99 protein-coding genes and 3 tRNA genes (1 of these 102 only partly in view) are annotated in these 115,343 nt (G+C 68.2%); 52 read left to right on the forward strand and 50 right to left on the reverse strand.

The annotated features are described in order from the left end of the window. Window positions 1–147: 147 nt before the first annotated feature. The 3 genes from NDR87_RS23545 to aroQ form a co-directional block, all read right to left on the reverse strand. Complete coding sequence (locus tag NDR87_RS23545) at window positions 148–1,617, reverse strand: glutamate synthase subunit beta (protein ID WP_251915424.1); 1,470 nt, start codon at window positions 1,615–1,617, stop codon at window positions 148–150. Further along, window positions 1,610–6,262 (reverse strand): glutamate synthase large subunit, encoded by a 4,653-nt coding sequence (gene gltB / locus NDR87_RS23550; RefSeq protein WP_251915425.1) that lies wholly within the window; start codon window positions 6,260–6,262, stop codon window positions 1,610–1,612. The genes NDR87_RS23545 and gltB overlap by 8 nt, the downstream gene beginning before the upstream one ends. 688 nt (window positions 6,263–6,950) lie before the next feature. Beyond that, entirely contained in the window at window positions 6,951–7,562 is a 612-nt protein-coding gene (aroQ, locus tag NDR87_RS23555) for a gamma subclass chorismate mutase AroQ (RefSeq protein WP_251915426.1), read from the reverse strand. Window positions 7,563–7,753: 191 nt separating this feature from the next. On the opposite strand from aroQ, the gene NDR87_RS23560 reads away from it, so the two are divergent. Further along, window positions 7,754–9,559 carry a DUF4407 domain-containing protein gene (locus NDR87_RS23560; protein WP_251915429.1) on the forward strand — a complete coding sequence of 602 codons (1,806 nt, stop codon included), beginning with the start codon at window positions 7,754–7,756 and terminating at the stop codon, window positions 9,557–9,559. Window positions 9,560–9,730: 171 nt separating this feature from the next. Then, window positions 9,731–10,381 (forward strand): PhzF family phenazine biosynthesis protein, encoded by a 651-nt coding sequence (locus NDR87_RS23565; protein ID WP_251915430.1) that lies wholly within the window; start codon window positions 9,731–9,733, stop codon window positions 10,379–10,381. Here NDR87_RS23565 and NDR87_RS23570 read toward each other — a convergent pair. Next, on the reverse strand, window positions 10,362–11,594 hold the full coding sequence (locus NDR87_RS23570) for a cytochrome P450 (RefSeq protein ID WP_251915432.1): 1,233 nt from the start codon (window positions 11,592–11,594) through the stop codon (window positions 10,362–10,364). The two genes, NDR87_RS23565 and NDR87_RS23570, sit on opposite strands and share 20 nt — an antisense overlap. 118 nt (window positions 11,595–11,712) lie before the next feature. Then, complete coding sequence (locus tag NDR87_RS23575) at window positions 11,713–13,287, reverse strand: MFS transporter (RefSeq protein ID WP_251915434.1); 1,575 nt, start codon at window positions 13,285–13,287, stop codon at window positions 11,713–11,715. Between the two features lie 79 nt (window positions 13,288–13,366). Here NDR87_RS23575 and NDR87_RS23580 point away from each other — a divergent pair, with 79 nt between their 5' ends. From NDR87_RS23580 to NDR87_RS23600, 5 genes are read left to right on the forward strand one after another with little or no spacing between them, the layout of a single operon-like run. Then, window positions 13,367–13,915, forward strand: a complete 549-nt coding sequence (locus NDR87_RS23580; protein ID WP_372494277.1) for a TetR/AcrR family transcriptional regulator — start codon at window positions 13,367–13,369, stop codon at window positions 13,913–13,915. Between the two features lie 29 nt (window positions 13,916–13,944). Beyond that, window positions 13,945–14,829, forward strand: a complete 885-nt coding sequence (locus NDR87_RS23585) for a hypothetical protein (protein ID WP_251915436.1) — start codon at window positions 13,945–13,947, stop codon at window positions 14,827–14,829. Then, a complete protein-coding gene (locus NDR87_RS23590; RefSeq protein ID WP_251915438.1) occupies window positions 14,826–15,854 on the forward strand; it encodes a DUF4129 domain-containing protein in 1,029 nt (342 codons plus the stop codon). The genes NDR87_RS23585 and NDR87_RS23590 overlap by 4 nt, the downstream gene beginning before the upstream one ends. Next, window positions 15,851–16,834 carry a MoxR family ATPase gene (locus NDR87_RS23595; RefSeq protein ID WP_251915441.1) on the forward strand — a complete coding sequence of 328 codons (984 nt, stop codon included), beginning with the start codon at window positions 15,851–15,853 and terminating at the stop codon, window positions 16,832–16,834. Before NDR87_RS23590 ends, NDR87_RS23595 begins: the two co-directional genes overlap by 4 nt. A 3-nt stretch (window positions 16,835–16,837) precedes the next feature. Then, the gene (locus tag NDR87_RS23600) at window positions 16,838–18,124 is read left to right on the forward strand and encodes a DUF58 domain-containing protein (protein WP_251915443.1); all 1,287 of its coding nucleotides are present in this window, start codon (window positions 16,838–16,840) and stop codon (window positions 18,122–18,124) included. 31 nt (window positions 18,125–18,155) lie between these two features. Here the strand turns inward: NDR87_RS23600 and NDR87_RS23605 are convergent, their stop codons facing one another. After that, the gene (locus tag NDR87_RS23605; RefSeq protein WP_251915445.1) at window positions 18,156–18,959 is read right to left on the reverse strand and encodes an RDD family protein; all 804 of its coding nucleotides are present in this window, start codon (window positions 18,957–18,959) and stop codon (window positions 18,156–18,158) included. A gap of 74 nt (window positions 18,960–19,033) precedes the next feature. On the opposite strand from NDR87_RS23605, the gene NDR87_RS23610 reads away from it, so the two are divergent. Next, the gene (locus NDR87_RS23610) at window positions 19,034–20,008 is read left to right on the forward strand and encodes a stage II sporulation protein M (RefSeq protein WP_251915447.1); all 975 of its coding nucleotides are present in this window, start codon (window positions 19,034–19,036) and stop codon (window positions 20,006–20,008) included. Window positions 20,009–20,629: 621 nt separating this feature from the next. Here NDR87_RS23610 and NDR87_RS23615 read toward each other — a convergent pair. Continuing rightward, the gene (locus NDR87_RS23615) at window positions 20,630–22,030 is read right to left on the reverse strand and encodes a hypothetical protein (RefSeq protein ID WP_251915449.1); all 1,401 of its coding nucleotides are present in this window, start codon (window positions 22,028–22,030) and stop codon (window positions 20,630–20,632) included. A gap of 170 nt (window positions 22,031–22,200) precedes the next feature. On the opposite strand from NDR87_RS23615, the gene NDR87_RS23620 reads away from it, so the two are divergent. Together NDR87_RS23620 and NDR87_RS23625 are read left to right on the forward strand one after the other, a co-directional pair. Continuing rightward, window positions 22,201–22,875: a PhoU domain-containing protein gene (locus tag NDR87_RS23620; protein ID WP_251915451.1), complete on the forward strand. Its 675-nt coding sequence runs from the start codon at window positions 22,201–22,203 to the stop codon at window positions 22,873–22,875. A 128-nt stretch (window positions 22,876–23,003) separates the two neighbouring features. Continuing rightward, window positions 23,004–23,723, forward strand: coding sequence for a hypothetical protein (locus NDR87_RS23625; protein WP_251915453.1), 720 nt, complete (start codon window positions 23,004–23,006; stop codon window positions 23,721–23,723). A 61-nt stretch (window positions 23,724–23,784) separates the two neighbouring features. Here the strand turns inward: NDR87_RS23625 and NDR87_RS23630 are convergent. Beyond that, window positions 23,785–23,867: transfer RNA gene (locus NDR87_RS23630), tRNA-Leu, on the reverse strand. A 213-nt stretch (window positions 23,868–24,080) separates the two neighbouring features. On the opposite strand from NDR87_RS23630, the gene NDR87_RS23635 reads away from it, so the two are divergent. From NDR87_RS23635 to pknB, 7 genes are all read left to right on the forward strand, one after another. Further along, on the forward strand, window positions 24,081–25,421 hold the full coding sequence (locus NDR87_RS23635) for a DUF3662 and FHA domain-containing protein (protein WP_251915455.1): 1,341 nt from the start codon (window positions 24,081–24,083) through the stop codon (window positions 25,419–25,421). Between the two features lie 186 nt (window positions 25,422–25,607). Beyond that, a complete protein-coding gene (locus NDR87_RS23640; RefSeq protein ID WP_251915457.1) occupies window positions 25,608–26,075 on the forward strand; it encodes an FHA domain-containing protein in 468 nt (155 codons plus the stop codon). After that, window positions 26,072–27,520, forward strand: a complete 1,449-nt coding sequence (locus tag NDR87_RS23645) for a PP2C family serine/threonine-protein phosphatase (protein ID WP_251915459.1) — start codon at window positions 26,072–26,074, stop codon at window positions 27,518–27,520. Before NDR87_RS23640 ends, NDR87_RS23645 begins: the two co-directional genes overlap by 4 nt. Further along, the gene (locus tag NDR87_RS23650) at window positions 27,520–28,989 is read left to right on the forward strand and encodes an FtsW/RodA/SpoVE family cell cycle protein (protein WP_251915461.1); all 1,470 of its coding nucleotides are present in this window, start codon (window positions 27,520–27,522) and stop codon (window positions 28,987–28,989) included. The genes NDR87_RS23645 and NDR87_RS23650 overlap by 1 nt, the downstream gene beginning before the upstream one ends. Continuing rightward, a complete protein-coding gene (locus NDR87_RS23655) occupies window positions 28,986–30,452 on the forward strand; it encodes a penicillin-binding protein 2 (RefSeq protein WP_251915463.1) in 1,467 nt (488 codons plus the stop codon). Before NDR87_RS23650 ends, NDR87_RS23655 begins: the two co-directional genes overlap by 4 nt. A gap of 37 nt (window positions 30,453–30,489) precedes the next feature. Continuing rightward, entirely contained in the window at window positions 30,490–31,986 is a 1,497-nt protein-coding gene (locus tag NDR87_RS23660) for a protein kinase (RefSeq protein ID WP_251915466.1), read from the forward strand. After that, the gene (pknB, locus tag NDR87_RS23665; RefSeq protein WP_251915468.1) at window positions 31,983–33,893 is read left to right on the forward strand and encodes a Stk1 family PASTA domain-containing Ser/Thr kinase; all 1,911 of its coding nucleotides are present in this window, start codon (window positions 31,983–31,985) and stop codon (window positions 33,891–33,893) included. The genes NDR87_RS23660 and pknB overlap by 4 nt, the downstream gene beginning before the upstream one ends. A 15-nt stretch (window positions 33,894–33,908) precedes the next feature. Here pknB and NDR87_RS23670 read toward each other — a convergent pair whose 3' ends face one another. From NDR87_RS23670 to NDR87_RS23680, 3 genes are read right to left on the reverse strand one after another with little or no spacing between them, the layout of a single operon-like run. Continuing rightward, on the reverse strand, window positions 33,909–34,379 hold the full coding sequence (locus tag NDR87_RS23670; protein ID WP_251915471.1) for a dCMP deaminase: 471 nt from the start codon (window positions 34,377–34,379) through the stop codon (window positions 33,909–33,911). Next, window positions 34,376–35,095 (reverse strand): dihydrofolate reductase family protein, encoded by a 720-nt coding sequence (locus tag NDR87_RS23675; RefSeq protein WP_251915472.1) that lies wholly within the window; start codon window positions 35,093–35,095, stop codon window positions 34,376–34,378. The genes NDR87_RS23670 and NDR87_RS23675 overlap by 4 nt, the downstream gene beginning before the upstream one ends. A 23-nt stretch (window positions 35,096–35,118) precedes the next feature. Next, window positions 35,119–35,757, reverse strand: a complete 639-nt coding sequence (locus NDR87_RS23680) for an aminodeoxychorismate/anthranilate synthase component II (protein ID WP_251915474.1) — start codon at window positions 35,755–35,757, stop codon at window positions 35,119–35,121. Window positions 35,758–35,917: 160 nt separating this feature from the next. On the opposite strand from NDR87_RS23680, the gene crgA reads away from it, so the two are divergent. After that, window positions 35,918–36,181, forward strand: a complete 264-nt coding sequence (gene crgA, locus NDR87_RS23685) for a cell division protein CrgA (protein WP_251915476.1) — start codon at window positions 35,918–35,920, stop codon at window positions 36,179–36,181. 87 nt (window positions 36,182–36,268) lie between these two features. After that, complete coding sequence (locus NDR87_RS23690; protein WP_251915478.1) at window positions 36,269–36,724, forward strand: PH domain-containing protein; 456 nt, start codon at window positions 36,269–36,271, stop codon at window positions 36,722–36,724. Between the two features lie 3 nt (window positions 36,725–36,727). Here NDR87_RS23690 and NDR87_RS23695 read toward each other — a convergent pair whose 3' ends face one another. From NDR87_RS23695 to NDR87_RS23720, 6 genes are all read right to left on the reverse strand, one after another. Beyond that, the gene (locus tag NDR87_RS23695) at window positions 36,728–37,600 is read right to left on the reverse strand and encodes a rhomboid family intramembrane serine protease (protein WP_251915480.1); all 873 of its coding nucleotides are present in this window, start codon (window positions 37,598–37,600) and stop codon (window positions 36,728–36,730) included. Between the two features lie 13 nt (window positions 37,601–37,613). Then, window positions 37,614–38,141, reverse strand: a complete 528-nt coding sequence (locus NDR87_RS23700; protein ID WP_308212140.1) for a peptidylprolyl isomerase — start codon at window positions 38,139–38,141, stop codon at window positions 37,614–37,616. Between the two features lie 36 nt (window positions 38,142–38,177). Beyond that, the gene (locus NDR87_RS23705) at window positions 38,178–38,375 is read right to left on the reverse strand and encodes a hypothetical protein (RefSeq protein ID WP_251915484.1); all 198 of its coding nucleotides are present in this window, start codon (window positions 38,373–38,375) and stop codon (window positions 38,178–38,180) included. 59 nt (window positions 38,376–38,434) lie between these two features. Then, on the reverse strand, window positions 38,435–39,238 hold the full coding sequence (locus NDR87_RS23710) for an ABC transporter permease (RefSeq protein WP_251915486.1): 804 nt from the start codon (window positions 39,236–39,238) through the stop codon (window positions 38,435–38,437). Continuing rightward, window positions 39,235–40,233, reverse strand: coding sequence for an ATP-binding cassette domain-containing protein (locus NDR87_RS23715; protein WP_251915488.1), 999 nt, complete (start codon window positions 40,231–40,233; stop codon window positions 39,235–39,237). Before NDR87_RS23715 ends, NDR87_RS23710 begins: the two co-directional genes overlap by 4 nt. Window positions 40,234–41,174: 941 nt before the next feature. Then, complete coding sequence (locus NDR87_RS23720) at window positions 41,175–42,194, reverse strand: adenylate/guanylate cyclase domain-containing protein (RefSeq protein WP_251915490.1); 1,020 nt, start codon at window positions 42,192–42,194, stop codon at window positions 41,175–41,177. A 71-nt stretch (window positions 42,195–42,265) separates the two neighbouring features. Here NDR87_RS23720 and NDR87_RS23725 point away from each other — a divergent pair, with 71 nt between their 5' ends. The 3 genes from NDR87_RS23725 to NDR87_RS23735 all read left to right on the forward strand — a co-directional run bounded on the left by NDR87_RS23725 (window position 42,266) and on the right by NDR87_RS23735 (window position 44,314). Continuing rightward, on the forward strand, window positions 42,266–42,733 hold the full coding sequence (locus NDR87_RS23725; protein ID WP_251915492.1) for an alpha/beta fold hydrolase: 468 nt from the start codon (window positions 42,266–42,268) through the stop codon (window positions 42,731–42,733). A gap of 74 nt (window positions 42,734–42,807) precedes the next feature. Further along, window positions 42,808–43,641 carry an NAD(P)H-binding protein gene (locus NDR87_RS23730; protein ID WP_251915494.1) on the forward strand — a complete coding sequence of 278 codons (834 nt, stop codon included), beginning with the start codon at window positions 42,808–42,810 and terminating at the stop codon, window positions 43,639–43,641. 256 nt (window positions 43,642–43,897) lie between these two features. Then, window positions 43,898–44,314, forward strand: a complete 417-nt coding sequence (locus NDR87_RS23735; RefSeq protein WP_251915496.1) for a hemophore-related protein — start codon at window positions 43,898–43,900, stop codon at window positions 44,312–44,314. Between the two features lie 1,349 nt (window positions 44,315–45,663). Here NDR87_RS23735 and NDR87_RS23740 read toward each other — a convergent pair. The 12 genes from NDR87_RS23740 to dnaA form a co-directional block, all read right to left on the reverse strand. Then, a complete protein-coding gene (locus tag NDR87_RS23740; RefSeq protein ID WP_372494293.1) occupies window positions 45,664–46,719 on the reverse strand; it encodes an alpha/beta hydrolase in 1,056 nt (351 codons plus the stop codon). Between the two features lie 90 nt (window positions 46,720–46,809). Next, window positions 46,810–47,889: an alpha/beta hydrolase family protein gene (locus tag NDR87_RS23745; protein WP_251915500.1), complete on the reverse strand. Its 1,080-nt coding sequence runs from the start codon at window positions 47,887–47,889 to the stop codon at window positions 46,810–46,812. Between the two features lie 365 nt (window positions 47,890–48,254). Continuing rightward, window positions 48,255–48,330, reverse strand: a tRNA-Ala gene (locus tag NDR87_RS23750). Between the two features lie 22 nt (window positions 48,331–48,352). Next, entirely contained in the window at window positions 48,353–48,460 is a 108-nt protein-coding gene (locus NDR87_RS23755) for a DLW-39 family protein (protein WP_251915502.1), read from the reverse strand. A gap of 30 nt (window positions 48,461–48,490) precedes the next feature. Continuing rightward, window positions 48,491–48,564: transfer RNA gene (locus NDR87_RS23760), tRNA-Ile, on the reverse strand. Window positions 48,565–48,678: 114 nt separating this feature from the next. Next, entirely contained in the window at window positions 48,679–49,662 is a 984-nt protein-coding gene (locus tag NDR87_RS23765; protein WP_251915504.1) for a DUF3566 domain-containing protein, read from the reverse strand. 45 nt (window positions 49,663–49,707) lie between these two features. Then, complete coding sequence (gyrA, locus tag NDR87_RS23770) at window positions 49,708–52,218, reverse strand: DNA gyrase subunit A (protein WP_251915505.1); 2,511 nt, start codon at window positions 52,216–52,218, stop codon at window positions 49,708–49,710. A gap of 79 nt (window positions 52,219–52,297) precedes the next feature. Further along, the gene (gyrB, locus tag NDR87_RS23775; protein ID WP_251915507.1) at window positions 52,298–54,340 is read right to left on the reverse strand and encodes a DNA topoisomerase (ATP-hydrolyzing) subunit B; all 2,043 of its coding nucleotides are present in this window, start codon (window positions 54,338–54,340) and stop codon (window positions 52,298–52,300) included. Window positions 54,341–54,689: 349 nt separating this feature from the next. Further along, window positions 54,690–55,259, reverse strand: a complete 570-nt coding sequence (locus tag NDR87_RS23780) for a DUF721 family protein (RefSeq protein ID WP_308212141.1) — start codon at window positions 55,257–55,259, stop codon at window positions 54,690–54,692. A 132-nt stretch (window positions 55,260–55,391) separates the two neighbouring features. Further along, the gene (recF, locus tag NDR87_RS23785; RefSeq protein ID WP_251915509.1) at window positions 55,392–56,594 is read right to left on the reverse strand and encodes a DNA replication/repair protein RecF; all 1,203 of its coding nucleotides are present in this window, start codon (window positions 56,592–56,594) and stop codon (window positions 55,392–55,394) included. A gap of 120 nt (window positions 56,595–56,714) precedes the next feature. Further along, window positions 56,715–57,869, reverse strand: a complete 1,155-nt coding sequence (gene dnaN / locus NDR87_RS23790; protein ID WP_251915512.1) for a DNA polymerase III subunit beta — start codon at window positions 57,867–57,869, stop codon at window positions 56,715–56,717. Between the two features lie 801 nt (window positions 57,870–58,670). Beyond that, window positions 58,671–60,458, reverse strand: a complete 1,788-nt coding sequence (gene dnaA / locus NDR87_RS23795) for a chromosomal replication initiator protein DnaA (RefSeq protein WP_251915514.1) — start codon at window positions 60,456–60,458, stop codon at window positions 58,671–58,673. A gap of 462 nt (window positions 60,459–60,920) precedes the next feature. Between dnaA and rpmH the strand changes: the two genes are divergently transcribed. The 9 genes from rpmH (at window position 60,921) to NDR87_RS23840 (ending at window position 67,999) form a co-directional block, all read left to right on the forward strand. Next, window positions 60,921–61,064, forward strand: a complete 144-nt coding sequence (gene rpmH, locus NDR87_RS23800) for a 50S ribosomal protein L34 (RefSeq protein WP_006550910.1) — start codon at window positions 60,921–60,923, stop codon at window positions 61,062–61,064. Between the two features lie 82 nt (window positions 61,065–61,146). Continuing rightward, window positions 61,147–61,572: a ribonuclease P protein component gene (rnpA, locus tag NDR87_RS23805; protein ID WP_251915516.1), complete on the forward strand. Its 426-nt coding sequence runs from the start codon at window positions 61,147–61,149 to the stop codon at window positions 61,570–61,572. Beyond that, window positions 61,569–61,901: a membrane protein insertion efficiency factor YidD gene (gene yidD, locus NDR87_RS23810; protein ID WP_251915518.1), complete on the forward strand. Its 333-nt coding sequence runs from the start codon at window positions 61,569–61,571 to the stop codon at window positions 61,899–61,901. Before rnpA ends, yidD begins: the two co-directional genes overlap by 4 nt. A gap of 4 nt (window positions 61,902–61,905) precedes the next feature. Next, a complete protein-coding gene (yidC, locus tag NDR87_RS23815) occupies window positions 61,906–62,997 on the forward strand; it encodes a membrane protein insertase YidC (RefSeq protein ID WP_251915520.1) in 1,092 nt (363 codons plus the stop codon). A 33-nt stretch (window positions 62,998–63,030) separates the two neighbouring features. Beyond that, entirely contained in the window at window positions 63,031–63,585 is a 555-nt protein-coding gene (locus tag NDR87_RS23820) for a protein jag (RefSeq protein ID WP_251915522.1), read from the forward strand. Window positions 63,586–63,705: 120 nt separating this feature from the next. Then, complete coding sequence (rsmG, locus tag NDR87_RS23825) at window positions 63,706–64,455, forward strand: 16S rRNA (guanine(527)-N(7))-methyltransferase RsmG (protein ID WP_372494278.1); 750 nt, start codon at window positions 63,706–63,708, stop codon at window positions 64,453–64,455. 605 nt (window positions 64,456–65,060) lie between these two features. Beyond that, window positions 65,061–66,026 (forward strand): ParA family protein, encoded by a 966-nt coding sequence (locus NDR87_RS23830; protein WP_251915524.1) that lies wholly within the window; start codon window positions 65,061–65,063, stop codon window positions 66,024–66,026. Between the two features lie 4 nt (window positions 66,027–66,030). Beyond that, entirely contained in the window at window positions 66,031–67,035 is a 1,005-nt protein-coding gene (locus NDR87_RS23835) for a ParB/RepB/Spo0J family partition protein (RefSeq protein ID WP_251915527.1), read from the forward strand. A gap of 214 nt (window positions 67,036–67,249) precedes the next feature. After that, window positions 67,250–67,999, forward strand: coding sequence for a GNAT family N-acetyltransferase (locus NDR87_RS23840; RefSeq protein ID WP_251915529.1), 750 nt, complete (start codon window positions 67,250–67,252; stop codon window positions 67,997–67,999). Window positions 68,000–68,052: 53 nt separating this feature from the next. Here the strand turns inward: NDR87_RS23840 and NDR87_RS23845 are convergent, their stop codons facing one another. The 8 genes from NDR87_RS23845 to NDR87_RS23880 form a co-directional block, all read right to left on the reverse strand. Further along, window positions 68,053–69,255, reverse strand: a complete 1,203-nt coding sequence (locus NDR87_RS23845) for an N-acetylmuramoyl-L-alanine amidase (protein ID WP_251915531.1) — start codon at window positions 69,253–69,255, stop codon at window positions 68,053–68,055. 242 nt (window positions 69,256–69,497) lie between these two features. Then, on the reverse strand, window positions 69,498–69,827 hold the full coding sequence (gene trxA, locus NDR87_RS23850; protein ID WP_251915533.1) for a thioredoxin: 330 nt from the start codon (window positions 69,825–69,827) through the stop codon (window positions 69,498–69,500). Between the two features lie 15 nt (window positions 69,828–69,842). Further along, window positions 69,843–70,829: a thioredoxin-disulfide reductase gene (gene trxB, locus NDR87_RS23855; protein ID WP_251915535.1), complete on the reverse strand. Its 987-nt coding sequence runs from the start codon at window positions 70,827–70,829 to the stop codon at window positions 69,843–69,845. Between the two features lie 98 nt (window positions 70,830–70,927). Continuing rightward, window positions 70,928–71,761, reverse strand: a complete 834-nt coding sequence (locus NDR87_RS23860; RefSeq protein ID WP_251915537.1) for a hypothetical protein — start codon at window positions 71,759–71,761, stop codon at window positions 70,928–70,930. Between the two features lie 158 nt (window positions 71,762–71,919). Beyond that, the gene (sigM, locus tag NDR87_RS23865) at window positions 71,920–72,453 is read right to left on the reverse strand and encodes an RNA polymerase sigma factor SigM (RefSeq protein ID WP_251915683.1); all 534 of its coding nucleotides are present in this window, start codon (window positions 72,451–72,453) and stop codon (window positions 71,920–71,922) included. A gap of 272 nt (window positions 72,454–72,725) precedes the next feature. Continuing rightward, window positions 72,726–76,622 carry a lipid II flippase MurJ gene (locus tag NDR87_RS23870; protein ID WP_372494294.1) on the reverse strand — a complete coding sequence of 1,299 codons (3,897 nt, stop codon included), beginning with the start codon at window positions 76,620–76,622 and terminating at the stop codon, window positions 72,726–72,728. Window positions 76,623–77,676: 1,054 nt separating this feature from the next. Then, complete coding sequence (locus NDR87_RS23875; RefSeq protein WP_251915541.1) at window positions 77,677–80,250, reverse strand: DUF6049 family protein; 2,574 nt, start codon at window positions 80,248–80,250, stop codon at window positions 77,677–77,679. Beyond that, complete coding sequence (locus NDR87_RS23880; RefSeq protein ID WP_251915543.1) at window positions 80,247–80,804, reverse strand: NUDIX hydrolase; 558 nt, start codon at window positions 80,802–80,804, stop codon at window positions 80,247–80,249. The genes NDR87_RS23875 and NDR87_RS23880 overlap by 4 nt, the downstream gene beginning before the upstream one ends. 233 nt (window positions 80,805–81,037) lie before the next feature. Here NDR87_RS23880 and NDR87_RS23885 point away from each other — a divergent pair, with 233 nt between their 5' ends. After that, window positions 81,038–82,504 carry a CCA tRNA nucleotidyltransferase gene (locus NDR87_RS23885; protein ID WP_251915545.1) on the forward strand — a complete coding sequence of 489 codons (1,467 nt, stop codon included), beginning with the start codon at window positions 81,038–81,040 and terminating at the stop codon, window positions 82,502–82,504. Here NDR87_RS23885 and NDR87_RS23890 read toward each other — a convergent pair whose 3' ends face one another. Further along, the gene (locus NDR87_RS23890; RefSeq protein ID WP_251915547.1) at window positions 82,505–83,245 is read right to left on the reverse strand and encodes a hypothetical protein; all 741 of its coding nucleotides are present in this window, start codon (window positions 83,243–83,245) and stop codon (window positions 82,505–82,507) included. Window positions 83,246–83,383: 138 nt separating this feature from the next. Here NDR87_RS23890 and NDR87_RS23895 point away from each other — a divergent pair, with 138 nt between their 5' ends. Genes NDR87_RS23895 through NDR87_RS23915 form a run of 5 tightly spaced genes read left to right on the forward strand, consistent with a single transcriptional unit; the run spans window position 83,384 to window position 86,855 of the window. Further along, a complete protein-coding gene (locus tag NDR87_RS23895; RefSeq protein ID WP_251915548.1) occupies window positions 83,384–83,779 on the forward strand; it encodes a molybdopterin-binding protein in 396 nt (131 codons plus the stop codon). Further along, window positions 83,776–84,534, forward strand: coding sequence for a molybdate ABC transporter substrate-binding protein (gene modA, locus NDR87_RS23900; protein WP_251915550.1), 759 nt, complete (start codon window positions 83,776–83,778; stop codon window positions 84,532–84,534). Before NDR87_RS23895 ends, modA begins: the two co-directional genes overlap by 4 nt. A 34-nt stretch (window positions 84,535–84,568) precedes the next feature. Further along, the gene (locus tag NDR87_RS23905) at window positions 84,569–85,402 is read left to right on the forward strand and encodes an ABC transporter permease (RefSeq protein WP_372494279.1); all 834 of its coding nucleotides are present in this window, start codon (window positions 84,569–84,571) and stop codon (window positions 85,400–85,402) included. Beyond that, a complete protein-coding gene (locus NDR87_RS23910; protein WP_251915551.1) occupies window positions 85,378–86,538 on the forward strand; it encodes a sulfate/molybdate ABC transporter ATP-binding protein in 1,161 nt (386 codons plus the stop codon). Before NDR87_RS23905 ends, NDR87_RS23910 begins: the two co-directional genes overlap by 25 nt. A 35-nt stretch (window positions 86,539–86,573) precedes the next feature. Next, the gene (locus NDR87_RS23915) at window positions 86,574–86,855 is read left to right on the forward strand and encodes a hypothetical protein (RefSeq protein ID WP_251915553.1); all 282 of its coding nucleotides are present in this window, start codon (window positions 86,574–86,576) and stop codon (window positions 86,853–86,855) included. Here the strand turns inward: NDR87_RS23915 and NDR87_RS23920 are convergent. Next, window positions 86,845–88,173, reverse strand: coding sequence for an MFS transporter (locus NDR87_RS23920; RefSeq protein ID WP_251915555.1), 1,329 nt, complete (start codon window positions 88,171–88,173; stop codon window positions 86,845–86,847). The two genes, NDR87_RS23915 and NDR87_RS23920, sit on opposite strands and share 11 nt — an antisense overlap. A gap of 1 nt (window position 88,174) precedes the next feature. Then, the gene (locus NDR87_RS23925) at window positions 88,175–88,645 is read right to left on the reverse strand and encodes an NUDIX hydrolase (protein ID WP_251915557.1); all 471 of its coding nucleotides are present in this window, start codon (window positions 88,643–88,645) and stop codon (window positions 88,175–88,177) included. Window positions 88,646–88,907: 262 nt separating this feature from the next. Between NDR87_RS23925 and NDR87_RS23930 the strand changes: the two genes are divergently transcribed. Both NDR87_RS23930 and NDR87_RS23935 read left to right on the forward strand, forming a co-directional pair. Continuing rightward, window positions 88,908–89,684 carry a pirin-like bicupin family protein gene (locus NDR87_RS23930; protein ID WP_251915559.1) on the forward strand — a complete coding sequence of 259 codons (777 nt, stop codon included), beginning with the start codon at window positions 88,908–88,910 and terminating at the stop codon, window positions 89,682–89,684. 54 nt (window positions 89,685–89,738) lie between these two features. Then, the gene (locus tag NDR87_RS23935; RefSeq protein ID WP_251915561.1) at window positions 89,739–90,263 is read left to right on the forward strand and encodes a DUF4190 domain-containing protein; all 525 of its coding nucleotides are present in this window, start codon (window positions 89,739–89,741) and stop codon (window positions 90,261–90,263) included. Here NDR87_RS23935 and NDR87_RS23940 read toward each other — a convergent pair. After that, complete coding sequence (locus NDR87_RS23940) at window positions 90,260–90,709, reverse strand: hypothetical protein (protein ID WP_251915563.1); 450 nt, start codon at window positions 90,707–90,709, stop codon at window positions 90,260–90,262. The genes NDR87_RS23935 and NDR87_RS23940 overlap by 4 nt on opposite strands. Window positions 90,710–90,844: 135 nt before the next feature. On the opposite strand from NDR87_RS23940, the gene NDR87_RS23945 reads away from it, so the two are divergent. The 3 genes from NDR87_RS23945 to NDR87_RS23955 are packed head-to-tail and all read left to right on the forward strand — an operon-like array spanning window position 90,845 to window position 94,088. Then, complete coding sequence (locus NDR87_RS23945) at window positions 90,845–91,696, forward strand: helix-turn-helix transcriptional regulator (RefSeq protein WP_251915565.1); 852 nt, start codon at window positions 90,845–90,847, stop codon at window positions 91,694–91,696. Window positions 91,697–91,705: 9 nt separating this feature from the next. Next, complete coding sequence (locus NDR87_RS23950; RefSeq protein WP_251915567.1) at window positions 91,706–92,086, forward strand: DUF397 domain-containing protein; 381 nt, start codon at window positions 91,706–91,708, stop codon at window positions 92,084–92,086. A 19-nt stretch (window positions 92,087–92,105) separates the two neighbouring features. Beyond that, complete coding sequence (locus NDR87_RS23955; RefSeq protein WP_372494280.1) at window positions 92,106–94,088, forward strand: M13 family metallopeptidase; 1,983 nt, start codon at window positions 92,106–92,108, stop codon at window positions 94,086–94,088. On the opposite strand, the gene NDR87_RS23960 is transcribed toward NDR87_RS23955, so the two are convergent. From NDR87_RS23960 to NDR87_RS23995, 8 genes are all read right to left on the reverse strand, one after another. After that, window positions 94,089–95,171, reverse strand: a complete 1,083-nt coding sequence (locus NDR87_RS23960; RefSeq protein ID WP_251915570.1) for an ABC transporter ATP-binding protein — start codon at window positions 95,169–95,171, stop codon at window positions 94,089–94,091. A gap of 22 nt (window positions 95,172–95,193) precedes the next feature. Further along, complete coding sequence (locus NDR87_RS23965; RefSeq protein ID WP_251915572.1) at window positions 95,194–96,522, reverse strand: ABC transporter substrate-binding protein; 1,329 nt, start codon at window positions 96,520–96,522, stop codon at window positions 95,194–95,196. A 19-nt stretch (window positions 96,523–96,541) separates the two neighbouring features. Next, a complete protein-coding gene (locus NDR87_RS23970) occupies window positions 96,542–97,333 on the reverse strand; it encodes a carbohydrate ABC transporter permease (RefSeq protein ID WP_251915689.1) in 792 nt (263 codons plus the stop codon). A gap of 125 nt (window positions 97,334–97,458) precedes the next feature. Next, the gene (locus NDR87_RS23975) at window positions 97,459–98,460 is read right to left on the reverse strand and encodes a carbohydrate ABC transporter permease (protein ID WP_372494281.1); all 1,002 of its coding nucleotides are present in this window, start codon (window positions 98,458–98,460) and stop codon (window positions 97,459–97,461) included. 89 nt (window positions 98,461–98,549) lie between these two features. After that, a complete protein-coding gene (locus NDR87_RS23980) occupies window positions 98,550–99,491 on the reverse strand; it encodes a L,D-transpeptidase (RefSeq protein ID WP_372494282.1) in 942 nt (313 codons plus the stop codon). A 306-nt stretch (window positions 99,492–99,797) separates the two neighbouring features. Next, window positions 99,798–101,174: a cytochrome P450 gene (locus tag NDR87_RS23985; protein WP_251915576.1), complete on the reverse strand. Its 1,377-nt coding sequence runs from the start codon at window positions 101,172–101,174 to the stop codon at window positions 99,798–99,800. Window positions 101,175–101,189: 15 nt separating this feature from the next. Next, window positions 101,190–102,425, reverse strand: coding sequence for a serine hydrolase domain-containing protein (locus NDR87_RS23990; RefSeq protein ID WP_372494284.1), 1,236 nt, complete (start codon window positions 102,423–102,425; stop codon window positions 101,190–101,192). A gap of 26 nt (window positions 102,426–102,451) precedes the next feature. Further along, window positions 102,452–102,967 (reverse strand): DUF6764 family protein, encoded by a 516-nt coding sequence (locus NDR87_RS23995; RefSeq protein WP_251915578.1) that lies wholly within the window; start codon window positions 102,965–102,967, stop codon window positions 102,452–102,454. Between the two features lie 39 nt (window positions 102,968–103,006). On the opposite strand from NDR87_RS23995, the gene NDR87_RS24000 reads away from it, so the two are divergent. Beyond that, the gene (locus tag NDR87_RS24000) at window positions 103,007–104,611 is read left to right on the forward strand and encodes an MFS transporter (protein ID WP_286013962.1); all 1,605 of its coding nucleotides are present in this window, start codon (window positions 103,007–103,009) and stop codon (window positions 104,609–104,611) included. Between the two features lie 59 nt (window positions 104,612–104,670). Here the strand turns inward: NDR87_RS24000 and NDR87_RS24005 are convergent, their stop codons facing one another. After that, entirely contained in the window at window positions 104,671–105,342 is a 672-nt protein-coding gene (locus NDR87_RS24005) for a S1 family peptidase (protein ID WP_251915580.1), read from the reverse strand. A gap of 559 nt (window positions 105,343–105,901) precedes the next feature. Here NDR87_RS24005 and NDR87_RS24010 point away from each other — a divergent pair. From NDR87_RS24010 to NDR87_RS24050, 9 genes are all read left to right on the forward strand, one after another. Then, complete coding sequence (locus tag NDR87_RS24010; protein ID WP_251915583.1) at window positions 105,902–106,720, forward strand: ABC transporter permease; 819 nt, start codon at window positions 105,902–105,904, stop codon at window positions 106,718–106,720. 4 nt (window positions 106,721–106,724) lie between these two features. Further along, window positions 106,725–107,588, forward strand: a complete 864-nt coding sequence (locus tag NDR87_RS24015; RefSeq protein WP_251915585.1) for an ABC transporter permease — start codon at window positions 106,725–106,727, stop codon at window positions 107,586–107,588. 10 nt (window positions 107,589–107,598) lie between these two features. Beyond that, window positions 107,599–109,113 (forward strand): MlaD family protein, encoded by a 1,515-nt coding sequence (locus NDR87_RS24020; RefSeq protein WP_251915587.1) that lies wholly within the window; start codon window positions 107,599–107,601, stop codon window positions 109,111–109,113. After that, window positions 109,110–110,147, forward strand: a complete 1,038-nt coding sequence (locus NDR87_RS24025) for an MCE family protein (protein WP_251915590.1) — start codon at window positions 109,110–109,112, stop codon at window positions 110,145–110,147. The genes NDR87_RS24020 and NDR87_RS24025 overlap by 4 nt, the downstream gene beginning before the upstream one ends. After that, on the forward strand, window positions 110,147–111,142 hold the full coding sequence (locus NDR87_RS24030; RefSeq protein ID WP_251915733.1) for an MCE family protein: 996 nt from the start codon (window positions 110,147–110,149) through the stop codon (window positions 111,140–111,142). The genes NDR87_RS24025 and NDR87_RS24030 overlap by 1 nt, the downstream gene beginning before the upstream one ends. Beyond that, entirely contained in the window at window positions 111,139–112,242 is a 1,104-nt protein-coding gene (locus tag NDR87_RS24035; protein ID WP_251915591.1) for an MCE family protein, read from the forward strand. The genes NDR87_RS24030 and NDR87_RS24035 overlap by 4 nt, the downstream gene beginning before the upstream one ends. Next, entirely contained in the window at window positions 112,239–113,357 is a 1,119-nt protein-coding gene (locus tag NDR87_RS24040; RefSeq protein WP_251915593.1) for an MCE family protein, read from the forward strand. The genes NDR87_RS24035 and NDR87_RS24040 overlap by 4 nt, the downstream gene beginning before the upstream one ends. Continuing rightward, the gene (locus tag NDR87_RS24045; protein WP_372494285.1) at window positions 113,354–114,523 is read left to right on the forward strand and encodes an MlaD family protein; all 1,170 of its coding nucleotides are present in this window, start codon (window positions 113,354–113,356) and stop codon (window positions 114,521–114,523) included. The genes NDR87_RS24040 and NDR87_RS24045 overlap by 4 nt, the downstream gene beginning before the upstream one ends. 135 nt (window positions 114,524–114,658) lie before the next feature. Further along, window positions 114,659–115,343 carry the 5' portion of a hypothetical protein gene (locus tag NDR87_RS24050; RefSeq protein ID WP_251915595.1) on the forward strand. 131 nt of this gene lie beyond the right edge of the window, so the window shows 685 of its 816 coding nt (coding positions 1–685); it begins with the start codon at window positions 114,659–114,661; the stop codon falls past the right edge of the window.

The raw sequence follows: 115,343 nt of genomic DNA on the forward strand, positions 1-115,343 counted from the left end.
GGATAAAGGCCCCTTGCGCCAGAGGCTATTCGACGCTTCGAGAACGTCCGATTTCCGTCGATAATCCCGATTCGGCGATGGGTCCACGGCAATGCGAACGGGGCGCCCACGACGAGATGTCGTGAGCGCCCCGCGGGTCGAGCGGAATCAGCGTTGGGCGACCGCAGTCGGAACGATCGGCGCGGGCAGGGCGCTGTCGCCCTCCAGGTACCGGTCGACCGCCGCGGCGGCGGCCCGGCCCTCGGCGATGGCCCACACGATCAGCGACTGGCCACGGCCCATATCGCCCGCGACGAAGACGCCGGGGACAGTGGTCTGCCAGTCGTTGTCGCGCTTGACGTTTCCGCGCTGGTCGTAGCCGACCCCGAGATCCTCCAACAGACCCTGCTTCTGCGGACCGGTGAAGCCCATGGCCAGCAGAACCAGATCGGCCTCGAGCGTGAATTCGGTGCCCTCGACCTTTTCGAAGCGGCCGTTGACCATCCGCACCTCGTGCGCCTGCAGCGCGGTGACCTTGCCGTCCTCGCCGACGAAGCGCTCGGTGTTGACCGAGTACACCCGCTCGCCACCCTCCTCGTGCGCCGAGGACACCCGGTACATCAGCGGGTAGGTCGGCCACGGGGTGGAGTCGGCCCGGGTCTCCGGCGGGCGCGGCATGATTTCGAACTGATGCACGCTCGCCGCACCCTGGCGGTGTGCGGTGCCCAGGCAGTCCGCGCCGGTGTCGCCGCCGCCGATGATGACGACCTTCTTGCCCCGGGCGTTGATCGGCGGCAGGCCGTCGGAGTCGGTGATCGGATCACCGAGCTGCACGCGATTGGCCAGCGGCAGATACTCCATCGCCTGGTGCACGCCGTCCAGCTCGCGGCCCGGCACCGGCAGATCGCGCGCGATCGTCGCGCCACCGGCGAGCACCACCGCGTCGAAGCGCTCGCGCAGTTGCGCGGCGGTGATGTCCACGCCCACGTTCACGCCGGCCTTGAAGATGGTGCCCTCGGCCTCCATCTGCGCCAGGCGGCGATCGATGAAGCGCTTCTCCATCTTGAATTCCGGAATGCCGTAGCGCAGCAGGCCGCCGATGCGGTCGTCGCGCTCGAACACCGTGACCGTGTGACCCGCGCGGGTGAGCTGCTGGGCCGCGGCCAGGCCGGCCGGACCCGAACCCACCACGGCCACCTTCTTGCCGGTCAGCCGGGTCGGATAGACCGGGGTTACCCAGCCGGAGTCGAAGGCGTTCTCGATGAGCTCGACCTCGACCTGCTTGATGGTCACCGGGTCCTGGTTGATGCCGAGCACGCAGGACGCCTCGCACGGCGCGGGGCACAGCCGCCCGGTGAATTCCGGGAAGTTGTTGGTGGCGTGCAGGCGCTCGATACCCTCGCGCCACGCCCCCCGGTACACCAGGTCGTTCCATTCGGGAATCAGATTCCCCAGCGGACAGCCGTTGTGGCAGAACGGAATACCGCAGTCCATACAGCGGCTGGCCTGCTTCTGGAGGGTGTCGTGCGAGAAACCCTCCTCGTAGACCTCTTTCCAGTCCATCAGCCGCAGCGGCACCGGTCGGCGCTTCGGCAGTTCGCGGCTGGTGTGCTTCAGAAATCCCTGTGGGTCAGCCACGTGCGGCCTCCATAATTGCCTCATCCACATCCCGCCCGGCCTTCTCCGCCTCGGAGATGGCGAGCAGAACCTTCTTGTAATCGCGCGGCATGACCTTCACGAAGTGGTTCACCTGCTGCGACCAGTCGCTCAGAATGCGCTCGGCCACGGCCGAACCCGTCTCGTCGCGGTGCTGGGCCACGATGTCGCGCAGCCAGGTGAAGTCGTCACCGGACAGCGGTTCGACCGCGTCGGCCTGCTCGCTCGACAGGTTCGCGCCGAAGGTCCCGTTCGGGTTGTACACGTAGGCGACACCGCCGGACATGCCCGCGCCGAAGTTGCGCCCGGTCTCGCCGAGGATCACCACGCGGCCGCCGGTCATGTACTCGCAGCCGTGATCGCCTACGCCCTCGACCACCGCGGTGGCGCCCGAGTTGCGCACGGCGAACCGCTCGCCGACCACGCCGCGGATGAAGGCCTGACCGTTGGTGGCGCCGAACAGGATCACGTTGCCCGCGATGATGTTCTCCTCCGCCGCGAACTCGCGCGGGGCGTTCAGCGACGGGCGCACGATCAGGCGACCGCCCGAAAGACCCTTGCCCACATAGTCGTTGGCGTCACCGAACACCCGCAGCGTGATACCCGCCGGGACGAACGCGCCGAAGCTGTTACCCGCCGAACCGGTGAAGGTGATGTCGATGGTGTCGTCGGGCAGGCCCGCGCCGCCGTAGAGCTTGGTGACCTCGTGGCCGAGCATGGTGCCGACGGTGCGGTTCACGTTCGTGATCTTGGTCTCGAACTTGACCGGCTTACCGCGCTCGAGCGCGTCGGCGGCCTGGGCGATGAGCTGGTTGTCCAGCGCCTTGTCCAGACCGTGGTCCTGGGTCTTGGTGCAGCGGCGGTCCTGGTACATGAACGCCGTCTCGACATCGTCGAGGATCGGCGACAGGTCCAGCTTGCTGGCCTTCCAGTGCTCCTTGGCCTTGGTGGTGTCGAGCAGATCCACCCGGCCGATCGCCTCGTCCAGCGAGCGCAGGCCCAGCGAGGCCAGCAGCTCGCGCACCTCCTCGGCGATGAACAGCATGAAGTTCTCGACGAACTCCGGCTTACCCGTGAAGCGCTGACGCAGCACCGGATTCTGGGTCGCCACGCCGACGGGGCAGGTGTCGAGGTGGCAGACGCGCATCATGATGCAGCCCGAGACCACCAGTGGCGCGGTCGCGAAGCCGTACTCCTCCGCGCCGAGCAGCGCGGCGATCATGACGTCGCGGCCGGTCTTCATCTGACCGTCGACCTGCACCACGATCCGATCGCGCAGGCCGTTGAGCAGCAGCGTCTGCTGGGTCTCGGCCAGGCCGAGCTCCCAGGGGCCGCCCGCGTGCTTGAGCGAGGTGAGCGGGGAGGCGCCGGTGCCGCCGTCGTGACCGGAGATCAGCACGACATCGGCATGCGCCTTGGACACACCCGCGGCGACGGTGCCGACGCCCGGCTCCGCGACCAGTTTCACGTGAATCCGCGCCTGCGGGTTCGCGTTCTTCAGGTCGTGGATCAGCTGCGCCAGATCCTCGATCGAGTAGATATCGTGATGCGGCGGCGGCGAGATCAGGCCGACGCCCGGCGTGGAATGCCGCACCTCGGCCACCCACGGGTACACCTTGTGCGCCGGAAGCTGGCCGCCCTCACCGGGTTTCGCGCCCTGCGCCATCTTGATCTGGATATCGGTGCAGTTGGTGAGGTAGTGCGCGGTCACGCCGAAGCGGCCGGAGGCCACCTGCTTGATCGCGCTGCGCCGCCAGTCGCCGTTCTCCTCGACCTCGAAGCGGGCCGGATGTTCGCCGCCCTCACCGGAATTCGACCGGCCACCGAGGCGGTTCATCGCGATCGCGAGGGTCTCGTGCGCCTCGGCCGAGATCGAGCCGTAGCTCATCGCGCCGGTGGAGAACCGCTTGACGATCTCGCTCGCGGGCTCGACCTCCTCGAGCGGAATCGGATTGCGCCCCTCGGCCTTGAACTGGAACAGACCGCGCAGCGAGGCCAGCCGCTCGGACTGGTCGTCGACGAGCTTGGTGTACTCCTTGAAGATCTGGTACTGGCCGGTGCGGGTGGCGTGCTGCAGCTTGAACACCGTGTCCGGGTTGAACAGGTGGTACTCGCCCTCGCGCCGCCACTGGTACTCACCGCCCACCTCGAGCTCGCGGTGCGCGCGCTCGTTGTGGTTCTCCAGGAAGGCGATCCGGTGCCGCGCCGCAACCTCGGCCGCGATGTCGTCGAGACCGATGCCGTCCAGCGGGGAGGTCAGACCGGTGAAGTACTTGTCGCACAGCGACTGCGACAGGCCCACGACCTGGAACAGCTGCGCGCCGCGGTAGGAGGCGATGGTGGAGATGCCCATCTTGGACATCACCTTCAGCACGCCCTTCCCGGCCGCCTTGTTGTAGTTGGCGACCGCCTTGCGGTAGTCGGCCGCGAGATCGCCGGTGCTGCCGGGCATCTGCAGCGCGCCGCGCTCGAGCATGTCCTCGATCGACTCGAAGGCCATGTACGGGTTGATCGCTGCCGCGCCGAAGCCGATCAGCATGGCCATGTGGTGCACCTCGCGGGCGTCACCGGCCTCCACGACCAGGCCGACCTTGGTGCGGGTGCGCTCGCGCACCAGGTGGTGATGCACCGAGGAGGTGAGCAGCAGCGACGGAATCGGCGCCAGCTTCTCATTGGATTCGCGGTCGGACAGGATGATGATCCGCGCGCCGCCGTCGATGGCCGCCGAGACCTGCGCGTTGATGGCGTCCAGTGCCTTGCGAAGTCCCTTGCCGCCCTTCTTCACCGGGTACAGGCCGTGTACGACCACCGAGCGCAGCTCCGGATGCGAGCCGTCGTCGTTGATGTGCACGAGCTTGGCGAGCTCGTCGTTGTCCAGAATCGGCTGGGTCAGCGTGATCTGACGACAGGACTCCGGGGTCGGGTGCAGCAGGTCGGCCTCCGGGCCGATCATGCTGCGCAGGCTGGTGACGACCTCCTCCCGGATGGCGTCCAGCGGCGGGTTGGTGACCTGCGCGAACAGCTGCGAGAAGTAGTCGAACAGCAGCCGCGGGCGCGACGAGAGCACCGCGATCGGGGTGTCGGTGCCCATCGAACCCAGCGCCTCGCCCCCGGTGGTGGCCATCGGTGAGATCAGCAGGCTCAGTTCCTCGGTGGTGTAACCGAAGATCTGCTGCCGGATCTTCACCCGATCGTGGACCATGTGCACATGCGGGCGGTCGGGCAGATCGCTCAGCTTGGTCGGACCGTTGTCCAGCCACTCCTGGTACGGATACTCCGCGGCCAGCTGCGATTTGATCTCGTCGTCGCGGATGATCCGGCCCTGCGAGGTGTCGACCAGGAACATGCGGCCGGGCTGCAGGCGGGCCTTCTTCACGACCTTGGCCGGGTCGATGTCGAGCACGCCGACCTCCGAGGCCATCACGACCAGGCCGTCGTCGGTGACCCAGATGCGCGAGGGGCGCAGGCCGTTGCGGTCGAGCACCGCGCCGATGACCGTGCCGTCGGTGAAGCACACCGAGGCCGGGCCGTCCCACGGCTCCATGAGGAAGGAGTGGTAGCGGTAGAAGGCGCGCTGCGCCGGATCCATCGACTCGTGCCGCTCCCATGCCTCCGGGATCATCATCAGCACGGCGTGCGGCAGGCTGCGCCCGCCCAGGTGCAGCAGTTCCAGCACCTCGTCGAAGCGGGCGGTGTCCGAGGCGCCCGGGGTGCAGACCGGGAAGATCTTCTCCAGCCGGTTGTTGCCCTCGTGGTCGACACCGAAGACGTCGGAGTTCAGCAGCGCCTCGCGGGCCCGCATCCAGTTCTCGTTGCCGGTGACGGTGTTGATCTCGCCGTTGTGCGCGACGCGGCGGAACGGGTGGGCCAGCGGCCAGGACGGGAAGGTGTTGGTGGAGAAGCGCGAATGCACGATGCCCAGCGCCGACTCCACCCGATCGTCCTGCAGGTCCAGGTAGAACGCCCGCAGCTGCGGGGTCGTGAACATGCCCTTGTAGACGAAGGTCTGCCCCGACAGGCTCGGGAAGTAGACGGTCTCCTTGCCGACCGGACCCTCACCCGCGCCCAGCTTGCCCAGCTCGTGCTCGACCCGCTTGCGCACCACATAGGCGCGGCGCTCCAGGTCCATGCCGGACAGCTGCTCGTCCGAATCCTGCGGCGAGGCGATGAACAGCTGACGGAAGGTCGGCATGGCATCGCGCGACAGCGCGCCCAGCGAGGATTCGTCGATCGGCACCTCCCGCCAGCCGAGCACCTCGAGGTTCTCCTCGCGGACGATCTTCTCGACGTGATAGGCGGCGCGCGCGGCCTCGCGGCGGGCCTGCGGCAGGAAGGCGATACCGGTGGCGTAGGAGCCCTCCGGCGGCAGCTCGAAATCGACGATCGCCCGGAAGAACCGGTCCGGAATCTGGATCAGGATGCCCGCGCCGTCACCCGAATTGGGTTCGGCACCGGCCGCACCACGGTGCTCCAGGTTCAGCAACGCGGTAATGGCCTTGTCGACGATGTCGCGGCTGCGGCGGCCGTGCATGTCGACGACGAATGCGACGCCGCAGGCGTCGTGCTCGTTCGCCGGGTCATACAGACCGATGGGTCCAGGGGACCTGTGGCCAGGAAGTTGCGTCATGCCCTCTGCCTTCAAATACAGGCCTTCGAAGAATGCGGCCTTCGTCGAACGCCTTACGTCTAGACTGCGCCCGGACGTTTTGGAGACCAGCGGCGCTGATGGTCATCCCGTGCAGTCAACTCTCCAGTTGTCCACCCGCTTCGGATGTCTTAGTCGGGTGCTCGGCGGTTGCGGAACTTACGAGTTCCTTACGCGCCGCGCCGGTATCGCCCGCTAGGCTGTACGCCACTGGCTCGTGGCCGGATCGGGCGGTGTAGCCGGGCATTTCGTACCCGGCATCAAGAGCAAACGATAAGTCAGGACCTGAGCCCAACCAACTTAGGTTGTGCTAATTATGGCGTCTACCTGGGCGTCTTCATCGGTCCTCCACTACCTGCGCGTTCTCCAGTGTAAAGCAGGCAACGCGGATACCTGAGTCGGATTCACCACTGCGTCACGCGCCCGCGCGACAGCGCCGCCGGAACCGGGCCGAGAGTTCCGGGACGCCCTCTCACCTGCATCGCAGCAGAATTCCCAGCCGACGCGGCGGACAAACCGGAATGTAAGGCGGCTAACTTCCCGGACACCTGAACGAGACATTCTGGATACCAGAACAACGAGCTACGCCAATGTTCAGACCGTACGGAATGGTTTGGCTGGCGCCAGCCCAGCACAACTACAGCAAACGGTGGCTGTGCAATATGTCACATTAGCTGGGGCTGCACAGCGCGGCGCCCGCCCGGACCAGAGCGGCCTGATGCAACGCATCCGTCCGACCGGAGGTCAGCGCGGGAAAGACGCTGGTCGCCAGGCGTTCGGCGCAGTGCGGGCCGGACAGTTCGGCTCGATGCGCCGCCAGCTGCGCGAGGATCTCCCCGTTGACCCGATCGATGATCGGCCGGACGGCGAGCAGATTCGGTGCGCTCGTCGGTGCGGCGGCCGGATCGAAGCGCCAGCGCGCGAGCAGGCCGCGCTGGACCATCTTGTTGGCCTCGATCTGCCCGGAGAACACCTGCCGCACCCAATCGCCCGGCAGCCCGAGCTTCGCACCCGCCTCGACCATGGCGTCGTAGACCTGCGCCTCGCGGACCGGATCGTCGATGACCGGTTCGACGCCGCTCGCGGCCGCACTCACCCATTTGGCCGCGGCGACCGTATCGCCGGTCTCCAGCCGTTCCAGGGCCAGCTCGACGACCCGATCCAGCGGCCGGTCGGCCGCTGCCACGGCGGGCGGCACTGGCTGGGCCGTCACGGTCGGCGCCTCACCGACCAGCACCCCGAAGGCCACCGCGGCCGCCAACACCAGTGCGGAACCACGCATCCGCGAACCTCCCGTCGTCACGAGCACCCACCCTCCGAGAATAGGGAGCCGCTATCACCGGCGCTCGCCGACACCGGGCAGCGTGTGAGCCTGACCACAACACCCCCGCCCCACTCGGTGGAATTCGAACCCGCCTGTCAGGCTGGGACCGGCTTGCGAATACGACTGGGACGTAGAGGATGTGAATCCCCATGACCTTCGGCGGCCCCTCTACTTCTTCCCTCACCTGGCTCGGCGGCGCGGGACCCGAGATCGACGATCCCCACGAACGTTCCGGCTATGCCGTCGGCGGTGCGGCGGTGTTGCTGTTCGCCGCGGTCGCGGGCCTCGCCGTCGCGCTCGCGGGCCACGCGGCACACTGGCCGCTCGCGGTCGTCGCGGTGCTGGCCGTGCTCGCCGCGCTGCTCGTCGGATCGATCGCGCGCGCCCTGGCCACCGCGTCACTGTCGGGGCGAATGCAGTCGTCGGCGCGCCGACGCGGTGATCTGTTCGGCCGCATGGCGATCGCGGCGCTCGCCGGTGTGCTGATCGCCGAACTCGCGAGCACGGTACTGCTCGGCGGCACGGTCGATCGGTCGCTGGACGAACGGGCAAGGCGCGAGGCCGAATCCGCGCCGACGGTGGTCACCGCCCGCGGCCGGCTCGATCAGGCCCGCGCCGATCGCGCCGCGCTGGACCGGACGATCAGCAAGGCGCAGGGCGATATCGACCAGGCCCTGGTGGTCGCGCGCTGCGAATACAATCCGACGGACCAGTGCCCGCGGACCAGGATCACCGGCGTGCCCGGCCGCGGTCCGGAATCGCGGACCGCCAACGCCATGCTCGAGGACGCCCGAGGTCGACTCGCGGCCGCGCAGAACCAGATTCCGCCCCTGGACGCTCGGATCACCGATCGGGAACAGGACCTCGACCAGGCCCGTACCGCGGCCTTCCACACCGGCGACCGCGGCCTGGGCGCACGCTGGCTGGCCATGCACGACTACACCCTCGGCCACGGCGGCGCACTGCTGCTGCGATCGTCGATCATCGTGCTCGGCGTGCTGCTGGCCCTGCTGCCGCTGCTGCTGCGGTGGTGGCGCGGGGAGACCTCGTTCGACCGCCGCAGGGCCGCCCGTACGGTGACCGAGCGGGCCGAGCAGGCGGCCGCGGAGGCGATCGCCGTCCAGCGCGCCCAGGTGCGGGTGGAAACCGAAAAGCTGCGCGCCGACCAGGAATTGGCGTCGGCCCGGCTGGCCGCGCACGCCGAGACCGCCATCGATCGCGAGCGCCAGCGCAAACGCATCATCGCCGCGATCGGCAACCTCGAGATCGGCGTCACCGAACCGCAGCGCCGCGCGGTGGCCGAATTCGAGGCGCTCGCACAACTTCCGGCCGGTGCTCCGGCCGCGGATCGAAAGGACAGCCCCGTGTCTCAGGAGGGGAATACGCCCAACCTGCCCGCCCAACTCGCCCCGAGCGCACTCGCCCCGACCGGTCCCGCGGGCGCGGTGGTCCCGGCGCAGCCCGCCGCCCCGCCCGCCAAAAAGAGTGGCGGCCTGGAGCTTCCAGTAATCGGCACGGTCCCGTTCACCGATACCGCCGCCCGCTGGATCCGGCCGCTGGTACCGTCGTTCGTCGCCAATGCCATCGACACCGCGACCAGTCCGCTGCGGACCGTGCGCCAGGCCTTCGAGGAGGCCGAGGAGATCACCTTCACCCTGCGCCGCACCCGCAAGGTCACGGTGAATTCGGAGGATTCGGCCCAGCCCTACGCCCCGGCCGGATATCAGCTGCGGCCCGACCAGCCCGGCTATCCGCAACAGGTCGCGGCGCAGGTGGTGGACGCACAGTATCCGCAGGCGTACCACGATCCGCGCTATTCGGCGCTGCCGTCGAGCCAGGGCGGTCATGGGCTGCCGGGGACGGATCGGCGCGATGCCCTGCCGGGGCGGGCGGGCGGCGGCGAGCTGGAGCATCGCGGTCCGCGTGAGCTGCCGCCCGGTTCGCGGCCGGAGTAATACGCGTCACAGCCGAAACGAGTTGGCCGCCAGTTTGTTTCACGTAAAACATCGAAAATGTCCTGGCACCGAGCCTTTCGTCGGTGTCGAGGCGACGACCGGAGGGACTCCCGCGGGCGAACTCATAGCCGCACGCCATCGCCGCCAGCGGCGATGCGGTTGACTGGGCGAGTGATCGAACACGAGGTGGTCGGCGTCTTCTGCGGTCCCCACGGGGAATTCGGCAACGAGCTGGGCGTCGTCCGCGCCGCGCCCGAATCCGACGAGCAGCGCCGCACCATCGCCCGCACGCTGGGCTACAGCGAAACCGTCTTCATCGACGACGCCGCCCACGGCGTGATCGATATCTGGACCCCGTCCACCCGCCTGCCGTTCGCGGGCCATCCCTGTGTCGGCACCGCCTGGCTGCTCGGCGCCTCGACGCTGACCACCCGCGCGGGCCGGGTCGACGCCCACCGCGACGGCGAGCTCAGCTGGGTTACCGCCCAACCGAATTGGGCCACCGACCGCACGCTGCGGCAGTACCCGACACCCGCGGCGGTGGACGAGCTGGACGTCCCGCCACCCGGCGCGTGGATCTATGCCTGGTCCTGGCGGGACGAGCGCACCGGCCGCATCCGCGCCCGCGCCTTTCCCGGCCGCGGCGACGGCATCGATGAGGACGAGGCGACCGGAGCCGCCGCCCTGCTGCTCACCGCGAAACTCGACCGGCCGCTGGTGATCACCCAGGGCCGCGGCTCGGTGATCCGCACCCGGCCGCTGCCCGACGGCCGCATCGAGATCGGCGGCCGGGTGCGTACGGTTACGACGCCTCGGCGGTGACGGAGAGCTCCCGCACCCCGCGGATCGCGAATTCCGGGCGCTGCACCGGTTCCGCGGCCAGGCGCAGCGACGGCAGCTGCCCGACCAGTTCGGTCAGTGCCGCCGTCACCTCCACCCGCGCCAGTGCCGAGCCGAGGCAGTAGTGAATGCCCGCGCCGAAGCCGAGATGCGGGTTGGGTGCGCGGCCGATGTCGAGCCGGTCCGGATCCGCGAAGACGCGCGGGTCGCGGGCGGCCGCGCCGAGCAGGGCGGCGATCTTGTCGCCGGGTGCGAGGCGGTGTCCGGCGATCACGACCGCGGTGGTCGCCGTGCGCTCGAATATCTGTAGCGGCGAGTCGTATCGGATCAGCTCCTCGGTCGCGGTGGCCGCCAGGCCCGGATCGTCGACCAGCCGCTGCCACTGGTCGCGATGACGCAGCAACGCCAGCACGCCGTTGCCGATGGTCTGCACGGTCGCCTCGTGTCCGGCCATCAGCAGCAGGACCGCGGTCGCGACCAGTTCGTCATCGGTGAGGCGCCCACCCGCGTCGGTGACCGCGACCAGATCGCTCAGCAGATCCCGTTCGGGGCGAGCGCGGCGTCGGACCACCAGGCCGCGCAGATAGGCGACGAATTCCGCCGCGGCGCCCTCGGCCTCGTCGCGTCGCCGCTCCGGCGGGCTGGGCTCGTACATCTTCACGATCGCGTTGGACCACGGCCGCAGCAGCGTTCGATCGGATTCGGGCACGCCGAGCAGATCGGCGATCACCTGGACGGGCAGCGGCGCGGCCAGCAATTCCAGCAGATCCGCACTGCCGGATTCGGTGATCGCCGTGCGCAATTGGGCGACCGCGGTCACGGCGCGCCGCCGCACCGCGGTCCGCAGCCGTTCGACATGACCGCGGTCGAATGCGGCCGAGACCAGGCCCCGTAACCTGGTATGGGTCGGCGGTTCGCTCTCCAGGATCGAATGCCGGTGCAGCAGATTGAAATTCGGAAACCGAGCCGCCGGTTGCGCATCGGCCCAGATCCGCCCGAGCCCGCGCTCGCGCAGTACCCGGGCGGCCGCGGCATGCGATACCGCGATCGCCGCGCCGAGCCCCGGATGCGGATGCACCTCGCCGCGTTCGCGCAGCCGGGCGAAGACCGGATAGGGATCGGCCAGAAACTCCGGATCCGCCGGGTCGAAGGGCCACTCGCTCGCCCGGGGCGGCGGCGGCGGGACAGCGCTCATGACAGCTCACACTAGGACGACGCCGGGGTTTCCGCCGTCCCTCCACCACGCCGCCCCAACGGCCGACGCGACCGAAACCCGACGCTCACCGAGCGAAGCGCGACGATGCCAGGCCCGGTCAGTGCTCCGCGCCGACCCGGGGGCGTCCCGTGTCCCGTTCCGCCGCTTCGTATTCCACGCGGGTCGGAGCGGTTGCCGCACGGGCGGCGAAGAACCCGACGAACAGCAGGATCAGCGCCGTGGCGATCGCGGCGACGTGCACACCGGTGACGAATGCCTCGTGCGCCGAGTTCAGCAGCGTCGTGGCCACCGGCTCGGGTAGGTCGCGCGCGGTTTCGACCGCGCCGCCAAGGGATTCGCGGGCCGTCGCGAACTGCGACTCCGGCACCCCGCCGACGTCCAGACCGTGCCGGAACACCGCCATGACCACGCTGCCGAGGATCGCGACGCCCAGGGCCACACCGGTCTCGTAGGCGGTTTCCGACACCGCGGCCGCGGCGCCGGCGCGCTCGACCGGGGCGGAGCCGACGACCATATCCGACGAAATCGTCAGCGCCACACCGACGCCCGCGCCGACCAGCAGGAAGCCCGCGACGAACGGCAGGACCCCGGCGGCCGGATCGGCGCTCAGCAGGACGAACAGCGACGCACCGGCGGCGGCCACCACGAGCGCGACACCGAGCACCAGCCCCGGCCGCCACAGCCGCACCAGCCACGCCGAGGCCAGGGCCGCCACCATGCTCGCCAGCATGCCCGGAAGCAGAAGCAGCCCGGCGTCCAGCGGCGAACGGCCCAGCACCAGCTGCAGATACTGCGAACCGAAGAACAGCACACCGGCCAGCGCGAACACCGACAGCAGATTGGTCAGCACCGCGGTGCGGAATTTCGGCAGCGCGAACAACCGCAGATCCAGCATCGGATCGGCGAGCGCCCGCTGCCGACGCACGAACAGCACGCCCGCGAGCACGCCGACCGCGGCGACACCGATCGGCACGAGATCGAAACCGTGCGCGGCGATCTCCTTGACCGCGTACACCACCGGCACCAGCGCCAGCATCGACAGACCGGCGCTGATCAGATCGAACCGGCCCGGATTCGGATCACGCGACTCCGGCACCAGCACCGGACCCAGCACCACGAGCGCCAGCATGACCGGCAGGTTGATCAAAAAGACCGAGCCCCACCAGAAGTGCTCGAGCAGCCAGCCGCCCAGCACCGGGCCCAGGGCCGCGCCGCCGCCCGCCATCGCGCTCCACACCGCGATCGCGATCGTGCGCTGGCGCGGATCGGTGAACATGGCCCGGATCAGGCCCAGCGTGGCGGGCATGAGGGTGGCGCCCGCGACGCCCTGCAGCACGCGCGCGGCGATCAGCATGTCCGGGCTGACCGACCAGGCCGCGACCGCCGAGGCCAGGCCGAAGCCGACCGCGCCGAGCAGCAGCAGGCGGCGGCGGCCGATGCGATCACCGAGCGCACCCATGGTCACCAGCAGACCCGCCAGCACGAACGAGTACACGTCGATGATCCACAGCAGCTGCGGCGTAGTGGGGGCCAGATGGGCACTGATGGCGGGCACCGCGATGTCCAGCACGGTCGCGTCGACGGAGATGAGCAGCAGCGCGAGCACCAGGACGCCGAGCCCGCCCCAGTCCCGAGCGGTGGCCCGGCGCGGGGTGGCGATGGCGGTGTTCATGGTTTCTCTCGACTTTCGTCCCGATTGTTTAACCGTCCAGACGGTACAGTAACAGAATTACCGTCCGGACGGTACAGTGATGCCCGTGACAACGACCCGCGACCGGATCCTCGACGCGCTCGAGACGCTGCTGGTGGACAAGGGCATGTCCCAGGTGACCCCGGAGAATGTCGCGGCCGCCGCGGGCGTCTCCAAGGGCGGCCTGCTGTACCACTTCAAGAGCAAGGACGCCCTGCTGGCCGGGCTGGTCCGCCGCCTCGGCGAGCGGGCCGACGAACAGCTGCGACAGGCCACCGCCCAGGGCAGATCGGTCGCCGAGTGGTATCTGCAGACCCCGAATCCGGACAACGACGCCGACGCCCTCGAACTGGCCCTCTATCGCTCGATGGTCGCGGCCATGCGCACGGTCGAGGCTCCGCACGACCCCGCCGACGACGAGGTGCAGCGCGCCCTCGCCGATGTCATGACCTCCTGGAAGGACGGCCTCGACGCCGAGCTCGACGACCCCGTCCGGGCCGAACTGATCCGCCTGGTCGGCGACGGTGTCTACCTGCGCGCCCTGCTCGGACTCCCGCAGACTCCGCCGGAGCTGTATCGCGCGGTGATCGACCGCTTGCTCGACCGCTGAACAAGATTCGAGACGGTTAGACTCGGCGCGTGTGTCCAGCCGCTCCGGGTCGGGCCGGGCTGTCGTCGGCTCCGGCCGGGTTCGGTGTGGGGTCGGAGGCGGACGGTGAGGCGGTCCCCATTCGGCCGCTGGGATTCCGGGAGCTGCTGGATCTGCCGTTCGCGGTGCTGCAGAGCGAGATTCGGTTACTCGCCGGGCTGGTCGCTCCGGCATTCGTCGTCGCGGCGGCCGCGGTGGTCGCGATCACCGCGGCCGGATCCGCGGCCACGGACGGTTCGGACGCGGGAACGGCCGGGGCGGCAATCGGTTCCACGGCGGTGTTCGCCTGGCTGCTGCGCCTGTTCGTGCGCGGGGTCGCCACGCCGATCGGACTGGCCGCCGTGCATCGCCGCGCGATCGGGTGGCGCGCCGCCCTGGCGGGGCTGCGGGCCGAGCTCGGGCCGCTGCTGGCATTCCAGGCGATGTACACCCTGATCGGGATCGCCGTGCTGGTGCCGGGCATACCCCTGCTGATCACCCTGCTGCCCGCGCTGGTCTGGCTGGGTCGGCTGCGGGCGAAGCGGTTCGCGGTGCTGCCGGTGCTGTTCGAGGAGTCGGCGTCGTACCGGGTCGCGGTCGCGCGCGCGAAAGTCCTTGCCGCCGGCGCGGAATGGCAGCTGGCCTGGTTGTGGGTGTATCTGCGCGCGCTGCTGCTGGTGCTGATGGTTCCGCTGCTCGCCATCCCGCTGTTCCTGTCCGACTTCTCCGGTACGCACCGCTGGGCGGTCATCTCCCTGATCACCGCGGCCGTGCTGTTGATCACCGCATTCACCGAGGTCGTGGACTCCATCACCCGCGTAGTGAGCTATGTGGACCGCCGCTGCCGCCGCGAGGGCTGGGATATTCGCATCCCGGCGGGAGGGCCGACCCGATGACACCGGACGAACAGCCGCGGCCGGAGGCCCCCGCCCCGGACGTGCCCGCGCTGGGACCGGCGGCCGACCATCTCGCGGCCGCCGAACAGGCCGCCGGGCGCGGCGATTTCGACGCCGCGGTGCGGGAGCGCTTTCGCGCGGTCGTGCGCGGTCTGGAACAGCGCGGGGTGCTCGAGGTGCGCCGAGCCCGCACCGCGCGCGAGACGGCCGACGCCGCCCTGGCCACGGTCCCCGAACAGGCCGCCGAACTGCCCACGGTGGCACGCGGATTCGACGAGGTCGTCTATGGCGGACGTCGTGCGACCCCGGACGAGTACGAGCGGCTCGCGCACGCCGACCGCTTCTCCCAGGCGCCGCCCCCGCCCCCGGAGGCCGTCGAGGTGGTCGTCCGCGAGCGCTCCCCGCGCGGCTGGCGGCGTCCGCCGCCGCTGCCGGAACTGCTGCGCAATCCCAGGTTCTGGGCGATCGTGCTCGGCGTGCTCGTGGCGGCCCTGATCGTCTACCTGCTGGTACGCCTGGCCGCGGCCCCGACCGCGCCGCCGCCCCGAGAACTTCCCCAGCCGCCCGACCGCCCGGGCCTGCCGCGCCCGAACCCCGGCGAGGGCACCGACTCGATCTTCCAGCGCCTGCCGGACTGGCTGGCCTACGGCGGATTACAGCTGCTGATCTGCGCGGCGATCGTCGTGTGGTGGCGGGCGCGGCGGCGCGGGGCCCTGGTTGGCGAGCCGCGGCCGGTGGAGGTGGCGGCCGGTGAGCTGCTGGCCGGACAGGCCCGGCTGTATCGCCGCTCGGGCGACCGCGAACACGTCGCGGCGACGCTGCGCGCGGCGACGCTGCGGCGGATCCGTCCCACCCTGGGCCTGGCCGCGGACGCGCCGCCCGATCGCGTCGTCACCACGATCGCCGCGCGTCTGGGCACCGACCCGCGGGGGATCGGCGCCGCGCTGTTCGGCCCGGTGCCCGACGACCAGGCCCTGCAATTCGTTGTCGCACAACTGGACCGGATCGAATCGGAGCTCGGATGACCACGGTGGACACCAACCACACCCCGACCGCCGAGGACGCCCATCGGGCGTTCGGCGCGCTGCGCGCCGAGATCGGCAAGGCCGTCGTCGGCAACGACCAGGCGGTGATGTTCCTGGTGCTGGCGCTGCTGTGCCGCGGGCACGTGCTGCTGGAAGGCGTTCCGGGCGTAGCGAAGACGCTGCTGGTGCGGGCGCTGGCGACGGGCCTGGACCTCGAGCACACCCGGGTGCAGTTCACTCCGGATCTGATGCCCGGCGATGTGACCGGCTCGCAGATCTACGATCCGCATTCGGCGGAATTCACCTTCCGGCGCGGGCCGGTGTTCACGAATCTGCTGCTGGCCGACGAGATCAACCGCACGCCCCCGAAAACCCAGTCGGCGCTGCTGGAATCGATGGAGGAGCGCCAGGTCTCGGTGGACGGCAAACCGCGGCCGCTACCCGAGCCGTTCGTGGTGGTGGCCACCCAGAATCCGATCGAGCAGGAGGGCACCTATCCGCTGCCGGAGGCGCAGCTCGACCGGTTCCTGTTCAAGGTCGATATCCGGCTGCCCGGCCGCGACGACGAATTCCGCATTCTGCAGCGGCATGCCGCGGGTTTCGATCCGCGCGATCTGGCCGCGGCGGGACTGCGTCCGGTGGCCGGCCCCGCACATATCGCCGCCGCCCGCGCCGCGGTCGCGCAGGTGACGATCGGGCCGGAGGTGCTGGCCTACATCGTCGATCTGTGCCGGGCCACCCGGAGTTCACCCGCCGTGCGGCACGGGGCGTCCACCCGCGGGGCCACGGCGCTGATGGCCGCCGCACGGGCGCTGGCCTGGCTGGGCGGCCGCGGGTTCGTCACGCCCGACGATGTGAAGAACGTCGCGGTGGCGGTCCTGCGGCACCGCCTGCAGTTGCGGCCCGAGGCCGAATTGGACGGTGCGACCGCCGAAGGCGTGATGTCGTCGCTGCTGCTGTCGGTCCCGGTTCCGGTGTAGCCCATGGTCGTCACCGGTCGGCTGGCGGCGCTCGCGGCGGGGGCGGGGCTGGTCGTGATATTCGCGGTGCCGTCGTGGGTGGGGGTCGTCGCGGCGACCGGCCTGCTGGCGGTGCTGGCGGGCGTCGATGCGGCCCTGGCGGGCCGGGGAATCGGATTGGAGTTGTCGCGGCCGCCGCTCACGACGGTGCGCACGGGACGGACCGCCGAGGTGGAGCTGACGGTGCTGAACTCCGGCGACCGCGTGCTCCGCGGGCTGCTGTGGGACGACTGGCCGGACAGCGCGGGAGCCACCCACCACACCCATCGACTCACCCTGCCGCCCAATACGAAAACCCGCTGCACCACGCGGTTGCGGCCGGAGTATCGCGGCGATCGCGTGGCCGGACCGGTCACCGTGCGGCTGTTCGGTCCGCTGGGGTTGGCGGGCTGGCAGAGTCGCCGCGAGGTGCCCGCGCGGGTGCGCGCGCTGCCGCCGTTCCGCAGTGAGCGGGTGCTGGCCGCCAAGGTGAAACAGTTGCAGCAGTTGGAGGGCCGCACGGTGACGAACACCCGCGGCCAGGGTTCGGAGTTCGACTCGTTCCGGGAATATGTCGCGGGCGACGACGTGCGCGCGATCGACTGGCGTGCCACCGCCCGCGCGACCGATGTGCTGGTGCGCACCTGGCGTCCGGAACGCAATCGGCATGTGCTGATGCTGCTGGACACCGGCCGCACCGCCGCGGCCCGCATTGGCGACGGCACACGCCTGGACATCACCATCGAGGCCGCCCTGCTGCTGGGCGGCCTGGCCGCCGCGGCCGGTGACACCGCCGACTTGCTGGCCTACGACCGCGCCGTGCGCGCCGACGTCCGCGGCGTCACCGGGAAATCGTTGCAGCCCAAGCTCATGCACGCCCTGTCCGGCGTGGTCCCCACCCTGGTCGACACCGACACCCCCGGCCTGGTCCGCGCCGCCCTGCGGCGCGCCCGCCGCCGCAGCCTGGTCGTCTGGTTCACCAGCCTCGACGCCGCCCTGGTCGAGGAGAACCTCACCCCCGTCCTGCCCGTGCTGACCCAGCGCCACCGCCTCCTGCTGGTCTCCCCCACCGATCCGGACCTGGCCGCGGCCGTCACCTCCCGCACCGACCTCTACACCGCGGCCGCCGCCGAAACCCTCCGCACCGAACGCGCCCTGATCCAGGAGTCCCTGCGTCGCAAGGGTATCGGCGTGATCACCGCCGCCCCCACCCAACTCCCGGAGGCCCTCGCCGACGAATACCTCGAACTGAAGCGCTCCGGAGCCATCTGATTGCGGCTTCCAGGAACCCTTCTCAGCTCCGTCAGGCGGGACGAGCCCACATGAGGTCGGATGGGGGCGGGGACGGGCGCGGCGGCAGGAGAGGGGCGAGGGTGCGGCGCTGGCGTTCGGAGATGACCGCGCCGAGGATGTGGACGGGCGGGTAATTCGGTGGGGGGACCCGCAGGCGCTCGCAGACGGCGGCCACCAGGGCTTGTCCCAGGGCGGCTTGCGTTTCGGGGGTGAGGGTGCGGTGGCGGGTGAGGTATTGCCGGATGGGGAGGGCCAGGTCCTCGGTCAGGGCGGTCAGATCGAGTCGCTGGGACCAATCGTGCAGCCACGGCGGGGTGGCGGCCAAGGCCGGCAAGGGGATTCGGGCCCGGTCGTGCACCACCACGGTGCCCGCGAGGATGTCGCCGACCCGGCGGGCCCGCGGGGAGCACAGCGAGGTGAGGACCGCGACCACGCCGAGCAGGCCCAGTCCCCAGAAGTCGACGATCGCGCCCGCGAGGCCGCGGGTGAGGGCGTGCCGGAAATCGATCGGGCCGCCGTCCGCGCGGACCACGCGCAGGCCCAGGAGCAGCTTGCCGACCGTGCGGCCGCGCAGCAGGGTTTCGCAGGTGATCGGATAACCCGCCACGACCGCCACGAACACCAGCAGCATCGCGGCATCCAGCCAGGCGCTATCGGGCTCCAGCCGCACCAGCAGTATCACCACGCCCACGAACAGCAGCCAGGCCAGGACGAGCTGCACCGCCAGATCGATGAGGAAGGCCGCGGCGCGCGTGGGAATCCGCGCGATCGGCAGCTCGAGGGCGACGGCCTCGCCGGTGGTGAAGACGGCCATGATTCCCCCAGCCTAGGGCCTGCGGCACCGACTAGCCTCGGGCACGGAACAATTCGAACACGGGGAGGCCACCGATGGACGTGGACGCCTATGCCTACGCGCACCGGCCGTCCTGGGACCGGCTCGACCGGCTCACCCGGCAGCGCCGCCTGACCGGCGCGGAGGCCGACGAACTGGTGGCGCTGTACCGCCGCACCTCCCAGCAGCTGGCCCGGCTGCAGTCGCACTCCCCCGATCCGGAGCTGATCGCCGGGCTCAGCGCGCTGCTCACCCGCGCCCGCGCCCGGGTGCTGGGCACCCGCGGCGAGATTTCGCGCGAAATAGGACGGTTCTTCACCCATCGCTTTCCCGCGGCGGTGTATCGGGCCTGGCCGTGGTGGGCCGGGGTGGCGGCGGCATTCCTCGCGGTCTCGGCGGTGCTGGCGATCTGGGTGTCCGGATCGGGTGCGGCGCGAAAGGTGTTGGGGCTGCCCGCCGATACCGACGATCTGACCGCACCCGGCGGAGCCTTCGAGACCTACTACTCCGAACATCCGCACGACGCGTTCGCCGCCCAGGTGTGGACGAACAACGCGTGGGTCGCGGCGGTCGCGCTGTTCACCGGGTTGTTGCTTCTGCCCGGCGCCCTTGTGCTGTTCATGAACGCGCTCAATCTCGGCGTCTCGGCGGGCCTGATGGCCGACGCCGGTCGGCTCGAGGCCTTCTTCGGCTTCATCCTGCCGCACGGAATGCTGGAGCTCACCGCGGTTTTCGTGGCCGGTGGCGCGGGCCTGAAGCTGGGCTGGACACTGGTCGACCCGGGACGGCTCAGCCGCGCCCGGGCGCTGGCCCGGCAGGGCCGCGCGACCGCGACGATCGCACTGGGCCTGGTGGCGGTCCTGCTGGTGTCGGGTCTGATCGAGGGTTTCGTGACTCCGAGCGGCTGGCCCGCTCCCGCGCGGATCGGTGTCGGCCTGGTCGCCGAGCTGGCCTTCCTGACCTATGTCTTCGTGATCGGCCGCCGCGCCGCGCTGGAGCCGGCAGCTACCGATCCGCTCATCTCCGGCTAACCGAGCGCGTCGAATCGCTGCGAGGCGTACGGAGAGGAAATCCAGAACCGGGTCGGACATACCGGATTTGAGGACCACTGGCCGCAGCGAGTCCAGCTCAGCTGCGGCCAGCGTTGCCTACAACTCTACACAATCGTTATCCCGATGCAACCACCCACACCGCGGTCGGGCGTATACGTGACCAGGCCGAAACCGGCACTCCGAGAGCGCTCTTGACACCCTCGTGCAAATTCTCAGCGTCCGCCGGGGGCGGCACCGGGACACTTCCACACAACCACCGCCCGACCCCTCCCGTTCATCCCGATTTCAGCAATCGCGAACCATACCGAGAGCTCCGTTTCACATTTGCGGCTTCCGGACCGAAGAGCCAGCGATAGGCCGACCGACCCGGCCCGAACTGGCCGTTTACCTGCCGAATAGGAAATGACCGTGAGGTTGCCAGCCAGAAAACAAACTCAAAGTTCGTTATACGCCGCCAATCCGAGACGCTCACCTGGCAACGCAGATCCGATCGCGGATGTCCACTCTTTTTATCTGCGCTTAATAACGATCGCCATGCGTATAACTCGCTCCCGCAACCTTTCCCGCGTGAACAGGAACGATGGCCGGGTGCGACGAAGATCACACCCCTACCCGCAGGATCCCGCTGAGGGTCCCCTGCAGGATGTCCCCCTCGCGGGTGATCAGCGGCGCCATCTGCAACGGATCCTCCGCCAGCGTGCCGGGCAGCGGACTGCGCGACACCACCCGTCCGGTCCCCGGATCGACGACGGTGAACTCGAAACCGTCCAGCGGCGTGGTGTGCGCCGGGCCGACCCGGGCGGCGGTGTAGATCAGATCGTCGGCGGCCGACAGGATCGGCACCGCGGAACTGCGCACGTCGTTGTCCCATACGGTGTGGCAGCCGTCGGCATCCAGATCCACCCGGGTCATCCCACCGGTGAACGCGGCCGTCGGCGGTGCAGCCGGTCCCGCGTCCTCCGGCACGGCCGGATAGGGGTAGCCGTACGTGCTCGCGACCACCACCGTGCGCCCCAGGCCGATCGGCGCGTTCTCGCTGCCCGGCCCACCCCGGCCGAGCACCGGCCGCGAGCACACCGGATCGCCCGTGCCCGAGCGGAACACCAACAGCCGCACCGCCTCGTCGGCATTGTCGACGATCGCGACGTAGTCGGCCCCGGTCTCGGGCCCGAAGTAGACCGGCGTGGACCCGGTCCCCCAGCTCAGCTGGCCCGGTTTGCGCGCCGGGCCGCGGTCGTAGGGCGCCCGCCAGCGAATGTGCGGACGGCCCGCCACGGTCTCCAGCTCGTAGAGCGCGAAAGTCGTTGCGACCGCGACCCTTCCGTTCGGCGTGGCCGAGATGCTGTTGGCCACCTGCTCGCCCGCGGGCAGCGGCACACTCGACACCGCACCGCCCGGATCGACCCGCCCCACCACCGCGCGCGCGGTCGCGAACCACACCGCCCCGGTCGAATCCGGCACCAGCCCCACCACACTGTCCCCCTCCGGCACCGCGCCGGACAGATCCACCGATTCGTCGATCCGCAGCCGCCAGCCCCCGGCGGCATCGCGCTCGTGCGCGATGCGCAACAGCTGCCGTCGGCCGTCCACCACCACGAGCCGATCGCGGTGATCCAGATAGGCATATACGCCACCGAGCAGTCCGCCCTTGGCCAGCGGCAATGCCGCCTGTACGAATCCGGGCGCGGCGGGATCGATGAGGTGAACGGTCGGAAGCCGCCCGGGAATCGCGGTGCACAGGGCCACCACCAGACCGTCGGCCCCCTGCAGCAACGTCGGGCAGGCCGCGGCGAGCGGATATACCGACGCCGTGACCGGGCGCGCCCCGGGACCGGCCAGCGGAGTGGCATCGGAGTTGCCCGCATCGCCGTGCATGGTGGCCGAACCCAGCGGTCCCAGAAAGGGATTGGGCGCGGCGAACGGACCCCAGGGCGGAGCCGCGGCGGCCGAGGGAGCCAGTGCCAGCACACCTACCGCGGCGATCGAAAGGGCGGCGCGCATCCGGCGGAGGCGAAGTTGGACAGCCGATCTGGAGAACACCCCGCGATCCTGCCGCGCCGCACGCGATCGCACATCCATCGGAATGACGTATCGCTCAGCACAGTTCACACCATTGACACGGTTTTCCCGAACCTCTGGCACCCGGCCGGACGAACGGCGAAGATAGCCGCGTGCGCACGAAATTCTCCTCGGAACTCGTCGCGCTGACCCGAGAGCTGGGCCGGTTGGCGGGTTTGGCGCACGAGGCGACCGAGCGGGTGGCGGTCGCGGTGACCGACGCCGATCTCACCGCCGCCTACGAGGTCTTCGCCCTCGACGAGCGGCTACAGGAAACCTACGGCGCCTGCGAGAACCGCGCGGTGATCCTGCTCGCCCTGGAGGCGCCGGTCGCCCGTGATCTGCGCCATGTGGTGAGTGCCATTCAGATCACCGAGGAGCTCTCCCGCCTGGGCTGGCTCACCAGCCGCATCGCCGACAGCGTGGTCCGCCGCTATCCCCAGCCCGTCGCACCGCCCGAGCTCATCGCCGAACTCGGCGAGATCGGCCGCCGCACAACGGAACTGGCGGCGCGGACGGTCGCGGCGATCGGTGTCGATCAGCCCACTGGCGAGGCGGAGCCGGTCGCCTCCGATCCGGCCCTGCACGCCGCCTGTCAGCAGGTACTGCAATCGCTCGCGGCCCCGGACTGGCCACACGGCAGCGCCATGGCCGTCGACCTCGCCCTGCTCGTTCATCACTACGAGCGTTGCGCCGATCGCTGCGTGCGGATCGGCCGCCTGATCCGTTTCCTCCACACCGGAATTCCGCTTTCGGCACAGATCAGCCCGGATTCGACACCGGCGTGAGTCCGCCGACCCGGAGCGGGGGCGCATACACACCAGAGGTAAATGCCCGAAGTTTGCTGAATATTTGCTAACCTCCACAGGCTCGGCCGATAGACCACGTGGTTCCCCTCAACCCACCGGGAGGACGCATGCGAGTCGAGATCTTGCCGATTGCGCTGCTGGCCGCCGTCGCGCTCACCGCGTCGGCCTGCGGCAGTTCCTCCCCCAATCCCCTGGGCCTCACCCCGACCCCGGAGACGGCCGCGTCCGATGCGGCACAGCACGATCGCGCGGCACAGCCGGGCCGTACGGACTGCGGCCAGGACGACGCCGGATATCAGTTCTACGCGCTCACCGCCCGCGGCCCCGCGGCCTGCGCCCACGCCCGCGCCGCCCTCGACGCCCTGGACGCCCTGGACGCCGCCCTGAGCCGGGGCGGTGACCAACCGGCCGACCTGCTGATAACCATCGAATCCGTGCCGTGGACCTGTCGCTCCTACGAGAACGAGATCCCCCCGTACCGCGAATGCGTCAACCAGCAGGATCCCTTCGAGAAGGCCCAGCGCCGCCTGCCCCGCACTCCGATCAGCGCCCCCGGTGAACCCCAGGTCGTGTCCATCGCCTGCGGTCCCGCCGACAACGGCCTGACCGTGCACGCCATCACCGGCTACGACGACGCGGCCTGCGCCACCGCCGTCCCCGTCGCCAACGCCTATCTGCGCAAGGCCGAACAGGAGCGGGACCCGATCATCACCGTCCGGGTCAACGGCGTGAACTGGGATTGCCAAGAGCGCCAAGGCAATCCGAATCCGATGCGGGAATGCGTGAACGGAACGACGCCCACCGAGAAGCTGCGCCTGGGTTCCTGATTCGGCACCGAAACGACGAGGCGCCGCAGATCCGAAAAGATCCGCGGCGCCTCGGCTACTGTGGGCGAAGGGGGACTTGAACCCCCACGTCCCGAAGGACACTGGCACCTGAAGCCAGCGCGTCTGCCATTCCGCCACTCGCCCGAGCGACTGGAAGACCGTATCACGCGCCTTACGCCGAAATGAAATCGGCTGGTCAGGGGCTCGATCGGGGTAAAGGAACTCGACGGGCTCGCCGAGAGTTACAGGTGTGGAGGATCGTGGATATCATGCAATCACCGTGTCCGTTCGACGACACGCCCATTTGGCGTGTCGCGGAATGGTGACAGGCGAGACGCGCACCGAAGGGAGGCCGAAATGGGCATCGTGTCGCGCTTCGAACGCCGCCTGCAGGGTGCCGTCGGTGACGCCTTCGCCCGCGTCTTCGGTGGCAGCGTCGTACCGCAGGAGGTAGAGGCGGCGCTGCAGCGTGAGGCGACCGATCAGGTCACCGAGCTCGACGGCGGACATCTGCTGGCTCCCAACAGCTATGTGATCACCATCAACCCCTCGGACCTGCAGCGACTCGATGCAGACCACGAGCTCACCACCCGTGCCTTCGCCAAACATTTGCAGGACTACATCCGCGACCAGGGATGGCAGACCTACGGCGAAGTACACGTCGAGTTCGAGGCATCCCCTACGCTGCACACCGGAATGTTCAGGACGCGTGGCCGGGTGGACCCGGACGTGGGCCGCGCAGATACTGGACGACCCCGACAACGAACCGCACACCCGCAACCAGGAGCTGGCCCCATGACGCAGAACTCAGGCTACGACCCCAGCCGTGAGCCCGCGGAGTCCGATCCACGCAACCGCGGGTACGCACCGCCGCCCGCGGGCCGTGGCCCGCAGGGTGGCTATCGCGACGATTACGGCCGCGGTGGGCAGTACCCGGGTGCAGCGGACTATGCCGCGCCGGAGTCGCAGCACGGCTACGACTACCAGAACGGCTACGACTACCAGCAGGGTGGCGCGGGGTACGGCCAGCAGGGCTACGACCAGGGCGGCTACGGTCAACAGGGTTATGCCGATCAGGCCTACGGCCAGCAGGGCTACGCCGAACAGGGCTACCCCCAGGCCTACGAGCAGGGCGGCTACGCCGACCAGGGCTACGGTCAGCAGGGTTACGCCGAACAGGGTTACGCCGACCAGGGCTACGGCCAGCAGGGCTACGCGCAGACTCCCGGCGGGTACGACCAGGGCTATCAGCAGGGCCAGGGGTATCAGGCGCCCGGCGGCTACGAGCAGGGCTACGCCGACCCGGCCTACGGACAGCAGGGTTACACCGAACCGGGCTATGCCGAACCGGGCTACGGCCAGCAGGCCGGGTACGCCCAGGCACAGCAGCAGCCGCCGCGCAGCGGTTCGGGCTATTCGGCCACCCTGCAGCTCGACGACGGCAGCGGCCGCACCTATCAGCTGCGCGAGGGCAGCAACATCATCGGCCGCGGCCAGGACGCGCATTTCCGGCTGCCCGACACAGGCGTGTCCCGTCGCCATATCGAGGTGCGCTGGGACGGTCAGGTGGCGATGCTGTCGGATCTCGGATCGACCAACGGAACGCTGGTCAACGGCTCTCCGGTACAGGATTGGCAGCTCGCCGACGGCGACGTCATCCGCGCCGGACATTCGGAGATCCTGATCCGGATCGTCTGATCCCGTAAGCTCGCGCGTGCAGGTCACGGGACGGCCTTCCGGTTTCGTCGGCCGTATCGTGCTCGCAACCGGTCGTCGGTCCTATGATGCTGCCAATATCGCTCGGCAGCCGGGCCGTGCTGACCAGCACGCCGGTTGGGGGCCGAACCGTACCTACGGCACCGGTCGAACAGGAGGTGGAACGCCGTGCAGGGACTGATCCTGCAATTGACCCGTGCGGGGTTCCTGCTGCTCTTGTGGCTGTTCGTATGGGCGGTGCTCCGCACCCTGCGAAGCGACATCTACGCGGCATCCGGCATCCGGATCCAGCCCCGGGCCGCGCGCGGTTCCGCGGTGCTGCCATCCTTCAGCCGTGGCCAGAAGGGCGCCAAATATCTAGTGGTGACTCAGGGTTCACTCGCCGGCACTCGCATCACGCTCGGCACCCAGCCGGTGCTCATCGGGCGTGCTGACGACTCCACGCTGGTGCTCACCGATGACTACGCCTCGACCCGGCACGCGCGGTTGTCCCCACGGGGCGACGACTGGTACGTCGAGGATCTGGGCTCCACCAACGGGACCTATCTCGATCGAGTGAAGGTCACCACCCCGGTCCGAGTTCCGCTCGGTACCCCAGTCCGTGTCGGCAAGACAGTGATCGAGCTGCGATCGTGACACTTGTTCTCCGCTACGCAGCGCGCAGCGACCGCGGTCTCGTCCGAGCCAACAACGAGGACTCCGTCTACGCCGGCGCCCGCCTGCTCGCACTCGCCGACGGCATGGGCGGCCATGCCGCCGGCGAAGTCGCGTCGCAGTTGATGATCGCCGCGCTCGCCCATCTCGACGACGACGAACCCGGCGACGATCTGCTCGGCAAGCTCGATCGCGCGGTGCGCGAGGGCAATGCGGCCATCGCCGATCAGGTCGAGGAGGAGCCCGAGCTCGACGGGATGGGCACCACGCTCACCGCGATCCTGTTCGCGGGCAAGAAACTCGGCCTCGCCCATATCGGCGACTCTCGCGCCTATCTGCTGCGGGGGGGCGAGCTGACCCAGATCACCCGCGACGACACCTTCGTGCAGTCGCTGGTCGACGAGGGCCGCATCACGCCCGAGCAGGCGCACACCCATCCGCAGCGCTCGCTGATCATGCGGGCGTTGACCGGCAACGAGATCGAGCCGACGCTCATCGTGCGCGAGGCCCGCGCGGCCGACCGCTACCTGCTCTGCTCGGACGGGCTGTCCGATGTGGTGAGCGACGAGACCATCGCCAACACCCTGCGCGAGGGCAGCACCGACGAGGCGGCCGATCGGCTCATCGAGCTCGCGCTACGCAGCGGCGGCCCGGACAATGTCACCGTCGTGGTCGCCGATGTCATCGATCTCGATTACGGCCAGAGCCATCCGATCGTGGCCGGTGCCGCGTCCGGCGAGGACGAGGACACCCCGCCGCCCAATACCGCCGCCGGGCGGGCCGCGGCCATGCGCCCGCCGCGCGCGACCCCGCGCCGCGCCGCGGTCGCCCCGGAGCCGCCCGAACCCCGCAAGGGCCACAAGCTGCGCTGGATCACGCTGTCGCTGGCGCTCGTCGGCGCCGTCGCGGTCGGACTCGTGGTCGGCTACAAGATGATCCGCAGCAACTACTACGTGGGCGCCGACAACGGCAATGTCGTGGTCATGCGCGGGCTGCCCGGATCGGTGCTGGGCTATTCGATCCGCGATGTGGATCAGGTGGCCTGCGTCAGCCGCGAGGGCAAGCTGACCCTCATGCGCCCGGGCGCGGGCTTCCCGAGCGGCTGCCGCCAGCTGCAGGTCACCGATCTGCGCCAGACCGGCCGGGACAAGGTCGAGAAAGGCCTGCCCCCGGGCGGTTTCGACGATGCGCACCGTCAGCTCGAAACCCTCACCAGCACCGAACTGCTGCCCGTCTGCACCCCGCCGGTACCGCCGGTCATCATCACCCCGCCCCCCGCCGCACCGGGCGAGAATCCATCCGCCTCGGCGCCCGCGCCCTCCCCGCAGAACCCGGCCCCGACGAACAACACCGCCCAGCAACCGGTTCCGACGACGCCGTCGCCGGCCCCTCAGACGCCGGGGGAGAACTGCAGGAAGGCGGACTGATGTCCGCACCGGCGCCGCCGTCCGCTGGGGCATTTCCCAGTCCACCCGGCGGGTTCGCACCCGCGCCACCGCCCTCGAACCGGCGCAACGTGGAACTGTTGCTGCTGGGTTCGGCGGTGATCATCACCACGGTCGCACTGGTGCTGGTGGAGGCCAACCAGGATCCGGAAATCTCCTGGGATCTGGCCAAATTGGCGGTGACCTATCTGGCGCTGTTCGCGGTCGCGCATCTGGCGATCCGGCGGTTCGCACCCTTCGCCGACCCGCTGCTGCTGCCGATCGTGGCGGTGCTCAACGGGCTCGGGCTGGTGCTGATCCACCGGCTGGACCTGGCCGACGAGCAGTCCGCGATCTACAACTCCTGGCCGCTGCCCAGTGCCGACGCCAACGACCAGGTGCTGTGGACCGCGTTGGGCATCGCGCTGTTCATCGCGGTGCTCATCCTGCTGCGCGACTACCGCACCCTGGCCCGCTACAACTACACACTCGGCCTGCTGGGCCTGGTCGCACTGCTGGTGCCCGCCCTGCTGCCCGCCCGGTTCTCCGAGACCAACGGCGCCAAGATCTGGATCCGATTACCGGGATTCAGCGTGCAGCCGGGCGAATTCGCCAAGATCCTGCTGATCGTCTTCTTCGCGGCCGTGCTGGTGTCCAAGCGGGATCTGTTCACCGCGGCGGGGAAGCATGTCTTCGGGCTGGAGCTGCCGCGCGCCCGCGATCTCGGGCCGATCGTGGCGGTGTGGATCGTCTGCATCGGCGTGCTGGTGTTCGAGAAGGATCTGGGCACCTCGTTGCTGATCTTCGCGACCGTGCTGGCGCTGCTCTACATCGCGACCGAGCGGGTGGGCTGGCTGGTGGTCGGCGCGACGCTGCTGGCGATCGGATTCGTCTTCGCCTACAACGCCTTCGGCCATGTCCGGGTGCGCGTGTCGACCTGGCTGCACCCGTTCGCCGACTACAACAACACCGGCTATCAGATCTCGCAGTCGCTGTTCGGACTGGCGACCGGTGGGCTGGCGGGTACCGGACTCGGCAGCGGACGACCCTCCCAGGTGCCGTTCGCGAAGACCGATTTCATCATCGCCACCATCGGTGAGGAACTTGGCCTGATCGGGCTCACCGCGGTGTTGATCCTGTTCACCATGCTGGTGATGCGCGGGCTGCGCACCGCGCTGGCGGTGCGCGACAGCTTCGGCAAGTTGCTCGCGGCCGGTCTGTCGGTCACCCTGGCGATTCAGGTGTTCGTGGTCGTCGGCGGAGTTACCAAGCTGATTCCGCTGACGGGTCTGACCACTCCGTTCGTGTCCTATGGAGGCTCCTCACTGCTGGCCAACTACGCACTGCTGGCGCTGCTCGTCAAGATCTCCGACGCCGCCCGCGCGCCCGCGCCGACCCGCAGACGGGAACCGGCGCCGATCGCGGATGCGCGGACGGAGTTGATCCGCGGCGTGAAGGGGGAAACGGCATGAACACACCGCTACGCCGCGTCGCCATGGCCGTCATGTTCATGATCGTCGCGCTCCTGCTCAACGCCACCTACGTCCAAGTCATCAAGGCCGACAGCCTGCGCAACGATCCGCGCAATTCGCGCGTGCTGCTCGACGAGTACTCCCGCCAGCGCGGCCAGATCTCCGCGGGCGGCACGGTGCTGGCCAGTTCGGTCGCCACCGACGACCGCTACAAGTACCTGCGCACCTATCCGACCGATCCGGCGGCATACGCACCGGTGACCGGCTTCTACTCCATGCAGTACGGCAGCACCGGACTCGAGCGGGCCGAGGATTCGGTGCTCAACGGCTCCGACAGCCAGCTGTTCGGCCGCCGATTGATCGATCTGGTGTCGGGTCGCGATCCGCGCGGCGGCAATGTGGTCACCACGATCAACCCGATGATGCAGAAGGTCGCCTACGAGCAGCTCACCAGCAAGGGCTACACCGGCTCCGTGGTGGCCGTCGAGCCGAGCACCGGCCGCATCCTCACCATGGTCTCCACCCCGAGCTACGACCCGAACCGGCTGTCCGGCCACGACGGCGCCAAGGGCACCGAGGCGTGGGAGCAGCTCAGCTCCGACAAGACCCAGCCGATGCTCAATCGCGCGGTGTCGCAGACCTATCCGCCCGGCTCGACGTTCAAGGTCGTGGTGGCCGCGGCCGCACTGTCGCAGGGCATCAGGCCCGAGGACCAGTTCACCGCGGCCCCGAACATCACCCCGCCCGGCACCGCCACCCCGCTGGAGAACTACAACGGCACCACCTGCGGCGGCGGCCCGACCGCATCCATGCTCGAGGCCTTCCGGCTGTCCTGCAACACCGCCTTCGCCGAGATCGGCATGAAGGTCGGCGCGGCCAAGCTCAAGGACTACGCGGCCGCCTTCGGCATCGGCACCCATTCGGGCATCCCGATTCCCGTGGCCGACAGCACGGTCGGAACGATTCCCGACACCGCGGCGCTGGCGCAGAGCAGCATCGGCCAGCGCGATGTGGCGCTGACCCCGCTCGACGACGCGATGATCGCCGCGACGGTCGCCAACAACGGCGTGCGCATGGAGCCGCATCTGGTGGATCAGCTGCAGGGCCCCGATCTGAGCGAACTGTCGCGCGCCAAGCCGGTCTCGGTCGGCCAGGCGGTCAGCAGGCAGGTGGCCTCGCAGCTGACGGCCATGATGATCGAATCGGAGAAGCACACCGTCGGGGGCAACGACTCCCGCCCCTATCAGATCGCCTCCAAGACCGGCACGGCCGAACACGGCAGCGATCCGCGCAACACCCCGCCGCACGCCTGGTACCTCGCCTTCGCCCCGGCGCAGGATCCGAAGATCGCGATCGCGGTCATCGTGGAGAACGGCGGCGATCGCGGCACCGCGGCCACCGGCGGCTCCGTCGCCGCACCCATCGCCCGTAAGGTGCTCGACGCCGGAATGCAGGGGGGCTGAACGTCATGAACTCGCTGAAAACCCTACGGGGGCTGCAATGCTGAACAACGGTGCGTTGATCGCGGACCGGTACCGACTGCAACGACTGATCGCCACCGGCGGCATGGGCCAGGTGTGGGAGGCACTCGACACCCGGCTGGACCGGCGCGTCGCGGTGAAGGTGCTCAAGGCCGAATTCTCGGCCGATCCGACGTTCCGCCACCGCTTCCGCACCGAGGCGAAGACCACCGCGCAACTGAATCACCCCGGCATCGCGGGTATCTACGACTACGGCGAGACCATGGACCCGCAGGGCGGCGAGACCGCCTATCTGGTCATGGAATTGGTCCAGGGTGAACCGCTCAACGCGGTGCTCAACCGGCTCGGCCGGTTGTCGGTCGTACAGGGTCTGGACATGCTCGAGCAGACCGGTCGCGCGCTCGAGGTGGCGCACGCCGCGGGCGTGGTGCACCGGGACGTGAAGCCGGGCAACATCCTGGTGACGCCGACCGGTCAGGTGAAGATCACCGACTTCGGCATCGCCAAGGCGGTCGACGCCTCCCCGGTCACCAAGACCGGCATGGTGATGGGCACGGCCCAGTACATCGCGCCCGAGCAGGCCACCGGCGAGGACGCCACCTCGGCCAGTGACGTGTACTCCCTGGGCGTGGTCGGTTACGAGGCGCTGGCCGGACATCGCCCGTTCTCCGGTGACGGCGCGCTGACGGTCGCGATGAAGCATGTCCGCGAGGCGCCGCCGCCGATGCCCGCCGACCTGCCGCCGAATGTGCGTGAGCTCATCGAGATCACGATGACCAAGGATCCGACCCGCCGGTACCGCAGCGGCGGCGAATTCGCCGACGCGGTGGCCGCAGTGCGCTCGGGCCGCCGTCCCCCGCCGCCGCGCGGGGGCGGGCCGCTCTCGTCCACCACCGGGGCCGCGCGGGTGCTGCCGCCCGCGGCCGGTCCGACCGCCGTGCTGCCGCGCGACGACTACTCCCGCTACGCCACCCCCAACCTCGGTGCGCCCCAGGCCCAGCCGACCGGCGCGACCTCGGTCATGCCCGGCGGTCCCCGCACCACACCGCCGCGCGGCGACGATTCGGGCGGCAACGTGCGCAAGGCCCTGGCCGGGCTCGGCGTGGGCGCGGTGGTGCTCGGCGGCCTGGCCGCGTGGGTCCTGTTGAGCGGTAAGCCGCCCGCCTCGACGCCGAATACCACTCCGGTGAACAAGCCACCGGCGATCGTCACCACGACCACCACGCCGCCGCCGACCACGACGACCACCGAGCCGCCGGTCACCACCCGCCCGCTGCCGCCGCCGATCGTCACCACCACCCAACCCCCGACCACGACGACCACCCCGCCGCCGACCACGACGACGACCACCACAACGACCGAACCGCCGACGACCACGCCGAGCAAGACTCGCCCGCCGACGACCACCAAGCCGCCGTTGCTCCCGACAATTCCCGGCATCGGCGGGGTGCACGGTAACTTCAACGACAACGACAGCCGCAGTACTCCGACCCCCGCCTCGCAAGGACTGCCATGACGACCCCGAAGAATCTGTCTTCTCGCTACGAGCTGGGCGAGATCATCGGATTCGGCGGTATGTCCGAGGTCCACAGGGCTCGCGATCTTCGGCTGGGCCGGGATGTGGCGATCAAGGTGCTGCGGGCCGATCTGGCCCGCGACCCCACCTTCTATCTGCGCTTCAAGCGCGAGGCGCAGAACGCGGCCGCGCTGAATCATCCGGCGATCGTGGCGGTCTACGACACCGGCGAGGCGGAGGTCGACGGCGGCCCGCTGCCCTACATCGTGATGGAATACGTCGACGGCGATACGCTGCGCGATATCGTGCGCGGCAAGGGTCCGCTGCCGCCGCGGCGCGCGATGGAGATCATCGCCGATGTCTGTGCCGCACTGGATTTCAGCCACAAGAACGGCATCGTCCATCGGGACATGAAGCCCGCCAACATCATGATCAACCGCCAGGGTGCGGTGAAGGTGATGGACTTCGGCATCGCCCGCGCGATCGCCGACAGCTCCAATCCGATGACCCAGACCGCCGCGGTGATCGGTACGGCCCAATACCTTTCGCCCGAGCAGGCCCGCGGCGAACAGGTCGACGCGCGCTCGGACGTCTATTCGGTCGGCTGCGTACTCTACGAAATCCTCACCGGCGAACCGCCGTTCACCGGCGACTCGCCGATCGCGGTGGCCTATCAGCATGTGCGCGAGGATCCACAGCTGCCCTCGCATGTGCATCCGGGCGTTCCGCGCGAACTGGATTCGGTCATCCTCGAGGCGATGAGCAAGAATCCGGCCAATCGGTACCAGACCGCGGCCGAGATGCGCGCCGATCTGATCCGGGTGCTGGGCGGCCAGAAACCGCAGGCGCCCATGGTCATGACCGAGGAGGACCGCACCACCATCCTCGGCAGCATGGACGCGCCGCCGCGCGGTTACCGTACGGTCGAGCGCGGCGACGACACCGCCGAACAGGAGGCCACCGATCCGGGGGGATCGCGCCGCCCGGTGCTGCTGGGCATCGCCGCCGCGGCGGTGCTGGCCCTGGTGGCGAGTCTGTTCTGGGTGCTCGGTCCGGGCGCGGGCCCCGATCAGGTGAGCATTCCGGATCTGGCCGACAAACCGGCCGCCCAGGCCCAGGACGAGCTGCAGAAGGCGGGCTTTTCCGTCGCCATCCAGCAGAAGGCCGACAGCAAGGTGGCCGTCGGCAACGTGATCTCCTCCCAGCCGCTGGGCGGGTCGCGTGCCCCGAAGGGCAGCACGGTGACGCTGCAGGTGTCCACCGGACCGCAGCCGGTGGTGGTGCCGCCGCTGGCGCAACTCACCCAGCAGCAGGCCGAGCAGGCCCTGAAAACCGAGGGCCTGCTGCTGGATTCGCAGGTGCAGCAGAACTGGTCCAGCATCGAGGACAAGAACAAGGTCATCAGCCAGAATCCGGCGCCCGGATCGAAGATCGACGCGGGCAGCAAGGTCACCATCACCCTCGGCAAGGGGCCGGAGCAGGTGCGGGTGCCCGATGTGGTCGGTCAGCAGATCGATGTGGCGCAGCCGAATCTGGAGAAGTCGGCCGGATTCAAGGTCGTCATCCAGAAGGAGACCTCGTCGCGTCCGGTCGGCGAGGTGCTGGCCACCGATCCGCCCGGCGGCTCGGATGCCGATCGGGGCTCCACCGTCACCGTCCGCGTGGCCACCAGCGACCAGATCACCATGCCCGATCTGCGGGGTCTGACCGCGGCCCAGGCCGTGGACAAGCTGCGCGCCAGCGGCTGGACCGGCGGTCTCGCCCAGATCAACCAGATCAGCCAGGCGACCTTCGATGCGGGCAGCGTCGGCAAGATCCTCAACCAGCAGCCCGCCCCTGGAACCCAGTTTCCCAAGAACGGCACGGTGACCGTCTCGGTCGGCGTGCTGCCGCTCGGCCCGCCGTGATCGGGTAGCCGAAAGCTACAGCCGCAGATGGCGGTTCATCGACATGGCCTCCTCGGCCAGGTCGGACAGCTCGATCACCTCGACGCCGTGTTCGCGCAGCCGCTCCACGCCGACGCAGTTCTCGACGAAGGTGGCCGGTTCGCGCCAGGCGATGACGACGCGCGGGACCGCGGCCGCGAGGATGCGGTCGGTACAGGGACTGCGGTCGGGCGAGGCGCGGCGCGAGCAGGGCTCGAGCGTGCTGTACAGGGTGGCGCGGGCAAGCCGGGGGTCGTCGCCGAGTTTGTTCAGCGCCGATTCCTCGGCGTGCACCCGGTCGTCGGTTTCCCGCGAGAAGCCGTGCGCCAGTTCGACATTGTCGGCGCCGACGATCACCGCGCCCACCGAGAAGGCGGTGGAGCTGCGCGGGCACAACCGGGCCAGGCCGATGGCGTGATGCATCCAGAAGCGGTGGCCGCGCGGCGCTTGCGCGAAACGGCCGGTCACTGTGGGGTTTCCATTCCTCGCCGCCTCCCGTCCCCGGATATCTCCTCCGGTGCGGTCAGATAGCGCAGCAGGGCGATATCGCCGATGCGCGTCACGTCGTCCAATGTCATTCTGCGCCCTGATCCGCCGGGGAAGGCGGCCGGATGCAGAAACCGCGGCGCGGCCGGATCGCCGACCAACACCGGTGCGACGGCCATGAGCAGTTCGTCGGCCAGACCCGCGGAGAGGAATTCGGTGTGCACCAGGCCGCCGCCCTCCACCATCAGCCGCCGCACGCCGCGGGCGCCGAGGTCGTCGAGCAGGGGTGCGAAATCCAGTGCGGCGCCCAGGGACACCACCTCGGCCAGCCCGGCGAGCGGTTCGGCGAGTCGCTCGGCCCCGATGTCGGTGGTGTACACCAGCTTCGCACCGCCGGATCGCCAGAACCGCAGTGCCGGATCGAGTTCACCGGTCGCGGTGACGGTCACCTTGAGCGGATACTCCGGTTTTCCGGCCGCCACCCGTCGTTCCCGGCGCACCGCGCTGTTGACCAGCAGCCGGGGATTGTCGCGCCGCAGGGTCTCCGCCCCGACCAGGATCGCGTCGGAGTCGGCGCGCACGGCGTCCACCCGATCGAAGTCGGCGGCATTGGACAGCAGCAGCCGCTCGGGCGAGGCGTCGTCGAGATATCCGTCGATGCTGACCGCCACCGACAGCACCACATACGGTCGGCTCATGCCTCGATCACATCACGGCGACCTCAGACGAGCGCGGCAACCTCCGCCTCGAGCCGCCGGACGAGTTCCTCGGCCGGACGCTCGCCGCACACCCCGAGCCAATTGGCGAGCATGCGGTGGCCGCCCTGGGTGAGTACGGATTCCGGGTGGAACTGCACACCGTGAATGGGCAGCTCCCGATGCCGCATGGCCATCACGATGCCGCTTTCGGTGCGCCCGATCACCTCGAGCTCGGCGGGCAGCGTCTCCTCGAGCACGGTCAACGAGTGATAGCGGGTGGCGGTGAACGGATCCGGCAGCCCCGCGAGCACACCCGCTTCGGTGTGGAGGACGGAACTGGTCTTGCCGTGTAGCAGTTCCGGGGCGCGGGTCACGGTCGCGCCGAAGGCCGCGCCGATCGCCTGATGTCCCAGGCACACCCCGAGCAGCGGAACGCGCTGGCGGGCACAGGCGTGGACGAGATCGATACTGGCCCCCGCGCGATCGGGGGTGCCGGGGCCGGGACTGATCAACAGGCCGTCGAATTCGGTGACGACCTGGCCCACCTCCGCGAGATTCGGATCGTCGTTGCGCCACACGGTCGCCTCGACGCCCAGCTGGCCCAGATATTGCACCAGGTTGAACACGAAGCTGTCGTAGTTGTCGACGACCAGAACACGCATGGTTCGAGACTACGTTGCCGATCGACACGCCGTCGCGGGGAATACCGGGCGGCCCGGATGACAACGATCCGACCCCCATCCGTCTATGCAGCTGAGATAGCCTTTACCCAGACCGGCCCGCGCCCGCCGGCCCGACCTGTACGCCTAATCCGAGGACGTCATGCCCAAGTCGAAGGTCCGCAAGAAGACCGATTACACGATCAACCCGGCCAGCCGTACTCCCGTGAAGGTGAAGGGCGGCCCGTCGCCGGTCTGGTACGTCGCCATCATGCTCGGTTTCATGCTGGCCGGGCTGGTCTGGCTGCTGGTGTACTACCTGGGCGCCGACCACATTCAGTGGATGAGCGACCTCAACGCCTGGAACTTCCTCATCGGATTCGGCCTGATGGTCATCGGCCTCATCATGACCATGCGGTGGCGCTGAGTCCCGCATCGGGACGTGATGACACGTGTGTCATTCATTCACACTTGTGGATGGTGCTGTGGACAACTCGAGGAGTGATTGGGGACTGTGACCGCAGCCGAACCCGGATCCCGGCTCGAATGGTCCACACCACCGGCCGCGCTGGCCGCGGCGGCGGTGGGCGGCCTTGCCCTGGCTGGAGCCGCTGTGCTCACCGGAGACGGGTCCAGCAGACTGCTGATCGGGCTCGCGGCCGCCCTGCTGCTGGGTCTGGCCGCGCTCGGCGTGCGCCAGCGCCCCCGGCTGACCATCGTGCCGGGCGCCGCACCGCGTCTGATCGTGCGCGGGCTGCTCGGCCCGGCCGAATATCCGCGCGAGAAGATCCTGCGGGCGCGGGTCGTGGGCTTCCGGCGGCTCGGCCGGCGCGTGCCGAATCTGGAGCTCGATGTCGAACACGACGGCGACGACCGGCTGCTCATCTTCGGCCGCTGGGATCTGGGCACGCATCCACAGGACGTGCTCGATGCCATGCGTGAGCACGGGCTGGCGCCGCGCGAGCGGTGAAAGCTACAGCGCCCGTTGCAATCCGGCCGCGACGATGATCGCTAGCGTCACCAGCGCGACCCCGCCGACGGCCATCCAGCCGATCAACCGGGCGGATTCGCCCGAGCGTGCCCTCAGCCATTCCGGCACGAACAGAATGCCCGCGGTCGCGGCGGTTCCGGCCGCGAGTCCGCCCAGATGCGCCCACAGCGAGATGCCCGGCAGCGACACGCTGATGAGCAGGTTGATCGCGATGAGCACGAGCATCTGCACCGGACTCTGCCGCAGCCGCAACAGGATCACGGTCATCGCGCCGAACAGCCCGTAGATCGCACCGGACGCACCCGCGTTGGAACTCAGGGTCGGTGCGAACGCGAGCGCGGCCGCCGAACCGCCCAGCAGCGACACCAGATACACCGCGATATAGCGCAGCCTGCCGAGCACGATCTCGCTGTCGCGGCCGAGCACATACAGCGCGAACATGTTGACCAGCAGGTGAATCGGGCCGAAATGCAGAAAGCCCGCACCCAGTACGCGAATCCACTCGCCGTGCCCGACCAGCGGCGGGAATAGCGACCAGTCCCGGAACAGGGCCGAGCGGTCGTTGTCGAAGACGCTGCCCGCCTGCGCCGCCGTGAGCGCGAAGATCGCCACATTGAGCGCGATGAGCCCGTAGGTCACCACCGGCGTCGGCCTGTCCTGCACCGGGGCCCCGGCGACCGTCCGCACCGGACGCACCTCCCCACCGGCCTGCCGCACGCAGTCCACGCAGTGCTGGCCGACCGCGGCGGTGCGCAGGCATTCCGGACAGGCCGGACGGCCGCACCGGGTGCACCCCAGCCCGGTGACTCGGTCGCGATGGCGGTAGCAGGTCGGGGCGGGCGGGTGGGGATTCACAGGCGGGTCTCGCTCAGCTGATCGTGACGGCGGAGATGACGATCGGCTCCTTGGGCCGATCGTTGCGGTCGGTCGGCGCCGCGGCGATGGCGTCGACCACCTTGCGTGAATCGGGATCCACCACCTCGCCGAAGATGGTGTGTCGCCGGTTCAGATGCGGCTGCGGGCTGACGGTGATGAAGAACTGCGACCCATTGGTCCCCGGACCGGCATTGGCCATGCCGAGCAGATAGGGCCGATCGAAACGCAGTTCGGGATGGAACTCGTCGCCGAATTCGAAACCCGGTCCGCCGCGGCCGGTGCCGGTGGGATCGCCACTCTGAATCATGAAGCCATCGATCACGCGGTGGAAGGTGACCCCGTCGTAGAACGGACCCGAGCTGCCGCCGGAGGCGTTCTGTGTGGTGTACGGGGCCGAACCATCGGCCAGGCCGATGAAGTTGCGCACCGTTTTCGGGGCGTGGTTACCGAAGAGCGAGATCTTGATGTCGCCGTGGTTGGTGTGCAACGTCGCCACGGCCGTCTGATTCGGTGAGGTCACCGCCATATCGTGCCATGTGCCGGGAGCGGCCCGGCGCTACGGCACCTGGACCGCGCCCTGCGGCGCCGAGCCGTTGGTGGAGTAACCCAGCCGGGGCGGTTCGGCGGCCGGTTGCGGGAGTTGCGGGCGCCGGTTGACCACCAGCCAGGCGACGCCGCCCGCAAGCGCGGCGAGGGTGGCGACAATGAGCCGGTTGCGCAACCGGCCGGATTCCCGAGAGCTCCCCAACAGCATGCGACCACTGTGACACAGCAACCGGGTTCGCGCAGTAAGCGCTGGTCGCCGCGGCGCGATCAGCGACTCACCGCGCGCTTGAACTGCCGCAGCGCCAACGGGACGAACACCACCATGATCGCCACCACCCAGATCAGCGTGGTCGCCACCGGATGCCGCATCGACCAGGTGTCCGGTGGGGCCGCCATCGGGTCGATATTGCCGAACAGTTCCCGGATCGCCCGGGTCACCGCCGATACCGGATTCCATTCGGCGAAGACTCGCAGCGGCGTGGGCAGCCGTTCGCTCGGCACGAAGGTGTCGGCGATGAAGGTGAGCGGGAAGATCACCATGAAGCTGGCGTTGTTGAACACCTCGGGCGTGCGCACCAGCAGGCCGACCACCGCCATCATCCAGGACACCGCGTAGGCGAACAGCAACAGCAGCAGATAGGCCAGCACGGCATCGGTCAGCGAACCGCGGATCCGCCAGCCGACCAGCAGTCCGGTCAGCGACATCACCACCAGACTGACCACATTGATCACCACATCCGCGACCGTGCGCCCGACCAGCACCGCCGACGGGGCCATCGGCAGCGACCGGAAGCGATCGATGATGCCCTTCTGCATATCCTCGGCCAGGCTCGTACCGGTGAAGGTGGCGCCGAAAACCGCGGTCTGGGCGAAGATTCCGGCGATCAGGAATTCGCGATAGGACGTGCCCTGCAGTTCGATCGCCGATCCGAAGACGAAGGCGAACAGCAGCACGAACATGATGGGCGACAGCGTCGAGAAGATCAGCACATCGGGTACGCGCTTGATCTTGATGACATTGCGCTTGGCAATGGTCACGCTGTCGGCCACCACCATGGTCGCGGAATTCATCGGGCGCCTCCCTCGCTGGCTCGCTGCAGTTCGGGTTCGTTCACGCCGACCAGCTCCTCGGCCTCGTGTCCGGTCAGGGTGAGGAAGACATCGTCCAGCGACGGACGCCGCAGGCCGACATCGTGGACGCGTACCCGGTGCGCGGTCAGTCGGCCGATGGCGTCGACCAGGGCCTGGGAGCCGTCGTCGACCGGAATGGTGATGCGCCGCAGACCCGGTTCCAGATGGATCTCCCCCGCCGCCAGATCCGCGAGCGCCCGCTGGGCCACGGCCAGAGCGTCGACGTGGTCGACGGTCAGTTCGATGCGGTCGCCACCGACCATGGTCTTGAGCTCGTCGGCGGTGCCGCGGGCGATAACCCGACCGTGATCGATGACCGCGATGGCGTCGGCCAGCCGATCGGCCTCATCCATGTACTGCGTGGTGAGCAGCAGCGTGGTGCCGCCCGCGACGAGTTCCTCGATGACATCCCACAGATCCAGACGCGCCCGGGGATCCAGGCCGGTGGTCGGCTCGTCGAGGAACAGCACCGGCGGATTGGCGACCAGCGCGCCCGCCAGGTCCAGGCGTCGGCGCATACCGCCGGAATAGCCCTTGACCGGCCGGTCGGCGGCCTCCGTGAGCCGGAACCGTTCCAGCAGTTCGCGCGCCCGCTCCTTCGCTCGCTGCACGCCGAGGTGGTAGAGCCGCCCGACCATCTCGAGATTCTCGAAGCCGGTCAGGTATTCGTCGACCGCGGCGTACTGGCCCGACGCACCGATATGCGAGCGCAGCCGCTGCGGTTCACGTAACACGTCGATACCCGCGACCTCGGCCCGGCCCGCATCCGGGGTGAGCAACGTGGTCAGCACCCGGACCGTGGTGGTCTTACCGGCCCCGTTGGGGCCCAGGAGCGCGGTGACCGTGCCCTCTGGCACCGTCAGATCGAGGCCGTCGAGGGCGACCAGCTTGCCGTATTTCTTGACGAGTCCCTCGGCGATAATGGCGTCGGGCATGTGGTTCCTGCCGTTCGTGATGGGGTGAGTGGGGTGATCCGGCCCACTGCTCGAGTCAGTATTGCCGAGGGCACCGACAACTTCACCTGTTTATGCACGTCGCCGACACGGCGGGAGGCCGCATCCCGGGGATCCGGCGGTGCTCGGGGGTGCCGGACGGGATGCGGCCGATTAGATGATCCCCCGCCTCCAACCCCACTCTCCCGAGTAGTGCGCTACCTGTCTATGCCCCACCCACCTACTCACCTCCACCCCTGCCCCTCCGACGTACCCGCGTTTCATCCCGACGCACCCGCGCCCATCGCCCCGCCCGCCTCCCTCCAGCACAATCCCCATTCCGGCGTGCCACCCCGACCGTTGCCCAGCCGCACTCTCGTCAATTCGTTCCGGCACGGGCCACCCTGACCACCCCAGGACGCCCACACCGCCCACACCGCCTTCCCGAAAGCTCACCTTCTCTTCCCGCTGGGTCCTCCCGCATGACTCTGCAGCGCACGCCCTCGCGATCCCGGCAAGTTCGCCCTCATGATCCCGGCATGTTTTCGCCGGGAGCGACACGCCCGGGATTCAGGCGGGAGCGGAGCGTCGTGACCGATCCGCACACCCCTGGCGATCGTTTGATAGTTGCCGTGAAGACGCCCGCCACGCCTGCGCCTTATCGGCGAAGGTCCGAAACGGATTGGCCCCCAAGGCATTTGGTCTTCGCGCCGGGTATCGTCCGGGACCACTCACCCTGGGCGAGGCACGGTCGCCGATCGCTCGCGGGAAAAATCTTCGGAAAGTGGCGGCCCTCATACACACACAATCGCCGATCGTCGCGTAGGATCGTTCACGTCGGCCCCTCCCCCCCGGGCCGACCTTACGCGGGCCTCGGCTAACTCCCCCCCTTCGCCGAGGCCCGCTCCTAATTTTCGGCCCGATTGTCGGGCAGCTCAGCGGGTTCAGCGCCCGGCGCGGCGCAGCACATGCGAACGCAGTCGGCTGAACCCGCGCACCCGCACGCTACGCAGATGCCGCAGGGTGAACTCCGGCTCGCCCGCCAGCCGCGCCGCCGCCACGTCGTCGATCAGCACCGTGCCCGGCCGGGCCACACCGGTCAGCCGCGCGGCCATGTTCACCACCGATCCGTACAGATCGCCGAAGCGCACCAACACATCCCCGTAGGCCAGCCCGACCCGCAGCTCCGGCGTCGTCTCCGAGGCCGCGGTCGCCTCCTGGATCGCCAGCGCGATCCGCGCGCCCTCGACAGCCTTCTCCGCCGCGAACATCACCTCGTCGCCGACGTTCTTGATCACCCAGCCGCCGTTGCTCGCGATGGCATCGGTGGTGATCGTCTCGAAGGTCTGCAGCAGCTCCGACAGCTCGTCCGGATCCAGATGCCGGGTCAGCCGCGTGTAGCCGACCATATCCGCGAAACCGACCGCCAATTCCCGCACGGTGTCACCCGTCTCGCCGGTGACCGCGCCGCCGTCCAGCGAGCGGGTCAGCGCCGCGGCCAGATGGCGCCGCCAGGCATAGGTCTGCAGTTGCTGCAGCGCCGTCACCACCTCCTCGGTGGCGGTCCGGGCGACTTCGGCCTGATCGGCCTCGGGATGGGCGGCCGACATCGACCGGATGCGAGCGGCGATCTCCTCGGCCACCAGATCCACCTGCCACTCCGCGAGCCGCGCCATGGACTGCCCGAGGGTGCGCGCCGCCGCGGACTGTCGGGGCAGCTCCGCCGACGCGAGCACGCCCAGACTCTCGAAATTGCGCACCGCCGCCACGTCGCCGTCGGTGTACTCGATCGCCGTATCGTCCGGATTGGCGGCGAATCCGAGCGAAACCCACAGCCGCCGCGAGATTTCCGAGGGCACCCCCGAGTGCTCGACAACCTGTTCCCGGTTGTACTGCCGCGGCCCGTCGAGCAGATACGGCTCCACCACCGACTGCAGCAGCTTCGACATCTCCGGGGAGCCCATACCTCGACCTTACGGGCCGCTTCGGGGACGAACCGGCTGGCAGTGATTTGTCACAGGCCGTGTCCGACCGGATGGCTTCGCAAGATGGAGTGATCATCGAACAGGAGTCGGCCGTGGAGCTGCGCCAGCTGTTCGTCCTGTGGGGAGACCTGTTGCGGATGCATCATCCGCCGCTGGCCCACCTGCCGGCGCGGACCGCCGTCCATGCCCGCACCACGGCGGCGTGGACCACGGCCGAACTCGAGCAGACGGTGACGGGATTCGCCGCCCTGCTCGACCCCCGGCAGGCCGTGCAGCTGGTAGTCGATCGCGAGGTGGACATTCGCCCGAGGTTGCCCCGAATCATCACTCCCACGGTGGTTCTGGCCAGCGGGCAGGATCGCATCATCGAGATCGACGAGCAGCGGGCGGTCGCGGCCGCGATCCCGAGGGCGGAATATCGCGAGTTCGACGCGGGGCACGCCCTGCCCGCCGAGGACAGCGCCGGATTCGTCGAGGTGGTCGCCGAATTCCTGGGCCGCCACCGCATCTCGGCGTAGCGGTTGGACGCTGGCGTATGTGTGCGCGCGCTTGAGCCATGTCGGGTCCAGGCTTTCCCGGCTGTACTCAGTACATGACCACTTCGAATACCGTCCTCGTCCTCGGCGGCACCGGCAAGACCGGCAGCCGCGTCGCCGCCCTGCTGCGGGAGCGCTCGGTGCCCGTGCGCATCGGATCCCGTTCGGCGCGAACACCGTTCGACTGGGCCGACCGGGGCACCTGGGACGCCGCACTCGCCGGTGTCCGCGCGGTGTACATCGCCTATCAGCCCGATCTGGCCGTCCCCGGCGCACCCGATGCGATCAACGCACTGGTCGGCGCCGCGCGACGGCACGGGGTCGAACAGCTGGTACTGCTGTCCGGCCGCGGCGAGCCGGAGGCCGCGGAATGCGAACAGATCGTGCGGGATTCGGGCCTGCGCTGGACCGTCCTGCGCTGCGGCTGGTTCGCGCAGAACTTCAGTGAGGGCGCGTTCGCCGATTACATCCTCGCGGGCGAGGTGGCCCTGCCCGCGGGTGCGGTGCCCGAGCCCTTCGTGGACGCCGACGATATCGCCGACGTCGCCGTCGCCGCATTCACCGAGGACCGCCACGACGGACAGGTCTACGAAATCACCGGCCCGCGCGCCCTGACCTTCGCCGAGGCGGTGGCCGAGATCGCCCGCGCGACGGGTCGGCCAATCGCCTACATCCCGATCGACCGTGCCGAATTCGTCGCGGGGCTCACCGCGTACGGCCTGTCCGCGGACGAGATCGGGCTGCTCGATTATCTGTTCGGCACCGTGCTCGACGGCCGCAACTCGCAACCGGCCGATGGGGTGCAGCGCGCCCTCGGTCGTAAACCGCGCGACTTCAGCGAGTATGTGCGGAACACGGCCGCCACGGGTGTTTGGTCCGCCGGGGCCTGACACATATGAGTTCACCGAAACCCGAATGCGCTGGTAGAAAGGTTTTATCGCCCGCGCGTTCGGGTCTCGATCGAACAAATCGGACACTCGCACATCGAGTTCTGTTTATCCACAGGATTACCCGAAATTGTGAAAATCGAGGCCCGATTACATTTGCCATTCGATAACCACTACAGTGTGATGGCGCTCCCTGGTATACATCTGAGCGGTTGCAGACTCTGACATTCGATCCACCGACTACACGAAGGGTGAATTCATGAGGATGACCCATACCCGAACCGCTGTCGCCGCGCTCGTGATGGGCGCATTCACCGCAGGCGCCGCGTTGTTCGGCTCCGGAATCGCTTCCGGCGACATCATCGATGACGCCAAGCCACTGATGACCTCGAGCTGCTCCTTCGCGCAGGTCGATGCCGCGCTGCACGATGTGGCGCCGGAGTCGGCCCAACGCCTCGATGCTGCTCCGGTGTACAAGACCATGCTGCAAATGACCCTCAGCCAGCCGTCGGATATGCGCCAGCAGGCGTATCAGCAGCTGTCTGCGGGAAAGGGGTTCATGAGCGAGCTGCTCGACGTGAGTGCCGCCAAGCCCGACCTCGGCCCGGCGCTGCGGAAGGCCGCCGAGGTCTGCCATCAGTACCCGATGCCGGGCTCGTCCACACCGGCTCGTTGAACGTTTGTCCCACCCGATCGGGCACTCGTTGACAACACCGGAAGACCCGTCGGTACCTAGGTTTTCCGGTCGTATGCTGCTCGCATCGCGGCCAACTTTCCGACACGCCGCGACGGTTCAACGAGAACATCGCCATAGTTGGCATGATCACTGTCGCTAGTCGAACACCATGGATCTGACAATGAGGAAGGAAGAAATATGCTTCTGCCCGGTGTTGGAAGTCTGCTCGGTGTCGCCGTCGCCGCTCTGGTGACTTTCGTCGGTCTGCTGCTCGGCAGCGTCGTCGCGATCCTCTGAGAGTCGCAACGGGGTGCGGGTCGAACATCTGCAGGAGGGATGTTCGGCCCGCATAACTGGCAAGTTACACATCACGCCCCATGACCGAATCCCATCTGTCGGATTTTGGCTCGCCGGTTGATATTTGGTCATGAAGCCGAGATTGGCACGGCAGTCTCCACTGCTCGATGCATCCTAAACTGACGATCAGGAAGGAAGAACAATGCTTCTGCCCGGCGTTGGAAGTCTTCTCGGTTTGGCCGTCGTTGCACTGTGCGCTTTTGTCGGCGTCCTGCTCGGTGGGGTCGTCGCCATCCTCTGACGTAACGATGGAATTCGGGTCGGACACCGGTCGGTGCCCGGCCCGAATTGCGTGAGGGGCAAGAAATTCGCAAATCAGACGAAATACGAAAGGGAAATTCCATGCTTCTGCCCGGTGTAGGCAGTCTGCTCGGCGTCGCCGTCGCCGCCCTGGTCGCTTTCGTGGGCGTGCTGCTCGGCCTGGTCGTCGCAATCATCTAGCACGATCGAATCCTCGCAAACCAAAACAACACTCTGACAGGAAAGAAGGACCAATCATGCTGCTGCCCGTCGTCGGAAGCATCCTCGGTGTTGCCGTCGCCGCTCTGGTCACGTTCGTGGGCGTGCTGCTCGGCCTGGTCGTGGCCATCATCTAGCGACACCGCAACAGCCGCTTCATCCTCACTGTCAACCAAGCAACAGAAGGAGAATCACACATGCTGCTCCCCATCGTCGGAAGCATTCTCGGCGCCGCTGTCGCCGCCCTGGTCACCTTCGTGGGCATTCTGCTCGGCGGCATCGTCGCCATCCTCTGACACACAGCCCCGACAGCGTACGACCACCCACTACATCAACGACCAACTCGTAAAGGATCACGACTTATGCTGCTCCCCCTTGTCGGAAGCGTTCTCGGTGTCGCCGTTGCCGCCCTGGGCACATTCGTGAGCATCCTGCTGGGCGCGCTGATCGCCATAATCTGACGTTCCATACGAAAAAGCGGGTCGGTCGCCATCCGGAGGGCGACCGACCCGCTTCGTTTCTGCCGGAATTCGTTACGCCATACCGAGTCCGCGCGCCAGCACCGGCCAGGACCGCTTCAGGCTGTCCTCCCAGTAGCCCCAGGAGTGCGTGCCCGAGCTGTAATCGAAGGTCGCCGGGATGTCGAGCGAGGCGAGCTTGGCCTCCAGATTGCGGGTGCAGTAGTTGGTGGCGGCCTCGATCACCCCACCCGCGATGATCTGCCCCATCAGACCGCGTACTCCGCCGGGCACATGCGGTCCGTCCAACACCTCGTGTTTGCCGGGCATGCCGTCGCCGGAGGAGATGTAGAGATCGAGCCCGCGCAGCTTCTCGGCCTGCTCGTAGGGATCGTTGGCCTTCCACTCCGGGGAGCCGGCCTCGCCCCACATATTGGTGATGGTGCCGTGCCCGTAACCCTCCACCACGGCATTGACGAAGTTCGCGCCGATCGGATCACTGGTCTGGGCACAGCCGCTGTAGGCCGCGACCGCCCGGTAGAGCCCCGGCTTGGCGATGGGCAGCGTCAGTACCGAGGTGCCCGAGGTCGAGATGCCCGCGATCGCGTTGACGCCGTTGGCATTCAGGGCGGCATCGATCAGCGGCGGCAGTTCCTCGGTGAAGTAGGTCTTCCACTTGTTGCGGCCCAGAACCAGATCGTCCTTGATCCAATCGGTGTAGTAACTGAATTGGCCGCCCATGGGCAGAATCAGGTTGACGTTCTTGTCCGCCATGAATTCCCGGACGTCGGTCTGGGCCTGCCAGGAGGCGATGCTCATCCCGCCGTCGGCGCCCGCCAGCAGATACAGGCTGGGCCGGGGCGTGGAATTGTCGGCGGGGAGCTGGACTTCCACGGGGAAGGTGCGATCCATGGCGGCCGAATGCACCTGAAGGCGCACATTGCGCTCATCGATGGATTCGACTCCGACGATGCGGGAACCATCCGGAGCGGTGGCAGTGGTGACGATCCGGCTCGCCGAATCCATCGGCGCGGCGGAAACATTAGTCGCCCCGGCCGCGGCCAGCGTGCCCAGAAATAGTCCGGACAACGCTAGATTGGCCGCGGCACGGAGACGACCGGAACTGGACATATCGGCCCTCGGGGTCATTGTCATGCCCAAGCTTTTAGCATCACTGTTACGACCCCGCACGCACCGACACGGTGCGCGAGAAATATCCGATCAGGCCAATCCGAGGCCGCGGGCGAGCACCGGCCAGGAATTCTTCAGCTCATCCTGCCAGTAACCCCACGAATGCGTTCCGGCGGTGTAGTTGACGGTCGCCGGAATCCCCAGGGAGGCAAGCTTCTTCTCCATGTTGCGGGTGCAGTTGTTGGTCGCCGCCTCGATCAGGCCGCCGATGATCAACTGATTCGCCAGGCCGTCCACACCGGGCAGCGAGCGCGGGCCGTTGAGCACGTCGTACCGGCCGGGCAGGCCGTTTCCGGAGGACAGGTAGAGCTCCACACCGCGCAATTTGTCGGCCTGCTCGTAGGGATCGTTGGCCTTCCATTCCGGCGATCCCAGTGGGCCCCACATGTTCTCGACGTCGCCGCCGCCGAAGGCATTGATGATGCCCTTCACGAAGGTTGCGCCCACCCGGTCGCTGACCTGAGCGCATCCGCTGTAGGCGGCCGCCGCGCGATACAGGCCGGGCTTCGCGATCGGCAGCGCGAGCACCGAGGTGCCGGAGGTGGAGATGCCCGCGATCGCGTTGACGCCGTTGGCGTTCAGCGCAGCGTCGATCAGCGGGGGCAGTTCCTCGGTCAGATAGGTCTTCCACTTGTTGCGGCCCAGGACCGGATCGTCCTTGTCCCAATCGGTGTAATAGCTGAACCGCCCGCCGATCGGCATGACCAAATTGACGTGTTTGTCCGACATGAACTGCCGCACATCCGTTTGCGCCTGCCACGATGCGGCATTTGTGCCGCCGTCCACACCGCTGAGCAGATAAAGCGTGGGCGCGGACTGCGACATATCCGCCGGGCGCTGCACCTCCACCGGGAAGGTGTTGTCCATGGCGGCCGAGTACACCTGCAGGCGAATATTGCGATCGTCGATACGCTCGACATCGGTAATCTTCGAACCGTCTTCGGAGACGATCCGGGCGGCAAGGCGTTCCGGATGCGCACCCGGATCCGCCACCGCGGCCGGTCCCCCGAGTGCCGTCAGCACGCCGGCAAACAATCCGGCCACCGCGACATTCGCCACGGCCCGCGTACAGCGGGAGGCGAGTGTTTCTGCGCTTTCGGTCCAATTCATGCGCACAAGCTACCAACATCGCAATTCCCCGTCACCGCAACGACACACCCGATCGGGGCGGCACGACGAATAATCCGAAATCGCCGTGTCGAGTTCTCCGGATTCGTACCGGACTGCCTGACATGACCGATTACGCGCGCACAGCAGCCCGAATATGTTTGTCGTGCTGGCACTTCCGAGACCAAGATCGAATCTCACTCTGATCGACTCCGCCGCCCCCTGTCCGCCCCGCGGTCGGACGCGCACCGGCACTGGTTCGTCGATTCGAGGTCGGTGGTACTACGACTGCGGCGCGGCCGGTGCGATCACATGAACCGGCCGCGGCATCGAGACCGCTGGCCGAACGGTCAGCGGGAACACATTGATGGTGGAGCCAAGGGGAATCGAACCCCTAACCCCTGCCTTGCAAAGGCAGTGCTCTGCCAATTGAGCTATGGCCCCTTGGGAGGCTGAGCGGGCAGGCTCAGCGGGTGGTTACCTGATGCCACATGTCGGGCTCGTTGCGCTGGCGGAACTTGCCGATCGCGAAGACGACCGCCGCCACAACTGCGAGCGTGAGGATAAACTTCATGAATCCCACCCTACTGTGATCGACGGGGAGTGGGCCTAGGAGGACTTGAACCTCCGACCTCTTCGTTATCAGCGAAGCGCTCTAACCGCCTGAGCTATAGGCCCTCATCGAGGTCCGGGGGTACAACCCGAACCGAGGCACGAGATTACCGTACGGCGCCCCCGAAAACCAAAACGGCCGGTCCCGGGCTTGCGGGACCGACCGTCGGGCACGGTGGATCAGTCCGGATCGGCCAGGGTGACCTGGATGCCGCCGACCAGATCGGTGCACTGGTTGTAGATGAAAACGCCGACCGTGGACAGCGCCGTGAGCAAGACCACATTGATGATGCCGACCACGGCCGCGTAGCCGAAGACCGTACCGGCATCGATCAGGGCGGTCGAGGAGGAGTTGTTGTCGGAGACCATATCGGTGAAGGTGCTGTTGAGGCGGTCCCACACACCCATGCCCGAGAGCACGATGTAGAGGAAGCCGACCGCCAACATCCACACGAAGAACATGGCCACGCTGATCACCAGCGACACCTTCAGCGTGGACCACGGGTCGATGTGGCGCACCTGCACGGTGGCCCGCAGCGGCTCACCCGTGGTGACCGCCTGGGCGACCGCCACCGGCACCGCGGGCGAGATCGGCACCGCCTGCGGGCCGTGCGCGCCGGGCACCTCGGCGGTCGGCGGCAGCGGATGACGCAGCTCCGACAGGTCCGGCATGTCCTTGACCAGTTCCGGCCGGGCGATGCTGCGGGTGGGTCCGTCGATGCCGACGGACTTCACCATCGCGGCCTCCTTGCGCGCCGCCTTCGCCGCCAGGTCCGCTGTGGTCCGGGCGTTGCTCACACCACCGCCCAGGCCGCCACCGGTATTGAGACCGACCGGATTCGCCGGCGGCCGCCCGGCCACCGGCGCCTGACCCGGCCGGTTCAGGTTGGACTGCGGTTCGCGCTGCGGCAGCTGCGACCACCCCTCCTCGAACCGGGCGGCGCCGCCCTCGGCGGATTCGGGCGCCTCCGCGCGACCCTCCTGCGCCTTGGCGGCCTTGGGATCGCTTGGCTTATCGGACATTTCGGGCGCATTGCCCTGTCCGTTGTCGCCGGACGCCCCCGGCCGCGGGATCGGTCGCGGCGGAATCGGGGACGGCGCGATTCGCTCGGTCACACCGTTGGCGTGGTGCCGCTCGTCATTCGGCTGGTTCGGAGTGGTCAATTGGGGATCCTTCAATCCGTCGTGCCGCCGCTGCCTGTGGAGAAACTACTTCTCGGAACCGCTGGTGTCTTCTTCGCCGGAAACCTGATCGGGCTCATCGGCGTTTCGTGCGATCGCAAGCAACGTATCGCCCTCGCCGAGGTTCATCAATCGCACGCCCTTGGTCTGTCGGCCCGCCTTGCGCACCTGATTCGCCGCCGTCCGGATGACACCACCGCCGGAGGTGATGGCGTAGAGCTCATCCTCGTCGTCGACGATGAGCGCGCCCACCAGACTGCCACGCTTTTCGTCGTACTGGATAGTCAATACACCTTTACCCCCGCGGCCCTGCGCGGTGTACTCCTCGATGGCCGTGCGCTTGGAGTATCCGCCGGAGGTGGCCACCAGCAGGTAGGTGTTCTCCCGGACCACATTCAGCGACAGCAGTTCGTCGTCGGCGTTGAACCGCATGCCCTGCACGCCCGAGGTGGCCCGGCCCATCGGCCGCAGCACCTCGTCGTTGGCGGCGAAGCGGATCGACTGACCGTGCGCCGAGACCAGCAGCAGGTCGTCGTCGGCCGAACACAGTGCGGCGCCGACCAATTCGTCGCCGTCGCGCAGGTTCACCGCGACGATGCCACCGGAGCGGTTGGAGTCGAAATCGGTCAGCTTGGACTTCTTCACCAGACCGTTCTTGGTGGCGAGCACCAGGTAGGGCGCGTCCTCATACGATGAGATCTGGATGACCTGGGCGATCTTCTCGTCCGGCTGGAAGGCCAGCAGATTCGCCACGTGCTGGCCGCGCGCGGTCCGGCTGGCCTCGGGCAGCTCGTAGGCCTTGGCGCGGTACACCCGGCCGAGGTTGGTGAAGAACAGCAGCCAGTCGTGGGTCGAGGTGATGAAGAAGTGCCGGACCAGGTCGTCCTGCTTGAGACCCGCGCCCTGCACGCCCTTGCCGCCGCGCTTCTGGCTGCGGTACAGGTCGGTCTTGGTGCGCTTGGCGTAGCCGGTCTCGGTGATGGTGACGACCACGTCCTCGCGGGCGATCAGGTCCTCGTCGCTGACCTCGCCGTCGGCGGCGATGATCCGGGTGCGGCGATCGTCACCGTGCTTGTCGACGATCTCGGCCAGCTCGTCGCGGACGATCGCGCGCTGCCGCTCCGGCTTTTCCAGAATGTCCTTGTAGTCGGCGATCTCGAGCTCGATCTTGGCCAACTCGTCGATGATCTTCTGGCGTTCCAGGGCGGACAGGCGGCGCAGCTGCATGTCCAGGATCGCGGTCGCTTGGATCTCATCGATCTCGAGCAGCTGCATCAGGCCCGTGCGCGCGGTTTCGGTGTCGGCCGAGCGCCGGATCAGCGCGATGACCTCGTCGAGCGCGTCGAGCGCCTTGACCAGACCACGCAGGATGTGGGCGCGCTCCTCGGCCTTGCGCAGCCGATAGCGGGTCCGCCGGACGATGACGTCCAACTGGTGGGTGACGTAGAGCCGGATCATCTGATCCAGGCGCAGCGTGCGCGGCACACCGTCGACGATCGACAGCATGTTGGCGCCGAAGCTGGTCTGCAGCTGGGTGTGCTTGTACAGGTTGTTCAGCACGACCTTGGCGATCGCGTCACGCTTGATGGTGACCACGATGCGCAGGCCCACGCGGTCGGAGGACTCGTCGTGGATGTCCGAGATGCCCGCGATCTTGCCGTCCTTGACCTGCTCGGCGATCGAGTTGATGAAGTTGTCGGTGTTGACCTGGTACGGCAGCTCGGTGATGACGATGGTGGTGCGACCGCGGTTGTCCTCCTCGATCTCCACCACACCGCGCATGCGGATCGCGCCGCGACCGGTCCGGTAGGCGTCCTGGATGCCCGAGGTGCCGACGATCAGGCCGCTGGTCGGGAAGTCCGGGCCCTTGATCCGCTCCATGCAGGCCTCGAGCGTGGACTCCTCGTCGGCGTCGTGATGGTCCAGCGCCCAGAAGATCGCCTCGGCCACCTCGCGCAGGTTGTGCGGCGGGATATTGGTGGCCATACCGACGGCGATGCCGCCGGAACCGTTGATCAACAGCTGGGGAACGCGGCTGGGGAGAACCACCGGCTCCATCGAGCGGCCGTCGTAGTTCGGCGTGAAATCGACCGTCTCCTCGTCGATTTCACGCAGCATCTCCATGGCCAGCGGCGTAAGACGGCATTCGGTGTAGCGCATGGCGGCCGGGCCGTCGTTGCCGCGCGAGCCGAAGTTGCCCTGGCCGTCGACCATCGGATAGCGCAGCGACCACGGCTGGGCCATGCGCACGAGGGTGTCGTAGATCGAGGCGTCACCGTGCGGGTGGTAGTTGCCCATGGTCTCGGCGACCGGGCGGGCCGACTTCACATAACCGCGGTCGGGGCGGTAGCCGTTGTCGTACATCGCGTAGAGCACCCGGCGGTGCACCGGCTTGAGGCCGTCGCGCACCTCGGGCAGCGCACGGCCCACGATCACGCTCATCGCGTAATCGATGTAGCTGTTCTGCATCTCGTGCTGGATGTCGACCGGTTCGATGCGGTCGCCGCCGCCGTTGGGCGGCAGGGTGGTCTCGGTCATGGAATCGTCTCCGTTTGAAGTCTTCGTGGCCCTCGGTTATTCGTCGTTCCGGCGCGCTCCGGCCCCGGATACGCGCGGGTCACAGATCGAGGAAGCGGACGTCCTTGGCGTTGCGGGTGATGAAGCTGCGCCGTGCCTCGACGTCCTCACCCATGAGAATGCTGAACAGCTCGTCGGCCGCGGCCGCGTCGTCCAGGGTGACCAGCCGCAGCAGGCGGGTCGAGGGGTCCATGGTGGTCTCCCACAGCTCCTTCGGGTTCATCTCGCCCAGACCCTTGTAGCGCTGCACGCCGTCGTCCTTGTTGATCTTCTTACCGGCGGCGAGGCCCCGCTCCATCAGCGCGTCGCGCTCGCGGTCGGAATAGGCGAACTCCGGATCGCTGCGCTGCCACTTGAGCTTGTACAGCGGCGGGCACGACAGGTACACGTGGCCGTGCTCGACCAGCGGGCGCATGAAGCGGAACAGCAGCGTGAGCAGCAGGGTGGTGATGTGCTGGCCGTCGACGTCGGCGTCGGCCATCAGAATGATCTTGTGGTACCGCAGCTTCGCGATGTCGAACTCGTCGTGGATGCCGGTGCCGAACGCGGTGATGATCGACTGGACCTCGTTGTTCTTGAGGACCCTGTCGATGCGCGCCTTCTCGACGTTGATGATCTTGCCTCGAATCGGCAGGATCGCCTGGTACATCGAGTCGCGGCCGGATTTGGCCGAGCCACCGGCGGAGTCGCCCTCGACGATATAGATCTCGGACCTGGCCGGATCCTTCGAACGGCAGTCGGCCAGCTTGCCCGGCAGGCCGCCGAGATCGGTCGCGCTCTTGCGCCGCACCAGTTCGCGCGCCTTGCGCGCGGCGATGCGGGCCTGCGCCGAGGAGACGGCCTTCTGCACGATGGTCTTCGCATCGGCCGGATTGGCCTCGAACCAGTGCGCCAGATGTTCGTTGCAGGTGCGCTGCACGAACGACTTGACCTCGGTATTGCCCAGCTTGGTCTTGGTCTGGCCCTCGAACTGCGGATCGGCGATCTTCACGCTCACGATGGCGGTGAGGCCCTCGCGGATGTCGTCACCGGTGAGGTTGCCGTCCTTCTCCTTGAGCAGCTTCTTGTCCTTGGCGTACTTGTTCACCACGGTGGTGAGCGCCGCGCGGAAGCCCTCCTCGTGGGTGCCGCCCTCGTGAGTGTTGATGGTGTTGGCGAAGGTGTGGACCGATTCGGAGTAGCCCGAATTCCACTGCATCGCGACCTCGACCTCGTGACCGGTGCCCTTGCCGGTGAAGGACACGATCGAGTTGTGGATCGACTGCTTGGTGCGGTTGATGTGCTTGACGAAATCCTCGAGGCCGCCCGGGTAGTGGTAGGTCCGGGTCTTGACCTTGTGCTCGACCGGTGCGGCGATATCGGCCTTGGGCGCCTCGGCGGTCTCGCTGACCACCTCGTCGGTGATCTCGGAGTCGCTGACGCGCTGATCGGTCAGGGTGATGGTCAGGCCCTTGTTGAGGAAGGCCATCTCCTGCAGACGGCGGGCCACGGTCTCGAAATTGAAGGTCGTGGTCTCGAAGATGTCCGGATCCGGCCAGAACCTGATGGTGGTACCGGTGCGCTTGGTCGCCTCGCCCTGGATCAGCTTGCCGGGCTTGGCGTCCTTGTACTCCTGCGTCCAGTGGTAGCCGCCGTAATCCACATCGGCCTCGAGGCGGGTGGACAGCGCGTTCACCACCGAAATGCCGACGCCGTGCAGACCGCCGGAGACGGCATAGGCATCGGAGTCGAACTTGCCGCCCGCGTGCAGCTGGGTCATGACCACCTCGATGGTGGGGATGCCCTGGGCGTGCATGCTGGTCGGAATGCCGCGGCCGTCGTCGACGACCTCTACGCCGCCGTCAGCCAGCAAGGTGACGTCCACGCGCGTGGCGTATCCCGCCATCGCCTCGTCGACCGAGTTGTCGACGACCTCCCAGATCAAGTGGTGCAGACCGCGCTCACCGGTGGAACCGATGTACATACCGGGACGCTTGCGCACCGCCTCGAGCCCCTCGAGCACGGTGATGGATTCAGCACCGTAATTCTGATTGCCCGCTTTAGCATCGGACGAGCCGCTTGCGTTGGAGTCGTTGGCAGCCACTGCTCGGTAGCTCTCCTTACTTGCTGATCCCTCGGCACAGCGCGTACAGCACACACATGGGACCCCGGTCGGTAGGCTCGAGATGACGAACTGCTCGAGAATTACGGGTCCTCGCACGGGCTGCGCGAAACGCGCCGAAGGTATCGCCGCTAGTTACTCCCCCATCCTACTGGTACACCCGGCTCAGGATGCACCTATGACACCCCTGAGAGCGCCGTGAGTGCGTGAAATCGGTCGCTGCCGACACCGGTTGTAGGTTTCCTGGCTCTCGGAAGCCTCAGCGGCCCGCTGGGTGCTCCATCAAGATTTCGTGCCGAGGCGTTTGCTCGGGTTCCACGTGAAACGGAAATCAGCCGTACGTATCGCGCGGTCCGCGACCCTTGATATGCCGCTCGCCCTTGCGCCAGCTCGGCGCGGCGGGACCGCTGATCTTCAGCTGGGTCACCACGCCCTGTCCCACCGCGGCGTTGATCTTCGCCAGCACCTGCGCCTGCAGCATCCGCAATTGTGTTGCCCAGGCGGTGGATTCGGCCTGGATGCTCAGCACCCCGTCGGTCAGCGAGACGGGCGTGGCATGCGCGGCGATGTCCTCCCCGACGACACTGGCCCAGCGCCCGAACACCATCCCCTCGGCCACCTTGCCCGACCAGCCCCGGTTCTTGGCCAGCGCCCCCGCGAGCGTGGACAGCAACTGCGGATCGCGCTCATCGGGCCGCGCCCCCGACCAGCCCCGCCGCCGCAGCGCCCGCACCCCGCCCTTACGCGGCGAGGCCCGCCCCTGCCCCACGGCCTTCCCACTGGCCTTCGCCGCCGCCCGGGCCTCCTCCAACGCCCGGCGAGCCAGATCGATCCCCCGCAACTCGGGCTCGGGCCCCGCGGCACCGGAACCGTCGGCCTCGTGACCGGCACCGTCCGCCACCACAACCTCCCGCCTCGAGCCGATGAACGCTGCCCGACAGGCTAGCCGCTGGCAACCGCAACACCGAACCGACGCGACCGGCGTCACGCGGCTCAGTTGTGACATGAGCCGACCGCAAGGGAATTCGGTGTCTTACGGCTCCCCGGGCTCCGCGGTCGCGGCGGCGAGGAGGTGGGAGGTGCGGTTGTCGGACTCGCCGGTGGTTTCGATGCGCAGGGGGTTGGCCTCGAGTTCCGGGGGGACGTCCTCGGGGACCGCGGCGGTGATGAGGACCTGTTCGGCGGCGGTGGCCACCGCGGCCAGGGCGCTGCGGCGGCGGCGGTCGAGTTCGGCGAAGACGTCGTCCAGGATCAGGACGGGGTCGGTGCCGATACCGCGCAGCAGTTCGAAGGCGGCCAGGCGCAGGGCCAGGGCGAACGACCACGATTCGCCGTGGCTGGCAAAGCCTTTCGCGGGGGCCGAGCCGAGCACCAGGTCCAGATCGTCGCGGTGCGGGCCGACCAGGCAGACGCCGCGTTCGAGCTCCTTGGGGCGGGCTGTGGACAACTCGCGCAGCAGGATCGCTTCCAGTACCTCGGCGTCATCCGGCTCGGGGGCGCGGTCGGGGTCGAGGAATTCCGGTGGGAGATAACCGCTTCGGTACCGAATGGTGGCCGTGCGCGACTCCGGGGCGATGGAGCGATAGGCCTGTTCCAGGTAGGGGCGCAGTTCGTGCACCAGCCGCAGCCGCTGGGCCAGCAGTTGGGCGCCGTGGGTGGCCAGATGGCCGTCCCAGACGTCGAGGGTGCTCAGCTCCGCGGCCGAGCCCGAGCGCGAACGCGCCTGCCGCCCCGCGGTTTTCAACAGGGCGGAGCGCTGGCGCAGCACGCGGTCGTAGTCCGAGCGCACCCCGGCCAGCCTGGGCAGGCGGGCTGTGCACAACTCGTCGAGGAAGCGGCGCCGCTCCGACGGGTCGCCGCGCACCAGCGCCAGATCCTCCGGTGCGAACAGCACCGTCTGCAGAATGCCCAGGATCTCGCGCGGCCGCCGCACCGGCGACCGGTTGATCTGCGCGCGATTGGCCGAGCCCTGATTCAACTCGATATCGATCCGCAGTTCCCGACCGGAGTTCACCACGGTCGCACCGATCCGGGCCCGCTGCGCACCCATGCGGATCAGCGGCGCGTCCGCGGACACCCGGTGCGAGCCGAGGGTGGACAGATAGCCGACGGCCTCCACCAGATTGGTCTTACCATTGCCGTTGGAGCCCAGGAAAAGGGTTCGGCCCGGGGACAATTCGAGGTCGGCCTGGGACCAGGAGCGAAAGTCCCGCAGGGTCAGCGCCCGCACGTACACCGCTCAGTCCACCGCCTCCGCTGTTGACGCTGTGGAGAACTCGGGCAGGGGGCGCGAAACCGCCACGCGCCCAAGGTTCTTCACAGAGTTATCAACATTGTTCACAGAAATCGCAGCGGATCAGCCCGGCAGGCGGACCGGCATGAGCAGGTAGATGTAGTCGCTCTCCAGCGCGGAATACGCACCGGATTCCGTGGCCGCGGGCTCCTCCGCACCGGTCGGGCACATGACGGCCGGTCGGCTGGGCGTGGTGAAACCGAAGGTCACCCGGTCCGAATGCAGCGCCGACAGGCCGTCGTTGAGGTAGCCGGGGTTGAAGGCGATGGTCAGCGGCTCGCCGCGGAAGTCGGCCTCCAGCCACTCCTCGGCGCGCCCCGCGTCGTCGCCGCCCGCGGACAGCTGCAGGCCCTGTTCGGAGAATTCCAGCCGCACCTGGGCGCCCCGCTCGGCGACCAGGGCCACGCGCTTGATGGCCTCGATCAGCGCGCTCACCTGCAGGGTCGCGATGGAAGTGTGCTCCTTGGGGAGCAGCTGGCGGAACTTGGGGAATTCGGCGTCCAGCAGGCGCGTGGTGGTGCGGCGGCCGCCGTTGACGATGCCGAGCAGACCGTCGGTGCCGGTGCCGAAGGCCAGCTGCACGGGCGCGTCCGAGGGGCCCAGGGTCTTAGCGGCCTCGGAGAGGGTGCGGGCCGGGACCAGCACGGCCGTCTCCACATCGTCGCGCCCCGGCTGCCATTCCAGATGCCGAATGGCCAGGCGGAATCGGTCGGTGGCCGCGAGCACCACCTTGGATCCCTCGATCTCGACCCGGATGCCGGTGAGCATCGGCAGCGTGTCGTCGCGGCCCGCGGCGACAGCCACCTGACCGACCGCGGCGGAGAACAGATCCACGCCCAATTCGCCGGTCTGCGGCGGCAATTCGGGCAGCTGGGGATAGTCCTCGACCGGCATGGTCGGCAGCGAGAACTTCGCGCTGCCACAGGCGATCAGTACGCGGGTGCCGTCGACGGAGACATCGACGGGCTTGTTGGACAACGCCTTGGTGATATCGGCCAGCAGGCGACCGGAGACCAGCACCTGCCCCGGCCCGGCGACCTCCGCGGCCACTCGCATCTGCGCGGAGACCTCGTAGTCGAAGCCGGAGACCGTCAGCCCGTCCTCGTCGGCCACCAGCAGCACGCCGCCGAGCACCGGCACCGGCGGACGCGACGGCAGGCTGCGAGCCACCCAGGCGACGGATTCGGCGAAATCCTCGCGAGCGACCCGAAACTTCATGCTTTCCATCGCCCGGTTGTCCTCTCCCAAGTCTCGATCGGTCGTGATCCGTTTCGGCTCAGCGCCGGCTCATACAGGGGGTGCTGGATCGGCCGCCCCCGCATCGCAGTGTGGCACAGGCGACCGACACCAAACCGTACCCGCGTGCGCGAATGATCACCACGCCGCCCCTCCGGATGCGTGTCGGCGCACTCGGTCTCCTCGATGCCGCATTGCCGGGAGTGAGTCGGCGCCATCCGGGTAGTCCCGTCCCGAGCCGAGTTTCCACACACCCTGTCTTCAAGAGAATTCTTCTAGAAGAAGAACTGAAGCAGTAGTAGGCACTGTGGATTCTGTGGACGCCGGCCGAATCCGCTGCTCGCGGCGCGTGCCGCCATGGGGATGTCCGGCGGGTGACTCGAGGATGAACGGCGGGGCGCTGTGGAGGTTACGAATCTGTTCAACCCCTGTCCTCGAGCCATCCTCGAGTTCTTCCATGCCGATACCCCGGTTGTGCACATATGTGCGCAAGAGCGGGGACAACTCGAGGATTCCTCGAGGACCTGACAGGGACTCCTCGAGGAATCCACAACCCTGCACAGCCATTCGGGCAGTTCAGGGCCCGTGGATGAACGAACCTGTGCGAACTGTGTACTACCGGGTGTGAGTGGGGGCGTCAACGGGCCTGTACCCCAACTGTGGGTAAACCGGTGGAGAACGCCGGGATTCCTCGAGGACTCCACAGGTATTCCTCGAGGACTCCACAACACGAAAAAGCCGATCCACCCAGGTCATTCGGGTGGATCGGCTTGTGGACGGCGATCAGCGGGAGCGCTGTTTGATTCGGGCTGTGAGTTCTTGAACCTGGTCGTACACCCGGCGCCGCTCGGTCATCTCCTTGCGGACCTTCTTCTCGGCGTACATCACCGTGGTGTGGTCGCGGCCGAACGCCTGGCCGATCTTCGGCAGCGACAGATCGGTGAGCTCGCGGCACAGATACATCGCGATCTGCCGCGCCTGCGCCAGCGGCCGCGCCTTGCCCGGACCGGTCAGTTCCTCGAGCGTGGTGTTGAAGTACTCCGCGGTCACCGCCATGATCGTCGACGCGGTGATCTCGATCGTGGTGGTGTCGGGCATCAGATCCCGCAGCACCACCTCGGCCAGCGACAGATCCAGCGGCTGGCCGTTGAGCGAGGCGAAGGCGGTCACGCGGATCAGCGCGCCCTCCAGCTCCCGGATATTGCGCTCGACCCGGCTGGCGATCAGTTCCAGCACGTCGTGCGGTACATCGAGTCGATCCATCCGCGCCTTCTTGCGCAGGATCGCGATACGGGTCTCGAGCTCGGGCGGCTGCACATCGGTGATCAGGCCCCACTCGAACCGGGTGCGCAGCCGTTCCTCGAGGGTGGCCAGCTGCTTGGGCGGCCGGTCCGAGGAGACCACGATCTGCTTGTTCGCGTTGTGCAGTGTGTTGAAGGTGTGGAAGAACTCCTCCTGGATGCCTTCCTTACCCTCGATGAACTGGATGTCGTCGACCAGCAGGATGTCGGTCTCGCGGTAGCGGCGCTTGAACGCCACCTTGCGGTCGTCGCGCAGGCTGTTGATGAAGTCGTTGGTGAATTCCTCGGTCGAGACGTATTTCACGCGCATGCCCGGAAACAGCCGCTGGGCGTAGTGACCGGCCGCGTGCAGCAGATGGGTCTTGCCCAAACCCGAAGCGCCCCACACGAACAGCGGGTTGTAGGCGCGGGCAGGCGCCTCGGCGATCGCGACCGCGGCCGCGTGCGCGAACCGGTTGGACGCGCCGATGACGAATGTCTCGAAGGTGTATTTGGAGTTCAGGCTCGCCGAGGAGGTGGCGGGGGCGGTGGCCGTCGGCTCGGGCGACTTGGTGAAGTAGGTGGGCCAGGAATTGCGGACGCTCACGACCGGTTCGTCGTCGGCGGGCTCGTCTCCGCCCGGGCGGCGCGCGGGGGCCTCGGCCTCGGCCGCGAACAGCGATTCCTGACCGGGCGGAGTGGCCCCGGAGCGGGCCGGGGGTAGGTCCAGCTCGCGGTGTGGCGGTGTGGGCTGTTCCACGACGGGCATCTCCGGCAATTCTCCGGCCACCGGTGTGGCGGAGAACTCACCCTGGGGATAGTCGGCCCGGCTCGGATAGTCGGCTGGGGAAAGATAGCGCGGCGGTGCGTATTCGGCGGCCGGTGCGTACTCCGGCGCGGGGGCGTAGGCGACCGGTTCGCGCGGCGCCTCGCGCACCCGATCCGGCCGGGAGGTGAGCCGCGCGTGCCGCGGCGGACCGGCGGGACGATCGGCCGGCGGGGTGGTCGGAGCGGCGATTCGGACGCCCAGACCCTCGACCTGAGGGCCGAGTCGACGGGCCAGCGAGCGCAGGATCGGCTCGCGCAGATCCCGTTCGATCGCCTCCTGGGCGAGGGAGGAGGGTACCGAGAGCAGTGCGAAACCCTGGGCCACGGTCAGCGGTTTGACCAGGCCCAACCAGGCCTTTTGAGCATTGGTGACCGGCGGAATGGCGCCATCGGCGGAACCGGTTGTAAGCTCGGCCACCACCTCGGGCCAGACGGCGGTCAACACGTTCTGCTCGTCGTCCACGTACGTTTCCTCCCCGGAATAGGTCGATAGGAGCAGACGGTCTTCGACACCGCCCGCATCCCCCTTCAGCGCGGGCGCTCGGCTTGGCCGTCGGCCATACGAATATGCCACTCCAGGGGTCTTTCCACACAATTATCCACAGATGTGGAGAACCACAAGGATGTGACTCGCGCGCTGGGGAACCTGTTCTCGACGCGTGGACCTGCGGTTCTGCAGCTACCGCCTGGCTACGCGGCGGGTCGGTCGGCGTGTCGCACGCCAAGCCCAGTTCACAGGGACCCCGAGTTTGACCCCGCCGGGGGCGATCAGTACCCTCGTACAGTCACCCATTGACGCGGTGGCGGCTGCCTGCTGCCCGTGCCGCGATGGGCGCTGCGCCGGCGAGTCACTCGTCGCGCACACCAGTTTCACCGACAAGCTTCGAGCGCCGTCGGGCGCTCACCAACTCGAGGAGTGTTGACCGTGGCCAAGGGCAAGCGGACGTTCCAGCCGAACAACCGTCGTCGGGCGCGGGTCCACGGGTTCCGTCTCCGGATGCGGACCCGTGCGGGCCGCGCGATCGTGTCGGCGCGCCGTCGCAAGGGCCGCGCCTCGCTCACGGCCTGATCCTCCGGCACCGGGTTCGGCGTCATGCCTGATTCGCCGTTCGGTCCGCTGACCTCTGCCCGATACACGCTCGGACACTCGGGTGTTGCCTGAGCCGTATCGGCTGCATCATCGTGCCGATTTCTCCCGGACGGTGCGGCGCGGCCGGCGAGTCGGGAGGCGTGACCTCGTCGTGCACGTGCTGGTGGCGACCGAGACGGATGGGGACGGGCCGGTCCCGGCCGTTCGGATCGGTGGACCGCGCTTCGGATTGATCGTCAGCAAGGCGGTGGGCTCCGCGGTGATTCGTCATCGCGTGGCCCGCCGCCTGCGTCATATGTGCGGCCCGCTCATCGGTGAGTTACCCGAGGAGGCCGATGTTGTGATTCGCGCACTTCCCGGTGCGGCCCATGCCTCCTCCCCCGAGTTGGAGCGGCAGCTGCGTGGCGCGTTGCGCAAGCTCGTTCCGAATGTCACTGTCCCCGAGATGGATCCATCGGGATCGCTCGAGTCGGGCGGCACGTCATGAAGCCGACCCGGCTCCCGGCCAACGCGTTGATATTCCTCATCGAGCTGTACCGGACCTACGTCTCCCCCACCCGCATGCCGACCTGCCGGTTCACCCCCACCTGCAGTGAGTACGCGGTGACCGCGTTGCGCACCCGCGGCCTGTTCGTCGGCCTGGGATTGACGGTCGTACGCCTGGCCAAATGTGCCCCCTGGCACCCTGGTGGATGGGACCCCGTACCCCAGCGCGGGGCAGCCGCCGAACCGTCAGGTGACGAAGCGGCGGAACACAAGCCTTTGAAAGGGTCGCCGCCCGCGGTGACCGGCGATACGACGGACGGGAGTACATAGAGCCGTGCTCGATTTCATCTACTATCCGGTGTCCTGGATCTTGTGGTTCTGGCACCGGGTCTTCGGGTTCGCGCTGGGCAAGGACAATGGCCTTGCCTGGGCGCTGGCCGTGGTGTTCCTTGTCTTCACGCTGCGGTTGGTGCTCTACAAGCCGTTCGTGAAGCAGGTTCGCACCACCCGGCAGATGCAGGAGCTGCAGCCGCAGATCAAGGCCCTGCAGGCCAAGTACAAGAACGATCGCCAGAAAATGGCGCTCGAGATGCAGAAGCTGCAGAAGGAACACGGCTTCAACCCGCTCATGGGCTGTCTGCCGGTGCTGGCGCAGGTTCCGGTGTTCATCGGTCTGTATCACGTGTTGCGGTCGTTCAACCGAGTCGGCGGCGGTACGGCCGGATTCGGCGGCATGCATATGACGCCCGAGCAGAACGCCAATACCCCGAACTACGTCTTCAATGCCGAGGACGTGCAGTCGTTCCTGCGGGCGCGCATCTTCGGCGCCCCCATCTCCGGCGTGATCACCTCGCCCAGGGAACAGCTGGAGGCCTTCGCCAACTACGGCGGAATCCCGCACATCGGAAGCATGATCGCGGTCGCGGTTCCGCTGATGATCATCGCGGGCCTGGCGACCCACTTCAACGCCCGTGCCTCGATCGCGCGGCAGAGCGCGGAGGCGGCGGCCAATCCGCAGGCCGCGATCATGAACAAGATGGCACTGTGGGTGTTCCCGCTCGGCGTGATTGTCGGTGGCCCGTTCCTGCCGATCGCCATCCTCATCTACTGGGTGTCGAACAACATCTGGACCTACGGACAGCAGCATCTCGTCTTCGGTCGCATGGAGAAGGAAGAAGAGCAGAAAAAGGAAGAGGCCAAGCAGCGCCGCTCCACCAATGCGCCGAAGCCGGGCGCCAAGCCGGTCGATCCGAAGAAGAAGCCGGTCGATGCCCCTGTCGTCGATGCCGAGCCGACCACGCCGTCCACCAACGGCACGCCGAAGTCCTCGGGTAAGGCGACCGCCTCCTCGGGCAAATCGTCCGGGCAGGGCAATCGCAAACGATCCGGCAATCGAGGCCGCCCCAATCAGAAGCGACGTCGCTAGCCGAGGCGACGATGCAGATTGAAGGAAACGACAATGACTGTTGAGACCGATGAAGGGGACGCCACTGTGGCGACGACGATCGAGGAGACCGAGCGGGACACGTCCGGCGACGAGGTGAGCGACACCGAGGAGGCGCTCATCGAGGAGGGTGAGATCGCCGGTGACTACCTCGAGCAGCTGCTCGATGTGCTCGACTTCGACGGCGATATCGACCTCGACGTCGAGGGCGACCGCGCGGTGGTGAGCATCGATGGCGGCCGCGATCTGTCGAAGCTGGTGGGTCGTCGCGGTGAGGTGCTGGACGCGCTGCAGGAGCTGACCCGGCTGGCCGTCCAGCAGGCGACCGGGGTGCGCAGTCGGCTCATGCTCGATGTCGCGGGCTGGCGGGCCAAGCGTCGGGCGGAGCTGAGCTCGCTCGGCACCGAGACCGCGCGGCGCGTGCTGGACTCGGGTAAGCCGGAGGCGCTGTCGCCGATGACCCCGTTCGAGCGCAAGATCGTGCACGATGCCGTGGCGGCCGTCGACGGCGTCACGAGTGAGAGCGAGGGCGTGGAGCCGAATCGGCACGTGGTCGTGCTGCCGGGCTGATCGTCCATTCCAAAGTGATTGCGGGGCCCCCGGTTTCTTCGAACCGGGGGCCTACGCTTGTCCGGGGATTGTCGCAACGGATGAACCCTGGACGCCGTCGAACTCTCCGAATCCGGAAGGATGTTTCACGTGGAACGAGGCACCGGTGTGACGAACTCTGAGCACTCCCCCGAGCCCGTCGACGCGGTGGCCGCGGTCGAGCCACCGTCCGTCGCCGCGCGGGTATTCGGCGAGCGGCTCGCGCTGGCGGAGCGCTATCACGCCGTGTTGGCCACGGTCGGGGTGGAGCGCGGACTGATTGGGCCGCGCGAGGTGCCCCGGCTCTGGGAGCGTCACATTCTCAACTGCGCGGTGGTGGGCGAGCTGATCCCCTCCGGGGCGACCGTGGTCGACATCGGCAGCGGTGCGGGACTGCCCGGCATCCCGCTCGCCATCGCACGTCCCGATCTGCGCATCACCCTGGTCGAGCCGCTGCTGCGCCGAACGATCTTCCTGGCCGAGTTCATCGAGGCGGCCGGTCTCGAGGTGACTGTCGTTCGCGGCCGGGCCGAGCAGCCGGAGGTCCGTAAGGAGGCGGGTGGCGCGGATGTGGTGACCTCCCGCGCGGTGGCCCCGCTCGGTAAGTTGGCGAAGTGGTCACTGCCGCTCGTACACGAGCACGGCCGGATGCTCGCCCTCAAGGGATCCAGCGCCGCCGAGGAATTGGAGCGCGATCGGATCGATCTGTCGCGGGCTGGTGGTGGCAATGCGGAGGTCGTGGAGTGCGGCGTCGGCATCGTGTCGCCGCCCACGGTCGTACTGAGCGTCGAGCGCCTGCCGCGTTCGGAACGGCCGCACCGGAAGTCCATTCGTCGTCCTCGGAAGGACTGACGGCGCTCTCGGCTTTGGGTGTGTTTCATGTGAAACATGATGCGGAGGCTCGTTCCGGCATGTTTCACATGAAACCGAACCCCGCTCTGCGATCCGTTCGCTCTGACGGTTCCGGCCTCTCCCCCTTCCGATGATTGCTGCTGCCAAGCTGATCGGCCCGGTTTGTCGACGCGCGCTCGACTGGCGCGCCCCTCCCCTCGTACGCGCGATTGCGTGAGCCGGCCAGATCTTCGTTGCCGGATATCCGTCCTGCCTGCCGCGTCCACCAACCGTCGTCTCGCGGCCGCGCCCCTCGAGGCCGGTCCCGGTTTCATGTGAAACATCGATCGAAACCTGTGTTTCGACCGTTTCTGCGCGTGTCGCAGAAGGATTGCAGCGGTTCAACTTCCGTATCGTGTCGAGTACTGGCAAGCTAGGTGTCGTCGAGCGTGAGCGCAGATTTGCGGTGCCCGACAGGCTCGCCAGGAAGCAACCGCGCTCCGCTTTGCTCGAGCCTTGCGGCGCTGAAGCTGCCTGGGCACGTGTCTGAAGTTCTCGGGTTAGGAGCCTGTATGTCGAACGGTCGCGCGAATGTTTCACGGGAAACAACGTCGCGGGTACCCGGAATGCTGGACGGTAGCGCCGATTTGGACGAGTTCGGACGCACCCCGTTCGGGAACATCTCTGCTGCCGAGACACCCATAGCCGCGGAGGCGCAGCGTGCCAGTCAGGTGCTGCATCCCGGTTCCATGTCGATTCCCAAGCCGCGTGAACAGCGGATCATCACCATCGCCAACCAGAAAGGCGGGGTCGGGAAGACCACGACCGCGGTGAATCTGGCCGCCGCCCTTGCCCTGCAGGGCATGACGGTGCTCGTCATCGATCTCGACCCGCAGGGCAACGCCAGCACCGCGCTCGGCGTCGAACATCACTCGGGTGTGCCGTCCAGCTATGAACTGCTCATCGGGGAGATCTCGGTGCAGGACGCGATTCAGCAGAGCCCGCACAATGAGCGACTGCTGTGCATCCCCGCGACCATCGATCTGGCCGGTGCCGAGATCGAACTCGTCTCCATGGTGGCCCGCGAGGGACGGCTCAAGGCCGCCATCCAGGAGGCGAATATCGCGGGCTATGACATCGATTACGTGATGATCGACTGCCCGCCCTCGCTGGGCCTGCTGACCGTGAACGCCTTGGTGGCCGCCAAGGAGGTGCTGATCCCCATTCAGTGCGAGTACTACGCGCTGGAGGGCGTGGGCCAGCTGCTCCGCAATATCGGCCTGGTGCAGGCGCATCTCAATCCGGAACTACATGTCTCGACCGTCGTCCTCACCATGTACGACGGCCGGACCAAGCTGGCCGATCAGGTCGCCGAGGAAGTGCGCGGGCACTTCGGCGATGTGGTGTTGCGATCGGTGATTCCGCGCAGTGTGAAGGTGTCCGAGGCGCCGGGCTACGGGATGACCGTGCTCGACTACGATCCGGGCTCGCGCGGTGCGATGAGCTATCTGGATGCCGGTCGGGAGATCGCGGCCCGGTCCGCGCCGACGGCGCGTGCGGCGAGTGGTGTGAACGAGGAAAGGGGTCGGTAGGCCGATGAGTCAGGCGAAAAAGGGTGGACTAGGGCGCGGGCTGGCCGCGCTGATCCCGACCGGGCCGACCGAGGTGCAGGGGCTCGGCAGCGCGGCCGCGAATGCCGTCATCGGGCTCGACCCGATCGGTCCGCATCCGGCGTCGGCGTATCTGCACCGCGTCCCGGATCCGGAGGCGGAATCCGATGCCGGTGCGGTCTACCGGGAAATCCCGCCGGATCAGATCGTGCCGAATCCGAAGCAGCCGCGTAACACCTTCGATCCGGAGCCGCTGGACGAACTGGTCCACTCCATCCGCGAATTCGGCCTCATGCAGCCGATCGTGGTTCGCCAACTCGAGTCCTCCCCCACCCCGCGCTATCAGCTCGTCATGGGCGAGCGCCGGTGGCGGGCCAGCCAGGAGGCGGGCCTGCCCGCCATTCCGGCGATCGTGCGTGAGACCGACGATTCGGCCATGCTGCGCGATGCCCTCCTGGAGAACATCCACCGGGTGCAGCTCAACCCGCTGGAGGAGGCGGCGGCCTATCAGCAACTGCTGGAGGAGTTCGACGTCACCCACGAGGAGCTTGCCGCGCGGATCGGCCGGTCCCGACCGGTCGTCACGAATATGATCCGGCTGCTGAAGCTGCCGGTCGAGGTGCAGCGCCGGGTGGCGGCGGGCGTGCTGTCCGCTGGTCACGCGCGGGCGCTGCTCGGTCTGGAGGCCGGTGCGGAGGCACAGGTGAAGCTGGCGGCACGCATTGTCGCCGAGGGGCTTTCGGTGCGTGCCACCGAGGAGGCCGTCACGCTGGCCAACAAATATCCGGAGGACGAGCCGCAGGCGCCGAAGCCGGCCGAGCGCAAGCCGATCGAGGCTCCCGGCATCAAGCGGCTGGCCGACCGCCTGGCGGACTCGTTCGATACCCGGGTCGCCATCAGTATGGGTAAGAAGAAGGGCAAGATCGTCATCGAATTCGGCGATCCGGCAGACTTGGAACGGATTGTCACCTTGATGGACCCACATCGGTAGGTCCGCGGGTGGTGGCGGCCGAAAATGGCCGCTGCACGCCCGTGACTACCACCCTGGCGCCGAATCGTCACTGTGACGGTGCCGGGTCTGTGATCCTGAAGAACAGCAGATGGGAAATGAGGCGGTTCGCGTTGATCGCTTATTCTTGCTGGCGAGCAGATTTTGATGCGGCGTGAGTGTGGACGAATCGGACAGCTGGAGGCTGAGCAGAGCGGTGTCGACCAGCGTGACCGCACTTACCCTCGGCGGGTTGGACAAACTCCCCGTCCACGCCCGCAGATGCGTGTTCTGGGAGATCGACCCCGCCGTGGCGGAGGACTCTCGCGAATTCAGCGATCCGGTCTTCGAGAAGGAGGCATGGCTGTCCACGGTCATGCTCGAATGGGGATCGTGCGGCCAGATCGCGACGGTCAATGATCAGCCCGTCGGCTGCGCGTTGTATGCCCCGCCCAGTGCCGTGCCGCGTGCTGCCCTCTTTCCCACCTCCCCGGTGAGCCCGGACGCGGTCCTGCTGACCACGCTGCGGACCGAATTTCCGTATCAGGACACCGACATTGGCAACCGGCTGATCCAGGCCGTGGTCGCGGATCTGGTGCGCCGCGGCGTGCGGGCGATCGAGGCGTTCGGCATCCGTCAGGACCCCTCGGCCACGGTGCTGCCGACGCGTGCGGTGAGCTCGATGATGCTCATGGAGCGGATCGATACCCCCGCCTTCGGCCTGCCCTCGGCGGGCGGTACGGCGTCGCGACGGGGTTCGGATTCCTGCTCTCCGGAGAGCTGCATGATCGATGCGGACTTCCTGGAGGACGTCGGATTCAAGGTGGTGGCCGCGCATCAGCGCTTCCCGCGGCTGCGGCTCGAGCTCGACAGCGATCACCTGTGGAAAGAGGATGTGGAGCGGGCGCTGGACCAGCTGTTGGCAGCCGCGTCGATGACGACGCCCACGCGAGTGGGATCGTTCTGACCGGAAAATAGCGGTGGGCCAGACGGAATCGTCTGGCCCACAAGCTTTTCGAACTACATGCGGTCGGCCGCGGCCAACTCCTCGGCGAGCAGCTCCGCGAAAGTGTATGTGCCCGTGGGCTGATCGTCCTGGCCGAGCAGATACAGCCGCTTCACCGAGATGAGGATGGCCTCGGCGATGACGTCGCGCATGCGCGGGTTGGTCAGTACCGAGGCGTCGTAATCGTTTGTGAGATAGCCGATGTCGACCTGCACGGTCGGCATCTTGGTGAGCCGCAACAGATCCCAGGTGCGGGCGTGGGTTCGGCAGTCCTGCAATGAGGTTCGGGCCACGATCTCGCGCTGGATGAAGCCCGCCAGCACCTGACCGATCATCGAGACCGAACCGTGCGAATTGCCGAAATGGAAACCGGCGACACCGCTGGCCAGCGGACTCGGATTGGTCGCGCAGCGCAGCGAGATCATCAGATCCGCATCGAAGGTGTTGGAGGTCTCCGCCCGCTCGGCATCGGTGGGATTGGCGCCCCACGGCCGGGACAGGAAGGTCTCCATACCGGTCGCCGCCATCCGGCCCTCGAGGCGGCTGGCCAGATCCCACAGGATCTCCGATTCGTACACATCACCGAATTCGGTGGGCACGGCATAACCCTTGTCGGGACCACCCAGACCCGGATCGATGACGATGCGCTTACCGGTCAGCTGCGGCCCGGCCCGGTGCACGACCTCCTCTTCGGCGATCCGATGCGGATTGCCGCCGGTGACGCGTGCGCCCAGCTGTTCCAGGGCGCGCAGCGTATCCGGACCGCAGATACCGTCGGAGGACAGGCCGATCTCACGCTGGAACGCGGTCAGCGCCTCGTGGGTGTGCGGGCCGAAGTAGCCATCGACGCGGTGCACGTAATAACCCAGATCCTGCAGGCGACGCTGCAGGGTGGCCACGTCGTCGCCGTACAGCGGCGCCGACAGCTGATAGATCAGGGTGCGAGCGCCCAGCCGGTAGGACGCCTCCTTGAGGGCCCGATAGGTGGCGGGGCCGACGACGCCATCGACGAGCAGTCCGCGATGCTGCTGGAAGGCGCGTACGGCCGAATCGAGGTCGTGGTCGAAGACCGCCTCGGAATCCTTCCAGTACTCGCCGTTCGGAGAGGCGTCGGAATCGGCGCCGTTCGGGCGCATGTGCAGGAACCCGAGACTTGCCAGGGTGCTCCGAACCTCAGCGACGGCTGGACCGGTATCGCCGTGACGAAGTCGGTGCATGCGTGAGAGCCCTTTCCTTCCGCCAACCCGGGTACCCACTCATGCGACGGTTCACACCCTCGCACGACCGGAGCGTCGGTCGATTGTCTCAGACCCGGACCGAATTTCGGCAATTCCCCGAGTCCGCAGCATCGTACTCGGCGCCGAAATACTACCCATCCCCCGTCACCATGCGGGGCCGAAGGCTACAGCTGAGACTTAAGCAACGGCCCCGACTCCGGCGAGAATTCACCGAGCGGTGGTCAGATGACACCCTCCAGTTCGCGCAGCAGCGCGGCCTTGCCCTTGGCGCCGACGATCCGCTTGGCCTCCTCGCCCCCGGAGAACAGGATCATCGTGGGCAGGGCCATGACGCCGTAGTCGCGCGCGGTGACCGGGTTGGCGTCCGCGTCGAGCTTGGCGATCGTCAGCTTGTCGCCGTAGGCGGCAGCGAGTTCGTCCAGCACCGGCGCGACCATCTTGCACGGGCCGCACCAGTCCGCCCAGAAATCGACGAGAACCGGTTTGTCGCTGGCCAATACGTCCTGGGCGAAGGTGGCGTCGGTCACGGTCTTCGTGGCCTTGTCGGACATGGTCGAACTCCTCGATCAGTTGGCGGTGACTTCCACCGGTTTACCGGCGTGGTCCAGGGTGTTGCGGGTGATGTCGCCCTGTTCGGCGAGCCAGCGCTCGGCGTCGATAGCCGCCCGGCAGCCGGTACCCGCGGCGGTGATGGCCTGGCGGTAGGTGTGGTCGACCAGATCGCCCGCGGCGAAGACGCCCTCGACCGAGGTGGCGGTCGTCGGATCCTTGACCAGCACATAGCCCTCGCCGTCGAGATCGACCTGGCCGCGCACCAATTCGCTGCGCGGGTCGTGGCCGATGGCGACGAACAGGCCGGTGGCGGCGAGTTCGGAGGTTTCGCCAGTGGTGGTGTCGCGCAGGGTCAGGCCGGTGACGCCGGTTTCGCCGTGCACCTCGACGACCTCGGCATTGGTGATGAAGCGGATCTTCTCGTTGGCCTTGGCCCGCTCCAACATGATGCGCGAGGCGCGGAATTCCTCGCGGCGGTGCACGATGGTCACGCTCGCGGCGAATTTGGTGAGGAAGGTGGCCTCCTCCATGGCCGAGTCGCCGCCGCCCACGACCACGATGTCCTGGCCCTTGAAGAAGAAGCCGTCACAGGTCGCGCAGGCGCTCACACCGCGGCCGAGCAGGCGCTGCTCGCCCGGCACGTTCAGATAGCGGGCGGCCGAGCCCATGGCCAGGATGACGGCCCGGGCCCGATGGGTTTCGCCGCCGACGGTCACCGACTTGATCGGTCCGGACAGGTCGATTTCCTCGACGTCCTCGGTGCGGATATCGGCACCGAAACGCTTGGCCTGCTCGCGCATCTCCTCCATGAGATCGGGGCCCATGATGCCGTCGCGGAAGCCCGGGAAGTTCTCCACCTCGGTCGTGGTCATCAGCGCGCCACCGAACTGGGTGCCCTCGAACAGCAGCGGCTCGAGTTCGGCCCGGGCGGCGTAGATGCCGGCGGTATAGCCCGCGGGGCCGGAGCCGACGATGATCAGATCGCGAACAGGCGTACTCATGGGGCCCTTCCGAGGGAGTCGTCAACTGGCGTGTGGGTCAACAACAGGGTAAACGCTGTTGTTCCCCCGGCCGTGGGCTCGGTCGGGCCGTGGGCCCGTCAGCTGCTGCCGATGTCCTTCAGCGTCAGCTTGTTCGGGTGCTCGGGGGTGCAGTCGGCGCCGACCACGAGGACGGTGATCTTGGGTGGCTGCGGACCGGTGAGCAGCACCAGCACGGCGGGCTGCCCGCGATAGTTGATGTTCATCGAGCCGAGCACCTCGCGCTTGGGCACGATCGCGGCCACACAGGCGCCCAGTGCGCCCGGGACGGACAGCGGACCGCTCACATCCTTGCGGCCCATCGCGGCGAGGATGGTCCCCATGGGCAGATCGTCGTCGGAGCCGATCGTGGGGGTGGGGCTGGGCGGCAGTGCCGTGGGCGGCGCGTCCCGCTCGCGCAGGGCGTCGACGGCGACCAGGGAGCTGGTGAGGATCGCGACGGCCGCGGCCGCGGCGGTGATCCAGCGCAGTCGACGGGAGCGACGCCGCTCGAGCGGTGTCGGCTCGGTGGGCTCGGGCTGCTCGACCACCGGCATGGGGCGGGTGGTCGGCGGGGCGCCGGATTCGGGATCGGCGGGGCGGGGGCCGACCGGAAGCCGGTGCACGGTGGCCACATGTTCCTCGGGGGCCCGACCCTGGGACAGATCGTCCAGCAGCCGGTCGAGGCGGGCACTGACGTGGGTGGGGATCGGGTGGTAGACGCGGGAGTCGTTGGCGAGCATACGGAGTTCGCCGCGGACCTCGTCCAGGTCACACAGGAAGCTCAGCGCCTGTGGGTCCTCCCGGACCTGCGGCCAGAGCTGTGCGGACAGTTCGGGTGCCAGATTGTCGGCGTGCAGGTCGGCGAGCAGGTCGGTCGAGAAGGGAGGTCGCGGCACGGAGCGGGCTGCCATGGCACCTCCTCCCGAATCCTCTTCGCCACCCCGCCCCCCGGGCGGGCGTCGCCGTGCGGTGGCTTCGCCCTTGTCGTCCATCGCCTCTCCGGGGTCGGGCCTCACATGGTTGGTACCCGCGAGTGTTTTCGTCCGTCTCTAGTAATGACGCATCTCGATTACATCCGGTTCCCGGGGTTCCGCAGGAATCGCAGCTCCTGCTGCAGACGCTTGCGGCCACGGGCGCACCGACTCTTGATCGTCCCCTCGGCGACGCCCAGCAACTGCGCCGCCTCCGCTACCGTATACCCCTCCATGTCGATCGCAACCAGAGCGGCACGCTGATCGTCGGGCAGCGTGAACAGCGCGGCGTCCACCACCATCGACATCTCGCGCTGTGCGATATCGTCGCGCTCGGCCGCGGGCTCGGAGATCGACTCGTCCGACAGTGACACGCTGGCACGAGACTTGTTGCGACGGATGCGATCCAGGCACGCGTTCACCACGATGCGGTGCAGCCAGCTGCGGACCTCGGCCTCACCGCGAAAGCCGCCCGCGTTGCGGTGCGCGGACAGCAGGGCGTCCTGTAACGAGTCGGCGGCGTCCTCGGCGGTATAGGACGTGCGCAGGGCGACCTGCCACAGATGGTCGTAGTGTCGGCGGAACAGCACCGCGAAGGCATTCGGATTGCCCGTGACATGGGCATCCAGCAATTGCCGGTCGGTGGCCTCGCCGAGCTCGAACGAGCGGCGCCGGACAGTGGGCGACTCGGAGGACCCCCCACTGGATCGCTCGACCGCTTCAAACGACAACACAAACCCCTAGGATCAGCGCTCACGACGGCATGGACCCACGAACGGGACATCGCCGTATCTTTCGCGTCATCCAGGACCGAAGCACCAGATCCCAGGAAGCTCCCCTGCTGAGAGCGCGCTGTGAATCATATCGGCCGGAACGAATGCCTAGCAACCAGACCGATCGGGAATCAGGGCGCTGCTTCGAACCGAATATTGGCGATCGAGGATTGGAATTGGCCGCCGTTGTCGGCCAGCGCGGTGATCCAGACGAGCACGTAGCGGGCCGGTTGATCGGCCCGCACCGCGATGTCGGTGGCGCCGTCGGCCAGGGTGGCCTGGCCGACCAGCTGCGTCTGATCCAGGGTGGGCGAGGCCGTCGGGGAGGTGCGGACCTCCACCACCGTGCCTGGGCTGGGCGAGGTGATCGTGACCTTGCTCAGCTTGGCGGGGCTGCCCAGCGTGGCCAGGATTCCGACGCCCTTCTTCAGCGCGGGGAACTGCTGGAAGTACTGATCGGTGTGCCAGACCTTGCCGGGTTCGCCGCCGATCACCGCATTGACGTTGCCGGGTCCGTCGGGCGTGCCCTCGGGGGAGAACACCGATACGCCGGTGACCGGGACCGGGGCGCCCGCCGACGGGGACGTCGCCGAACCGCCCGCGGTCGGCGTCTGCGGCGCCACATTGGCCGTGGTCAGGCCCAGCTTGCGCTGTTCGTCCAGCGGCGCCTCCGCCGAATTGGGTGCGAAGATGCTCAGCAACCACCAGATGATCACGCCGACGACCAGCGCCGCGAGCACGCCGAGGCCGACCAGCATCCACATCATCCGCTGGGAGCGTTCCCGCTCGGCGGCCAGCAGTTCGGGATCGGCCAGCGATTCGTCCGGCGCGGACGGGGCGCGCTGGCCCAGGCGCAGCACCGGAATGAAGTCGGTCTTCTGATCGACCACCGAGGCCTGCTCCAGCACGTGCTGAACGGTCGCCGCGGTCCGGACGCCCTTGTTCGACTCCAGTGAGCGCACCGCGACGGCGGAGATCTCGAACGGGACCTCGGGCCGGATCTGCCGCGGCTCCACCGGAGTTCCGTCCGGGCCGAAATCGGCCAGCCGCAGCCCGCCGACCGTGGCGGCGGAGCCGGATACGCCGCCCGGGCGGATCGGCCAGCGCGCGGTGATCAGCGCGTACAGCATCGCGCCGAGGCCGCGCACATCCGACTGCGCGTCCGAATCCGACAGGGTGCCCGGGAAGGCCAGCACCGCATCGCCGGAGGCGCTGATGCGCACCCGGTCCGGGTGATCGATCGACAGCGAGCCGCCGCCGCGATGGGCCAACTCGGCCGCCGCCGCCAGGGCCCGGATGGCGCGAGCCGCACCGATCGGCGAGGGCACGGTCTCGGCCATCTCGCGCAGCGAGCGGCCCGGTGTCCACTCGGCCACCACGATGCCGCCGGAGCTGCCGCGCACCACGTCGAGCACGCGCGCCAGACCCGGGGAATTGATCCGGCCCAGGCGTAGCGTGCGGGACAGAATGGCCTGCGGCCCATCGTGGCCCGCGTTGTCGGCCGCCTTCTGGTCGGCGTCGACGAAGGTCAGCGCGACCTCGCGGTCCAGCTTCACATCCAGGGCCTGCCAGAACTTCAGTCCGCGCGCACCGCCGTGGCTGGCCAGCAGCCGGTATCGCCCGCCGGCCACCGACGCACCCGGAATCAGCTTGGGGCCGCGCGGGGTTCGCTTGCCGGGCGGCTCCACCCGCATCGGCGGCATCTCCGGTGAGGCGACCGGCAGCATGCCGGTGTCGTAGGTCTGGTCGCGCGCCGGTCGTTCCGGTGCGGCGGCCTGATCGGCCTGCTCCGTCTGCTGATCGGCGGCGTCCGCCTCGGTGTCGTCGGCGCGGTCGGCCGGTGGCACCTGTTCGGGCGGGACGTCGTCGGTGCGGACTGAACCTGCCGCCTCGGCGGCAGCATCGGCGGCCGGGACGCCCCCCGCCGCGTCGTCGCTCACCTTCGTTCCTCCTTCGCCCTGGTGTATCGAAATCCGAGATGGCGGCACGGTACCCGGCTCGCCGCCGGTCCGGCCGAAATTCGGCTCCGCGCTGATACCGGATTCGGCATCCTCGCGAGAGCCGATACCGGTATTTGCATTTCTATGCCGAACAGGGTACGGGAAGTCGCCCACGCCGGGGCGGTCAACCGTGCTCGGGCGGATGACCGGCAACACCATGGTCTGCGCGTCCATGTACGGGTCGTACCGGTAGTAGTACGGCGTATCGAGTTCGGGCCGCGGCAGCACCGTGGTCGCCTCGACATCCGCGTGGGCGGTGCCGTCGAGATCCAGGTCCGGTGCGGGCGGGGTGATTCCGAGCCGCCGCGAGATCGACACGGTGATCGCGACGACCTCCGGAATCCCGGCCAGTCGCATGAGGCCGAAGGCGACGCCGAACAGGACGACGGCGTCCAGGCCGATGCGGAAGATCGCACCCAAGCCGCTGTCCAGGCGCGACAGCCCCAGGATCTGCTCGACGATCAGCGTCACCGCCGCACCGGCGACCGAGGCGAGCACCACCCGGGTGACCGTGCGCCCCACATTGGCCATGCGCAGATCGCCCAGGCTGCGATGCAGCAGCCAGCCGCCGATCACCGCACCGGCGACGAACCCGAGGCCGTTGGCGACACCGAGCGCGATCACAACATGGTCATCGGCGAACAGCACGGGCGCCAGCGCCGACAGCACCATCTTGACCGCGGTGATGCCGAGGATGATCCAGGTCGGCGTCCAGGCCTGCTCCCGCGCGTAGAACACCCGCAGGTGAATCAGCACCAGCGCGTAGGGAATCAGCGTGAAGGCCGACCAGCTGACCGCCTCGCCCAGCCGTCCGGCATCGCCCGCGCCAAAATTGCCGTAACCGTAGAGCGCCTGGCCGACCTGCGGTCCGGCAATGGTCAGGAAGGTGACCACGGGGACGAACGCGATCATGGTCAGGCGGGTCGCGACGGATAGATCGTCGACCACCGCGGGGGTGTCGTCCGCGGCGGCATTGCGGCTGAGCCGGGGCATGATCGCGGTCAGCAGGGTGACGCCGAGGACGCCGTACGGCAGTTGCAGCAGCAGCCAGGCGTTCTGATAGATGGCCGGGCCCGCGACGTCGGCATGCGAGGAGATCCGGGTGCCGAAGACGAAGCCCGCCTGGCTGATCAGCACGTACAGGATGACCGCCGCGCCCATGCCGCCGAACTGCTTGAGCCGATCGTCGAGGCCCCACAGCGGCCGCAGATCGATGCCCGCGCGCTTGATCGGCGGGAGCAGGCAGGCCACCTGTACGAAGACACCGAGGGTGACGCCGAGGCCGAGGATGAGCAGCTTGGGCTGACCCATCCGCATCGGATCGAGGGTGATCTCGCCCGGGGTCACCGCGTACAGCCCGAGTACGGCCAGTACGACGAGGTTGTTCAGCACCGGCGCCCACGCACCCGGTTTGAAGATCTCGTGCGTATTCAGGATCGCCATGAACAGCGACGACATGCCGTACAGCAGGATCGCGGGCACCAGCAGAAAGGCCAGGGCCGTGGTCAATCCGGTGCTGACCTTGCCGCTGTCGGACAGGAAGACGTATTTGATCAGCAGCGGGGAGGCCGCGGTACACAGCAGTGCGGCTGTACCCAGCACGGCGAACGCCATGGTGACCAGTCGCCGCACGAAGGCGGCGCCGCCGTCGGCGTCCTCCTTCTCGGCCCGCACCAGCGTCGGCACCACGAAGGCGGTCAGCACCGCGCCGAGCACCAGCTGTTCGACCATGGTCGGAATCTGGCTGGCGACGGTGAACGCACTGGCGATCGCCGGACCCAGCACGGTCAGCAGCAGCAACTGCTTGCCGAAGCCGGTGATGCGGCTCATCAGGGTGGCGATCGCGATCGAACCCGAGGCGCTCAGCAGGCGGGAGGTGGAGCTCTGACCGCCCTGCGGCTTGTCGTCCACGACCGCGACCTGCTGGGCGGTGTGTGCGGGGGCCGATCGTCCGGCCCGGGGCGGGGCGGACTCGGCACCGGGTAGCTGCCTCGGTAACGGCCGTGGTTCGGGTCGCGGCGGCCGCATCGGGACCTGCTGCTGCGGACCGCTCGGCGGGCCGGGCGGATAGGGCCGCTCCGGCGGTAGTGCTCGGCGTCCCCCGGGCGGTGCGCCGTGTGGCGCACCGCCCGGGGGGGAGTGCGGCTCGTCCGGTGACCCCTGCCGCGGAGCCTGATTCGCCCCGCCCGGCACCCGGCGGATCGGGCCGCTGGGCGGCATATGTCGCGGGCCGTGGATCGAAATCTCGGGCGGGTCTTGATATTCCGGCCCACCCGGCGGAACCCGCCGCGCCGCGCGATCCGGTCCGCCGGGCGGAACCTGGCGCATGGCCCCGCTGGGCGGGGCCTGATTCGGCGGGACGCGCCGCATCGCGCCGCTCGGTGGGGCCTGATTCGGTGGCACTTGCCGGTTCGGCTCCCCGGGTGCGCGCGGTGGCACCGATCGCATCGCCTCGCCCGGCACCTGATTCGGCGGCAGCTTGCGCATGGCCCCGCTGGGTGGGGCCTGATGCGGGGGCAGTTGTCTCGTCGGCTCGTTCGGATTCGGCCGGACCTGGCGTACGGCTCCGCTCGGGGGGGCTTGATGCGGGGGCAGTTGCCGTGTCGGCTCGTTCGGGCTCGGCGGGACCTGGCGTACGGCTCCGCTCGGGGGGGCTTGATGCGGGGGAACCGGTGGCATCGAGCCACCGGGTACCTGGTTCGGCGGTAGCTGTCGGGTGGTCTCGCCCGGTGCCGGATGCGGCGGAAGTGGGCGCGGAGCACCGGCGGTGGGTGTCGGCGGCAGGCGGCGCGGCGGACCGTCGGGGGTCTGGTTGCCCGGGGATACCCGCGGAATCGGACCGCTCAGGGGTGGTCGCGCCGGGCGGGGCTCATCGCCGGGCGGGCCGTCGGCCCGCGGCGGCGCCGGTGGGCGCGGGCCGCGTTCCCACGGGGCGGCCGGGGCGCGGCGCGGTACCGGACGGTCCTCGCCCGGCCCACTGGGTCGGGGGGCGTCATGGTCACTCACCGCGACTCCCGTTCTCGCGGCGCCGGGAGGTCAACCAGTACGGTCACCCCGGCCGAACGCGCGCCGTGATCGCCGCTCATGGTTCCTCCTGTCGCTGCAGCACCCGGCGCCGCGCCCGCAGGTAGCGATTGACCCTGCGGCGCGTCCCGGGGTCCAACCCCTCGTCGGCCGGATCCGGCTGCCCCCGGAAGCGACGCCACAGTCGGCGACCGGCGAGCAGGAGCAGCAGTGCACCGGCACATGCGGTAATTATCGCCAACGCCTGACCATAGGCGTTGGACCGCACCGATACCGATGTGGCATTTCCCAGCGCGATTCCGTCGGGTGTGGTAAGGGAGATCGGAATCACCAGGTTGCGACTGTCGGTGACCTCCGTCGGAATCTGGAACGAACGGGTGCCCTCCGCGGGCAGGATCTGCTCGCCGATATCGGTGATGTTCGTCTCGGCGGGTGCGCCGATACGGAACTTGATCCGGATCGCCACCGGCAGATCGTTGCGCGCGACCAATAGCAGCGGGCTCTTCTCCGAGGCCAGGGTGTACACCCCGCCCGGCGGCAGCACCGTCACCTTGCCGAACAGCGTGTCGAGGGTGCGCGTGGTCTGATCCAACCGGCGCTGCGCGACCGTATCGGCCTGCCAGGCCGGATTGCTGCGATCCGACAGCGTGAGCACCCGCACCAGATCGTCGCGCAGCGGGGTGAGGTACTGCTGCGGCGTCGGCTCCTGCTGCGGCACCTCCGCCAGGGCCGACAGCAGATCCGCGATCCGCCTGTCCTGCGCCCGGATCGGATCGAAGAACTGATCCGGCACGGCCACCTCGGCGACTCCGGACAGATAGTCAACCTCGAACGGCCGCGGATCCGGCGGCATGGCCAGCAGCTCGCCGAACGGGCGCGGCGTGGCCAGTCCGTTGCGGACCAGCAGGTCGAGCTGCCCCAGCAGCGCGGTCGCCTCGTCGCGGTTGGCGCTCCACGTCTGCGGCGGCATCAGCAGCAGCGAACGCGGACCACCCGCCTGCGGATTCAACGCCGACCACGACACCGCGCCCAGTGCGTCCTGCAGCCGTGCCACCCGGGAATCGTGAGCCACCTCGTACCGGACGCGCTCGGGTGTGAAGGGCGGCGTGGGCGGATTCGAGCCGACCGCGGCCAGGGCGGTCGCCGACCAGATGTCGAAGGTGGCCGCCTTCAGTCCCGGCTCGGCCGGGGGCGGCGTCTCGGGGACGGGCGGCGGCGCGTACGCGGGCAGCCGCACCAATTCCGGTGCGGTCGTTTCCCGCTCGGGCGGCCGCGATGCCGTATTGCGCACGGTGCCGCCGTCCCGGCGGGTGCCTCCCGTTGCGGTGCTCCGGGATTCGGCCGTGGTGACGGCGGTGTCGGCGAGCACCGCGGTGTGGTAGCCGTGCCCGGCGAGCAGGGTGGCCGCGCCGGGGTCGACACTGCCCGCGTCGGGCAGGGCCACACCGCGCATCGACTTGACCGACAGCACGGAATCCACGATGTCGGCGGGCGCGTCGATCGCGCGCGCGGTCAGCTCCGGATCGTTCACGGCGGCCAGTGCGGACAGGTCGACCTGAGCGAACGGCAGTGCGACCGTGCACATTCCGGACGCCACCGTGCGCAGCCGATCCAGCCACGCCTTGGCGGCGCGCATCCCGTCCTCGGAACCGTCGCGGGTCGGCCCGGCGGGATCCGACGGACTGGCCAGCACCCGATAGCCGCCGGTCATATGCGACACCGTGAGCAGCAGATCCGGATCGATCGCCAGGCAGATCGAGGAGGCCAGGCTCGCACGCCCGGGGTCGCGGCCGGTCGCCGGGCGCAACACCGCTTCCAGCGCCGCGACCAGCTGATCGAGTCGACCGCCCGCACCCAGCTCCCGAGCCAGTTCGTCGTCGGTCAGCAGCGCCTTGCCGTGCAGCGGTCCGGTGACCCCGGCGACCAGTCGGGGCCGGTCGGCCAGCGGCCAGATGGTGGTGATCGCCACCGGCGCCTCGGTAGGAGCCGGGATCGGTTGTCCCGTCTCGCCTTTCGCCTCTCCGGCGGTCGATATCGCGGGCAGCCCCAGGACCGGCAGCAGGAAGCGGGCGTCGTCGAGGCGGGCCTGTTTGCCGTAGTCGGGCACGCCGTTGACGTTCAGCAGCAGGGGGTAGACCCCCGGCTCGGTGATGCCGAGCGAGGAGGTGACGGGCACGCTGCCGCTCGCGCCGTAGGTTCCGGGGCGGATGCCGACCCGGATCGTGAACTGCTGGCGCTCGGCGGGCTCGAGCCGCTCGGCGATCTCGTCGAAGGTGGTCCTGGGCTCGTAGTTCACCTCGTCCATGCGCAGCGTCGAGCGCAGGCCGCTGCCCGTGGTGATGGCCGCGCCCAGCTGTAACCGCACGTCGACGTCCTCGACCGGCCGATCGCCCACATTGGTGACGGTGCCGGTGACGGTCAGCACGGCGTCGCTGGTGGTGGTCACCGCCCGCGGGCTCACCGAGTCCAAAGTGAGCTTGAGGAACTTCGGACCGGACGAGTCGCTGGCGCCCGAGGGCTGCGCGGCGGCCGGTCCGGCGAGCGTCGTCGCCGCCGGACCGGACAACACCGCCAGCGCCAACGCGACGAACATCGGCACCCAGCGGCGCAGATGGCGCCCCGCACGCGTCATTGTCTGCCGTTCTCCATCCGGTCGATCAGGCGGTTCGCGACCTCCGCGAGTCGTCGCTCGTCGGCGTAGGCCAGGCGCGACTCGAGTTCGCCGAGCGGAACCCAGGCGACCTTGGTGACCTCGACATCGGCGTCGGAGAGCTCCCCGCCCACCGAGCGCATCAGATAGTGATGCACGGTCTTGTGTACCCGGCGCCCGTCGGTGACGAACCAGTAGTCGATGCTGCCGAGTTCGGCCACGACCGTGCCGTGGATCCCGGTTTCCTCGGCGACCTCGCGGACGGCCGTCTGCTCGGCCGTCTCGCCCTCCTCGATATGCCCCTTCGGTAACGACCACAGCAGGCGGCCGCGGCGGTCGGTGCGGCCGATCAGCGCGGCGCAGCGCGCCTCGCGCGGACCGTCCAGACCGTCGACCACCAGGCCACCCGCGGAGGTCTCGCGCACGGTGCGCATGCGGGGTTTGCTCTTGCCCTTGTGGCTGTCCGCCGAACTCCCGGCCGATCCGCGGCGCCGGGGCTGGCGGCGTCGACTGTTCGCGCGATCGGCCGGAGACACTGCGCCAGTTTAGCGGTGCTTGATAGGCCGCTCCTTCGTCGCGGCGGGGTTTGCGGTCCCTGCGGCTCGTCGTTTCGAGGTCGGCGCTTGCTCCTTCGTCGCTTGCGCGCCGACCTCGAAACGACGAGCCGGCCGCATACCGGACGGGGTTGGCCGGGCGTGTCGACGCCGGGGTCGAGGGGGCTTCGGTGCGGACTCAGCGGTGCTTGTCATACCAACTAAGCTGCATCTCCGTGGTTTCGCCGAAGTCCGAGTCCGAGTCCGAGAACGACCGCCGTACCCGATTGCTTGCCGCGGCGGCGATCACGCTGGGTCGGCTGTCGGATGTGCTGACCCCGCTCGGTGAGATGTTCGCGGCTCGGGGGCATGCGCTCTATCTCGTGGGGGGCAGTGTTCGGGATGCGGTGCTCGGGCGGTTGGGGACGGATCTGGACTTCACCACCGACGCGCGTCCGGAGCAGGTGCTGGAGCTGCTGCGGGGGTGGGCCGACAACATCTGGGATACCGGGGGGCTGGCGTTCGGGACCGTCAGCGCGGCCAAATCGGGGTGGCAGCTGGAGATCACCACCTATCGCAGTGACAGTTACGACCGGGTCTCGCGCAATCCGGAGGTGACCTTCGGTGACAGTCTCGAGGGTGATCTGGTGCGCCGGGACTTCACGGTCAACGCGATGGCGGTGCGTATCGGAGCGCTGGGCGAACTCGAATTCGTCGATCCGCTGCACGGGATGGACGCGCTGCTCGACGGCGTGCTGGATACGCCTGCGGCGCCGGAGGATTCGTTCAACGACGATCCGCTGCGCATGCTGCGCGCGGCGCGATTCGTCGCGCAGCTGGGGTTCCGGCTCGCCCCGCGGGTGCGCGCGGCGATCACCGCGATGGCCGCCGAGATCGATCGCATCACCGCCGAGCGCGTGCGCACCGAGCTGGACAAGCTGATCGCGGGTGAATTTCCGACCGAGGGCATCGATGTCATGTGCGAGACCGGGCTGGCCGAGCGGGTGCTGCCCGAGGTGCCCGCGATGCAGCTCGAGATCGACGAGCATCACCAGCACAAGGACGTCTACCAGCATTCGCTGACGGTGCTGCGTCAGGCCATCGACCAGGAGCAGGGCGATCCGGATCTGGTGCTGCGCTGGGCCGCCCTGCTGCACGACATCGGCAAGCCGCCGACCAAGCGCAACGAGCCGGGCGGCGGCGTGAGCTTCCACCACCACGAGGTGGTCGGGGCGAAGATGGTGCGAAAGCGCATGCGCGCCTTGAAGTATCCGAAGCAGTTCACCGAGGACGTGGCCCGACTGGTGTATCTGCACCTGCGCTTCCACGGCTACGGCAAGGGCCAGTGGACCGATTCGGCCGTGCGCCGCTACGTCACCGACGCCGGCGAGCTGCTCCCCCGCCTGCACAAGCTGGTCCGGGCGGACTGCACCACCCGTAACAAGCGCCGCGCCGCCCAATTGCAGTCCACCTACGACGACCTCGAGGCTCGCATCGCCCGGCTACAGGAACAGGAGGACCTCGCCCGGGTCCGTCCGGACCTGGACGGCAACGCCATCATGGAGCTGCTCGGCCTCGAGCCCGGCCCCCAGGTCGGCCGCGCCTGGCGATTCCTCAAGGAGCTGCGGCTCGATCGCGGTCCGCTCACCCGCGAGGAGGCCGAGGCGGCCCTGCTGGAGTGGTGGAACAAGGGCGGGTCCTGATCAGAAGATGATCAGCGTCGTCCCCGCGACGATGGCCGAACGCAGCTGCGCGAGGTCGAAAGAGCCCGCGATGTCGGGGATTTCGATGCGGAAGCTAATCCGCTCGTCGTGGCGGTCGGCCCGCACGATGCGAATATCGGCGGGTAGTTCGGACAGCGGTATCGGGGCCGGTCGGATCCAGCGGCGCGGCACCGAGATGCCCAACCAGGTGGCCCGGTGGACCGCGATGGTGACGATATTGTCCGCGACCACGGCATCCACCAGGGCGTGGAGTCTTCGGCGGCGGTGCCGCGCGGTGATCAGGCCGTCGGCGGCGACCCCGAGCTCCCAGTCGGGCTGTCGATCGTTGAGCCAATCGGCCACCGCCGCGGTCGTAACGGTGCCGGTGACGTCGAGCGTCGCGGCGCGCACCCGGGTCGGCACGCCCGGAACGAGTCGGACGCCGTGCGCGATCACCGTCATCTCCTCGATCGGGTGACCGTTCCACAGCAGCCCGGTCAGCACCGTCTTGGTCTGAAAGTGGGCGCCGCGGCGGCGCACCTTCAGCGTCGTCAGCGTGGCCGTCATCCGATGGCCGAGCAGTGTCGCGCTGACCTCACGCCCGCCGAACTGGCGCAGAATCCCCTCGCTGAGCAGTGTCATCAGCACATCCGGCAGCAGCGCGGTCACGGTACCCGCACCGAGGTCCGCCACCGGGTCCAACCAGGTGAGCCAGGACTTCGGGTCGAAATAGGTGGCCATGATCGGTTCGAGCGTACTGGCCGGGGGTGAACTTTCCATTCGGTGTTGTTCACATCTCCGGAAGAGGGGGCCGTTCCGTCCGCAGATTCAGATATTCCTCCGTTGTCGGTCCGCAATCGCGGTCCTATGCTGCTGATCATGCCCAGCCTGCGGATCCGGGACGCCGCCGAACTGCTCGGTGTCAGCGATGACACCGTGCGGCGATGGATCGACACCGGCGCGCTCGGCGCGCACAAGGACGCCGCCGGGCGGCTCGTGATCGAGGGCCGGGAGCTGGCGGCCCTGGCCGTCGAGCACGCGCGGCCGCCGCAGGCCCGGCTGGGCAGTGCCAGTTCGGCGCGCAATCGGTTTCCCGGACTGGTCACCCGCGTGGTGGCCGACGGGGTGATGGCTCAGGTGGAGATGCAATGCGGTCCGTTCACAGTCGTGTCGTTGATGAGCAGCGAATCGGTGGCCGCACTCGGTCTGGAACCGGGCAGCGTCGCGGTGGCCAGCGTGAAGGCCACGACCGTGATCGTGGAGACGCCGTCATGAGGCGGGTGGCCGTCGTGCTCATCGCCGCGGCCGTGGTGGCCGCGCTCGGGAGCTGCGGTGCGCAGAATCCCGGCGGCGACCGGACCACGTTGACCGTCTTCGCCGCGGCCTCGCTGAACAAGGTCTTCACCGATCTCGGCGCGAAATTCGAGACCAGCCATCCGAATACGAGAGTGACCTTCAACTTCGCCGGTTCCTCCGAGCTGGCCGCTCAGCTGAACCAGGGCGCCCCCGCCGACGTCTTCGCGGCCGCGGACACCGCCAATATGGGCAAGGTCACCAAGAGCGGGCGCATCACCGAGCCGCCGGAGAACTTCGCGACCAATGTGCTCACCATTGTCACCCCGCCGGGCAATCCGAAACATATTGCGGCCCTGGCGGATCTGTCCCGTCCCGGCCTGCGCCTGGTGGTCTGCGCCCCACAGGTGCCGTGTGGCTCGGCGACCCAGAAGGTGGCCGCCGCGGCGCACGTGTCGCTCGCTCCGGTGAGTGAGGAGTCCGCGGTGACCGATGTGTTGGGAAAGGTCATCTCCGGCGAGGCCGACGCCGGTCTGGTGTACGTGACCGATGCCGCCGGTGCGGGAGCCAAGGTCGTCACCGTGCCGTTTCCGGAATCGTCGGGCGCGGTCAATACCTATCCCATTGCGGCCGTGGCGGATTCGAAGCAGGCCGAGCTGGCACACCAGTTCGAGGCCCTGGTCACCGGCCCGGACGGCCGTGCGGCGCTGGCGCGGGCGGGCTTCGGCGCGCCATGAGCCGCGCCGATGATTCACGTGAAACCGGGCGGCCGTGATCCCGGCCCTGCGGCGTGATCCGGGCCTGGCGGTGCCGCGGTGGTTGCTGCTGCCCGCGGCGCTGGGCTTCGCCTTCGTGGCCGGGCCGCTGTTCGCGCTGACCGGTGCGGTGGACTGGTCGCGGCTGTTGACGCTGGTGAGCGCGCCCGCGTCGCGAGATGCGCTGGCGCTCAGCCTGCGTACCGCCGTGGCGAGTACGGCGCTGTGCGTGCTGCTCGGTGTGCCGATGGCGGTGCTGCTGGCGCGGTTGCGCTGGCGGGTGCTGCCGGTGTTGCGGGCAATGGTGTTGCTGCCGTTGGTATTACCGCCCGTCGTGGGCGGACTGGCGCTGCTGTCTCTGTTCGGCCGCTACGGGCTGCTGGGGCGGCAGCTGGAGGCGGCCGGAATCCGAATCGCGTTCAGTACCACCGCGGTCGTGCTCGCGCAGACATTCGTCGCACTGCCGTTTCTGGTGATCACCCTGGAGGGCGCGATGCGCACCGCCGGTGATCGCTACGAGCGGATCGCCGCCACCCTGGGTGCGGGTCCGGCCACGGTGTGGTGGCGGATCAGTGTGCCGCTGCTGCGCCCGGCGCTCGTCTCGGGTGCGGTGCTGTCGTTCGCCCGCGCGCTGGGCGAATTCGGCGCGACGCTCACCTTCGCCGGTAGTCTGCGCGGGCGCACCCGGACGCTGCCGCTGGAGATCTATCTGCAGCGCGAGAACGATCCGGACGCCGCCGTGGCGCTGTCGCTGCTGCTGGTGCTGCTGGCCGTGCTGATCGTGCTGGTGGCCTACCGCCGCGTCGGCGGGACCCGCGAACGCGAATGGGCCGGTACGCCGTGGCGCTGAACGTTCCGGGCGGACTGGAGGTCTCGATGCGCCTCGCGGCGCGCGATGTGACGGTGGAGCTGACCGTCGCGCCGGGTGAGGTGCTGGCCGTTCTGGGACCCAATGGCGCGGGCAAGTCGACGCTGCTGGAGGTCGTGGCCGGACTGCTGCGGCCGGATACCGGCCGGATCGAATTGGGCGGGCGCACCCTCACCGATGTGTCCGGTGCGACGCTGGTGCCGCCGCATCGGCGGGGTATCTCGATGCTCGCGCAGGATCCCCTGCTGTTCCCGCATCTTTCGGTGGCGGCGAATGTGGCCTTCGGACCCCGCAGCCGCGGCCTGCGCCCCCGGGCGGCCCGCGCCGTCGCGCGGGAGTGGCTGGCCGCGGTCGACGCGGTCGCGCTGGCCGAGCGGCGGCCCGGCGAGCTGTCCGGCGGTCAGGCGCAGCGGGTGGCGCTGGCGCGGGCGCTGGCCGTCGAACCCGACCTGGTGTTGCTGGACGAACCCATGGCCGCCCTCGACGTCGCCACCGCACCGGCCATGCGGGCGCTGCTGCGGCGGGTGTTGCGCGGTGAGCGGAACGGCAAGGGCGCCACGGCGATTCTGGTCACCCACGACATCGTCGACGCGCTCACCCTCGCCGACCGGGTCGTCGTGCTCGAATCCGGTCGCATCGTCGAACAGGGACCGGTGGCCACCGTGCTGTCCCGCCCGCGCAGCGCCTTCGCCGCCCGGATCGCCGGGGTCAACCTGCTGCTCGGCACGGCGGTGTCCGCCGGGCGGGTGCGTGGCGCCGCGCCGGAGTCGGCGGGTTCGGCTCACACCGGCGCGGTACGCAGCGGCGACGACCTGGTGTACGGCCGGTGTGTCGGCGAGTGGACGGTCGGCGCGTCGGCGGCCGCCGTCTTCTCCCCCGCCGCCGTGGCCGTCTATCGCGAATATCCGGCGGGCAGCCCGCGCAACGTCTTTCGGGTCGATATCGCCGAACTGACCGACCGCGGCGGCATCGTTCGCGTGCATGCCGCCGATCGTCCCGGCGGTGCGGGTCTCGTCGCCGATCTGACTCCGGGCGCGGCGGCCGAGCTGGCACTGGCCCCGGGCATGTCGGTGTACTTCGCCGTGAAGGCCATCGAGGTCCAGGTATATCCCTGCTGAGGGAACCGCGCGGCGACCGGTCGCGTCGAATCGACATGACCGATATCGAGTATGTCTTCGGCCTCGGCGACGGTCCCGGGCGGAGCTGGTCCTCCCCCGCCGACCTGGACCTGACGGGCACCGGCGTATTCGACGCGGTCGGGCTCGATTTCGACGGCGACGGCTACACCGACGACGCGCTGTGGGACCGCGACGGCGACGGCGTGGCCGAGATCTCCGCCCTGGATCTCGACGACGACGGCCGACTCGACCACTTCTGCACCGATCCGGGCGGCCTCGGCACCTGGGCCGAGCCGCTGTGGCCGCTCAGTGGATGAGGGTGTGCCTGCGGGTATTGGCCGCGATGGCGACAATGCCCAACCCGTAGATCACCGCGCCCGCGAGCACGACGCCGAACGAGCGCCCATCGATCGGAATCACCAGCGCCGTCACCGCGATGGCCAGTACGAAGGTGATGTTGAAGACGGTGTCCTGCAGGGCGAAGACCTGCCCGCGGCGGGAGTCATCGATATCGATCTGCATGGTGGCGTCGCCGGTCAGCTTGATGGTCTGTCCGGCCAGGCCGAGCAGGAACGCCCCCACCAGCAGTAGATGATGCGCCCGGCCCTCGGCCGCACCGGTCGTGACCGTGATCGGGGTGACCAGTACCAGCTGCACCGCGATCGCGGTCGCCAGACCGGCCACCACCGTGCGCGGGCGGCCCAGCCGCGGAATCAGCAGCGGCGCGAGTACCGCCGCGGCCAGCATGCCCGAGGCGACCGCGGTGATCGCCACCCCGAATCCGACCAGGCCGCTGTTCAGCGAGACGCCGTCGGCCTGGGCCCGGCGCAGCACCAGCACCATCAGCAGGGTGTTGGCGCCGAAGACGATTCGATGCGTGCCGATGCCGATCATCGCGGTGGTGCATTCGCGCGAGGACCACACCGCCCGCGCGCCGGTGCGCAGTCCGGTCAGGATGGCCCGCACCGAACTCGTCGGCGCGCCCTCCCCGGGCTCCGGGCCGAGCCTGCGCGCGGTGAATCCGGCCGCGGCCACCCCGCCGACCAGCGATCCAGACGCGCTGACCGCGACCGCCACGGCCGAGGCGAAATCACCGGCCCCGATCGCCCCGATGATGGCCACCGAGATCGCCGCACCCACCCCGGCGCAGGCCGAGGCGGCGGTCGCCAGCACCGAATTCATCGGCACCAACCAGCGCTGCGCCAGCACCCGCGGCAGCGCCGCGGACACCCCGGCCAGCACGAATCGGCTGATTCCCACCACGGCCAGCGCCAACAGCAGCAGCGGCGTATCCCGGATGCCGCCCAGCAGTCCGGCTGCGGCGATCAAGATCAGCAGCGCCCGCAGCACATTGGCGACCAGCAGCACCATGCGCCGGTCCCAGCGGTCCAGCAGCGCCCCTGCATACGGTCCGATCACCGAATACGGCAGCAACAGCACGGTGAATCCGGCCGCGATGGCCAGCGGATCGGTCGCTCGCTCCGGGTTGAACAGGATCGCTCCCGACAGCGCCGCCTGGAACATGCCGTCGCCGAACTGCCCGGCGAACCGCACCAGCGCCAGCCGCAGCATGCCCGGGCTGCGCAGCACGGCCGTGGCTGCCGCGCGTCGCGTCGCGCGCTGTTCCTGGGTCATCTCAGTGCTCTGACTTCGCGGTCACCAGCGCGTACACCGTCTCGCGCATATCCGGCGCCATGGGCAGCCGCGCCAGCGCCGCCGCATCGATCCAGCGGAACTCGTCGTGTTCGCCCGGCGCCAGCGCCACCTCGCCCGGCTCCACCTCGACCACGAAGCTGTACTTGCGCACCCGGGCCTTGGTGCGGGTGGCGTAATCGAAGCCGCCGACCACATCGACGATGCGCCGCACGCGCAAACCCGTCTCCTCGAACAACTCCCGCGCCACACATTCGGCGAACGTCTCCCCCGCCTCTACGCCGCCACCGGGCAGCTCGTACATCCCACCCTGCCAGTCATCGGCGACACGCCGTACCACCAGCAGTTTTCGCTCTCGGAATACGGCCACGCCGACGACGAAGTGATCGATACCCGCGCTGCGCGCCTGTTGCCGGAGTTTGCGCTCGATGCCCGCGAGTACTTCGGGTCGCATCAGCGGTTCACCTCCGGTTTCGGTTGCGGCACATCATGATACGGGCGGGGTGTCGATGGGTCTCGGGCCGCCGGACGCGGGGACGGTGCACGGAGCGCCGGACATTTGCCACCGGCCCGCTACCGGTCCCGGGGCGGACCGTGATCGGCACACCGGGGCCGGTGTCGCTCCACGCTAGAATTTACTAGGAATTCGGGGCCGGGCGGCGGAGGTGCTCCTACCCTGAAGGATGATCGGTGCTCGGCCCGAGAGGAGGACCACGGTGTCCACACTCACGACACCACACATCGATGTCCATCGTGGCGGCGACCGCATGAAAACCCGTGTGGCGTGGCTGGATTCGAAGCATTCGTTCTCATTCGGCGAGCACTACGATCCCGAAAACACCCACCACGGCCTGTTGCTGGTCAATAACGAGGACATTGTCACCCCAGGCCGGGGTTTCGACACCCATCCCCACCGCGATATGGAGATTGTGACCTGGGTGTTGAGCGGATCACTGGTGCATCAGGATTCGCTCGGGCACAGCGGCATCATCTATCCCGGTTTGGCGCAGCGGATGAGCGCGGGCACCGGAATTCTGCATTCGGAGAAGAACGACTCCTGGCGGCTGTCGCCGAACATCGCCGAACACGACGAGCCCGTGCATTTCGTGCAGATGTGGGTGGTCCCCGACGAGCCGGGCCTGACCCCGGGATATCAGCAGCTCGAGGTCGACGACGAGCTCGCCGCGGGCGGCTTGGTGACGGTGGCCTCCGGGCTGGCGCGCTATCGCGACCGGACGGCGATCACCATCAACAGCAGCCACTCCGCGCTGCACGTGGCCCGGATGCCCGGCGAGTCGACGGCGGTGGAACTGCCCGAGGCGCCGTATCTGCATCTGTTCGTCGCGCGCGGCGAGATCGATATGGAAGGGGTCGGCACGCTGTACGAGGGCGATGCCGTGCGGCTGACCCGCAGCGGCGGCCAGCGAATCGTGGCCAATCTGCCATCGGAAATCCTGGTGTGGGAGATGCATGCGCGCCTCGGCGCGCAATAACATTCACAGCGCATCGAACCCGGCATATCACCCGGGGCCAACGAGAGGACAGCCATGACGGAGAATCCGCCTCCCGGCCAGTATCCGCCGCCCGGCCAGACGCCCCCGCCGGGTCAGTATCCGCCCGGCCAGAATCCGCCCCCGCCGCCGGGTTCGTATCCGCCGCCGCCCGGTCAGCCCTACTGGCAGGAGCAGAAGGGCAAGGGTCTGGCCATCGCGGCGCTGGTGCTGGGCATCCTTGCGCTGCTGAGCTTCTGGACGATCGTCGGCGGCATTCTGCTGGGCCTGGCCGGGTTGATCATCGGCATCATCGCGACGCTGAAGGCCCGCCGCGGGGCCGCCGCGGGTGGCGGGATGGCGATCGCGGGCCTGGTGCTGAGCCTGATCGCCCTGATCGCCTCGATCGTGGTCACCGTCATCGGCGTCAGCTTCTTCACCTCCAGCGGCGGTAAGGACTTCGTCGACTGTGTGAACAAGGCGGGCGGCGACCAGGCCAAGCTCGATCAGTGCGAGCGCGACTGGAAGCAGACGCTGGAGAACAAGTACAGCGTCACGCTGACTCCGGCGCCCTCGAACTAGTGCGTCCGGCACCCGAGGGTGACGGCCACGACCTCAGCGAAGGTAGGCCGGGCCACACCCTCGGGTCCATCGATCCACACCCGATATCCGGTGCGCTCGTCGGCCGGCGACGGCAGCACGATGCGCGTGCCGGGCACCGCGATCGCGGCGCCGAGATGGATCAGTTCGGCGATCACGCTCATGTCCTGACCGGAGTCGTCCACATGCCCGGTCAGGAAGGTCCAGCGCGACGAGCGCGGATGTCCGATGATCGGCCCGGTCGCGGCGAGCCGCTCGCGCACCCGATGGCCCAGCGTCGCGGGCATGGTCACCACCCCGACCGGTCCGACCTCCAACATGATCCGGCCCAATGCGGGTTCGACCACGCCGTAGAGGGCGTTGTCCTTGCGATAACGGCGGCAGCGTTCGAGCGCCTCCTGCACGGCGGCATAGGACGCGGTGCTCATGGCGAACCCAGCATGTTCACGGCGAACCCCGTCTGTCGTAGGACGGCGTGAAGCGGTTATGCACAGACCGTATCGCCGGGTAATGCGGATGACAATAGTCACACGCCGGGCAATCGCGGCGTAGGATGACCCTGCATGGCACCTCTCTCGCCAACGGTCGCCCGGTGGGAATTGGTACTGCGTCTGCGCGAGTTGCGCGAGCAACGGGGATTCGATTCGGCGACCTTCGCCAAACGGGTGGGTTTCACCCCGGCCAATTGGTCCCATGTCGAGAAGGGTCGACGGGTTCTCACCCTCAACACCATCGGCCCGGTGCTGGAGCTGCTGGACGTCCCCGACGAGGAGCGCGACGAGCTGCTGGCGCTGCTCGCCGCCAGTAAGGATCGCGGCTGGTGGACCAAGTCCTCGGCACTCATCGGGCCCGAACTGCAGCGCTACTACGGCATGGAGTACGGCGCACAGAGCATCCGCAGCTACGACAGCCTGGTGATTCCCGGTCTGCTGCAGACCGAGGCCTATGCCCGCGCGCTGATCAGCGCCGACGTCATGATCCGCCCGGTGCAGGTGGAACAGCTGGTCGCGGTGCGCATGCGCCGCCAGCAGCGACTGCGCGGTCCGGAGGCAGTGGAGTTGACGGCCGTCGTGGGTGAGGCGACGCTGCTGCAGCAGATCGGCGGCCCGCGGGTGCTGCGCGGTCAGCTGGAGTACCTGGCCGACCTGCTGGAGGAGCTCGACACGGTGGAGCTGCGAGTGATTCCGTTCACCGCCCCGGCCGGGGCCATCCTGGGCGGATCCAGCTTCCACCTGCTCGATTTCGCCGCCGATGCCCTGCCGACCTTCGCCTGGGCGGAGAGTGCGGTATTCGGCGGGGCGGTCGACAATCCCGAACAGGTACGCGATTTGGCATTCGCATATGTCCGTGCACTCGACCAATCCCTCAGTCGCACTGAGACATTGGCAATGATTCACAAGTACGCCCGCGTGTAAAATCTGCCCATGCCAACCACCGCCAGGTATCGGGCGAAGGCCACCGGCTGGTTCTCCTCGACCCGTACCAACAACGGCAATCAATGCGTCGAGGTCCGGTTCGACGGCGCCGCGGTACTCATCCGGGACAGCAAGTTCCGGCGCGATCCGGCGCACCGCCCCGAAGACGAGCCCGTCATCACCGTGACCGCGACCGAATGGATGTACTTTCTCGCCACGGTCCTCGATCGTGGCCCGGCCCTCGGCGACCTCACCGCGCACACCGCGGCCGACGGCCACACCACCGTGCGGCACGGCGACGTGACGCTCACCTACACCCCGGGGGAATGGGCGGCCTTCGTGGCAGGGGTCCGCGACGGCGAGTTCGACCGCGACCTCCAGCCCGCGTGAGATCGGCATACTGGACAGCGTGACTTCCGATGTGACGACTCCCTCCGGCCTCGATCTGACCTACCGCGACGACGCCGTGCGGGTGCAGGACGATCTGTTCGCGCACGTCAACGGCAAGTGGCTGGACGCCTACGCGATACCGGCCGACCGAGCGGTCGACGGCGCCTTCCGGAAGCTGTACGACCAGGCCGAGCTGGACGTCCAGACGATCATCCAGCGGGCGGCCGCCTCCGGCGCCGCGCCGGGCACCGAGGAACGCAAGATCGGTGACCTCTACTCCAGCTTCATGGCGGAGGAGGCGGTCGAGGCACTGGGGCTGACCCCGATCGCCGACGAGCTGGCCGCCATCCGTGCCGTGGCCGACCACGGCGAGTTCGCGGCCCTGCTGGGTCGGCTGCAGCGCACCGGCGTCGGCGGCGCGCTGGCCCTCTACGTCGACACCGACGACAAGGATTCGCAGCGATATCTGGTGCACGCCACCCAGTCCGGGATCGGCCTGCCCGACGAGTCCTATTACCGCAGCGACGATTACGCGGAGATCCGCGGCAAATACGTCGAGCACATCCGGCGCATGTTCCACCTGGCGGGCATCGACGACGACCCGCAGCGGGTATTCGATCTGGAACGCAAGCTCGCCGCCGGGCACTGGGATGTGGTGCGCCGCCGCGACGCCGAATTGAGCTACAACCTCGTCACCTTCGCCGATCTCGCCGCCGAGCATCCGGAATTCGACTGGGCGGCCTGGACTTCGGCGCTGGCGGAGGGGGTGGACAAGCCCAGCGCGGAGCTGTTCGCCGAATTCGTCGTGCGCCAGCCGGATTATGTGCGCACCTTCGCGCAGCTGTGGGCGGCCGAGCCGCTCGAGGACTGGAAGTCCTGGGCCGTGTGGCGGGTGCTGCGCTCGCGCGCACCGTATCTCACCGCGGCGGTGGTCGAGGAGCACTTCGATTTCTACGGCCGCACCCTCACCGGCGCGCAGGAGAATCGCGAGCGCTGGAAGCGCGGCGTATCGCTGGTGCAGGATCTGCTGGGCGAGGCGGTCGGCAAACTCTATGTGGCCGAACATTTCCCGCCCGCGGCCAAGGAGCGGATGCAGCAGCTGGTGGCCAATCTGATCGAGGCGTACCGCCGCAACATCACCGATCTGGACTGGATGAGCCCCGAGACCCGGCGGGCTGCCCTGGCCAAGCTGGAGAAGTTCACGCCCAAGATCGGCTACCCGGACCGCTGGCGCGACTACTCGGCGGTCGAGATCGACCCCGAGGATCTGGTCGGCAACTACCGCCGCGGCTACGCCGCCGAACACGACCGGGATCTGCGCAAACTGGGCGGCCCGGTGGACCGCGACGAATGGTTCATGACCCCGCAGACGGTCAACGCCTACTACAACCCGGGCATGAACGAGATCGTCTTTCCCGCGGCCATTCTGCAGCCGCCGTTCTTCGATATGAACGCCGACGACGCCGCCAACTACGGCGGCATCGGCGCGGTCATCGGGCACGAGATCGGGCACGGCTTCGACGATCAGGGCGCCAAATACGACGGCGACGGTAACATGATCGACTGGTGGACCGACTCCGATCGTGCCGAATTCGGTAAGCGCACGAAGGCCCTTATCGAGCAGTACAACCGGTTCTCGCCCAAGGATCTGGACGACAAGCACACGGTCAACGGCGAATTCACGATCGGCGAGAACATCGGCGACCTGGGCGGGCTGTCGATCGCGCTGGAGGCGTACAAGATCTCGCTCGACGGTGCGGAGCCGCCGGTGCTCGACGGGCTCACCGGACTGCAGCGCGTCTTCTACGGCTGGGCCCAGGTCTGGCGCACCAAGGCGCGCAAGGAGGAGGCCATCCGCCGCCTGGCCGTCGATCCGCACTCCCCGCCGGAGTTCCGCTGCAACGGCGTGGTCCGCAACCTCGACAGCTTCCACGAGGCCTTCGACGTGCGGCCGGGCGACGCCCTGTACCTGGATCCCGCCGAGCGCGTGAAGATCTGGTAGTTATCGCAATCGGAGCTCGCTGTCCGCGTCGAAGAAGTACACCTCGTCCGTCTTCGGCGCGAGCAGCAGGCGATCGCCCAGAGTGACCTGGAAGCGGCGGTCTACGCGGGCGACGATCTTGCCCGACCGGCTGGACCATTCGTCGGTCACGCCGTGGGCGTAGACGAAGGACTCCGAGCCGAGTTCCTCGAGCAGCTCGACCTCGACGGGCAGCGCATTGCTCGCGTCGCTGGTGGTCTCCCACGATTCGGGCCGAATGCCCACCACCACCCGGCCCCGGTCGGAGTTCCCGCGCGGCAATGGGATTCGCAGCTCGTTCAGCACGGCCGCCCCATCGCGCACGGGCGCGGTGAACAGATTCATCGCCGGTGATCCGATGAATCCGGCGACGAAGGTGTTCACCGGATCGTCGTACAGCTCGCGCGGCGCGGCGACCTGCTGCAGCCTGCCGTCGCGCAGTACGGCCACTCGGTCGCCCATGGTCATCGCCTCCACCTGGTCGTGGGTGACATAGACCGTGGTGGTGCCCAGGCGTTTCTGCAGCGCCGCGATCTGGGCGCGGGTACTGACCCGCAGCTTGGCGTCCAGATTCGACAGGGGCTCGTCCATGCAGAACACCTGCGGGTGACGCACGATCGCGCGGCCCATCGCGACCCGCTGGCGTTGTCCGCCGGACAGTTTCGCGGGCTTGCGGTCGAGCAGCTGTTCCAGCTCGAGCATGCGCGCGGCCTCGAGCACCCGGGCCATGGTGTCGGCCTTGTTCACACCGGCATTGCGCAGCGCGAAGCCCATGTTCTGCGCCACGGTCATATTCGGGTAGAGCGCGTAGCTCTGGAACACCATGGCCACGTCCCGGGCCCGCGGCGGCAGGCCCGTGACATCGCGGCCACCGATCAGGATGCGGCCCTGCTCAACGGATTCCAGACCGGCCAGCATGCGCAGGCTGGTCGACTTCCCGCACCCCGACGGGCCGACCAGGACGAGGAACTCCCCGTCGGCGATGTCGATGTCGAGGCCGTCGACCGCGGGTGCGGGCGCGCCCGGATACAGGTGCGTCGCACTGTCGAATTGCACTGTCGCCATTGCTGGCCGTCCTCCTGCGAAATTACTTGGGGAGCTTGGGCGCGATCTGGCGTTCGTAGATCGCCTGCAGCTGACTGTTCACATCGGCGAAGACCGCGGCGACATCCTTGTTCTGCAGCCCGATCTGCTCGAGTCCGGTGCCGATGATCTGGTCGGCGCCGGGCAGGAATACCCGCGCGTAGTCCTGTGACTTGGTCAGCGGCAGCTGGTCGAACGCGGTCTTGGAGTTCGGATTCTTGGCCAGGAAATCCTTTTCGCTGGGATCCTCGAGCGCCGACTTGCGCACCGGGATGTAGCCGGTGGCCTGGGTGAAGTACGCGGTATTGGCCGGATTGGTGAGGAATTCGATGAACTTCAGCGCATTGGCCTTGCGCTGATCGGAGATGCGCGCCGGAATCGCCAGTCCCGCACCGCCGGTCGTGCAGCCCGGGCCGTTCGGATGCGGCAGGAAGGCGGTACCGAATTCCAGTTTTCCGGTGGCATTCTGCTTGATGCCCTTGAGATCTCCGGTGGAGGCGATGGCCGAGGCCACCACGCCGGTGCCGAAGTCGACCGCGACCTGCGGGCGGATGCTGGCGTAGCGCTTGGTGTTGATCGACTCGCGCAGATAGGTGCCCGCGGCGATGGTGCCGGGATCGGTGAAGCGCAGCTTCCACTGATCCGAATACGCCCCGCCGAAGGTCCAATTCGGGCCCTGGAAGGTCCACGCCAGATAGTTCTTGGCATCACCCCAGCCGTGCGCCCACTTGCCCTCGCCGACGACGCCCTGGATCCGCGGCCCCCACTCGTCGAACTCCTGCCAGCTCTCCGGCCCGCGGTCCGGCAGTCCGGCCTTGGCCCAGACATCCCTGTTGTAATAGAACAGCGGCGTCGAGCGCGAGTACGGCAGCGCCCAGATCTTGTCGTTGAACTTGTAGTCGTCGACGAAGGTGTCGACGTAGTCGCCGACCCGTACGCCCTGCGCCGAGAGCTGCTCGTTCAGCGGCTCGATCGTTCCGCTCAGCGCGTAGTTGAACCACCAGACATCCGAGAGCACCACCACATCCGGCAGCTCGCCACCGGAGAGCGCGGCGTTGAACTTCTGCGCCACCTCCTCGTAGTTCTTGCCCGCATCGATGAGGTCGACCCTCAGATCCGGATGCTGCGCGTGGAACCGGTTGATGATCTCCACCTCCTGATCCTTGGAGGTGCCCGGGTGGTTGGACCAGAAGGTGATGGTGTTGGAATCGCCGGATTGTCTACCGCCGCCGCCGGTTCCGGCGCAGGCGCTCAACGCCAGGCCGGTCGCGGCGACCGCGGACGCGCCGAGAAACCCGCGTCGCGACAGCGACGGGAATCGAGCATCGGACACAGGAATCTCCTTGTGGGGGTTAACCTTTGACCGCACCGGAGGTGAGGCCCTTGATCATGTGACGCTGCAGGATCAAGAAGACGATCAGGATCGGCAGCATGGTGAGCACGGTTCCGGCCATGACCGGACCCCAGTTGGTGACGCTGGGATTCTCGGTGTTCTGTAGCAGCGTCAATCCGACCGGCAGCGGAGCGACGCGCGAATCGTCGGCCATCAGGAACGGCCAGAGATATTCGTTCCACTCGTTGACCAGCGTGACGACCGCGAATGCCACCATGGTCGGGCCGGACATCGGCAGCACCACCCGGGTGAGCAGCCGCCACCAGTTCGCGCCGTCCATCCGTGCCGCCTCGATCACCTCGATCGGCAGCGACAGGAAGTGATTGCGCATCAGGAAGGTGCCGAAGGCGACGCCGCACAGCGGAACGATGATGCCCTGAAAGGTATTCCGCCAGCCCAGCTGCGCGATCAGCGCGTAGTTGGAGATGACGGTGATCTGATTGGGGACCATCAGCGCCGCGATGATCACCACGAAGACGATCGTCTTACCCGGGAAGCGCAGGAATACCAGGCCGTAGGCGCTGAACACGCCGAGCACGAACTTCACCGCCGCGACGATCGCGGTGATGATCAGCGAATTGCGCAGGAACTGCCAGAACGGCAGCGCGGTGGTGGCGTCGCGATAGTTGCTCGGATGCCAGCTGTGCGGCCAGTACACCGCGGGCTGGGTGTAGATGTCGGGGCGGTCCTTGAACGAGGTGATGACGATCCAGAACAGCGGGACACCGACGATGACCAGTACACACACCATGGCGGCATAGCCGAGCAGGGTGGCGGCGCGCTGCCGGCGCCGGTAGGCGGCGGCGAAACGGCGCGCCTCCGGCGTCGCGGCATCGTCCGATGTCACGGTGACGACGCGCGGTTGCGTTGCCGTATTCATCGGTCGCCCCGATCCATGACGCGCACCTGCACCAGCGTCACGATCAGCAGCACCACGAACATGATGGTGGCGACCGTCGCGCCGTAGCCCGCGCGGAAGTTGCGGAAGGATTCCAGGTAGACCTGGTAGACCATGGTGGTCGTGCCGGTGCCCAGCGGCCCGCCGCGGGTCATCACATTGATGATGTCGAAGACCTGCAGCGAATTCAGCATGACCGTGATCGACAGGAAGAACGTGGTCGGCCGCAACTGCGGCAGCAGCACCCGGGTAAAGGTGGTCCAACGACTCGCGCCGTCGATCTCGGCGGCCTCCAGCAGTTCCTGACGGGTGCCCTGCAGCGCGGCCAGATAGATGACGAAGGTGTAGCCGAGGTTCTTCCAGACGTAGGTGACCGTCACCATGAACAGCGCCCAGTTCGGATTCTGGTAGAAATCCGGCACATTCGTGACCCCGAGCCGATGCAGCAGGTCCTGGACCAGGCCGAAGCTGGGATCGAAGATGAACTGGAAGGCCACCCCGATGGCCGCGCCGGAGATCACGAACGGCGCGAAGATGGCCGAGCGGACGACATTGCGGCCGAACAGCTTCCGGTCCAGCAGCAGCGCCAGGATCAGGCCCAGCACCATACTGCCCACCACGGCCGCGAGCGTGAAGACCACGGTGTTGAAGACGATGTCCCAGGAGTCCTTGCGGCCGAACCATTCCGTGTAGTTCCGCACGCCGATGTAGGTGGCGATCGGATCGGAGATGTTCCAATCGGTGAAGGACAACCGGATGTTGTCCACCAGGGGCCGATAGACGAACAGCCCCAACAGGATCAGATTCGGGGCTACCAGCACCAGGAACAGCGCGTAATCGGTCCAGGGACGTCCCTTCAGACCACGAACCGGGGGTTGGGGCAGTACTCGTTCGGGCCGGGATCGCACCGCGGCAGCTTGCCGGTCACGGGCAACTATCCGGTTAATCACCGATGCCCATCCGCTGAACAAACCGGACATGCGCCGAATATTAGGGCGGCGAACGGGTTCTCGCCGGAAAACGACGAAGCCCGCTCCGCGCAGCGCGGAGCGGGCCTCGAGGGTTCAGCTCAGGACCAGTCGCCCATGCCGTCACCGGCACTCAGCTGGCCGATGGAGTTCTCGACGATCACCGGATCGCCCTTCTGGGAGTTCTCGAAGAACCACTTGGCGTCCTCGGGGCTGAGGTTGAGGCAGCCGTGGCTGGTGTTCGAAACGCCCTGCTGCGCAACCGACCACGGGGCGGAGTGCACGAAGATGCCGCTGTTGGACAGGCGGGTGGCGTATTCGACCTCGAGCTTGTAGCCCTCCTTGTCGGTGATCGGGACGCCGTAGGTGGAGGAGTCCATGATCATCTTGCGGTTCTTCTCGCCCACGTAGTAGGTGCCGTTGGGCGTTTCGTGCTTGGGCTTGCCCATGGAGGTGGGCATCTTCCTGATCTCTTCGCCGTTGCGGTAGACGGTGACCGTGTGGGTGTTGTTGTCGGCGACCGACTTCACCTCGTCACCGATCTTGTAGGCGACCTTGGTGCCGCCCGCCTCGACGGTGATATCGGAGTTCGCGGGCCACAGCTCCTCGGGCCGCCAGCGCACCTGCTTGTCGCCGCGCCAGTAGAAGTGCCCCGTGGTGGCATTGCTGGAGGTGATCCGGATGGCCTTCTCCGCCGCCTCGTGATCGGTGACCGGATCCTTGAAGTTGATGATGATCGGCTGCGCCACGCCCACCACATCGCCGTCGGCCGGGCTGATGCTCGGCGGGGCGAAGTTGGCCTGCGGCAGCGGCGGCGGGTTCTTCGTCGGGGCCGCACCCGGTGCGGGCTGCGGGGCCTGGACGACGGCCGGGGCGCCCGGCACATCCGGGCCGCCGGGCCACAGCGGGGCGGCCGCCGCGGGCGCGACCGAGATCGCCGCGGCGGTGGCCACCGCCAGTGAGGTCACCGCGAGGGATAGGACGCCGATCCGAGCGGATCGACTCGAGTCCCGTCCGGATTTCCGACAGGTGGTGGTGCGCACAGCCGTTTCGTCCTCTCCATCCTCTTTCGCACGCAGGCGGCGTGCGGGAAGGTCTCGCGCGATACGAGCGCTGGGCGGTATATCGGCCCCGACCCGGAATCCATTACTACATCTCATGCGCGGGTCAGCCAATTGCCTTCTGGCAGTTATGAAGACCGACTTCCCGGTGTGCGATACGTCACTCGCGCGACGCGCTGACGGACCCCGGTGACGAAAGCCCCGTTCATGTCGGCGAGTCGGTCGCGTCGCCGCTGCGACGGTGCGGAAACGGCAACGATGCGAGTTGAAACTTTATTGTGAGGCAAATCACTCGTTATCGGATCGGACGAACCCGACATCGAAGGTGATTGCGGCATGCGGCCCGGTGGCGATGTTGTGCGGCACCGCCGGTGGGATCCGGCCGCGCGCACAGCGCGGCGACAGCGTCAGCTCGACGCGTTCGAGCACGGTCGCCAGCGTGATGCGCAGCTCGTAATCGGCCAGCGGCGCGCCGATACAGCGCCGATGCCCGCCACCGTAGGGCGTGTATTCGAATGGGCCGTAGCGCCGCGCCAGGAATCGTTCGGGTGCGAAGTCGGCGGGGCGCGCCCAGATATCGGGATCCGAATGCAGCAGCGGCACGGCCAGGCCCAGGGTGGCGCCGGCCGCCAGCGCGACACCGCCGAAGCTGTACGGCTCGGTCAGGCGGCGCAGCACGATCGGCACGGGCGGATGCAGCCGCAGCGTCTCCTGACAGACCGCGTCCAGATACGGCAGGCGGGACAGCTCGTCCGGTTCGAGGCCGGACCCCGCGCGGGCGAGTTCGGCCCGCAGCCGGAGCAGCGTCGCGGGCTCGCGGTGCAGCCGGTACAGCGCCCACACGAGGCTGGTCGCGGTGGTCTCGTGCCCGGCGACCAGCAGGGTGCGCAGCTGCTCGCGCAGATCGACGTCGGTGATCGCGGCCCCGTCGTCGGCACGGGCCCGCAACAGCATGCCGAGCAGGTCCTCGCCCGTCCGCCCGCTCGCGCGCCGATCGGTGATCTCGGCGTCGATCAGGGCGTCCAGGCGGGCCCGCGCGGTCAGGAACCGATCCCACGGCCCATGCCCGAATACGCTGCGCCGCAGGGCCGGAACGAGCAGGAGCGGACCGCTGAAGGCGGTCAGGAAATCCGCCACGGCCGCGGCACAGGCCGCCCGGCGCGCGGAGTCGTCGATGCCGAAGACCGCCGCCGAGATCACGCGCAGGGTGATCGCCCGCGCCGCGGCACGCGCGTCAACGCGTGCGCCCGGCCGCCAGGCCCGCCCGCCGCGGCTGTCCAGTTCCGCATGCACCGAATCGCGAACCAGCCTGCCGTAGTGGCGAATTCGATCGCGATGGAATGCGGGCGTCAGCAGTGACCGATCGCGGCGGTGCCGCTGGGCGCCCGTCAATATCAATGAGGACGAACCGACCAGCGGCTCAATAGGATTCGGCCGAGGCGGTGTCAATATCTCCACCGGTGCGCGAAACAATTCCATTGCGCCCGAACGCGTTCCGGTGAACAGCGCCGAGCCGAATCCCGGAAATCGCACGAAGAACGGATCGCCGTCGCGTTCGGAGCGCCAGCGGAAATAGCGATCGAAATCGAGGCCGGCCCACAGCGCGTGCAACGGCGCCGCTCGCGGTATCCGCGGACGTTCCCGCGCGCGGGTGCCGCCATTCATATCCCGGAATACGGATCAGCGGCCCGTGCGGTTCGATTCCGGCGCCACCACCGCGCGCGCCCGGGCCCCGATGCGGGCCAATCGTCCGTCACCGATGGTGTTCAGGGAATTGCCCAGTCGATTGGTGACGAAGGCGACCGACATCCCCAGCTCCGGATCCGCGTACGCACCCGAACCGCCGACCCCGTAGTGTCCGAAGCCGCGGCGAACGGGACGGCGCGAGGCGATGGGCGGGCGGTGGTAGCCGAGGGTGAACCCGAGCGGCAGTCCGATGACGTAGTCGCGGCCGCGGCTCTGCACCCGGCTGATCTGCGCGATGGTCTCCGGCCGCAGCAACTGCACATCGTCGACGCGCCCGCCGTTGGCCAGCGCGCCGTACATCCGCGCCAGCGCCCGGGCCGAGAAGACACCGTTGAACCCGGGCATCACCGCGTCGTGGACCCGCGGATCGTGCACCAGCACATCGAAGCCCAGCGGCATCCCCGCCTCCGCGATTCCGGCGAGGCGGCGGCTGCGCGCGAGCACGGCCGAGGCGGTGTCCCAGCGCAGGCCCGGCACCCGCAGCCGCGGGAACGTGCGGGCGATGCGATGGCGCTGCTCGGGCGGCACCCGGAACCAGAATTCCGGGGTCCGCAGCGGTTCGGCGATCTCCCGCCGCAGCACCTCGGTGAACTCCTCGCCGGTCACCCGCCGCACGATCTCGGCGACCAGCCAGCCGAAGGTGACCGCGTGATATCCCGTCGCATGCAGCCGCCGCGGATCCGGTTCGGCATCGGCCAGCGCGGTCACCATGGCGTCGTAGTCGAGGATCCCGTCCGGCGTGGCCGCCAGCCCGCGCACCCGGTGCAGCCCGGCCCGATGCGCCAGCACATCGCGCACGGTGATCTCGCCCTTGCCGTGTGCGGCGAACTCCGGCCAGTACGTCGCCACCGGGGCGTCGTAGTCGATCAGGCCGCGCTCGGCGATCCGGTGCAGCACGGTCGCGGCCACCCCCTTACCGGTGGAGAAGCTCAGTGCCACGGTGTCGGATCGCCAGCGCTGATCGGGCGCGGACCAGCCTGCCCACACGTCGACCACCGGCTCGCCGCGCAGGTAGATCGCGAGGGCGCCGCCGCCGCGAGCGGGCCGATCGAACATTCGGAAGAAGCGGTGCACCAGCGGCACGAAGCGCGGATCGATCGTCATCCGCGGTTCGGCGCTCGGCGCGGGCGCGGACCGCCGCGACCCGGGAAAGGGCGTCGCCGCGACCATGTTCCCACCTCCTTGCGTCCCGTGGCTCAGGGTAACGCGACCGGTGGGGTGCGCCAGAGTCCCACCGGGGTCGCCACACAAGCGGCGCCGCTGTGCGAATCCCAGGCCAGCGCGGCCGAACCCAGGCAGACGGCCTCGCGGTCGGCCGAAACCACCTGGGCCCGAGAGCCGTTCAGCGCGATCGTGACGCCCACCCGGCCGGTCTCGTCGAGGGAGGTGTGGGCGACGGCGTCCCGACCGAATCCGATCGCCACCGGGAGTCCGGCCCGGCCCTCGCTGGCCCCTGTACCACCGGACGCACCGAGCGCCACGGCGACCGTGCCCGCGGTGGCCCGGGCATAGCCCACCCCGTCCAGGCTCAGGGCGCGGGCGTGTCCGGTTCCGGTCGTCACGGCCCGGCAGGCGGTGGACCCGGCCACGATGATCACGTCGTGTTCGGCGTCGGAATCGCAGTGCACGCCGGTTGCCGAGGCGGTGCCGCCGACCCAGAAGCAGGCGCCCATCACGGCGGCCGAGCAGAGAATCGAGCCGAGTACCTTCACGATTCACTCCTTCCGGCCGCCCCTCCTCACCATACCCAGATGAGTTGCCGGAACATCGAATCCGAGCCCGGCCGCGTCGAATCCGGGCACGTCGCCCGGGGCGGTCGTAGCGTGACGGGTGTGAATTCCACGGAGTTGCCGAGGCTGCGCTCGGCCACCGGACGGTGGATCGTCTTCGCCACCGTCCTCGGCTCGTCGGTCGCCATGCTGGACGCCACGGTCGTCAATATCGCGCTGCCCAGCATCGGCGCGGCGCTGCACACCGGAATGGCCGGGCTGCAGTGGACGCTGTCCGGCTACACCCTGACCCTCGCCTCGTTCATCCTGCTCGGCGGATCGCTCGGTGATCGGCTCGGCCGCAGGCGGGTATTCGTCTGGGGGACCATCGGTTTCGCGATCGCCTCGGTGCTGTGCGCCACGGCGGTGAACATCGAGATGCTGGTGGCCGCCCGGATCGTGCAGGGGTTGGCGGGCGCGCTGCTCACTCCGGGCAGCCTGGCGCTGATCTCGGCCTCGATCGATGAGCGCGATCAGGGCGCCGCGATCGGCCTGTGGTCCGGATTCGGCGGTATCGCCGGGGCGATCGGACCGTTCCTGGGCGGCTGGCTGATCGAGGTGTGGGGCTGGGAGTCCATCTTCCTGATCAACCTGCCGCTGGCGGCCGTGGTGGTGGCGGTGACCGTGCGACATGTGCCGGAGAGCCGGGATCCGGAGGCGCCCGCGCGATTGGACGTGCCGGGCGCGGTGGTGGTCGCATTGGGCCTGGGCGCGCTCACCTTCGGACTGATCGAGTCGATGGTGTGGCCCGCGGTGATCGGCGGGCTGCTGCTCGCGGCCTTCGTGATGATCGAGGTGCGCAGCGATCATCCGCTGGTGCCGCCCGCGCTGTTCACCGGCCGTCGGCGCGGCGGGGCGCGGGTGGACGACGCGCATGCGCGTCCGCGCGTGTTCACCGCAGCGAACCTGGTGACCTTCGCGGTGTACGCGGCGCTGGGCGGCGTGTTCTTCCTGCTGGTCCTGCAGTTGCAGCAGGTCGCCGGATACTCGCCGCTGGCCTCGGGCGTGGCCACCCTGCCGATCACGCTGGTCATGCTGGTGCTGTCGGCTCCGGCCGGTCGCTGGGCGCAGCAGCACGGCGCCCGGCTGCCGATGACGATCGGACCGCTGCTGGCGGCCGGGGCGACGCTGCTGCTGTTGCGGATCGGCCCGGACGCGGGCGGGGTCGCGGGCTATCTGCTCGATGTGCTGCCGGGGGTGCTGGTCTTCGGCCTCGGCCTGGCCGTGCTGGTCGCGCCCCTCACCGGCGCGGTGTTGGGTGCGGTGCCCCCGGGCGAGTCCGGGATCGCCTCCGGCGTCAACAACGCCGTCGCCCGTACCGCCCAGCTGCTGGCGGTGGCCGCGCTGCCCGGACTGGCCGGGCTGTCCGGTTCCATCCAGGACGCCGCGACCATGGACCGCGGTTTCACCGTCGCCATGGCGATCTGCGCGGGCCTGCTGGCGGCCGGGGCGCTGCTGGCGGGCATTCTGCTGGGCACTCCGCGCCGTGATCGCCGGGCCGAGCCCGCGGCGGGAGTCGACGTGGAGTGCCTGCCGCACTGCGGTATGACCGGCCCGGCGGTCCAGCCCGGCCAGCGGGGGCACTGATGCGACGGGGCGGCGATTCGCCCTCGAATCGCCGCCCCGGAAGGACTTTCGTGCGGTGCCTAGATCGGCAGGAACCCCGCGCCCACATCGCCGCGCGCGTTCATATCGCCGGTGATCGCGGTCATGTTGGTGCCGACCTCCGGGCCGAAGCAGGCCACGGCCAGATAGGCGTTGACCATGCCGACCAGCGTGGTGCCGACCACGACCGGCGCGCCGGAGTCGCCCTCGACGACGCACATCTGGGTCCAGGTCTCATCGGTCTGGAAGATGTCGCCCCAGGCGATGCCACAGGTATTGCCGGTGGTCCGGCCCTCCTTGCAGACGATCATCGGGAACTGCGCGGGCGCGCCCAGTCCGGTGATCGTCACATTGCCCACCCGGTTGACCGGGATGATGCGGCCCTCGTCGAACTGGATGACCGCGTAGTCCAGATCGTGGTTGGAATAGGCGAAGTGCCCGATCACCCCGGCGCCGCGGGCCTGCTCGGCCACCACCGGCGCCCCGGCCTCGCCGCAGTGTCCGGCCGTCAGACCGACCAGCCGTCCGGCGCCGTCGCGGCCCACGGTCGTCACCGTGCATTCGTATTCGTTGTTGACGATGATGCCCGAACCGCCACCGATCACGGGCGGGGCGGGATCGGCGTGCGCGACTCCCGCGCCCGTCCCCAGCAGCGCCGTGCCGAGGGCGACGGCGAAGGCGGCTCTGGCCGCCTTGGCGAGTTGTGTGAACATGTCCCTCCAGACGTCGGAAGTCGCACGATATCAAGTCATGTAGTTACTACATCCTGTCAGGAATCGGACGCGGACGCGTCCTCTACCAGCGCATGTTTGCTGGATCGATGCCGACGATCGAGACGTTACGGGCACGGCGCAAACCCGTCCGATTCGCCGCGGATGACCGGCGCGTCGCGAGTAGGACACCCGGTGTCGTACCGGCCGGATCGTCCGTTCGCTCGATAGGCTCGGGCGGACATTACTCGCGCATCCTTATTTTCTATAAATCCGTTCCGGGAAATTCTCCCGTTCCGCCAGGCGCTCGGACAATTCTTCTCAGAAGTAGAACGGGTTCTAGAAATTTGTCACGATCTTTGTGGTAGTTACCAACTCGATGACGCTCATCACAGCAGTTGACAGAACGTGATCTGGGTCTATGACCGGAACCACACTTTGTGGTGTGTTTTTTCTAACTCCGTAGTAAGGTGCCTCAAGCAAACAGTCGTCGGGGCGGGCAACCGGCGTCGAGAGGGGTCAGCCAGTGCAGTTCACCAACAGTCCACCTACGCGAAGTCGAATGAGCGAGGCGGTCGACTGGACGAAGGCGTACTGGCAGGACCATCCCAAACGGTCGCTGGAGACCTTCGGCCGCCAGATCACCATGGGCATCGCGGCGGTCGCCGAACTGTTCATCGCCATCTTCCGGCGGCGGTTCCCGTTCGGCGAGTTCGTGCGGCAGTGCGCCTTCATGGCCTCGGTCGCCGCCGCGCCCACGCTGCTGGTGGCCATCCCGATCGGCGTCATCGTCTCCATCCAGGTCGGTTCGGTGGCCGGGCAGGTCGGCGCGACCTCGTTCATCGGCGCGGCCAACGGCCTGGGCATCATCCAGCAGGGCGCGCCGCTGGTCACCTCGCTGATGATCGCGGGTGCGGTCGGCTCGGCCATCTGCGCCGATCTCGGTTCGCGCACCATCCGCGAGGAGATCGACGCGATGAAGGTGATGGGTGTGGATCCGATGCGCAGGCTGGTCGCCCCCCGGCTCGGCGCGGCCATGCTGGTGTCGGTATTGCTGTGCGGCTTCGTGGTTTTCGTCGGCTTCGTGACGGGCTATGTTTTCAATGTGTTCGCCCAGAACGGCACACCCGGCTCCTATGTCGGTACCTTCTCCTCCTTCGCGGTCACCATGGATCTGCTCGTGGCGCTGGTGAAATCGCTGATCTTCGGCCTGCTGGCGGCGATCATCGCCTGCGACTCCGGCCTGAACACCCGCGGCGGCCCGGGCGGCGTCGCGAACTCGGTGAACACCGCCGTGGTGCTGTCGGCGGTGATGCTGTTCGGCGTGAATCTGATCATCACGCAGATCTACAACACCCTGTTCCCTCCCCAGGTGGTCTGAGCCGGTGTCGTCAACCTATGTTCCGCCGCTGCTGCGGCCGTTCCAGCGAATCCGCACGTCCGCGACCGCTCCCCGCGACTGGCTCGCGCGGATCGGCCATCAGGTGTTCTTCTTCCTGCGGTCGATCGGCTCGATCCCGTTGGCGTTCAAGCACTATCCGAAGGAAGTCTGGCGGCTGCTGTCGGACGTCACCTGGGGCAACGGCAATCTGATCGTTGGTGGCGGCACCATCGGCATCGTGCTGATCCTCAGCGCGTTCGGCGGCATGACCGTGGGCATCCAGGGCTACAACTCACTGAATCTGTTGGGCCTGGGCCCCATCACGGGTGCGGTGTCCGCCTTCGCCACCACGCGCGAGCTGGGCCCCATGCTGGCCACGGTCGCCTTCGCCGCACAGGCGGGCTGCCGGTTCACCGCGCAGCTGGGCGCCATGCGGATCTCCGAGGAGATCGATGCGCTGGAGGCGCAGGCGATCCGGCCGCTGCCCTATCTGGTGAGCACCCGGATGATCGCCGCGATGATCGCCATCGTGCCGTTGTACTGCCTGGCGCTGCCGTTCGCCTACATCTCCTGCGCGCTGACCGTGCAGCTGATCGGCGGCACCGCGACCGGCACGTTCCAGCACTACTTCTATCAGTTCCTGATTCCGCAGGACGTGCTGTGGTCGCTGCTGAAAGCCATTGTGTTCGTGGCGATCACGACCTTCATCCAGTGCTACTACGGATTCTTCGCCTCCGGCGGCCCCGAGGGCGTGGGCGTGGCCGCGGGCCGCGCCATCAAGTTGTGCATCATCGCGGTCGTCTTCGCCGACCTCTTCGTGACCTTGGCCGTCTGGGGAATCAACCCCGGTATCAGGATTTCCGGGTAGGGGCAAACGAATGATCATCGATCCGAGTGGCCGCGGACCGACGATGCGGCAGTTGCTCATCGCCGGACTCTGCGGGCTGGTGGTGTTCGCGCTCGCGCTGACCTTCCTGATGGCCCGGTACAAGGGCGCGATTCTCAATCCGAAGGTCGACGTCACCGCGAATATGACCACCACCGGCGACGGCCTGCCCGCCGAGGCCGATGTGAAGTTCCGCGGCGTGCTGGTCGGCACCGTCAAGGGGGTGTCGGTGGCGGCCAAGGGCGAGTTGCAGCAGGTGCGCATCGAGATGAATCCGGAGTATGTCGACGACATTCCGGCCAACGTCACCGCGCGCGTGGTGCCCAGCAACCTGTTCGCCGTCACCTCCGTCGAATTGGTCTACAACGGACCGGATACGGCGTCGCTGCGCGCCGGTGCACAGATTCCGGAGGACCGCAGCGAGGGCACCATCGCCCTGCAGGACACCCTCACGACGGTGCGCCGCATCCTGAACAAGATCGATCCGGTCCAGCTGGGCCGGGTGCTGAGCACGCTGTCCTACGCGCTCGACGGCAGCGGTCGCGTCCCCGGTTCGACCGTGGAGCGGCTGGACAATTGGCTCACTCACGTGCGCGCCGCGGTGCCGAACGTGGATCAGACCCTGGCGGATTTCTCCTCCTCCTTCCACGCGCTGAACGCCTCGGCGCCGGAGCTGATGGGCGTGCTCGCCGATTCGGTGAAGACCGCGCAGACCATCTCCGACAAGCGCGCCGAACTGGTCGGGCTGCTGACCGGTACCTCCGGCACCGTCGACCGGGTCAACGCGCTGTTCGCCCGCAACCCGGATGTGGGTAAGGAGGTGACCGCCGGAACCAGCGCGATGTTCGGTGCGATCTCGGACAATCCGGATGCGATCCCGCAGGCGATCGCCAATCTGAACAATTCGATTCGGGCGCTGAGCACGACCTTCCACTGGGGTCCGGGTAAGCAGATGGTCTGGAACGCGGGTCTGACCCTGACCCCGTACAAGCCCTACGACCGCTCCGACTGCCCGCGCTACGGCGAGCTGGCCGCGCCCAGCTGTGCCACCGCGCCGCTGGAGGCCACGCTGCCGCCGCTGCCGGATGCGATGAAGCCGCGTGCGCTGGATTCGGCCCAGGGCCTGCCCCCGGCCATGCCGATGCCGGGTCTGCCCGCCATCCCGGGCATCACCGCCCCGGACGATCGGGTCGCCGCTCCGGCCGATCCGGCGAATCCGGCCCATCCGTTCGCGGGTACCCCGCTGGCGGGACTGTTCCCCATGCTCGGCCTGCCCGTGCCGGGTCAGCCCGCGCCGCCCCCCGCCCCCGCCCCGGACAGCGGCGCGCCGGGGCAGGCGCCGGTGCATCCGGCGGGCCAGATCGCCGGGAAGCCGATCGCCTACACCGGTGACGCCGCCATCGTGGCGCTGCTCGGCCGCCAGCCCACCACTGCCGAATATCTGCTGCTGAGCTCGATCCTGAGGGGTGGAACCTTGCAAGTCACCGAAGGCGGTACCGGTCGATGAGCATTCGTAAACCGCTGATCGGGTTCGGCATCTTCGCGCTGGTGTCGATCCTGGTGACGGTGGTGGTGTGGAATACGTTGGCGCGCATCGTCGATGGCCCGACCAACACCTACAGCGCCGAATTCACCGATGTGCTCGGCCTGCGCGAGGGCGACGACGTCCGGATGGCCGGCGTCCGGGTGGGCAAGGTCGAGAAGATCGAGGTGGTGCGCGGCCCCGACCGGAAGAATGTCGCCCGGGTGACCTTCGAGGTGCAGCGCACCCAGACGCTCTACGGCAACACCAAGGCCCTGGTCCGCTATCAGAACCTGATCGGTCAGCGGTATGTGGCGCTGGCGCCGGGCACCAAGGGCGACACTATGCCCCTGCGCAACAAGGGCTCGATCCCGCTGGACCGGACGGAGCCCTCCTTCGACATCTCCGGCCTGCTCAACGGCTTCCAGCCGCTGTTCCAGGCGCTGCAGCCCGAACAGGTCAACAGTCTGTCCAACACCTTCATCCAGGCGCTGCAGGGTGACGGGGTCTCGTTGAGCGCGTTCATCACCCAGGCCGCCGCGGTGGCCGGGGACTTTCAGCGCCGCGACGCGATCCTGGCCGACGTGATCACCAATCTCTCCGCGGTGATGCAGGGGCTGGCGAAACGAGGTGACGAATTGGAGACGCTGGTGACCCAGACCCGGGCGCTGATCGGCGGCCTGTACGACCAGGGTCAGTCGCTGCAGGCCTCGACGGTCCAGATCGCCACGGCGACAACGTCGCTGGTGAATATGCTCGGCCAGGTGCAGCCCAGGCTCCAGGCCGCGCAGAGTTCCACCCGCGACGCGCTGACCCTGCTGATCGACAACGGCGCGAAACTCGACCAGGCGGCCGTCGACGTGCCGAACCTGCTCTCCAATCTCGGCAGGTTCACCTCCGAGGGCGCCTACGCCAATGCCTATGTCTGCAGCCTGGATGTCTCGCTGTACGGCATTCTGCTCCCCCGCGGTCTGCTCACCCAGATCGGCGGCAAATCCCACTCGGCGGTGTGCCGATGATGACGACGCTCAAACAACGTTTCAACGCCAATCGTTTCTTCTGGCTCGGCATCGTGGGTGCGGTGCTGATCGTGGTCCTGCTGATCGCGTCCAGCACCTACAAGAAGCTCGGTGTCGGAACCCAGGACATCAAGGCCGAGTTCGCGCAGACCGCCGGGGTGCGGGTCGGTGACAAGGTCGATGTGGCGGGGGTGCCGGTCGGCAGTGTCGCCGGCGCGGAGCTCGAGGGCGATCACGTGCTGTTGACCCTGCAGATCAACAACGATGTGAAGCTGGGTCCGGACGCCAAGGCGTCGATCAAGATGGCGACCCTGCTCGGGGCGCGCTATGTCGACCTGGATCCGGGCGACGGGTCGGGGCTGAAGGGTAAGCGGATTCCCAAGAGCAACACCGTGGTTCCGTACAACCTGGCCGATGTGGTGCAGATCGGGACGCCGAAGTTCGAGGCGCTCGACACCCAGAAGCTGACCGAGTCGCTGCGGGTGCTCGGCGATCAGATCGGTGGTTCGCCGCAGCTGACCGCGCAGGCGCTCGACAGCGTGGGCGCGTTGGCCAAGACGATCAACGATCGGCGTGAGCAGGTCGACGCGCTGCTCAAGGACCTGGATCGGGTCACCAAGATCCTGGGCGACAACCGCAACAGCGTATTGCTGGTGATCACCCAGGGTGAGGCGATCGCGGAGCGGGTGATGCAGCGGCAGGCGCTGCTGCGGCAGCTGCTGGACAATGTGGCGTCGTTGACCCGCCAGCTGCAGGAGATCGGTGCGGAGAACGACAATCAGTTCGGGCCGACGATCGAGCAGCTGAACACGATTTCGGCGGGTCTGCAAAAGAATCAGGACAATCTGGAACGGTTGCTGCAGATCATGCCGGTGTCGTTGCGGTACTTCAACAATGCGCTGGGTAACGGCCCGTACGGCGAGGTCGGCCTGCCATGGCTGTTCCCGGACAACTGGTTGTGCTTCGCCCGAATCGCCGAGGGGTGCCAGGGATGAAACCGACGATGAGCACGGTCACCAGGGCCGCGAAGGTATTCGTGGTGGGCCTGGCCGCGCTGGCCGCGGGCAGCTGCTCGGTGCTGCCGACCTCGGTGCAGGACGCGGTGGGCGCCACCCAGCACATCACCGCCGACTTCCGCAACATCGCGGGCATGTACGAGGGCAATCCCATCACCGTGCTCGGCCTCGAGGTCGGCAAGGTGGACAAGATCGTGCCCAAGGGCCAGTTCGCCGAGGTCCACATGGTGATCCAGGGCGATGTGAAGCTCCCGAAGAACGTTGTCGCGGCGCTCATCTCGCCCTCGATCGTCACCGACCGGCATATCGAGCTCACCCCGGTCTACACCGGCGGGCCGACCCTGCCGGACAAATCGCATCTGACCGTCGAGCAGACCCGCACGCCGGTCGAGCTGGACACGATGATCAAGACCATCGATCAGTTCGCCGCCGCGCTGAAGCCCGCACCGGGCAACAATGTCGGACCGCTGTCGGGCACCCTGCTCTACGACATGGTCAACGGCCAGGGCGAGAAGATCCGCGACACCCTCAACGCGCTGTCCGGCGCGCTGAAGGTCGGCGTCGACAACAAGGACGCGGTGGCGACCATCATCGTCAAGCTCAACGAGTTGACGACCATGCTGGCCGAGAACGACCAATCGGTGCGCGATTTCAGCAATCGGACCACCCAGCTGTCGCGGCTGCTCGCCGAGCAGGCCCCCGGCCTGCAGGCCACCCTGGACCAGATCAACGGCTTCCTGGCCAATACCAGCGGCGCGTTCGGTCAGTACCAGGATCAGCTGGCCACCAGCCTCACCGGCCTGACCGCGGTGACCGATCAGCTGCGCCGCAATGCCTACGGCGTCACCGAGATCGTCGATACCGCACCGCTTTTCCTGCAGAACCTGGACCGCTCGGTCAACCGGCAGAACCGCTACATTCGGCTGCACGGTGTGCTGGGCACCTCGCTGTCCGGTGAGGTCGTGAGCGTGTTCTGCGAACGCATCCAGATGCGTTCGGACGGCTGCCGGACCGGCAGGATCGAAGATTTCGGACCCGACCTCGGGTTGACCGCGGCACTGTTGGGACTGACGAAATGACGGGATTGCTTGCAGGAGCTCGGCTCTCGGTCCGGGCGCGGCGCGCCGCGGTGGCACTGGCCGCCTCGGTCGGCGTGCTGGCGGCGTCGGGCTGCGGCCTCACCGTGGAGAAGCTGCCGCTGCCCAAACCGGGCGTGACCGGTGACACCTATACCGTGCACGCGGTCTTCGCCAACGCGCTGAACCTCCCCGATCAGGCCAAGGTCAAGATCGGTGGTTCGGATGTCGGTGTGGTGTCGCATATCTCGACGAAGAACTTCCAGGCGGTCGTCGATCTGACCATCCGCAAGGACATCGAGCTGCCCGCGGGTTCGACCGCCGAACTGCGGCAGGCGACCCCGCTCGGTGACGTCTTCGTCGCGGTGTCCAAGCCGAAGTCCGAGCCGGGTACACAGCTGCTGAAGAACGGCGACACCATCGGCATCGAGAAGACCTCGGCCGGTGCGACCGTCGAGGAGCTGCTGCTGTCGATCTCTATGCTGTTCAACGGCGGTGGCGTCGCGGCGCTGGGGAAACTGACCTCCGAACTGGATTCGGTGGTGGGCGGCCGCCCGGATCAGCTGGCCAATCTGATCCGTCAGATGACCAGCGTCACCACCACCCTGCACGCCAACAGCGAACGAATCGACAGCACCCTCAACGGTTTCGGCGCGCTGGCCAACACCATCGAGGCCCGGCACAACGAGCTCGGTCGGGTCGCCGACACGCTGCCCGGCATGATCGGCACCATCGCCGAGAACAATCAGCAGATCGGCGAGCTGCTGACCAAGGTGTCGACCACCAGCGCCGCCCTCGGCGACTACTCCGAAACCACCGGAACTCAGCTGGCCGACCTGCTCGACAATGTGCACAAGCTGATGGACGCGCTCGCGCGCACGCAGAACGATCTCGGCCCGCTGCTGGACGCCTTCCACGAGATCCGGCCGAAGATCGACTCCACCTTCAAGGGCAACTCGCTGGCGAATGCGCTCGTCCTCACGTCGCTCAATACCAGCCTGCTCACCGATCCCCCGCAAGGCAAATTCTTCGACCTGCGCGATCTGCACGACATGCAGGGCAGTCTGATCCAGGTGCTGCAGATCGTCTACAGCCGAGTCACGGGAGGCCACCGGTGAGCTGGCTGAAGCGGCACAAGCTGCTGCTGTCGAATGTGGGACTGGTGCTCGCGCTGGTGATCGGCGCGACCTATCTCGCCGTCACCGTGATGCGGGTCAATCCGCTGCGCCAGACCTACACCGTGACGGTGAATCTCGACCGCTCCGGCGGCCTGCAGCCGGGCAACGATGTGACGCTGCGCGGCTACCGCATCGGCAAGGTGAACTCCATCGAGCTCGTCGATCGCGGGTCGGCCATCGCGGCCGAGGCCGAAATCGACAGCCGCTACCGAATTCCCGTCGACACCGCGATCGCCGTGCAGGCGCTGTCCGGCGCGGGCGAGCAGTACATCGACTTCCGGCCGTTCGCCGACGGCGGGCCGTATCTGGCCGACGGCGCCAAGATCGCCTTCGATCCGCAGAAGGTGCGCACGCCGACGCCGGTGTGGTCGGTGCTGGACAACTCCAGCGCGTTCTTCGCCCAGATCGATCCGGACCGGTTCAATGTCATTCTCACCGAACTGGATACGGCCCTGAGTGGGGGACCCGATCAGCTGCGGCACATGATCGACGGGCTCAGCCTGGTGACCGCGGGTCTGGACAATCTGCTGCCGCAGACCGCCAACCTGCTGGCCAATCTGCGCACCATCGCCGCGACCACCTCCAACGCGCAGCCGGATCTGGGCACGCTGACCCGCAATTCGGGGACGCTGCTGACCCAGTTCAACAACGCCAACGAGGAACTGAAGAAGGTGCTCGACAAGGCGCCCGGCCAGATGGAGCAGCTGGGGGCCGTACTCGACCGGACGCAGGACCCGATCTCCAGCCTGGCCGCGAATTTCGTGGCCATCACCAAGGCCGCGCAGTTGCGCCAACCGGCGCTGCGGGCGCTGTTCCCGGCGCTGGTGGTGGGCAGTTCCGCCGCGGGCGTTCCGGCGCACGACAACGAGTTCCATACCATCGTCGATATCTGGCCGCGCCCGTTCTGTCAGTACGCCACCAAACCGGTCGCGCCCCAGGTGGTGCAGGACGGCACGCTGCCGCGGTGGAACTACTGCATCAATCCGCCCCCGGATCAGCAGATCCGTGGTTCTTCGAATGCGCCGCGGCCCGATGTGCCCAACAACGGCGCCCAGATGCCGACAGGGGTCGATCCGAACGAGCGGACCCTGCCCCCGGTGCGGTGAGACGATGCCCGCGCGGTGGAAACACTATCGCGGCGGGCATACTCGCCGAGAGAACCTGTCCGGCCCGGGGCACTCCGGGTCGATCCGGCTACACGGTGTGCCGTGCGGCGCGCCGGGAAGGTGACAGATCGCTTCATGTCCGATGACGACGCTGCCAAGGAAAAACCGAATACCGAGGCCGAGGCGACCGCGAAGGCCGATCGCCCGCAAGACAGCACCGCCGCGGACGTGACCGCCGAGAAATCCGAGCAGTCCGCGGCCGCGGAGCCGACGGTGCGGGTGTCCACCGCGCCACCGACGCAGGCCGAGCCCAAGCCCGCGGAGCGGGAGAAGAAGGAACGGTCCGGATCGCTGCTGCCGGTGGTCGCCGCATTCGGCGCGGGTGTGCTGCTGGTCGCGGCGATCACCGCGATCGTGGTGTTCTGGAAGCAGTCCGACGATCGTGGACAGCAGTTGGACGATCGCGACGCCGCGGCCCGGGCCGCCTGCGATTTCGGCAAGCAGATCGGTACCTACGACGCCAAGACCTTCGACGACTACGTCAAGCGGGTCAAGGATCGATCGACCGGGGATTGGCTGACCCAGTTCGATGCCGCGTCCTCGGCCCTGCGCGAGCTGACCACCCAGGCCCAGGTGCGCTCGACCGTCGACGAGATCCACTGCGCGTGGGAGACCGGTGACGACGAAAAGGCCTCGGTGCTGCTGCTGATCACGCAGAACCAGTCCAAGGCCGCCACCCCGCAGCCGCAGCATCTGACCATCGGCGTGGTGGCGACGATGGAGAAGAAGGACGGCAAGTGGCTGGCCAGCTCCTTCAAGT

The organism is Nocardia sp. CDC159, from assembly GCF_023740735.1.
GTDB lineage: Bacteria > Actinomycetota > Actinomycetes > Mycobacteriales > Mycobacteriaceae > Nocardia > Nocardia pulmonis.

Bases quoted from the DNA above. Each gene is read 5' to 3' on its own strand.
- gltB (WP_251915425.1), bottom strand. From the start codon at position 6,262: ATGACGCAACTTCCTGGCCACAGGTCCCCTGGACCCATCGGTCTGTAT.
- aroQ (WP_251915426.1), bottom strand. From the start codon at position 7,562: ATGCGTGGTTCCGCACTGGTGTTGGCGGCCGCGGTGGCCTTCGGGGTG.
- NDR87_RS23560 (WP_251915429.1), top strand. From the start codon at position 7,754: ATGACCTTCGGCGGCCCCTCTACTTCTTCCCTCACCTGGCTCGGCGGC.
- NDR87_RS23570 (WP_251915432.1), bottom strand. From the start codon at position 11,594: ATGAGCGCTGTCCCGCCGCCGCCGCCCCGGGCGAGCGAGTGGCCCTTC.
- NDR87_RS23575 (WP_251915434.1), bottom strand. From the start codon at position 13,287: ATGAACACCGCCATCGCCACCCCGCGCCGGGCCACCGCTCGGGACTGG.
- NDR87_RS23580 (WP_372494277.1), top strand. From the start codon at position 13,367: ATGCCCGTGACAACGACCCGCGACCGGATCCTCGACGCGCTCGAGACG.
- NDR87_RS23590 (WP_251915438.1), top strand. From the start codon at position 14,826: ATGACACCGGACGAACAGCCGCGGCCGGAGGCCCCCGCCCCGGACGTG.
- NDR87_RS23595 (WP_251915441.1), top strand. From the start codon at position 15,851: ATGACCACGGTGGACACCAACCACACCCCGACCGCCGAGGACGCCCAT.
- NDR87_RS23600 (WP_251915443.1), top strand. From the start codon at position 16,838: ATGGTCGTCACCGGTCGGCTGGCGGCGCTCGCGGCGGGGGCGGGGCTG.
- NDR87_RS23605 (WP_251915445.1), bottom strand. From the start codon at position 18,959: ATGGCCGTCTTCACCACCGGCGAGGCCGTCGCCCTCGAGCTGCCGATC.
- NDR87_RS23610 (WP_251915447.1), top strand. From the start codon at position 19,034: ATGGACGTGGACGCCTATGCCTACGCGCACCGGCCGTCCTGGGACCGG.
- NDR87_RS23615 (WP_251915449.1), bottom strand. From the start codon at position 22,030: ATGCGCGCCGCCCTTTCGATCGCCGCGGTAGGTGTGCTGGCACTGGCT.
- NDR87_RS23625 (WP_251915453.1), top strand. From the start codon at position 23,004: ATGCGAGTCGAGATCTTGCCGATTGCGCTGCTGGCCGCCGTCGCGCTC.
- NDR87_RS23635 (WP_251915455.1), top strand. From the start codon at position 24,081: ATGGGCATCGTGTCGCGCTTCGAACGCCGCCTGCAGGGTGCCGTCGGT.
- NDR87_RS23650 (WP_251915461.1), top strand. From the start codon at position 27,520: ATGTCCGCACCGGCGCCGCCGTCCGCTGGGGCATTTCCCAGTCCACCC.
- NDR87_RS23655 (WP_251915463.1), top strand. From the start codon at position 28,986: ATGAACACACCGCTACGCCGCGTCGCCATGGCCGTCATGTTCATGATC.
- NDR87_RS23660 (WP_251915466.1), top strand. From the start codon at position 30,490: ATGCTGAACAACGGTGCGTTGATCGCGGACCGGTACCGACTGCAACGA.
- pknB (WP_251915468.1), top strand. From the start codon at position 31,983: ATGACGACCCCGAAGAATCTGTCTTCTCGCTACGAGCTGGGCGAGATC.
- NDR87_RS23675 (WP_251915472.1), bottom strand. From the start codon at position 35,095: ATGAGCCGACCGTATGTGGTGCTGTCGGTGGCGGTCAGCATCGACGGA.
- NDR87_RS23680 (WP_251915474.1), bottom strand. From the start codon at position 35,757: ATGCGTGTTCTGGTCGTCGACAACTACGACAGCTTCGTGTTCAACCTG.
- crgA (WP_251915476.1), top strand. From the start codon at position 35,918: ATGCCCAAGTCGAAGGTCCGCAAGAAGACCGATTACACGATCAACCCG.
- NDR87_RS23705 (WP_251915484.1), bottom strand. From the start codon at position 38,375: ATGCTGTTGGGGAGCTCTCGGGAATCCGGCCGGTTGCGCAACCGGCTC.
- NDR87_RS23710 (WP_251915486.1), bottom strand. From the start codon at position 39,238: ATGAATTCCGCGACCATGGTGGTGGCCGACAGCGTGACCATTGCCAAG.
- NDR87_RS23715 (WP_251915488.1), bottom strand. From the start codon at position 40,233: ATGCCCGACGCCATTATCGCCGAGGGACTCGTCAAGAAATACGGCAAG.
- NDR87_RS23720 (WP_251915490.1), bottom strand. From the start codon at position 42,194: ATGGGCTCCCCGGAGATGTCGAAGCTGCTGCAGTCGGTGGTGGAGCCG.
- NDR87_RS23725 (WP_251915492.1), top strand. From the start codon at position 42,266: ATGGCTTCGCAAGATGGAGTGATCATCGAACAGGAGTCGGCCGTGGAG.
- NDR87_RS23730 (WP_251915494.1), top strand. From the start codon at position 42,808: ATGACCACTTCGAATACCGTCCTCGTCCTCGGCGGCACCGGCAAGACC.
- NDR87_RS23735 (WP_251915496.1), top strand. From the start codon at position 43,898: ATGAGGATGACCCATACCCGAACCGCTGTCGCCGCGCTCGTGATGGGC.
- NDR87_RS23740 (WP_372494293.1), bottom strand. From the start codon at position 46,719: ATGTCCAGTTCCGGTCGTCTCCGTGCCGCGGCCAATCTAGCGTTGTCC.
- NDR87_RS23745 (WP_251915500.1), bottom strand. From the start codon at position 47,889: ATGAATTGGACCGAAAGCGCAGAAACACTCGCCTCCCGCTGTACGCGG.
- NDR87_RS23755 (WP_251915502.1), bottom strand. From the start codon at position 48,460: ATGAAGTTTATCCTCACGCTCGCAGTTGTGGCGGCGGTCGTCTTCGCG.
- gyrA (WP_251915505.1), bottom strand. From the start codon at position 52,218: ATGACCGAGACCACCCTGCCGCCCAACGGCGGCGGCGACCGCATCGAA.
- dnaN (WP_251915512.1), bottom strand. From the start codon at position 57,869: ATGAAGTTTCGGGTCGCTCGCGAGGATTTCGCCGAATCCGTCGCCTGG.
- yidD (WP_251915518.1), top strand. From the start codon at position 61,569: ATGAAGCCGACCCGGCTCCCGGCCAACGCGTTGATATTCCTCATCGAG.
- NDR87_RS23820 (WP_251915522.1), top strand. From the start codon at position 63,031: ATGACTGTTGAGACCGATGAAGGGGACGCCACTGTGGCGACGACGATC.
- rsmG (WP_372494278.1), top strand. From the start codon at position 63,706: ATGTTTCACGTGGAACGAGGCACCGGTGTGACGAACTCTGAGCACTCC.
- NDR87_RS23830 (WP_251915524.1), top strand. From the start codon at position 65,061: ATGCTGGACGGTAGCGCCGATTTGGACGAGTTCGGACGCACCCCGTTC.
- NDR87_RS23835 (WP_251915527.1), top strand. From the start codon at position 66,031: ATGAGTCAGGCGAAAAAGGGTGGACTAGGGCGCGGGCTGGCCGCGCTG.
- NDR87_RS23845 (WP_251915531.1), bottom strand. From the start codon at position 69,255: ATGCACCGACTTCGTCACGGCGATACCGGTCCAGCCGTCGCTGAGGTT.
- trxA (WP_251915533.1), bottom strand. From the start codon at position 69,827: ATGTCCGACAAGGCCACGAAGACCGTGACCGACGCCACCTTCGCCCAG.
- trxB (WP_251915535.1), bottom strand. From the start codon at position 70,829: ATGAGTACGCCTGTTCGCGATCTGATCATCGTCGGCTCCGGCCCCGCG.
- NDR87_RS23860 (WP_251915537.1), bottom strand. From the start codon at position 71,761: ATGGCAGCCCGCTCCGTGCCGCGACCTCCCTTCTCGACCGACCTGCTC.
- NDR87_RS23870 (WP_372494294.1), bottom strand. From the start codon at position 76,622: ATGCGGCCGCCGCGACCCGAACCACGGCCGTTACCGAGGCAGCTACCC.
- NDR87_RS23875 (WP_251915541.1), bottom strand. From the start codon at position 80,250: ATGACGCGTGCGGGGCGCCATCTGCGCCGCTGGGTGCCGATGTTCGTC.
- NDR87_RS23890 (WP_251915547.1), bottom strand. From the start codon at position 83,245: ATGGCCACCTATTTCGACCCGAAGTCCTGGCTCACCTGGTTGGACCCG.
- NDR87_RS23895 (WP_251915548.1), top strand. From the start codon at position 83,384: ATGCCCAGCCTGCGGATCCGGGACGCCGCCGAACTGCTCGGTGTCAGC.
- modA (WP_251915550.1), top strand. From the start codon at position 83,776: ATGAGGCGGGTGGCCGTCGTGCTCATCGCCGCGGCCGTGGTGGCCGCG.
- NDR87_RS23910 (WP_251915551.1), top strand. From the start codon at position 85,378: ATGGGCCGGTACGCCGTGGCGCTGAACGTTCCGGGCGGACTGGAGGTC.
- NDR87_RS23915 (WP_251915553.1), top strand. From the start codon at position 86,574: ATGACCGATATCGAGTATGTCTTCGGCCTCGGCGACGGTCCCGGGCGG.
- NDR87_RS23920 (WP_251915555.1), bottom strand. From the start codon at position 88,173: ATGACCCAGGAACAGCGCGCGACGCGACGCGCGGCAGCCACGGCCGTG.
- NDR87_RS23925 (WP_251915557.1), bottom strand. From the start codon at position 88,645: ATGCGACCCGAAGTACTCGCGGGCATCGAGCGCAAACTCCGGCAACAG.
- NDR87_RS23935 (WP_251915561.1), top strand. From the start codon at position 89,739: ATGACGGAGAATCCGCCTCCCGGCCAGTATCCGCCGCCCGGCCAGACG.
- NDR87_RS23940 (WP_251915563.1), bottom strand. From the start codon at position 90,709: ATGAGCACCGCGTCCTATGCCGCCGTGCAGGAGGCGCTCGAACGCTGC.
- NDR87_RS23945 (WP_251915565.1), top strand. From the start codon at position 90,845: ATGGCACCTCTCTCGCCAACGGTCGCCCGGTGGGAATTGGTACTGCGT.
- NDR87_RS23950 (WP_251915567.1), top strand. From the start codon at position 91,706: ATGCCAACCACCGCCAGGTATCGGGCGAAGGCCACCGGCTGGTTCTCC.
- NDR87_RS23960 (WP_251915570.1), bottom strand. From the start codon at position 95,171: ATGGCGACAGTGCAATTCGACAGTGCGACGCACCTGTATCCGGGCGCG.
- NDR87_RS23970 (WP_251915689.1), bottom strand. From the start codon at position 97,333: ATGGTGTGTGTACTGGTCATCGTCGGTGTCCCGCTGTTCTGGATCGTC.
- NDR87_RS23975 (WP_372494281.1), bottom strand. From the start codon at position 98,460: ATGTCCGGTTTGTTCAGCGGATGGGCATCGGTGATTAACCGGATAGTT.
- NDR87_RS23985 (WP_251915576.1), bottom strand. From the start codon at position 101,174: ATGAATGGCGGCACCCGCGCGCGGGAACGTCCGCGGATACCGCGAGCG.
- NDR87_RS23990 (WP_372494284.1), bottom strand. From the start codon at position 102,425: ATGGTCGCGGCGACGCCCTTTCCCGGGTCGCGGCGGTCCGCGCCCGCG.
- NDR87_RS24000 (WP_286013962.1), top strand. From the start codon at position 103,007: ATGAGTTGCCGGAACATCGAATCCGAGCCCGGCCGCGTCGAATCCGGG.
- NDR87_RS24005 (WP_251915580.1), bottom strand. From the start codon at position 105,342: ATGTTCACACAACTCGCCAAGGCGGCCAGAGCCGCCTTCGCCGTCGCC.
- NDR87_RS24010 (WP_251915583.1), top strand. From the start codon at position 105,902: ATGAGCGAGGCGGTCGACTGGACGAAGGCGTACTGGCAGGACCATCCC.
- NDR87_RS24020 (WP_251915587.1), top strand. From the start codon at position 107,599: ATGATCATCGATCCGAGTGGCCGCGGACCGACGATGCGGCAGTTGCTC.
- NDR87_RS24025 (WP_251915590.1), top strand. From the start codon at position 109,110: ATGAGCATTCGTAAACCGCTGATCGGGTTCGGCATCTTCGCGCTGGTG.
- NDR87_RS24030 (WP_251915733.1), top strand. From the start codon at position 110,147: ATGACGACGCTCAAACAACGTTTCAACGCCAATCGTTTCTTCTGGCTC.
- NDR87_RS24035 (WP_251915591.1), top strand. From the start codon at position 111,139: ATGAAACCGACGATGAGCACGGTCACCAGGGCCGCGAAGGTATTCGTG.
- NDR87_RS24040 (WP_251915593.1), top strand. From the start codon at position 112,239: ATGACGGGATTGCTTGCAGGAGCTCGGCTCTCGGTCCGGGCGCGGCGC.